This window comes from uncultured Roseobacter sp., from assembly GCF_947491795.1.
Lineage (GTDB): Bacteria > Pseudomonadota > Alphaproteobacteria > Rhodobacterales > Rhodobacteraceae > Roseobacter.
In genome coordinates, this window is sequence record NZ_CANLKW010000001.1 from 1,191,334 (window position 1) to 1,304,575 (window position 113,242).

The 113,242-nt window shown below is 60.6% G+C and carries 113 protein-coding genes (2 of these 113 running past the window's edge); 52 read left to right on the top strand and 61 right to left on the bottom strand.

The genetic code is table 11. The features are described from left to right. The 3 genes from Q1A34_RS05745 to Q1A34_RS05755 form a co-directional block, all read right to left on the bottom strand. Window positions 1-50, bottom strand: partial view of an NUDIX hydrolase gene (locus Q1A34_RS05745; protein WP_300031905.1) — the 5' end (the start) only. It extends 412 nt beyond the left edge of the window; only the first 50 of its 462 coding nucleotides appear in the window; it begins with the start codon at window positions 48-50; its stop codon lies beyond the left edge, outside the window. 131 nt (window positions 51-181) lie between these two features. Beyond that, on the bottom strand, window positions 182-946 hold the full coding sequence (locus tag Q1A34_RS05750; protein ID WP_300031907.1) for an EcsC family protein: 765 nt from the start codon (window positions 944-946) through the stop codon (window positions 182-184). Window positions 947-989: 43 nt separating this feature from the next. Next, entirely contained in the window at window positions 990-1,481 is a 492-nt protein-coding gene (locus tag Q1A34_RS05755) for a GNAT family N-acetyltransferase (protein ID WP_300031909.1), read from the bottom strand. Window positions 1,482-1,572: 91 nt separating this feature from the next. Here Q1A34_RS05755 and Q1A34_RS05760 point away from each other — a divergent pair, with 91 nt between their 5' ends. Both Q1A34_RS05760 and Q1A34_RS05765 read left to right on the top strand, forming a co-directional pair. Next, a complete protein-coding gene (locus Q1A34_RS05760) occupies window positions 1,573-2,178 on the top strand; it encodes a flavin reductase family protein (protein WP_300031911.1) in 606 nt (201 codons plus the stop codon). A 76-nt stretch (window positions 2,179-2,254) separates the two neighbouring features. Beyond that, on the top strand, window positions 2,255-3,082 hold the full coding sequence (locus Q1A34_RS05765) for a GMP synthase (RefSeq protein ID WP_300031913.1): 828 nt from the start codon (window positions 2,255-2,257) through the stop codon (window positions 3,080-3,082). Window positions 3,083-3,143: 61 nt separating this feature from the next. Here the strand turns inward: Q1A34_RS05765 and Q1A34_RS05770 are convergent, their stop codons facing one another. After that, window positions 3,144-4,772 (bottom strand): SulP family inorganic anion transporter, encoded by a 1,629-nt coding sequence (locus Q1A34_RS05770; protein WP_300031915.1) that lies wholly within the window; start codon window positions 4,770-4,772, stop codon window positions 3,144-3,146. Window positions 4,773-5,158: 386 nt separating this feature from the next. On the opposite strand from Q1A34_RS05770, the gene Q1A34_RS05775 reads away from it, so the two are divergent. From Q1A34_RS05775 to Q1A34_RS05790, 4 genes are all read left to right on the top strand, one after another. Continuing rightward, window positions 5,159-6,916, top strand: coding sequence for a hypothetical protein (locus Q1A34_RS05775; protein WP_300031917.1), 1,758 nt, complete (start codon window positions 5,159-5,161; stop codon window positions 6,914-6,916). 115 nt (window positions 6,917-7,031) lie between these two features. Further along, a complete protein-coding gene (locus Q1A34_RS05780) occupies window positions 7,032-7,904 on the top strand; it encodes an S-methyl-5'-thioadenosine phosphorylase (RefSeq protein ID WP_300031919.1) in 873 nt (290 codons plus the stop codon). Then, window positions 7,904-8,524, top strand: a complete 621-nt coding sequence (locus Q1A34_RS05785) for a LysE family translocator (RefSeq protein WP_300032363.1) — start codon at window positions 7,904-7,906, stop codon at window positions 8,522-8,524. Before Q1A34_RS05780 ends, Q1A34_RS05785 begins: the two co-directional genes overlap by 1 nt. 10 nt (window positions 8,525-8,534) lie before the next feature. After that, window positions 8,535-9,065 carry an adenine phosphoribosyltransferase gene (locus Q1A34_RS05790; RefSeq protein ID WP_300031921.1) on the top strand — a complete coding sequence of 177 codons (531 nt, stop codon included), beginning with the start codon at window positions 8,535-8,537 and terminating at the stop codon, window positions 9,063-9,065. A 187-nt stretch (window positions 9,066-9,252) separates the two neighbouring features. Here the strand turns inward: Q1A34_RS05790 and Q1A34_RS05795 are convergent, their stop codons facing one another. From Q1A34_RS05795 to coxB, 11 genes are all read right to left on the bottom strand, one after another. Beyond that, a complete protein-coding gene (locus Q1A34_RS05795; RefSeq protein WP_300031923.1) occupies window positions 9,253-10,668 on the bottom strand; it encodes an FAD-binding oxidoreductase in 1,416 nt (471 codons plus the stop codon). Window positions 10,669-10,709: 41 nt separating this feature from the next. Further along, a complete protein-coding gene (locus Q1A34_RS05800) occupies window positions 10,710-11,525 on the bottom strand; it encodes an MBL fold metallo-hydrolase (protein ID WP_300031925.1) in 816 nt (271 codons plus the stop codon). A 186-nt stretch (window positions 11,526-11,711) separates the two neighbouring features. Continuing rightward, window positions 11,712-12,305: a GNAT family protein gene (locus Q1A34_RS05805; protein WP_300031926.1), complete on the bottom strand. Its 594-nt coding sequence runs from the start codon at window positions 12,303-12,305 to the stop codon at window positions 11,712-11,714. Beyond that, complete coding sequence (locus Q1A34_RS05810) at window positions 12,305-13,567, bottom strand: pitrilysin family protein (protein WP_300031927.1); 1,263 nt, start codon at window positions 13,565-13,567, stop codon at window positions 12,305-12,307. Before Q1A34_RS05810 ends, Q1A34_RS05805 begins: the two co-directional genes overlap by 1 nt. Further along, window positions 13,564-14,952 (bottom strand): threonine synthase, encoded by a 1,389-nt coding sequence (gene thrC / locus Q1A34_RS05815; RefSeq protein ID WP_300031929.1) that lies wholly within the window; start codon window positions 14,950-14,952, stop codon window positions 13,564-13,566. Before thrC ends, Q1A34_RS05810 begins: the two co-directional genes overlap by 4 nt. Before the next feature lie 5 nt (window positions 14,953-14,957). Beyond that, window positions 14,958-15,638 carry an SURF1 family protein gene (locus tag Q1A34_RS05820; protein ID WP_300031932.1) on the bottom strand — a complete coding sequence of 227 codons (681 nt, stop codon included), beginning with the start codon at window positions 15,636-15,638 and terminating at the stop codon, window positions 14,958-14,960. Window positions 15,639-15,704: 66 nt separating this feature from the next. Next, entirely contained in the window at window positions 15,705-16,526 is an 822-nt protein-coding gene (locus Q1A34_RS05825) for a cytochrome c oxidase subunit 3 (protein WP_300031934.1), read from the bottom strand. Window positions 16,527-16,551: 25 nt separating this feature from the next. Beyond that, window positions 16,552-17,136 (bottom strand): cytochrome c oxidase assembly protein, encoded by a 585-nt coding sequence (locus Q1A34_RS05830; RefSeq protein WP_300031936.1) that lies wholly within the window; start codon window positions 17,134-17,136, stop codon window positions 16,552-16,554. Continuing rightward, a complete protein-coding gene (locus tag Q1A34_RS05835; protein ID WP_300031938.1) occupies window positions 17,136-17,297 on the bottom strand; it encodes a cytochrome C oxidase assembly protein in 162 nt (53 codons plus the stop codon). The genes Q1A34_RS05830 and Q1A34_RS05835 overlap by 1 nt, the downstream gene beginning before the upstream one ends. A gap of 3 nt (window positions 17,298-17,300) precedes the next feature. Beyond that, window positions 17,301-18,239 (bottom strand): heme o synthase, encoded by a 939-nt coding sequence (gene cyoE, locus Q1A34_RS05840; protein ID WP_300031940.1) that lies wholly within the window; start codon window positions 18,237-18,239, stop codon window positions 17,301-17,303. 56 nt (window positions 18,240-18,295) lie between these two features. Further along, on the bottom strand, window positions 18,296-19,177 hold the full coding sequence (gene coxB / locus Q1A34_RS05845; protein ID WP_300031942.1) for a cytochrome c oxidase subunit II: 882 nt from the start codon (window positions 19,175-19,177) through the stop codon (window positions 18,296-18,298). Window positions 19,178-19,368: 191 nt separating this feature from the next. Here coxB and tldD point away from each other — a divergent pair, with 191 nt between their 5' ends. The 7 genes from tldD (at window position 19,369) to Q1A34_RS05880 (ending at window position 27,760) form a co-directional block, all read left to right on the top strand. Then, window positions 19,369-20,790: a metalloprotease TldD gene (gene tldD, locus Q1A34_RS05850; protein WP_300031944.1), complete on the top strand. Its 1,422-nt coding sequence runs from the start codon at window positions 19,369-19,371 to the stop codon at window positions 20,788-20,790. Window positions 20,791-20,905: 115 nt separating this feature from the next. After that, window positions 20,906-22,072, top strand: coding sequence for a DNA-processing protein DprA (gene dprA, locus Q1A34_RS05855; protein WP_300031946.1), 1,167 nt, complete (start codon window positions 20,906-20,908; stop codon window positions 22,070-22,072). 273 nt (window positions 22,073-22,345) lie between these two features. Continuing rightward, a complete protein-coding gene (gene topA / locus Q1A34_RS05860) occupies window positions 22,346-24,928 on the top strand; it encodes a type I DNA topoisomerase (RefSeq protein ID WP_300031948.1) in 2,583 nt (860 codons plus the stop codon). A 158-nt stretch (window positions 24,929-25,086) separates the two neighbouring features. After that, window positions 25,087-25,782, top strand: a complete 696-nt coding sequence (locus Q1A34_RS05865; RefSeq protein ID WP_300031950.1) for a CoA transferase subunit A — start codon at window positions 25,087-25,089, stop codon at window positions 25,780-25,782. 14 nt (window positions 25,783-25,796) lie between these two features. Beyond that, complete coding sequence (locus tag Q1A34_RS05870; protein WP_300031952.1) at window positions 25,797-26,843, top strand: PAS domain-containing protein; 1,047 nt, start codon at window positions 25,797-25,799, stop codon at window positions 26,841-26,843. Window positions 26,844-26,850: 7 nt separating this feature from the next. Continuing rightward, window positions 26,851-27,477, top strand: a complete 627-nt coding sequence (locus Q1A34_RS05875; protein WP_300031954.1) for a 3-oxoacid CoA-transferase subunit B — start codon at window positions 26,851-26,853, stop codon at window positions 27,475-27,477. Next, window positions 27,470-27,760, top strand: a complete 291-nt coding sequence (locus Q1A34_RS05880) for a GNAT family N-acetyltransferase (protein WP_300031956.1) — start codon at window positions 27,470-27,472, stop codon at window positions 27,758-27,760. The genes Q1A34_RS05875 and Q1A34_RS05880 overlap by 8 nt, the downstream gene beginning before the upstream one ends. Before the next feature lie 24 nt (window positions 27,761-27,784). On the opposite strand, the gene Q1A34_RS05885 is transcribed toward Q1A34_RS05880, so the two are convergent. Then, window positions 27,785-28,594: a lytic transglycosylase domain-containing protein gene (locus Q1A34_RS05885; RefSeq protein ID WP_300031958.1), complete on the bottom strand. Its 810-nt coding sequence runs from the start codon at window positions 28,592-28,594 to the stop codon at window positions 27,785-27,787. 358 nt (window positions 28,595-28,952) lie between these two features. On the opposite strand from Q1A34_RS05885, the gene Q1A34_RS05890 reads away from it, so the two are divergent. The 17 genes from Q1A34_RS05890 (at window position 28,953) to Q1A34_RS05970 (ending at window position 45,409) form a co-directional block, all read left to right on the top strand. Beyond that, window positions 28,953-29,216 (top strand): hypothetical protein, encoded by a 264-nt coding sequence (locus tag Q1A34_RS05890; protein ID WP_300032369.1) that lies wholly within the window; start codon window positions 28,953-28,955, stop codon window positions 29,214-29,216. Between the two features lie 138 nt (window positions 29,217-29,354). Next, window positions 29,355-29,534, top strand: a complete 180-nt coding sequence (locus Q1A34_RS05895) for a hypothetical protein (protein WP_300031960.1) — start codon at window positions 29,355-29,357, stop codon at window positions 29,532-29,534. 240 nt (window positions 29,535-29,774) lie between these two features. Continuing rightward, a complete protein-coding gene (gene cpaB / locus Q1A34_RS05900) occupies window positions 29,775-30,626 on the top strand; it encodes a Flp pilus assembly protein CpaB (RefSeq protein WP_300031962.1) in 852 nt (283 codons plus the stop codon). Window positions 30,627-30,820: 194 nt separating this feature from the next. Next, window positions 30,821-32,254 carry a type II and III secretion system protein family protein gene (locus Q1A34_RS05905; protein WP_300031964.1) on the top strand — a complete coding sequence of 478 codons (1,434 nt, stop codon included), beginning with the start codon at window positions 30,821-30,823 and terminating at the stop codon, window positions 32,252-32,254. Between the two features lie 4 nt (window positions 32,255-32,258). Next, window positions 32,259-32,609, top strand: a complete 351-nt coding sequence (locus tag Q1A34_RS05910; RefSeq protein WP_300031966.1) for a hypothetical protein — start codon at window positions 32,259-32,261, stop codon at window positions 32,607-32,609. A gap of 313 nt (window positions 32,610-32,922) precedes the next feature. Next, complete coding sequence (locus Q1A34_RS05915) at window positions 32,923-34,155, top strand: AAA family ATPase (RefSeq protein WP_300031968.1); 1,233 nt, start codon at window positions 32,923-32,925, stop codon at window positions 34,153-34,155. A gap of 20 nt (window positions 34,156-34,175) precedes the next feature. Further along, window positions 34,176-35,627 carry a CpaF family protein gene (locus tag Q1A34_RS05920; protein WP_300031970.1) on the top strand — a complete coding sequence of 484 codons (1,452 nt, stop codon included), beginning with the start codon at window positions 34,176-34,178 and terminating at the stop codon, window positions 35,625-35,627. A 12-nt stretch (window positions 35,628-35,639) separates the two neighbouring features. Next, complete coding sequence (locus Q1A34_RS05925; protein ID WP_300031972.1) at window positions 35,640-36,602, top strand: type II secretion system F family protein; 963 nt, start codon at window positions 35,640-35,642, stop codon at window positions 36,600-36,602. Between the two features lie 12 nt (window positions 36,603-36,614). Further along, window positions 36,615-37,598, top strand: coding sequence for a type II secretion system F family protein (locus tag Q1A34_RS05930; protein WP_300031974.1), 984 nt, complete (start codon window positions 36,615-36,617; stop codon window positions 37,596-37,598). Further along, window positions 37,598-38,185, top strand: coding sequence for a tetratricopeptide repeat protein (locus Q1A34_RS05935; RefSeq protein ID WP_300031976.1), 588 nt, complete (start codon window positions 37,598-37,600; stop codon window positions 38,183-38,185). The genes Q1A34_RS05930 and Q1A34_RS05935 overlap by 1 nt, the downstream gene beginning before the upstream one ends. Window positions 38,186-38,215: 30 nt before the next feature. Next, window positions 38,216-39,076 carry a tetratricopeptide repeat protein gene (locus tag Q1A34_RS05940; RefSeq protein WP_300031978.1) on the top strand — a complete coding sequence of 287 codons (861 nt, stop codon included), beginning with the start codon at window positions 38,216-38,218 and terminating at the stop codon, window positions 39,074-39,076. 5 nt (window positions 39,077-39,081) lie between these two features. Continuing rightward, on the top strand, window positions 39,082-39,579 hold the full coding sequence (locus Q1A34_RS05945) for a prepilin peptidase (RefSeq protein ID WP_300031980.1): 498 nt from the start codon (window positions 39,082-39,084) through the stop codon (window positions 39,577-39,579). Between the two features lie 81 nt (window positions 39,580-39,660). Then, window positions 39,661-40,968 carry an ATPase gene (locus tag Q1A34_RS05950; protein ID WP_300031982.1) on the top strand — a complete coding sequence of 436 codons (1,308 nt, stop codon included), beginning with the start codon at window positions 39,661-39,663 and terminating at the stop codon, window positions 40,966-40,968. Continuing rightward, a complete protein-coding gene (locus Q1A34_RS05955) occupies window positions 40,965-41,750 on the top strand; it encodes an NAD(P)-binding domain-containing protein (protein WP_300031983.1) in 786 nt (261 codons plus the stop codon). Before Q1A34_RS05950 ends, Q1A34_RS05955 begins: the two co-directional genes overlap by 4 nt. 72 nt (window positions 41,751-41,822) lie before the next feature. Further along, window positions 41,823-44,276 (top strand): ligase-associated DNA damage response DEXH box helicase, encoded by a 2,454-nt coding sequence (locus tag Q1A34_RS05960; RefSeq protein WP_300031984.1) that lies wholly within the window; start codon window positions 41,823-41,825, stop codon window positions 44,274-44,276. A 39-nt stretch (window positions 44,277-44,315) separates the two neighbouring features. Next, window positions 44,316-44,993 (top strand): ligase-associated DNA damage response endonuclease PdeM, encoded by a 678-nt coding sequence (gene pdeM, locus Q1A34_RS05965; RefSeq protein ID WP_300031985.1) that lies wholly within the window; start codon window positions 44,316-44,318, stop codon window positions 44,991-44,993. Continuing rightward, a complete protein-coding gene (locus tag Q1A34_RS05970) occupies window positions 44,990-45,409 on the top strand; it encodes a PaaI family thioesterase (RefSeq protein WP_300031986.1) in 420 nt (139 codons plus the stop codon). Before pdeM ends, Q1A34_RS05970 begins: the two co-directional genes overlap by 4 nt. A gap of 3 nt (window positions 45,410-45,412) precedes the next feature. Here the strand turns inward: Q1A34_RS05970 and folD are convergent, their stop codons facing one another. The 17 genes from folD to ruvC form a co-directional block, all read right to left on the bottom strand. Then, a complete protein-coding gene (folD, locus tag Q1A34_RS05975) occupies window positions 45,413-46,315 on the bottom strand; it encodes a bifunctional methylenetetrahydrofolate dehydrogenase/methenyltetrahydrofolate cyclohydrolase FolD (RefSeq protein WP_300031988.1) in 903 nt (300 codons plus the stop codon). A gap of 12 nt (window positions 46,316-46,327) precedes the next feature. Then, window positions 46,328-46,798 (bottom strand): hypothetical protein, encoded by a 471-nt coding sequence (locus Q1A34_RS05980; RefSeq protein ID WP_300031990.1) that lies wholly within the window; start codon window positions 46,796-46,798, stop codon window positions 46,328-46,330. Window positions 46,799-46,895: 97 nt separating this feature from the next. Continuing rightward, the gene (locus tag Q1A34_RS05985; RefSeq protein WP_300031992.1) at window positions 46,896-48,572 is read right to left on the bottom strand and encodes a formate--tetrahydrofolate ligase; all 1,677 of its coding nucleotides are present in this window, start codon (window positions 48,570-48,572) and stop codon (window positions 46,896-46,898) included. Between the two features lie 148 nt (window positions 48,573-48,720). Continuing rightward, a complete protein-coding gene (locus Q1A34_RS05990) occupies window positions 48,721-49,317 on the bottom strand; it encodes an MOSC domain-containing protein (RefSeq protein WP_300031994.1) in 597 nt (198 codons plus the stop codon). Window positions 49,318-49,432: 115 nt separating this feature from the next. Further along, window positions 49,433-51,358 (bottom strand): ATP-dependent zinc metalloprotease FtsH, encoded by a 1,926-nt coding sequence (gene ftsH, locus Q1A34_RS05995; RefSeq protein ID WP_300031996.1) that lies wholly within the window; start codon window positions 51,356-51,358, stop codon window positions 49,433-49,435. 81 nt (window positions 51,359-51,439) lie between these two features. Next, the gene (gene tilS / locus Q1A34_RS06000) at window positions 51,440-52,687 is read right to left on the bottom strand and encodes a tRNA lysidine(34) synthetase TilS (protein ID WP_300031998.1); all 1,248 of its coding nucleotides are present in this window, start codon (window positions 52,685-52,687) and stop codon (window positions 51,440-51,442) included. A gap of 4 nt (window positions 52,688-52,691) precedes the next feature. Continuing rightward, window positions 52,692-53,525 (bottom strand): tol-pal system protein YbgF, encoded by an 834-nt coding sequence (ybgF, locus tag Q1A34_RS06005; RefSeq protein WP_300032000.1) that lies wholly within the window; start codon window positions 53,523-53,525, stop codon window positions 52,692-52,694. 4 nt (window positions 53,526-53,529) lie between these two features. After that, window positions 53,530-54,054: a peptidoglycan-associated lipoprotein Pal gene (gene pal / locus Q1A34_RS06010; protein WP_300032002.1), complete on the bottom strand. Its 525-nt coding sequence runs from the start codon at window positions 54,052-54,054 to the stop codon at window positions 53,530-53,532. 86 nt (window positions 54,055-54,140) lie between these two features. Then, window positions 54,141-55,472 (bottom strand): Tol-Pal system beta propeller repeat protein TolB, encoded by a 1,332-nt coding sequence (tolB, locus tag Q1A34_RS06015; protein ID WP_300032004.1) that lies wholly within the window; start codon window positions 55,470-55,472, stop codon window positions 54,141-54,143. After that, the gene (locus Q1A34_RS06020; RefSeq protein ID WP_300032006.1) at window positions 55,469-56,581 is read right to left on the bottom strand and encodes an energy transducer TonB; all 1,113 of its coding nucleotides are present in this window, start codon (window positions 56,579-56,581) and stop codon (window positions 55,469-55,471) included. The genes tolB and Q1A34_RS06020 overlap by 4 nt, the downstream gene beginning before the upstream one ends. Before the next feature lie 7 nt (window positions 56,582-56,588). Beyond that, window positions 56,589-57,083 (bottom strand): protein TolR, encoded by a 495-nt coding sequence (tolR, locus tag Q1A34_RS06025; protein WP_300032008.1) that lies wholly within the window; start codon window positions 57,081-57,083, stop codon window positions 56,589-56,591. Between the two features lie 3 nt (window positions 57,084-57,086). Next, window positions 57,087-57,782 carry a protein TolQ gene (gene tolQ, locus Q1A34_RS06030; protein ID WP_300032010.1) on the bottom strand — a complete coding sequence of 232 codons (696 nt, stop codon included), beginning with the start codon at window positions 57,780-57,782 and terminating at the stop codon, window positions 57,087-57,089. A gap of 100 nt (window positions 57,783-57,882) precedes the next feature. Beyond that, entirely contained in the window at window positions 57,883-58,278 is a 396-nt protein-coding gene (ybgC, locus tag Q1A34_RS06035; RefSeq protein ID WP_300032012.1) for a tol-pal system-associated acyl-CoA thioesterase, read from the bottom strand. Between the two features lie 9 nt (window positions 58,279-58,287). Then, complete coding sequence (locus Q1A34_RS06040; protein ID WP_300032015.1) at window positions 58,288-58,914, bottom strand: hypothetical protein; 627 nt, start codon at window positions 58,912-58,914, stop codon at window positions 58,288-58,290. Window positions 58,915-58,965: 51 nt separating this feature from the next. Continuing rightward, the gene (ruvB, locus tag Q1A34_RS06045; protein WP_300032017.1) at window positions 58,966-59,988 is read right to left on the bottom strand and encodes a Holliday junction branch migration DNA helicase RuvB; all 1,023 of its coding nucleotides are present in this window, start codon (window positions 59,986-59,988) and stop codon (window positions 58,966-58,968) included. 28 nt (window positions 59,989-60,016) lie between these two features. Continuing rightward, complete coding sequence (gene ruvA, locus Q1A34_RS06050) at window positions 60,017-60,682, bottom strand: Holliday junction branch migration protein RuvA (RefSeq protein WP_300032019.1); 666 nt, start codon at window positions 60,680-60,682, stop codon at window positions 60,017-60,019. Next, window positions 60,679-61,185: a crossover junction endodeoxyribonuclease RuvC gene (gene ruvC, locus Q1A34_RS06055; protein ID WP_300032021.1), complete on the bottom strand. Its 507-nt coding sequence runs from the start codon at window positions 61,183-61,185 to the stop codon at window positions 60,679-60,681. The genes ruvA and ruvC overlap by 4 nt, the downstream gene beginning before the upstream one ends. 343 nt (window positions 61,186-61,528) lie before the next feature. Here ruvC and Q1A34_RS06060 point away from each other — a divergent pair, with 343 nt between their 5' ends. Next, on the top strand, window positions 61,529-61,747 hold the full coding sequence (locus tag Q1A34_RS06060; protein ID WP_300032023.1) for a DUF1127 domain-containing protein: 219 nt from the start codon (window positions 61,529-61,531) through the stop codon (window positions 61,745-61,747). A 166-nt stretch (window positions 61,748-61,913) separates the two neighbouring features. Here the strand turns inward: Q1A34_RS06060 and Q1A34_RS06065 are convergent, their stop codons facing one another. From Q1A34_RS06065 to Q1A34_RS06085, 5 genes are all read right to left on the bottom strand, one after another. Then, complete coding sequence (locus tag Q1A34_RS06065; RefSeq protein ID WP_300032025.1) at window positions 61,914-62,258, bottom strand: hypothetical protein; 345 nt, start codon at window positions 62,256-62,258, stop codon at window positions 61,914-61,916. 102 nt (window positions 62,259-62,360) lie between these two features. Next, window positions 62,361-63,236 (bottom strand): 50S ribosomal protein L11 methyltransferase, encoded by an 876-nt coding sequence (locus tag Q1A34_RS06070; protein ID WP_300032027.1) that lies wholly within the window; start codon window positions 63,234-63,236, stop codon window positions 62,361-62,363. Next, window positions 63,236-64,627 carry an MATE family efflux transporter gene (locus Q1A34_RS06075; protein ID WP_300032029.1) on the bottom strand — a complete coding sequence of 464 codons (1,392 nt, stop codon included), beginning with the start codon at window positions 64,625-64,627 and terminating at the stop codon, window positions 63,236-63,238. Before Q1A34_RS06075 ends, Q1A34_RS06070 begins: the two co-directional genes overlap by 1 nt. Continuing rightward, window positions 64,624-65,856, bottom strand: coding sequence for an MFS transporter (locus Q1A34_RS06080; protein WP_300032031.1), 1,233 nt, complete (start codon window positions 65,854-65,856; stop codon window positions 64,624-64,626). The genes Q1A34_RS06075 and Q1A34_RS06080 overlap by 4 nt, the downstream gene beginning before the upstream one ends. Before the next feature lie 138 nt (window positions 65,857-65,994). Then, window positions 65,995-68,232, bottom strand: coding sequence for a primosomal protein N' (locus Q1A34_RS06085; protein ID WP_300032033.1), 2,238 nt, complete (start codon window positions 68,230-68,232; stop codon window positions 65,995-65,997). Between the two features lie 76 nt (window positions 68,233-68,308). On the opposite strand from Q1A34_RS06085, the gene fsa reads away from it, so the two are divergent. The 5 genes from fsa to Q1A34_RS06110 all read left to right on the top strand — a co-directional run bounded on the left by fsa (window position 68,309) and on the right by Q1A34_RS06110 (window position 72,213). Beyond that, window positions 68,309-68,962 carry a fructose-6-phosphate aldolase gene (gene fsa, locus Q1A34_RS06090; protein ID WP_300032035.1) on the top strand — a complete coding sequence of 218 codons (654 nt, stop codon included), beginning with the start codon at window positions 68,309-68,311 and terminating at the stop codon, window positions 68,960-68,962. Window positions 68,963-69,104: 142 nt separating this feature from the next. After that, complete coding sequence (locus tag Q1A34_RS06095; RefSeq protein ID WP_300032037.1) at window positions 69,105-69,812, top strand: DUF484 family protein; 708 nt, start codon at window positions 69,105-69,107, stop codon at window positions 69,810-69,812. Then, window positions 69,809-70,729: a tyrosine recombinase XerC gene (locus Q1A34_RS06100; protein ID WP_300032039.1), complete on the top strand. Its 921-nt coding sequence runs from the start codon at window positions 69,809-69,811 to the stop codon at window positions 70,727-70,729. The genes Q1A34_RS06095 and Q1A34_RS06100 overlap by 4 nt, the downstream gene beginning before the upstream one ends. Before the next feature lie 109 nt (window positions 70,730-70,838). Further along, on the top strand, window positions 70,839-71,423 hold the full coding sequence (locus Q1A34_RS06105; protein WP_300032041.1) for a cytochrome P460 family protein: 585 nt from the start codon (window positions 70,839-70,841) through the stop codon (window positions 71,421-71,423). Between the two features lie 94 nt (window positions 71,424-71,517). Beyond that, window positions 71,518-72,213 carry a CDP-alcohol phosphatidyltransferase family protein gene (locus tag Q1A34_RS06110; RefSeq protein WP_300032043.1) on the top strand — a complete coding sequence of 232 codons (696 nt, stop codon included), beginning with the start codon at window positions 71,518-71,520 and terminating at the stop codon, window positions 72,211-72,213. A gap of 214 nt (window positions 72,214-72,427) precedes the next feature. Here Q1A34_RS06110 and Q1A34_RS06115 read toward each other — a convergent pair whose 3' ends face one another. Then, entirely contained in the window at window positions 72,428-72,883 is a 456-nt protein-coding gene (locus Q1A34_RS06115; protein ID WP_300032045.1) for a methylated-DNA--[protein]-cysteine S-methyltransferase, read from the bottom strand. A gap of 145 nt (window positions 72,884-73,028) precedes the next feature. Here Q1A34_RS06115 and Q1A34_RS06120 point away from each other — a divergent pair, with 145 nt between their 5' ends. From Q1A34_RS06120 to Q1A34_RS06130, 3 genes are all read left to right on the top strand, one after another. After that, window positions 73,029-74,285 (top strand): DUF2254 domain-containing protein, encoded by a 1,257-nt coding sequence (locus Q1A34_RS06120; RefSeq protein WP_300032047.1) that lies wholly within the window; start codon window positions 73,029-73,031, stop codon window positions 74,283-74,285. A 77-nt stretch (window positions 74,286-74,362) separates the two neighbouring features. Then, window positions 74,363-74,803 carry a hypothetical protein gene (locus Q1A34_RS06125; RefSeq protein WP_300032049.1) on the top strand — a complete coding sequence of 147 codons (441 nt, stop codon included), beginning with the start codon at window positions 74,363-74,365 and terminating at the stop codon, window positions 74,801-74,803. 206 nt (window positions 74,804-75,009) lie between these two features. Next, on the top strand, window positions 75,010-75,612 hold the full coding sequence (locus tag Q1A34_RS06130) for a VPLPA-CTERM sorting domain-containing protein (protein ID WP_300032051.1): 603 nt from the start codon (window positions 75,010-75,012) through the stop codon (window positions 75,610-75,612). Window positions 75,613-75,658: 46 nt separating this feature from the next. On the opposite strand, the gene ileS is transcribed toward Q1A34_RS06130, so the two are convergent. The 5 genes from ileS to Q1A34_RS06155 all read right to left on the bottom strand — a co-directional run bounded on the left by ileS (window position 75,659) and on the right by Q1A34_RS06155 (window position 83,387). Then, window positions 75,659-78,637: an isoleucine--tRNA ligase gene (gene ileS / locus Q1A34_RS06135; protein WP_300032053.1), complete on the bottom strand. Its 2,979-nt coding sequence runs from the start codon at window positions 78,635-78,637 to the stop codon at window positions 75,659-75,661. A 237-nt stretch (window positions 78,638-78,874) separates the two neighbouring features. Continuing rightward, window positions 78,875-80,491, bottom strand: coding sequence for a cyclic nucleotide-binding domain-containing thioredoxin-disulfide reductase (locus tag Q1A34_RS06140; RefSeq protein ID WP_300032055.1), 1,617 nt, complete (start codon window positions 80,489-80,491; stop codon window positions 78,875-78,877). Window positions 80,492-80,527: 36 nt separating this feature from the next. Further along, window positions 80,528-81,526 (bottom strand): YcjF family protein, encoded by a 999-nt coding sequence (locus Q1A34_RS06145; RefSeq protein WP_300032365.1) that lies wholly within the window; start codon window positions 81,524-81,526, stop codon window positions 80,528-80,530. Next, window positions 81,526-81,975 carry a GNAT family N-acetyltransferase gene (locus Q1A34_RS06150; RefSeq protein WP_300032057.1) on the bottom strand — a complete coding sequence of 150 codons (450 nt, stop codon included), beginning with the start codon at window positions 81,973-81,975 and terminating at the stop codon, window positions 81,526-81,528. Before Q1A34_RS06150 ends, Q1A34_RS06145 begins: the two co-directional genes overlap by 1 nt. Continuing rightward, window positions 81,972-83,387, bottom strand: coding sequence for a YcjX family protein (locus tag Q1A34_RS06155; RefSeq protein ID WP_300032059.1), 1,416 nt, complete (start codon window positions 83,385-83,387; stop codon window positions 81,972-81,974). Before Q1A34_RS06155 ends, Q1A34_RS06150 begins: the two co-directional genes overlap by 4 nt. A gap of 110 nt (window positions 83,388-83,497) precedes the next feature. Here Q1A34_RS06155 and truA point away from each other — a divergent pair, with 110 nt between their 5' ends. Then, window positions 83,498-84,268, top strand: coding sequence for a tRNA pseudouridine(38-40) synthase TruA (gene truA, locus Q1A34_RS06160; RefSeq protein ID WP_300032061.1), 771 nt, complete (start codon window positions 83,498-83,500; stop codon window positions 84,266-84,268). Here truA and Q1A34_RS06165 read toward each other — a convergent pair whose 3' ends face one another. From Q1A34_RS06165 to Q1A34_RS06185, 5 genes are all read right to left on the bottom strand, one after another. Next, window positions 84,269-84,775: a hypothetical protein gene (locus Q1A34_RS06165; RefSeq protein ID WP_300032063.1), complete on the bottom strand. Its 507-nt coding sequence runs from the start codon at window positions 84,773-84,775 to the stop codon at window positions 84,269-84,271. Continuing rightward, a complete protein-coding gene (locus Q1A34_RS06170; RefSeq protein ID WP_300032065.1) occupies window positions 84,765-86,417 on the bottom strand; it encodes a hypothetical protein in 1,653 nt (550 codons plus the stop codon). Before Q1A34_RS06170 ends, Q1A34_RS06165 begins: the two co-directional genes overlap by 11 nt. A gap of 511 nt (window positions 86,418-86,928) precedes the next feature. Further along, complete coding sequence (locus tag Q1A34_RS06175) at window positions 86,929-87,636, bottom strand: anti-sigma factor (RefSeq protein WP_300032067.1); 708 nt, start codon at window positions 87,634-87,636, stop codon at window positions 86,929-86,931. Next, complete coding sequence (locus tag Q1A34_RS06180; RefSeq protein WP_300032069.1) at window positions 87,633-88,175, bottom strand: sigma-70 family RNA polymerase sigma factor; 543 nt, start codon at window positions 88,173-88,175, stop codon at window positions 87,633-87,635. The genes Q1A34_RS06175 and Q1A34_RS06180 overlap by 4 nt, the downstream gene beginning before the upstream one ends. Window positions 88,176-88,240: 65 nt before the next feature. Then, complete coding sequence (locus tag Q1A34_RS06185) at window positions 88,241-89,476, bottom strand: acyl-CoA dehydrogenase family protein (RefSeq protein ID WP_300032072.1); 1,236 nt, start codon at window positions 89,474-89,476, stop codon at window positions 88,241-88,243. 96 nt (window positions 89,477-89,572) lie between these two features. Here Q1A34_RS06185 and Q1A34_RS06190 point away from each other — a divergent pair, with 96 nt between their 5' ends. From Q1A34_RS06190 to hutG, 5 genes are all read left to right on the top strand, one after another. After that, complete coding sequence (locus tag Q1A34_RS06190) at window positions 89,573-90,592, top strand: phosphotransferase family protein (protein ID WP_300032074.1); 1,020 nt, start codon at window positions 89,573-89,575, stop codon at window positions 90,590-90,592. A gap of 4 nt (window positions 90,593-90,596) precedes the next feature. Further along, window positions 90,597-91,208: a 2-hydroxychromene-2-carboxylate isomerase gene (locus Q1A34_RS06195; RefSeq protein ID WP_300032076.1), complete on the top strand. Its 612-nt coding sequence runs from the start codon at window positions 90,597-90,599 to the stop codon at window positions 91,206-91,208. 70 nt (window positions 91,209-91,278) lie between these two features. Continuing rightward, a complete protein-coding gene (locus tag Q1A34_RS06200; protein WP_300032078.1) occupies window positions 91,279-92,472 on the top strand; it encodes an FAD-binding oxidoreductase in 1,194 nt (397 codons plus the stop codon). Window positions 92,473-92,498: 26 nt separating this feature from the next. Next, window positions 92,499-93,332 (top strand): NAD(P)-dependent oxidoreductase, encoded by an 834-nt coding sequence (locus Q1A34_RS06205; RefSeq protein WP_300032080.1) that lies wholly within the window; start codon window positions 92,499-92,501, stop codon window positions 93,330-93,332. A 42-nt stretch (window positions 93,333-93,374) separates the two neighbouring features. Beyond that, window positions 93,375-94,163 (top strand): N-formylglutamate deformylase, encoded by a 789-nt coding sequence (gene hutG / locus Q1A34_RS06210; protein WP_300032082.1) that lies wholly within the window; start codon window positions 93,375-93,377, stop codon window positions 94,161-94,163. Between the two features lie 36 nt (window positions 94,164-94,199). Here the strand turns inward: hutG and Q1A34_RS06215 are convergent, their stop codons facing one another. Together Q1A34_RS06215 and Q1A34_RS06220 are read right to left on the bottom strand one after the other, a co-directional pair. Further along, on the bottom strand, window positions 94,200-95,468 hold the full coding sequence (locus tag Q1A34_RS06215) for a tetratricopeptide repeat protein (protein WP_300032084.1): 1,269 nt from the start codon (window positions 95,466-95,468) through the stop codon (window positions 94,200-94,202). Between the two features lie 52 nt (window positions 95,469-95,520). Next, window positions 95,521-96,900 (bottom strand): MATE family efflux transporter, encoded by a 1,380-nt coding sequence (locus Q1A34_RS06220; protein ID WP_300032086.1) that lies wholly within the window; start codon window positions 96,898-96,900, stop codon window positions 95,521-95,523. Window positions 96,901-97,124: 224 nt separating this feature from the next. Between Q1A34_RS06220 and Q1A34_RS06225 the strand changes: the two genes are divergently transcribed. Continuing rightward, window positions 97,125-98,408, top strand: coding sequence for an alpha/beta fold hydrolase (locus Q1A34_RS06225; protein ID WP_300032088.1), 1,284 nt, complete (start codon window positions 97,125-97,127; stop codon window positions 98,406-98,408). 191 nt (window positions 98,409-98,599) lie between these two features. Further along, entirely contained in the window at window positions 98,600-98,878 is a 279-nt protein-coding gene (locus tag Q1A34_RS06230; protein ID WP_300032090.1) for a hypothetical protein, read from the top strand. A 169-nt stretch (window positions 98,879-99,047) separates the two neighbouring features. Here the strand turns inward: Q1A34_RS06230 and Q1A34_RS06235 are convergent, their stop codons facing one another. After that, entirely contained in the window at window positions 99,048-99,656 is a 609-nt protein-coding gene (locus tag Q1A34_RS06235; protein WP_300032092.1) for a carboxymuconolactone decarboxylase family protein, read from the bottom strand. Between the two features lie 163 nt (window positions 99,657-99,819). Next, window positions 99,820-100,578 (bottom strand): VPLPA-CTERM sorting domain-containing protein, encoded by a 759-nt coding sequence (locus Q1A34_RS06240; RefSeq protein ID WP_300032094.1) that lies wholly within the window; start codon window positions 100,576-100,578, stop codon window positions 99,820-99,822. A 469-nt stretch (window positions 100,579-101,047) separates the two neighbouring features. Here Q1A34_RS06240 and parE point away from each other — a divergent pair, with 469 nt between their 5' ends. Together parE and Q1A34_RS06250 are read left to right on the top strand one after the other, a co-directional pair. Continuing rightward, complete coding sequence (parE, locus tag Q1A34_RS06245; protein ID WP_300032096.1) at window positions 101,048-103,006, top strand: DNA topoisomerase IV subunit B; 1,959 nt, start codon at window positions 101,048-101,050, stop codon at window positions 103,004-103,006. A 195-nt stretch (window positions 103,007-103,201) separates the two neighbouring features. Further along, entirely contained in the window at window positions 103,202-103,975 is a 774-nt protein-coding gene (locus Q1A34_RS06250; RefSeq protein WP_300032099.1) for a hypothetical protein, read from the top strand. Window positions 103,976-104,251: 276 nt separating this feature from the next. Here Q1A34_RS06250 and Q1A34_RS06255 read toward each other — a convergent pair whose 3' ends face one another. Together Q1A34_RS06255 and Q1A34_RS06260 are read right to left on the bottom strand one after the other, a co-directional pair. Next, entirely contained in the window at window positions 104,252-104,575 is a 324-nt protein-coding gene (locus Q1A34_RS06255; RefSeq protein ID WP_300032100.1) for a hypothetical protein, read from the bottom strand. 377 nt (window positions 104,576-104,952) lie between these two features. Then, window positions 104,953-105,351, bottom strand: a complete 399-nt coding sequence (locus tag Q1A34_RS06260; RefSeq protein WP_300032102.1) for a cytochrome c — start codon at window positions 105,349-105,351, stop codon at window positions 104,953-104,955. 148 nt (window positions 105,352-105,499) lie between these two features. Here Q1A34_RS06260 and Q1A34_RS06265 point away from each other — a divergent pair, with 148 nt between their 5' ends. Then, complete coding sequence (locus tag Q1A34_RS06265) at window positions 105,500-106,180, top strand: hypothetical protein (RefSeq protein WP_300032104.1); 681 nt, start codon at window positions 105,500-105,502, stop codon at window positions 106,178-106,180. Here Q1A34_RS06265 and Q1A34_RS06270 read toward each other — a convergent pair whose 3' ends face one another. After that, on the bottom strand, window positions 106,181-106,570 hold the full coding sequence (locus Q1A34_RS06270) for a c-type cytochrome (protein WP_300032106.1): 390 nt from the start codon (window positions 106,568-106,570) through the stop codon (window positions 106,181-106,183). A 99-nt stretch (window positions 106,571-106,669) separates the two neighbouring features. On the opposite strand from Q1A34_RS06270, the gene Q1A34_RS06275 reads away from it, so the two are divergent. After that, window positions 106,670-107,104 (top strand): DMT family transporter, encoded by a 435-nt coding sequence (locus Q1A34_RS06275; protein WP_300032108.1) that lies wholly within the window; start codon window positions 106,670-106,672, stop codon window positions 107,102-107,104. Here Q1A34_RS06275 and Q1A34_RS06280 read toward each other — a convergent pair. From Q1A34_RS06280 to proS, 5 genes are all read right to left on the bottom strand, one after another. Continuing rightward, complete coding sequence (locus tag Q1A34_RS06280) at window positions 107,088-108,083, bottom strand: Ldh family oxidoreductase (protein WP_300032110.1); 996 nt, start codon at window positions 108,081-108,083, stop codon at window positions 107,088-107,090. The two genes, Q1A34_RS06275 and Q1A34_RS06280, sit on opposite strands and share 17 nt — an antisense overlap. Before the next feature lie 62 nt (window positions 108,084-108,145). Beyond that, the gene (locus Q1A34_RS06285) at window positions 108,146-108,838 is read right to left on the bottom strand and encodes an ABC transporter ATP-binding protein (protein ID WP_300032112.1); all 693 of its coding nucleotides are present in this window, start codon (window positions 108,836-108,838) and stop codon (window positions 108,146-108,148) included. Continuing rightward, a complete protein-coding gene (locus Q1A34_RS06290) occupies window positions 108,831-110,117 on the bottom strand; it encodes a lipoprotein-releasing ABC transporter permease subunit (RefSeq protein ID WP_300032114.1) in 1,287 nt (428 codons plus the stop codon). Before Q1A34_RS06290 ends, Q1A34_RS06285 begins: the two co-directional genes overlap by 8 nt. A 54-nt stretch (window positions 110,118-110,171) precedes the next feature. Next, a complete protein-coding gene (locus Q1A34_RS06295) occupies window positions 110,172-110,672 on the bottom strand; it encodes a DUF2937 family protein (RefSeq protein ID WP_300032116.1) in 501 nt (166 codons plus the stop codon). Between the two features lie 125 nt (window positions 110,673-110,797). After that, window positions 110,798-112,135 carry a proline--tRNA ligase gene (gene proS, locus Q1A34_RS06300; RefSeq protein WP_300032118.1) on the bottom strand — a complete coding sequence of 446 codons (1,338 nt, stop codon included), beginning with the start codon at window positions 112,133-112,135 and terminating at the stop codon, window positions 110,798-110,800. 163 nt (window positions 112,136-112,298) lie between these two features. Here proS and Q1A34_RS06305 point away from each other — a divergent pair, with 163 nt between their 5' ends. Continuing rightward, on the top strand, window positions 112,299-113,242 hold the 5' portion of the coding sequence (locus Q1A34_RS06305) for an AI-2E family transporter (protein ID WP_300032367.1). 124 nt of this gene lie beyond the right edge of the window; 944 of the gene's 1,068 nt are visible here — the first part of the coding sequence; the start codon lies at window positions 112,299-112,301; its stop codon lies off the right edge, out of view.

Sequence of the window (113,242 nt, forward strand, 5' to 3'; positions counted from 1 at the left end):
ATTTCATCTTTCCGCGCACCTGTGATCGTTATGGGAAGTTGCTTTATCATTATCGCTTATGCGTTTTCATTGCTCCAGGCCTGAACCCGGTTGTCTGCTCCCGGGGCTATAATGCCTCAAAACGCGCAAAATGCCAAGAACTGCGGCAAAAACAACAACTCAGACGGGTTGGGGGAGTGTGTCAGACAACTTCACGGCCGGAAACACGCTGCCTCAGCCGGTCGGTCAGATCTTCGAGCGGGACGTCCGCCTCGATGGCCAGACGACGCAGCCCAAAATGTACATGGGCCATTTCCTGATAGTATCCGGTGTAGGCATAGTTCGTCGCTGCACCCGCGACCGCACCCAGAACAGGGATCGCCTGCGCAGCAAGTTTCTGGCCCAGCACGGTTGCCAGCCGCGGCGCGATGCGCGCAATGATACCTTTGACGGCGGGACCGGTGAGTGCCACGCGCGCAGAGATAAAGGCCAGATCCGCCCCGTCATCATCGCTCAGCGGACCGGCCGCAGAAAACACTGTTATGCAGTCAAAGCGAACGTTTTCCTCATTCGTGTCGAACCCATACTCTGCGGCCACGCCTTCGATCACGCGCAACAAAAGGGTGGTTGTGACCGGCAGTTCTGCCAGTGCAGTGGGCAGGCCGCCCATCCCGCCAACAGCGCCCATGGCAGCACCGGCGGCTGTGTTCAGCCAGCTTTTCTGATCCTTCACCACCCCGCGGCTGTAGTGTGCCGCCTTCATTGCCTCCTGCAGCGCCCGGGTGGTCGCCCCGTCCAGACCTGCGCGCACGGGCTGCGGTAACCGGTCCAACATGCCTTCTGCCTGCCCGCCCACAAGGTTCAGCAGTTCAATTCCAGCGCCGCCCGCAGCGCGGTATCGGGTGGCCAGAGCGTCCAGCTCTGCTTCGGTGTCAGGTGGTGACGTCGTGCCGGCGATCAGATCCATAGAGCCCCTTTCACCTTCCAAAATGGGGAGCCGGTGCCATTTTTCAATCCTGGCACCAACGAGTAACCGGGCCTTCTATCCCACACCACGCACCGGGCCGAAGCTCCTGACCCAGCACGCGGGCCGGGTTCGTCGGCGGTGGCATCTGCACATTTTCGAGCAGCCGGAACCCGAACCGCGAATAATAAGGTGCATCCCCCACCAGCATCACCCTTTCCCAGCCGATTGCAGCGGCGGCATCCAGAGATTCGCGGATGAGCGTGCCCGCCAGACCCTCTCCCTGACGCGTCGGGTGAACGGCAACCGGCCCCAGCAGCAATGCCGCGTGCCCGGAAACGCGCACCGGCCAGTACCGGATTGCACCGGCCAGAATGCCATCCGGATCGCGTGCCACCTGCGAAAGCTGTGCGACAGGCTCTACGTCATCGCGCAGCCGATAGGACGACAGTGCCTCGCGTCCTGGCGCAAAGCACAGATCATAGAGCGCTTCTACCTCGTGGGTGTCCTGCGCGGTCTCAACAGTCAGTTCATACACGCAAAGCGTCCCGGATCCCGGCCCCAGGGGTTTCAACTGGCCCGGACGTAGCACATGCGTTAAGGGAGCTGCAAACCAAGAGGAGTGCCCCATGTTCTACCGCCCGGCCGATGGTCACGGTCTGCCACACAATCCTTTCAACGCGATCGTCTCACCCCGCCCCATCGGCTGGATTTCGACGCGCGATGCCGATGGTGCCAACAACCTGGCACCCTATTCGTTTTTCAATGCCGTGGCCTATGTGCCCCCACAGGTCATGTTCGCTTCCACCGCCGCCAAGGCCGACCGCGGCGACACCAAGGATTCCGTGGCAAATATACGCGAAACCGGTGTGTTCTGCGTGAACGTCGTTGAATATGCCATGCGCGACGTCATGAATGCCTCCTCCGCAGCGCTGGCCCGCGAGGTCAGCGAATTTGACGACGCCGGGATCGAAATGGCAGCCTGCTCAGAAATTGACTGCGGGCGTGTTGCTGCAGCGCCGGCCTCGCTTGAATGCCGCATGACCCGGATCGTGAAAATTGAAGGCGAAAACAACTATGTTGTTTTCGGCGAGGTCACAGGTGTTCATATCCGCGAGGATACGCTGGTGAACGGCCGGTTCGACGTCACGACGTACCAGCCGCTGTCCCGCCTGGGGTATCGCGATTATACTGTGGTGCGGGAGGTTTTTGAGCTTGCCCGCCCGGACGACTGACACCGAACGCAGAATATACGACTTCCACCTCAGGCTGTGCTAGGCTGTTCCCAGGGATACAAATCAGGGGGCAGAAATGGTCGCATTCAATCACTCAATTATCCGGGCCGCTGTGTGGAACCTGGCGGGATTCTCGCTGCCGGGCCGGCCGGTTGGCATCTCAGGCAGATCACAAAAGGCGGCAAATCAGGCCGAGGGCCTCGCGTTGCTCGACGCTGAATTTGTGACCCTCGTCGAAGTTTCACCGATCAGCTATATCGACACACTGGTCAAAAAACTGGCCGAGTATGGTGTCGAATACAATCAAACGATCCTGCCGCAGCAAAGTGGCAATATCCACATCGGCTTTTTGCACAAGCCCGGCATCGAAGTGACCAACCCGCGGTTCATTCCCGGGTCCGAGGGTGACTACACAAACGGCCGCCAGGCGATTGCCGTTGACGTGCAGGCCGGTAAGTTCAAAGCCATTGTCATCGGGGTGCATCTGAAATCCGGTCGCGGCCGCGATGAACAAAAGGTTCGCGACAGCCAGTGCCGTGTGATCGGGGACTATGTAACTCAGATCCAACAAACGCCGGGCACTAAAAGGCGGGCCATTTTCATGATGGGCGACTTTAACATGATCCCTGGTCAGGATGTGTCCAACTTCCACCACCTCGGCGGAGACGATGTGATGGATTTCGTCTCGAGCTGGGACCTGCAGGACCGGTTTTCGCATATTCTGGAAAAAGGCCGCGCAAACCTGCTGGACGGGTTCGCAATCAGTCGGAATTATTCGACAGACTACATCAAAGGCAGTCTGCGTCTCTTTCCTATGCACTGGACGATGGACATGGGACGCGAGAAATTCCGCAAAAACGTGTCAGACCATCTGCCCTTCGTCGCCAGTTTCCGCATCTACTGAAGCCCGGTTGCGGGACGGCGGGCGGGGCGACCTGCCCCTTGGGCAGGAGCGCTGGATGCCGTCAGTGACCGCCGAGGATGCCGGTACGCACCTGATAGTTCACCGCCAGCGCATAGTCAGGGTCGTCGTCGCTGTCGACCATCAGGTGCCCGGCTTTGGTCAGCAGCCGGTGACAATCTCTGCTCAGGTGACGCAGCTGAAGACGCTTGCCGACGTCCTCATACTTACCGGCGACGGTTTCGATGGCCTGCAGAGCGGACTGATCCACGACACGGCTGTCGGCAAAATCCACAATCACCTCAGCCGGATCGCCCTGCACATCGAAGAGTTCGGCAAACCCTTCGCTTGAGCCGAAAAAGAGCGGCCCCTGCACCTGGTAGACGCGGGCCCCTTCGGGTGTCGTATAGGTTTTGGCATAGATGCGCCGGGCGTTGTTCCAGGCATAGGCCAGCGCACTCACAATCACACCGACAACGACAGCAACCGCAAGGTCTTCGTAAACTGTCACAACGGTTACCAGCAAAATAACAAAGGCATCTGTCAACGGCACTTTGCGCAGGATTGTAAGACTGTTCCAGGCAAAGGTGCCGATCACTACCATGAACATCACGCCAACAAGTGCGGCCAGTGGGATAAGCTCAATGATCGGGGAGCCGACCAGAATGAACAAGAGCAGGAACACGGCCGCTGCAATACCAGCCACCCGTGTGCGCCCGCCCGATTTTACGTTGATCATAGACTGGCCGATCATCGCACAGCCCCCCATACCACCGAAAAATCCGGTCACTGTATTGGCCACACCCTGCGCAATGCATTCCTGGCTCGCGCCGCCGCGTTCATTGGTCATATCGCCCACGAGGTTCAGCGTCAGCAGGCTTTCGATCAGCCCGATCGCCGCAAGGATAATCGCATAGGGCAGAATAATTTCAAAGGTTTCCCAGTTCAGCGGCACCATCGGAATGTGCAACGACGGCAATCCACCCTGGATGGACGCCAGATCGCCCACCCTGGGGACATCAAGGCTGAACCCGATCACCACGGCGGCGACGATGCCGATACCCGCCAGCGGCGCCGGAATAACTTTCGTAATTCTCGGGGTTAACCAGATAATAGCCATTGTCGCGGCTACCAGCGTCAGCATCAGAAAGAGCGGCGCTCCCGAGAGCCATTCCCCGCCGCTCATGCCGTGGCCCGTGTTTTCCATGGTACCGGGCACTTTGAACTGGCTCATCTGTGCCAGGAAAATCACAATAGCCAGACCGTTCACAAACCCCAGCATAACGGGGTGAGGCACCAGCCGGATAAACTTGCCCCACTGCATCACACCGGCGAAAATCTGCAAAAGCCCCATCAGCACGACGGTCGCAAAGAGATATTCAACCCCGTGTTCCGCGACCAGCGAAACCATAACAACGGCCAGCGCTCCTGTGGCACCGGAAATCATGCCCGGGCGCCCGCCGATCAGCGCCGTGATCAGACCGACCAGAAAGGCCGCATAAAGGCCGACCAGCGGATGCACCCCGGCGACAAAAGCAAAGGCCACCGCCTCCGGCACCAGCGCCAGGGCAACAGTGAGACCAGACAAAAGCTCTATACGCATGCGTGCAAATGTCAGACCTTCGCGCGGGGTCCAGCGCAGATCGGTTACATCAAGATTTTTGGTGAATTCACGGAATGTCGTCTTCGCCATGGAAGGCTCCTGGTCTGTCAGGTATCGGGGGGGCACAGCCCAAACGGCCTGCTGTTGCGCGGTCCCTAGACGGTTTGGGCCGAAATGAAAACCCCGCCGCCTGTCTCACCTGTCATACATCAGGGTTAATTTCTGATGAAACGCAGAGGCTGCTGGTCGCCCACCGTAGAGCACAATCCGCCAATCCCACAACGGCAGCCACAAAACAGCCCCGACCGCGCGGCTGTTTCCGCGCAGGAGCCGCTATCGTCGGATGATACGTTCGCACAATAGGAACGCGGGTCCGCTGGGTGCCACCCAGGGTAATCCTCACAGAAATACCCCCGAACCAAATTGCCTTTTCATACCGCAACATTCGGCTAAGCTGCGGCGAAAAGAAAGAAGCAATGGCACTTATCCGTACAGATGCAGACCTTGATGCGCTCCGACCGCTGACCCCGGGAGAAGTGCAGTTACTCGCTGCCAGTCGCGCCGGTGAGACGTGCCGGCTGGGTGACGGCGCCCTTCCATCTGCCAGCGCACCAAGGCGCGAACAGTTCGTCCGGGCGGATGTGCTGAGGTATCTGATCCTGGGCGGTTGCCCGGTTAATCCCGTCGCAACGATGGGCATCGATCTGCATGGCGCTTTTGTGTCCGGAACGCTCAACCTTGCCGCTGTGGAAACCCATGGATCCGTGGGCCTGCAGAATTGCTGTTTTGACCGGACGCTGACGGTGTTCCGGGCACAGTTCTCCAATCTGCGCCTCGATGGCAGCCGCCTCAAAGGGCTCAACGGACACGGGCTCAGCGTGGCCAATGATGTGATGCTGCGCGGGATCACGGACACCGGTGGTATTAATCTCTTTGCCGCAAGGATCGGCGGGCGCCTCGACTGCAGCGACGCGGACATCTCGCCCGACAAACATCTGGCGCTGAACGCAAAAAATGCGGCGATAACCGGGGGTGTCACGCTGGCCGGTCTGGTTGCCCACGGTCGGGTGTCCTTTAACAGCGCGGGCATCAACGGACAGATGAACTGCGAAAACGCCCGCTTCAGGGCCTGGGGCGCGGCTTATGCTTTCAAGGCGCAGGATGCTTCCGTCCGCGCGGATATGTCATTCTCCGGGGCACAGGCCGAGGGGGAGGTCAATCTGGCCGGTGTCGAGGTTGGCGGACGGCTGGTTTTTGACGGTGCTGCACTCGATTCCGGCAGCGCTGCGCCAGAGGCGACAGCCGTTAAACTTGTGCGTATGCGCGTCGCCGAAGGTCTTCACTGGAAGGCAATCCGACTGGGGCGTGGTCGCGTCAGCCTGACCGCAGCCCACGTTGGAGATCTGGTGCATGACCTGAAAAATGACATGGAAAGCTGGCCATCTTCAGACCGGTTTGATCTGGACGGATTTACCTATGACCGCATCACCGGTCCCTCGATTTCACCGCGGGTTTTTATCGAGTGGCTGAAAAAGGGAAGCGTGGAAAAAGAGAATTTTCTCCCACAGCCTTTCACACAGCTGGCAAGGGTTCTGCGCGAACGCGGCCATGACCGGGATTCGCGCCTGATCCTTGCGGAGCGCGATCGCCTGATCATGAAAAACATCCGCGACCGCGCCCGGATTACGGAATTCGATGGCACCTGGCGCACGGCCTTTCGCAGCCTGTTCCGGGACGGCAGCAATATCCGACGCTATGCAATCGACGTGCTCCTGCGCCGGACGGTCGGATACGGATACCGGCCCTTTCGGAGCATGTGGATGCTGGCCACCCTGGTCGTTGTGGCTGTTGCCCTCGCACATCTCACCTGGGAGGAAGGGTCCTTTGTGCCAAGTGCAGAAGCCGCGAACAGCTCCGAGACCTGGCGCGCGCTAACGCTCAGCGGTGTTGATAATCCTGCCGCTGTCTGGTCCGGGCGCATGATCCTGGGAGACCGACAGCTGAACGGACCCGCACCCGGCCTGGACTATCCGCGTTTTAACGCCATTGCATGGGGCGCGGACCTCGTTATCCCCATCATAGAATTCGGGCAAACGGCGCACTGGGGGCCGTCAACACAACGGGGCTTCTGGGGGCTCTGGCTGTGGCGTGCGTCGTTTTTTCTTGCGGCAGCCGGGTGGATTGTCACCGCATTGGGGGCAGCTGCAATTACCGGCATCATAAGGCGCGAGTAAGCAGCGAACGCAGCCTTTGCGATTTCCAAAATCCGACAGGTTAAATTGAAGTCTTTGCTTTTCAATCCCCGCTTCTTGGTTAATCTGAGCGGGCAAAGACTTCTGGGAAGTACAGATGACACAGACGAAAATCGCCGTGATCGGCGGCTCGGGCATTTACGATATCGACGGCCTGGAGAGCCCAACCTGGCAGGCCGTCAGCAGCCCCTGGGGCACACCATCCGACGCGGTACTGACCGGGTCACTGGACGGCGTAGAAATGGTATTTCTGCCGCGACACGGACGTGGCCATGTGCACAGCCCGACCACAGTGCCCTACCGCGCCAACATCGACGCCCTGAAGCGTCTGGGGGTGACGGATGTTATCTCTGTTTCGGCCTGCGGCTCCTTTCGGGAGGAGATGGCACCGGGTGACTTCGTGGTTGTCGATCAGTTCATCGACCGGACCTTTGCGCGCGAAAAAAGCTTTTTCGGAACCGGGTGTGTGGCTCATGTATCGGTCGCGCACCCCGCCTGCCCCCGGCTTGGTGCGGCCTGCCTGACCGCAGCCAGGGATGCCGGGATCACCGTTCACGACGGCGGCACGTACCTGGCGATGGAGGGGCCGCAATTCTCGACACTGGCTGAATCCACGATGTACCGTGAAAGCTGGGGCGCCGACGTGATCGGCATGACAAATATGCCGGAAGCGAAACTCGCCCGCGAGGCAGAGCTCTGTTACGCCTCTGTTGCAATGATAACCGACTATGACAGCTGGCATCCGGATCATGGTGAGGTCGATGTCACAGAGATCATCAGAACGCTCATGGGGAATGCGGACAAAGGGCGTGACCTGGTGCGCCGCCTGCCCGCGCTTCTGGGCGCTGAACGCACGCCCTGCACGCATGGATGCGACCGCGCTCTGGAATTCGCCATTCTCACACAACCCGATGCGCGTGACCCCGCACTGATGGCAAAACTCGACGCGGTCGCCGGTCGGCTGTTGTGATGCCTTTTGATCTCTGGCTGACTTTCGTGGCCGCGTCGGTGGCGCTGCTGCTCATTCCCGGTCCGACGGTATTGCTGGTCCTGAGCTATGCTCTGTCCAAAGGCCGCACCGTCGCTGTCGCCTCTGCCGCTGGTGTCGCCTTTGGTGATTTTGTCGCCATGACCGCTTCGCTGCTTGGCCTTGGCGCTCTGGTGCTGGCCTCTGCCACAGCCTTTACGGTTCTGAAATGGGCCGGTGCTGTCTACCTGATCTGGCTCGGGGTCCGGCTGATCCGGTCTGCCCCGGCCAAAGGGTTGTATCCAACCGGCGAGATCAGCGCACGCGGTGTGTTCGGGCATACTGCTGCTGTGACCGCCCTGAACCCAAAGTCCATTGCGTTCTTTATCGCCTTTGTCCCGCAGTTCATTCGGACAGATGCTGATCTGCTGCCCCAGTTTGCGATCCTGATCACAACCTTCGTGGGTCTCGCGGCGATGAATGCCCTGGCCTATGCTCTGATGGCCGATCGGCTGCGCCGCGTGATCGCCCGGCCGTCCGTCCTGACATGGATAACCCGGGCCGGAGGGTCCGCCCTGATTGGAATGGGGCTGATGACAGCGGCCCTGCGCCGCACGTCATGAAAGAGAGACCATGAAAAAAGTTGAGGACTATATCCGTACCATCGTCGATTTCCCCCACGAGGGGATCATGTTTCGCGATGTCACCACACTCTTTGCGGACCCGCGCGGCTTTCGGATCGCAATCGATCAGATGCTGCACCCTTATGCAGGCATGGAGATCGACAAGGTTGTCGGTCTGGAGGCCCGCGGCTTTATTCTGGGCGGTGCAATCGCACACCAGTTATCTGTCGGTTTCGTTCCGATACGCAAAAAAGGCAAACTGCCCGGAACGACCATCAGTCAGGACTACAAACTGGAATACGGTGAGGCGATTGTCGAAGTCCACGATGACGCCATCGAGGCCGGTGAAAAAATTCTGGTGGTGGATGACCTGCTTGCCACCGGCGGTACGGCAGAAGCCGGGATCAGGCTGATCGAACGGCTGGGTGGCGAGATTATTTCGACAGCTTTCATCATTGATCTGCCCGAGCTCGGCGGACGCAAAAAACTGGAGGCCATGGGCGTCGAAGTTCACGCTCTCTGCGCATTCGAGGGTCTTTGAGGCCTTCGTCGCTGCCACTGGCAACCTGATCAGGCATCCCTGTCAGACGACATACAGGCTGACAGACAACACTGCCCGGCTTCAACGACCAGCATCCGGTCTCGCAGTTTGCTGCAGGACGGTCACAACCGTCCGCCAGGCTATGTGCTGCAACAGAACAGATTTCGCTTTGCACACAGCAGCCGGATCAGCCGCGCAGCACGGCACCAGGGTTCATAATGCCCAGAGGGTCCAGCGCGGCTTTGATTGCCCGCATTGCGCTCAGCTTCGCGGGATCTCCATAGCGTTCCAGATCCTCTACCTTCAACCGGCCCACCCCGTGTTCCGCACTGAAGGAGCCTTCGTATTCGTGCACCAGATCATGGATCGCACGCTGCAAATCGGCACGCTGGTTCAGATGCTCGCTCTTGGTCCGGCCTGGCATGGGGAACACATTGTAGTGCAGATTGCCATCGCCGAGATGGCCAAAACAGTTAATCCGGAACGCGCCAATCCGCGCAATCCGCTCTTTTCCGGCCTCGATAAACGGGGCAATCGCCCCCAGAGGAAGCGACACATCGCTCGAAACAATCGCGCCTACTTTCTTGTTGGCGATCGGGATATTTTCCCGCACAGACCAGAACGCATCACTCTGCTGGGCGCTTTGCGCGATCACTCCGTCACTGACCAGATCCGCATCCATGCCCTGCTCAAAAAGCCCCGTCAGCGCGTCATCTGCCGACATGCCCGCGACCATGCCCACCTCGATCAGGACCGACCACGCCGGTGCCTCCTCAAAGGGCAGACGCACCTGGGGCAGTTCGGCCGCCAGAAACTCAAACGAACGCCCCGAGATAAGCTCAAACGCCGTCACAAGATCACCCAGCCTGTCACGCGCCAGCGCCAGAAGGCTCAGCGCTGCAGCAGGCGACTTCACAACAAAGATCGCCGTCCCCGTCTGCTCTGGTTGCGGAAAGAGTTTAAGGGCTGCCGCCGTAATTACCCCCAACGTTCCCTCTGAACCGATCAGAAGGTGGCGCAGGTCATACCCTGTGTTGTCTTTGCGCAGCCGGCGCAGACCGTGCCAGACTTGTCCATCCGGCAGAACAGCTTCAAGTCCGAGACACAGATCCCGCGTATTGCCGTAACGCAGCACAGCCGTTCCGCCCGCATTAGTCGCCAGATTGCCGCCGATGCGCGCGGTTCCTTCTGCCGCCAGCGACAGCGGAAAAAGGCGTCTGGCCTCGGTGGCTGCTTTCTGCACATCCGCCAGGATCACACCTGACTCGCAGATCATCACGTTTTCCTCCGCATGCACGGCGCGGATACGGTCCATTTTTTCCAGCGAGAGAATGAGCGGCAAAGGGCCTTCCGGTGAAATCTGCCCTCCAACCAGACCCGTACCGCCGCCATAGGGCATCACCGGCACCTGCTGCCGGGCTGCGAGACGGATCACCGTTGCCACCTGCTCGGTGGTCTCGGGCCGGGCAACCAGCGTGGGCCGTCCGGTGAACGTGCCACGCGGTTCTTCCAGATATCTGGGCTCAGAAGGCTTCAGAATGTGACCGGGCAGATGCTCTGCCAACAGTTTCTCAAATGCGGTATCGGCGGAATTCAGTGTCATATCACTTGATCCCCCGACGACGCTCGGGATGCAAGCAGGCTCTACTGACCGCTGAGATATGAGGGTTGCAGAACGATGATCGTCGGACGCGACGGTAGTCTCGCCAGTGACATTTCCAGAGACGACCCGTCCACTTCCACAATCACGAATTCATCCGACATTCCTTTCAGAAAATCTCCCAGCGCGTAGACCGAAAACCAGTGCATCGGGATAACAACAGAAGAGCGCAGTCTTTTGAGAACCCGTGTCATGGTTGCCAGATCCAGCGTGAAACCCCCGTCGACCGGCGCCATTACAATATCCAGCCTTCCGATTGCCGCGTATTGTGCCGCGTCCGGCTCATGATGCAGATGTCCCAGATGACCGACGCACAAACCTGCCAGCTCAAAGATGAATATTGAATTCCCTTCTGTTTCGATCCCTGAAAACTGTGAGCGGATGTCTGTGGAAACATTCCGGATCAGCACCTCGCCCAGGTCCAGATGATGGTCGATGCCCTGCCCGAAATCACCCCAGCCCGGCAGAACATGTGGAATGGCCGGGTCCGGAAAGGCCGTCCAGTGCGTGTCATGGGCATGGTTCATTGTGACCACATCAGGGATCAGAGGTTCGGTGCCTGTGTATCCGGTAAAATCTGTGACCATGTTCAGCCCGCCATGGCTGCGGATCAGAAAACTGGCATGGTTGATATAGTGGATGCGAACGGTCTCCTCATCGACGGGACCGAGCGAGGCAGGAACAACGTATTCGATACCGGGCACGTTTTCGGCCAGTGCAACGCAATGGCTGGGCGTGCGTTCCTGCGCGCCGGCGCTGGTCGCTGCAAAGGCCAGTATCATCAGACTGCGCGTGATCATGGTTCACCTCCCTGTTTCACCGATCATACCAAAGCCAGCAGATATTTCAGCAAAAGGCTGCAGCCAGGCAGGCCACACCCGGCAGGATGCACATTTACCGCGCATTTCCGGGCGGCCGCTTGCCGCTGTGGCGATTTTCCGCCGGAAAATCCAAAGGATGGAATGCGGCGCAGCCGCGCCTTCGGATCAGGCGCGCTCGGCTGTGGGAACCTTACCGCGGCGGTCGCCCCGCAATGCCGCATAGAGCACATGGGTTCTCCAGCGGTCATTGATCTGCAGATAGCTCTGAGCAACACCCTCGTATTTGAAGCCGGATGTTTCCAGCAGCCCTCGGGACGCCGCATTCTCCGGCAGGCAGGCAGCTTCGATGCGGCTGAGATCCAGCCGGGTAAATGCATGATGCACGACTGCTGTGATCGCTTCGCGCATATAGCCATTGCGGGCAAAAGGTTCGCCCGTCCAGTAGCCCAGCGTGCCGGACTGGGCCGGTCCGCGCCGGATGTTGTCCAGCGTTATCGCGCCCAGCAGGGCCTCATCCGACCGCCTGATCAGGAACAACGGCAAAGCTGTTCCACCTGACACGGATCTTTGCGCCCAGTACACCCGGTTTGTGAATGCCTTGCGCGTCAGATGATCCTCGGCCCAGGCCGGTTCCCAGGGGGTCAGGTAATCGACGCTCTGCGCCCGGAGTTTTGACCAGGGCCGGAAATCGGAATGGATCGGAGGACGCAGAGTCATCCGTTCGGTCTCAATCCTCAGTTTGCGAAATCCGCGCAGCATCAGGCCGCCCGACGCGCCTGCAGTTCTGCCAGCGACGGCGCCTGATCCACCGGACCGTACAGGGCCAGTGCAGCCAGCGCGCCGGTGGCCATACGGGCTGCGAACTCACGCACATCGCCTGTTGTTACGGCGTCAATCATCGCCACGGTTTCCTCCAGCGGCGGCACACGGCCCCAGATCTGCACAAGCCGTGCGAGCCGTTCTGCCCGGTTTGACGGGCTTTCCAGCCCCATCAGCAGCCCGGCTTTCATCTGGGCGCGTGCGCGTGCAACCTCGGCCGGGGACATATCATCGGCGGCACGTTTCATCTCATCGATGGTGATCCGCGCCAGTTCGGGCAGCTGTGATGCGCTGGTGCCCGCGTAAATGGTGGTCATGCCCGTATCCGCATAGGCACCCGCCTGGGCAAAAATGGAATAGCACAGGCCCCGGTTCTCCCGGATTTCCTGGAACAGGCGGCTCGACATGCCGCCGCCCAGAGCAGAGGCATAGATCTGGGCCGTGTAGATGCTGTCCTCGCGGTAGCCAGGGCTTTCAAACGCGAGCGCAAAATGCGCCTGCTCCAGCGCTTTGCTGGTGCGACGCTCACCGCCCATAAAGCGCGCATGCGAAGGCTCGGCCGTTTCTTTCGGAACCATGCCCCCGAACAGTGTCTCCGCCAGTCTGACAATCTCATCGTGGTCGACCGCACCTGCAGCCGAAAGGATCATCTGTCCGGGCCCATAATGGCGGTCGATGAAAGCACGCAGATCGTCGCGGGAAAAGGCGGACACCCGCTCTGCCGGACCCAGAATACTGCGGCCCATCGGGTGATCGGGATAGGCTTCTTCCTGAAGCCAGTCGAAAATCACATCGTCCGGTGTGTCCAGTGTCTGGCCGATTTCCTGCAGGATAACGCCCCGTTCAACCTCGATCTCTGCCTCATCCAGCGTCGGATTGAGCAGAATGTCCGCGATCACATCCAGCGCCAGCCCGACATCGTTGCGCAGCACACGCGCGTAGTAGGCCGTGACTTCGCGGCTGGTGTACGCATTGATGTACCCGCCGGCATCCTCGATGCTTTCGGCAATCTGAAGCGCGGAACGCCGTTTGGTGCCCTTAAACGCCATATGCTCCAGAAAGTGCGCAATGCCATTCTGCTCTGGCGTTTCATTTCGCGCGCCGGCTGTTACCCACACGCCAACAGAGGCCGATTCCAGCCCCGGCATTTCTTCGGTCACAATGCGAAAGCCGTTCGCCAGTTCGTGTTGTTGCAGTGTCACGCGGACAGGTTCTCCCTGATGTGGTCTTTCAGTGCGCCAAGGTCGTTGGGCACCCGGCTCATCCGTTCCGGGCGTTCATACAGGTCTGCCATACGTGCAGGCAAGGGCGGGTGAATGCCCGACGCTTTCTCGACAGCAGCGGGAAACTTGGCCGGATGTGCCGTCGCCAGCGTGATCATCGGCGTCCCGGCTGTCAGCTGCTCATCCGCGACCTTTACACCAATAGCTGAATGCGGGCACAGCAGCTCACCGCTGGCCGCCAGCGTCGCGGCGATTTTCGCCGAGGTTTCCGCCTCGGATGCGCGGCCTGACCGGTAATGCGACTGCAGCACCTGCAGCGCCCCCTGGCTGACCTCAAAGCCACCGGCCTTCAGCTCGTCCATCAATTGCACAATCGCCGGCGCTTCACGGTCGTAAGCGTCAAAGAGCGCACGCTCAAAATTCGAGCTGACCTGGATATCCATCGACGGGCTGATCGACGGTACGGTCTCGCCCTTGTGATACCCCTGCCCGCTCAGACAGCGGTGCAGAATGTCATTCTGGTTGGTCGCCACCACCAGTTCATCAATCGGCAGACCCATGCTTTTGGCGATGTAGCCTGCAAAGATATCACCAAAATTGCCCGTCGGCACCGTAAAGCTGACCCCGCGGTGCGGTGCGCCCAGCGAAACGGCAGAGGAAAAATAGTAAACCACCTGCGCCAGTACCCGGCCCCAGTTGATGGAGTTCACGCCCGCGAGGCGGACGCCATCACGGAATTCAAAATCATTGAACATGTCTTTCAGCCGCGCCTGGCAATCGTCGAAATCCCCATCCACCGCCAGTGCATGCACATTGCTTTCCTGTGGTGTGGTCATCTGCCTCCGCTGCACCTCGGAGATGCGGCCATGTGGGTACATGATAAAGACATCGACGTTCTCAAGACCGCGAAAAGCCTCGATAGCCGCCGATCCGGTATCGCCGCTTGTGGCACCTACGATGGTCACACGCTCGCCTTTTCGGCTCAGAGCGGTCTGAAACATCTGGCCGATCAGCTGCATAGCAAAATCTTTAAAGGCCAGCGTTGGTCCGTGAAAAAGCTCCAGCAGAAAGTGCCCCTGATCAAGCTGCTTCAGCGGCGCCCGCGCGGCATGTCCAAAGCCTGCATAAGCGCGCCCGATGATCTCGCGGAAGGCGTCGTCGCTGAAAACGTCTCCGACGAACGGGCGCATCACACGGTACGCCGTTTCCTCATAGCTCAACCCCTCCAGGGCTGAGATTTCCGCCGCAGTCATCTGCGGAATGGTCTCGGGCACATAAAGACCGCCGTCGCGGGCCAGACCGGTCAGCATCGCCTCTTCAAAGTTCAGGACAGGGGCCGTTCCGCGGGTAGAGATATAGCGCATTGCTTTCAGCTTTTGTTGGCCGCGGCACCGCGGCGCAGGAAGAAGACAGTCATGACAGACCAGATGGCCGCCAGAGAGAACCAGGTGATCGCATATTGCAAGTGGTCGTTTGGAATGGCCGCAGTGTCCACCGGAAAAGGTGTAATCGGGCCCGGCACCGCAGGCGGGTCGCGGCGCACGATCAGCACTGGCCTTGTGCCAAGCGCGCGCGCCATCGCGTCAACATCACGGGCAAACCAGATGTTGTTTTCCAGATCAGGCGCGGGTGTGTAGCTGTCCGTCTCCTGCGGCCATTGCAGATTGCCGGTCACAGAGACGGGCGGTCCCTCTTCGAACTTCAGCGCATCCGCATCCGCAGCCCGGACAAACCCCAGATCGACCAGTACCGGACCGTCGGCATGCAGCATCGGCCGTATGATCCGGTAGCCGGCACCGATTGTCTTTTGCGAGACCAGTACCCGCAGGTAGTCCGCGCGCAGCGTGCCGGTTACATCAACCGGCAGGTAAGCATCGGCCTGCCGGTCCGGTGCCGCGGGCAAGGGCACCGGTGCTGCGGCGATACGGGTATCAATGTCTTCGATCATCGCTTCTTTCCCGGCAAGACGCTGTACCTGCCAGACACCCAGACTGATCAGGATCCCCGCCCCGCCAAGACCAAAAACAATGAAAAACGCCAGTCGTCGCATGACCGCTCCGTACGAAAGAAAAACGCGCGGAACCCGCGCGCTTTTGACTTAAAACTGTGGTCGCGTTCAGTGCGTTCCGGGCATCTGCGCTACGCCCCAGATGTACACGGCAAAGAAAAGGAACAGCCAGACAACGTCCACAAAGTGCCAGTACCAGGCAGCGGCCTCAAAGCCCACGTGCTTTTCTTCTGTGAAATCTCCGCGCATCGCCCGGATCCAGCAGACCGCGAGGAAGATGGTACCGATGATAACGTGCGCACCATGGAAGCCCGTGGCCATAAAGAAGTTGGAGAAGAACTTGTCGCCGCCGAACTCCCAGCCCTGATAGAGCAGGTAGGAGTACTCATAGCCCTGCAGGAAGGTGAACAGAACACCCAGAGCAACCGCGATGCCGAGACCGTTGATCAGGTCTTTGCGCGGGCCACCGTGCACCAGAGCGTGGTGCGCCCAGGTCACCGCACAACCTGAAAGCAAAAGAACCAGCGTGTTGATCAGCGGCAGGTGGAACGCATCCACATGATAGATTTCCGGCTGCACGTATTCTGTGCCGATGTATTCGCTCATCGGGTAGATGGCGTTCTTGAAAAAGCTCCAGAACCAGGCCGCAAAGAACATCACTTCGGACATGATAAAGAGGATGAAGCCATAGCGCAGACCGATGCGCACGACCGGCGTGTGATCGCCGATTTTGCTTTCCGCAACCACTTCTGACCACCAGCCGAACATGACGTAGAGCACGGCAACAAAGCCGCCCCAGAACAGGAACGGCGTGATGTCCTGCATCCACAGCACAGCGCCGAAGAGCATCGAAAAACCGGCCAGCGCGCCCAGAAACGGCCAGATTGAGGGGTTCAGAATGTGATAGTCGTGGTTCTTTTCATGGGCCATGGTTGCGTCCCTTGCCTTATGTTGGTCAGTTCAGACTTGTGTCTGCGTTGGTATTCTCATCCTCCACCGAGGCATATCCCTCGGGCAGGTCAATTTCGTAGAAGGTATATGACAGCGTGATCGTGTGTATATACTTTCCCTCGCGATCGTCGACGATTTCAGGGTCTACATAAAAGGTTACCGGCATCTGAACCCGTTCACCAGGTTGCAGCACCTGCTCCTCAAAGCAGAAACACTGGATTTTGTTGAAGAAGCCACCCGCCTGATAGGGCGTCACGTTGTAGCTCGCCGAACCCGCAATCGGACGATCCGTGGGGTTGTATGCCTCGTAAAAGGCAAGGCCTGTCTCGCCGATGCGCACTTCCATCTCGCGCACGACCGGTTTGAACTCCCAGGCCATGTAATTGTTGAGAGACCCGTCAAACCGCACGGTAATCGTCTGATCCAGCACATCTTCAGGCGCCACGTCGGAAACGCCTGTGACACCGCCAAAACCGGTGACGCGGCAGAACCAGTCATAAAACGGTACAGAAGCCCATGCCAGGCCGCCCATCAGAACCACAACACCGACGGTCTGGGCAACAGTTTTTGAAGGACCGGTCAAAGCCATCAGCGCAGATCCTCGGCACGTGGCATTTCAAAATCACCGCTGGTGACTTTGGTAAAAGTCAGCGCCAGCACAAGCACAACAAACCCCGCAAGCATCAGTCCGACACCAATGTTACGGCCCTTGCGGCGTGTGTGTATTTCATGTTCGGGACGCAGTGCCATCGGTTACCAGCCCCCCAGCCCGAAAGGTCTCAGCGCTGCTTCGATCAGGATCGCACCGAAATGAGCAAAGAGATACCACAAAGAGAGGCGGAAGAATTTCTTCTCCGTCCGGTAATCATCCGCAAGTGCGGTTTCTTCAGGCCTGCGCCAGATTTCGACGGCACCCTTGAGGAACAGCACATTCAGCACCACCGCCACCGCCAGATAAAGTGGGCCACCAATGGCCGTAAACCCTGTTCCAACGGCCAGCACGGCCAGCAGCACGGTGTAGGCGATGATGTGCAGACGGGTGGATCTACGGCCGTGCGTTACGGTCAGCATCGGCACATCTGCATCATCGTAGTCCGACTTCATAAAGAGCGCGAGCGCCCAGAAGTGCGGCGGTGTCCACATGAAAATCAGCGCGAACATCAGCCATGCTTCGATGGAAAAACTCCCCGTCGCAATGACCCAGCCGATCACCGGCGGAAAGGCCCCTGCGGCGCCACCGATAACAATGTTCTGCGGCGTCGAGCGTTTGAGCCACATGGAATAGACCACGGCGTAAAAGAAGATCGTAAAGGCCAGCAGTCCCGCGGCCAGCAGGTTCGCCGACAGCGCCAGCATCATCACCGACAGCCCCGACAGCGCCAGACCCAGCGACAGTGCTTCGCCTGCCGGAACACGGCCAGAAGGGATCGGACGTTTGGCAGTGCGGCGCATCACCGCGTCGATGTCGGCGTCCCACCACATGTTCAGGGCACCGGAGGCCCCGGCCCCGATGGCAACAAACAGAATAGAGGCAAAAGCAATGACCGGGTGAACAGCCACGGGCGCCGCCAGCAGACCGACCAGCGCCGTGAAGACCACAAGCGACATCACACGCGGCTTGAGCAGCGCAAAATAGTCACCCAGCTGCGTGTCGTATTCACCCGTTGGCGTATTGTAGCTTACGTCAGACATGTCATTGCCTCAGCCTGAAAAACCGATGGGGCAGCGCGCGGGGCTGCCCCATCGCATTACCTGGATGCCAGGACCCGTGGTTGCGGGATGCCGGCGTATTCCTCACGCGCTTCTGCCAGCCAGGCGGCATAGGCCTCCTCGGAGACGACTTTCACGGTGATTGGCATATAAGCGTGGTTCAGGCCGCAAAGCTCCGAGCACTGACCGAAATAGATGCCTTCCTGCTCCGCCTTGAACCACAGCTCTGCGAGGCGCCCGGGAACAGCATCCTGCTTCACGCCAAAGGCAGGGATGGTCCAGGAGTGAATTACGTCACCCGCAGTCACCTGCATTACAACGGTTTTGTTGACGGGCACCACTACGGATGTGTCGGTTGCCAGCAGGAATTCCTCTTCCGAATAGCCCGCCTCTTCCAGCATCGCGATGGTTTCGGGTGATTTGGAGTTATCGCCCCCGGTTGCGGGCGAGCCGATCATGTAGGACGAGAATTCAAACCCTTCATCCACATATTCGTAATCCCAGTACCACTGATACCCTGTCACCTTGATGGTCAGGTCGGCCTCGGGGATTTCCTGCTGCTTGAACAGAATCGGCAGCGAGAACGCACCGATAAACACCAGAATGACGATCGGCACGACTGTCCAGGCCACCTCTACAGGTGTGTGATGCGTGAATTTCGCAGGTTCAGGGTTCTTTTTCGCGTTGTAGCGGATGGCCACCGAGGCGATCAGGCCAGTCACGAAGAGGGTGATCAGCGTGATGATAACCAAGATCATCCAGTCAAGCGTGTGAATATCGCGCGCAAGCTCTGTTACTGCGGGCTGGAAGCCGGTCTCTCCGTCTACCGGACGGCCGATAATCTCAAGATTATCCTGCGCCTGCGCGGCAGTGGCTGCAAACCCGGCAACAAGGCCGGTCAAACTTAGGAGGTTTTTCATTTTTCGTCCTGATCTTTGGCTGATCGCTGGATCATTGTTGCGCATTGTCGGGAGGATCAGACGCCGTGGCCATTCCTCCCGTTGTTTTCGTCGCCCTTACAATCATATTCTTTAGCTGAGATAAAGTGTCATGCTTGCGTCAAACAGACGCTGACCCAAGATTTATGCCGCCAGCGCAGAGGATTCACCTGATGACCGATACCCCGTTTTCCCCATTCGAGGACTCTGTGGACCGCCACGCGGCACTTGCCGTTCTGCGCGAAGCCACCGCGGGCGCAGATGACGGGGAATTGTTTCTGGAACGCCGCCGGTCGGAATCACTGGTTTTTGACGATGGGCGACTGAAAAACGCCAACTACGATGCGGGCCAGGGCTTTGGCCTTCGGGCCGTGCGCGGAGAAGTGGCCGGATACGCCCATTCCACAGAAATCACCGAAGCTGCGCTCAGGCGTGCATCCGAAACCGCGCGTCTGGCCGTTGGCGATGGTGGTGGCACCTGGGCTGACGCACCCAATCCCACAAACAGGCGGCTTTACACGGACGCAGACCCGATTGCCGGAGCCGCCTTTCCGGTCAAGGTCGAGACGCTGCGCGAGATCGACAGCTTTGTGCGGGAACTTGATCCGCGCGTCGTCCAGGTGTCTGCAAACATCGCCGCCAGCATTCAGGAGATCGAAATTCTGCGCCCCGACGGGCAGTCTTTGCGCGACGTGCGCCCGATGACGCGGGTCAATGTCTCGGTCATCGTCGAACAGAACGGCCGTCGCGAATCCGGATCAGCAGGCGGTGGTGGACGGGTCGGGCTGGACGGGTTGCTTGATCCTGCAGACTGGCAGGCCAAAGCCCGCGAAGCGCTGCGCGTGGCGGTGGTCAATCTGGACGCGGTTCCGGCGCCTGCCGGTGTCATGGATGTTGTCCTTGGTCCGGGTTGGCCCGGCATTCTGTTGCATGAGGCGATAGGGCACGGGCTGGAAGGTGACTTTAACCGCAAAGGCTCCTCTGCGTTTGCGGGCCTGATGGGGCAGCAGATCGCAAGCAAGGGGGTCACGGTGCTGGATGATGGCACCATTCCGGACCGGCGGGGATCAATCACCATCGACGATGAAGGCACACCGTCCGCACGCAACACGCTGATCGAGGACGGCGTTCTGGTCGGGTACATGCAGGACCGCCAGAATGCGCGCCTTATGGGCGTTCCGGCCACCGGCAACGGACGTCGCGAGAGCTATGCGCATGCCCCCATGCCGCGGATGACCAACACCTATATGCTGGGCGGAAACAGCGACCCGCAGGATATCGTGAGCGACCTCAAAGACGGGATATACGCCGTGGGCTTCGGCGGCGGGCAGGTTGATATCACCAACGGCAAATTCGTTTTCTCCTGCACAGAGGCTTATCGCGTGCAGGACGGTAAAGTAGGAGCGCCCGTAAAAGGCGCCACACTGATCGGTGACGGGGCTACTGCACTGAAACACATCCGGGGCATTGGCAACGACATGGCGCTGGATCCTGGGATGGGTAATTGCGGCAAAGCAGGCCAGTGGGTTCCAGTCGGCGTGGGCCAGCCAACCCTGATGATCGGAGGGCTTACGGTTGGTGGATCGGCCTCCTGAACAGAGGCCTGTCGGCGGTACTTCCCCATAAATAGCGAGGACGTGGCACCCTCAATATTCATACGTTGTTAACCAACTCAGTTTAATTCTGATTCTGCAACGGACGGAGCTGAGGATGACTGACAAGGACTTGTTTCCTTCTTCCATTCACCCCCCACTCCCACCCACCTCGGAAGATGAACAGTTTTCCCGGCTCCGTCTTTTGCGCTCCCGCCGGGTTGGCGTAACGACGTATAAACGACTGCTGACTGAACACGGCACTGCGCAGAACGCGCTGGCCGCGCTGCCTGAGGTAGCGCGTGCCGCCGGCGTTCATGAGTACGAAGTCTGTCCAGAGGCTGTTATCCAATCAGAACTGAATGCCGCACGAAAAGCCGGCGCGCGCCTGGTGATGCTGGGCACACCCTCTTACCCTGACACGCTTGCCCAGATCGAAGACGCACCGCCCTTCCTCTGGATCATCGGCGAAGCAGAACTGCTGCACAGTCCGATGATCTCGCTTGTGGGCGCGCGCAACGCATCCTCGCTTGGCGTTCGTATGGCAACCGCACTGGCACGCGAGCTCGGACAGGCTGGCAATACAGTGGTTTCCGGTCTTGCCCGGGGCATTGATACTGCTGCACATCGTGCCGCATTGGAAACCGGTACGATTGCCGTTCTCGCCGGCGGCGTCGACGTCATATACCCCTCCGAAAACAAGACGCTCGCCGGCGATATTGCCGGCGAGGGATTGCTGATCTCCGAACAGCCCATGGGTCTGCGGCCCATCGCCCGCCATTTCCCCAGCCGCAACCGCATCATCTCCGGCCTCAGCCGGGCGACCATCGTGGTCGAGGCGGCCGCCAAATCCGGCAGCCTCATTACAGCGCGCGACGCGCTGGACCAGGGACGGGATGTGCTTGCCGTGCCCGGAAACCCTTTTGATGCGCGCGCGGCGGGCTGCAATCAACTGATACGGGATGGCGCCGTGCTCGTGCGCTCTGCCGCTGACGTAATCGAAGCCATGTCGCCGATCGCACCGCCGCCCTCGCGCAACCGATCCCAAAAACCCACCCCCAGAAAAAAAGTGACCGAAATACAGAAACCTGATACACCGCTGCTCCGGGTTGCAGCGCTGCACCAGCAGATTCTGGACCGGCTCAGCCCCTCTCCCATTGCCGAGGACCAGCTGATCCGGGACCTTGCTGTGGGCACACATGATGCCGCCCCGGTGCTGCTGGAGCTTGAGCTTGAAGGACGCATTGCGCGGCAGTCCGGCGGCTTGCTGGTGCGGACCAAATGAAAGTTTCGGACGCGGATCTCGCCTGGATCTCGCGGGTGTAGCTACTCATTGTACAGGTCGTTTTTTCCGATGCGCTTGCTGGAAAACAAAATTCCAATTCAATATCAGAATGTTAAGGAGTGCCTTCTCAATCGGCAGCATACAGGCCCGGCGGCAGAAAACAGCGCCCCAGTCCTGCAGGTCTAAATATCACCGATTGACATAATTTACTTGCACACCACCTCTGGGGTGGCCATAGAACCATGAAATTTTCGCTCAGAGGTACTCCGTTACATGCCGGTTGTCGTCGTCGAATCCCCAGCAAAAGCCAAGACCATCAACACCTATCTGGGGGATAACTACACTGTTCTGGCCTCTTACGGGCACGTGCGCGACCTGCCTCCCAAAGACGGTTCTGTCGACCCGGACCAGGAGTTCGAGATGCTCTGGGAAGTGGGCTCCGACAGCAAAAAACACGTCAAGGCTATCGCGGATGCGCTCAAGGACGACAACGCTCTGATTCTCGCGACGGACCCCGACAGAGAAGGCGAAGCGATCAGCTGGCACCTTCAGGAGGCCCTGACCAAGCGCAAGTCGATTAAAAAAGACACGCCTGTAAGCCGGGTTGTGTTCAATGCCATCACAAAATCTGCTGTCACCGAAGCGATGCAGAACCCGCGCCAGGTCGATATGCCACTTGTCGAGGCATATCTGGCGCGGCGCGCACTGGACTATCTCGTTGGGTTCAATCTGAGCCCGGTGTTGTGGCGCAAGCTGCCGGGCGCTAAATCTGCCGGGCGCGTCCAATCCGTAACACTGCGCCTGATTGTCGAGCGTGAAATGGAGATTGAGGCGTTCCGCGCCCGGGAATACTGGTCGGTCAGGGCGATGCTTGCGACCCCCCGCGGTCAGGAATTCGAGGCCCGGCTGACCGTTCTGGCCGGCAAAAAGCTCGACCGCTTCGACATCACCAATGAAACGCAGGCCGAAATGGCGGTACAGGCCATCACCAGCCGCGATCTGACGGTAAAGTCGGTCGAGGCAAAGCCAGCTAACCGCAACCCGGCCGCACCCTTTATGACCTCGACGCTGCAGCAGGAAGCAAGCCGCAAATTCGGGATGGGCGCGCGCCAGACGATGAGTACCGCACAGCGCCTTTATGAGGCAGGCTACATCACCTACATGCGTACCGATGGTATCGACATGGCGCCCGAGGCCGTAACAGCGGCGCGTGAGGCCATCAAAACCCTCTACGGCGGCGAATACGTGCCCTCCACCCCGCGCATTTACAAAAACAAAGCCAAAAATGCCCAGGAGGCCCATGAATGCGTGCGGCCCACCGACATGATGGTCAAAGCCGACGATCTGAAAACATCCGACGCGGATCAGCGCAAGCTCTACGATCTGATCTGGAAGCGCACGCTGGCCTGCCAGATGGAAGCCGCCAGAATGGAACGCACGACAGTTGACGTCGGCAGTGACGACGGACAGGTCGTGATGCGTGCCACCGGCCAGGTCGTGCTCTTTGACGGTTTTCTGCGTGTCTACGAAGAAGGCCGCGATGACGTGGTAGACGAGGATGACAAGCGTCTTCCCCAGATCGACCAGGGCGATCCGATGGACAAACGGTCCGTTACGCCCGAGCAGCATTTCACCCAGCCGCCCCCCCGCTATACCGAGGCCACGCTGGTAAAACGTATGGAAGAGCTGGGCATCGGCAGGCCGTCCACCTATGCCAGCATTGTCACGACAATTCAGGATCGCGAATACGTTCGCAAAGACAAAAACCGTCTGATCCCGGAGGACAAAGGAAGGCTGGTTACCGCCTTTCTGGAGAATTATTTCCGCAAGTACGTCGGCTATGATTTTACTGCCGATCTGGAGGACCAGCTCGACAATGTCAGCGCGGGGGACGCCGACTACAAAGAAGTACTGCGGCGTTTCTGGCGCGATTTCTCGGCCGCGATCGCCGAGACATCCGATCTGCGGATTACCGAAGTTCTGGAAAAGATCAACGAGGTGCTGGAACCGCACCTTTTCCCAGCCAACGAGGACGGCACCGATCCACGCCTTTGCCCCAACTGCGGGGCGGGACGTCTGTCAATGCGGACAGCCCGTTCGGGCGGTGCCTTTATCGGCTGCTCCAACTATCCTGAATGCCGTTATACGCGCGCTTTCGGCCCGCCCGGCGAAGAGGACGACAGCGGTATCCCGCCCGAGGGCAAGCTTCTGGGTGAGGACGCGGATGACAAGATCTATGCCTTTAAGGGCCGGTTCGGGCCCTACGTCCAGCGCGGCGAAGTGACGGATGACAACAAGAAACCCCCACGGCAATCGATCCCCAAAGACTGGCCGCCCGAGAATGTCGATCTCGAACAGGCGCTGAAACTTTTGTCTCTGCCCCGCGAGATCGGGCTGCACCCCGAAGACAGCGTCCCGGTATGGGCGAATATCGGCCGGTATGGCCCCTATCTCAAACACGCGGCCTCCACGTCGGAACGCGGCGGCACCAATGCGAACCTGGAAAGCATTGACGAGGTCTGGACCGTCGGCATGAACCGCGCCGTTCAGCTGCTGGCTGAGAAAGTTGCCAGCCGTGGTGGCCGTGGTGCAGCAGCGAAAATCCTGCGCGAGCTGGGTGAACATCCCGACCATGGCGGCGTCGTAGCCATCATGGAAGGTAAGTACGGACCCTACGTGAAATGGGAAAAGGTCAACGCAACCCTGCCAAAGGAAACGGAACCGGACGGCGTCACGATGGAATTTGCTCTTGAGCTGATCGAAGCGAAAGCCGCCAAGAAGGGCAAGGGTCGCAACAAAGCCGCGCCAAAGAAAAAGACCGCCGCGAAAAAGACCGCCGCCAAAAAGGCTGGCTGATCCCACCATACGAGTCGGCCACAGGGAGCGCAGGGGAAAGTCCTTTGCGCCGCCCCTCAACCTGCGGTATACTCGGTGAACGTCCTGTCAGATATAATTGACAGCGGACAAACATCACTGCACAAATCGGGCCAGCCACCCGAGTTTAAGGAAGCAAGATGAAGAAAGTATACGGATCAGCGTCAGAGGCGCTGGATGGGGTATTGCATGATGGCATGACCATTGCAGCGGGCGGTTTCGGGCTCTGCGGCATTCCGGAACTGCTGCTTTCGGCGATACGCGATGCGGGCACCAAAGACCTGACTTTTGCATCAAACAACGCAGGCGTTGATGACTTTGGCATCGGGATATTGCTGCAGACGCGTCAGGTCAAAAAAATGATCAGCTCATATGTGGGCGAGAACGCGGAATTCATGCGCCAGTATCTGTCGGGCGAACTGGAACTTGAGTTCAACCCGCAGGGCACTCTGGCAGAGCGTATGCGCGCCGCAGGATGTGGCATCCCGGGTTTTTACACCAAAACCGGCGTTGGCACCGTGATCGCCGAGGGCAAAGAGCACAAGGATTTCGACGGTGAGACCTATATCCTTGAGCGTGGCATCTTTGCGGACCTGAGCATCGTGAAAGCGTGGAAAGCGGATGCAACCGGTAACCTCGTGTTCCGAAAGACAGCCCGCAATTTCAACCCGCCCGCGGCGATGTGTGGCAAGGTCTGCGTTGCAGAAGTTGAAGAGATTGTCCCGACTGGGTCGCTGGATCCGGACAGTATCCACCTGCCCGGTATCTACGTGCACCGCCTGATCCAGGGCGAACATGAAAAGCGCATTGAACAGCGCACGACGCGGGCGGCCTGAGGCTGGCAAGAGTTATGGCAGACACAATTCAAAGATCAGAAAGCGCAGACACTTCGCTGCCGTTTGATGACAGCGGATTCGACGGGTTCAGCCGGGCTCAGGTGTCAATTGTCATCACCAACCCGCATCTCAAGGACAACCCCATTGTCTATGTGAACCAGGCCTTCACACGGGTCTCGGGCTATGCGCGCAGCGCCATTATTGGTCGCAACTGCCGGTTTCTGCAGGGCGAAGACACGGACAAGACTTCGGTCGATTTGCTGCGCGCCGGGATCGAGGCCGAAGAAACCGTTGCCGTTGATATCGTGAACTACCGTGCCAATGGCGCGCCGTTTATCAATCGTCTGGTCGTCTCGCCGATCAGCGACACTGAGGGCAACACACAGTACTTCATGGGTATCCAGAAAGAGTTGCGCAAAGGCGAGCGCAGCCCGGATGCGGATGCGATCAACGAACAACTGATGGAAGTGCAGAACCGGGTGCAGTCCGACCTGTCCATGATCATCAGCATGATCCGGCAGCAGTCCGGCGCGACCTCTGTTCCGGATGACTTTGCCGCTTTGAGCCGGCGGATCGAAACGCTGCAACTTCTCTATGAAGAAATGAAGCTGGCGGACACGCAGTCTAACCGGGGCTCGATTCAGATGGGGAGCTTTGTCTCGCGCCTGGCCTGTGCGATCTCTCATACGATGGGCCGGTCAGGCGTGCGCATGAACATTCAGATCGAACCCGCAGAAGTGCCGATCGAAGTTGCAACCCGCGTGGGTCTGGTGGTTTCGGAACTGCTGACCAATGCCTTCCAGCACGCCTTTGACCGGCTGGACATGGGACTGGTCGAAATCAGAATGTCGCAGCTGAGTGCAGGCGGTCTGCGGGTGATTATCTCTGACGACGGCATCGGGATCCCCAAAGAAATGCAGTGGCCGTCTGATACAACAGTTGGCGGTCGTATCATCAACGGCCTGATTGAAGGGCTGGAGGGAACGCTCCAGCTCGGGCGCGGTGCCGCCGGCAGTTTCGTGACAATAGACGTGCCGGCAGGCGCTTCACTTACAGAATAGGACTACAATGCCCTGGGATCGCAATCAGATGGCGGCACGTGCCGCCAAAGAACTTGAAGACGGCTGGTATGTAAACCTGGGTATCGGCATCCCGACCCTGGTCAGCAACTACATCCCTGAAGGCATCGAAGTGACGCTTCAGTCGGAAAACGGTATGCTGGGCATGGGCCCTTTCCCGATCGAAGGCACCGAGGACCCGGACCTGATCAATGCGGGCAAGCAGACGATCACCGAATTGCCCCAGACAGCCTATTTTGATTCCGCCCAGAGCTTTGGCATGATCCGTGGTGGCAAAATCGCCATGGCCATCCTGGGCGCCATGGAAGTGGCCGAGAACGGAGATCTCGCGAACTGGATGATCCCTGGCAAGCTGGTCAAAGGCATGGGCGGGGCGATGGATCTTGTTGCTGGTGTGGGTCGCGTGGTTGTTGTGATGGACCACACGAACAAACACGGTGACAGCAAGGTTCTGCGCGAATGCACCCTGCCCCTGACCGGCAAAGGCGTTGTGGACCGGATTATTACAAATCTGGGTGTGCTCGATGTTGTCGAGGGCGGGCTGTCGATTGTTGAGACGGCCGACGGCGTAACAGAGGAAGAACTGCGCGCCGCCACACAGGCCACGATTGTCTGAATTCGACATCACGCGGGAAACCGAAGGCAGCAAGGGCCGCTATGTTCTTGTCTCTGACGGGCATGAAGCCGATCTGACTTACTCTGTACTGTCCGCGCAAACCGTCATTGCCGATCACACCGGGGTTCCCGTTGCCCTGCGTGGAACGGGCGCTGGTCTGGCCCTGGTGAAACAGCTCGTTGCTGATGCGCGTGCGGAAGGGTTCAGAATCGTACCGCTGTGTCCCTTTGTAAACGCGCAACGGCGCAGGCATCCGGAATGGAGCGACGTATTTAACGTGTAATGCAGGTCTGCGCGCGATCGACCGTCAGTTGAGCCCCGCAAAGACGCAGCCATCGGACACCAGCTCGGGCGGCGTCAGGCACAGCCCGCGCGCGACCTGAAAAGCCGCAAGCACTTTGGGCACGTAGTTGCGGGTTTCTTCATAGGGTGGCACGCCCGCATGCCTGCGCACTGCCCCCTCGCCCGCATTGTATCCGGCCAGGACAAGGATCGGATCACCTCCGAATTCTGACATCAGCCAGTCCAGATACTTCACACCGCCCGAAATATTCTGCGACGGCACCGACCGGTCCCGCACACCAAACCGCTCTGCTGTTGCTGGCATAAGCTGCATGAGGCCCTGAGCGCCCGCATGACTGACCGCATCCGTTTTTCCTGAAGACTCCACCGAGATCAGAGCAAGTACAAGCGCTGGCGATACCTGCGTGCCCACCGTCGATTTGAGAATGTCGATGCCGTTACTGCGCGCAATGGCCTGCAGGTGCTGTAACCGCGGTTGCGGAATACCACCCGTGCCCTCGATAACGTTCATTGCCTGTTCCAGACGCCCCGGACCTGCGGCGAATATCTCTGGCGATACTCTGTCCCAGAACCATCCATAGGCACCGACAGAGGCTGCGCTGGCTTCCGGAGCATCACCCGCCGGTGTCGGAAATGGTGGCGGCGCAAAGAACTGCTCGGCAGGATCAATCTGTACCGTAATGCGTTTGGCACCCACTTTTGGTACACCGACCCTCTTTGCTTCAAACTCAGGAAAAGGTGCTGGCCCCTCGGCCGCGACCGGCACAGCCGCCAGAAACACCGCGGTACACCCGCAGATCATCAGATTTTTCATATATACCGCCCGGCGATTGTTTTACCGCATTATTGCGCAGCACTCTCGCAGAGAACCGGCGGTCAAACCAGTGAATCCTTGCCGGTATCACGGCGATTCTGCCACATTCAGGGGGTTTTGGAACCACTTCTTACGATACCTGAAAATAAAAAATGTTGTTTATGAACGGCTTAAAGATTTTCAGGCCGTTTTTTCCCGACCCACTGCAAAAGTCACATTTGCGGTCAAATTCATGCCCCAATCCCCCGGCTATATAGCTGCATACCAAGTCGGACAGACCACATGAGAGAGAACGGTCACGAGGACGGCGCGGTTTAAACAGTAAAATCTCAATGATCCTTTGGAGGGACATGCCATGATGAAATTTATCAAAAACTTCCGCAAAGACGAAGACGGTGCCGTAACAGTTGACTGGGTTGTTCTGACAGCCGCGGTTGTTGGTCTGGCGGTTGCCGCATACCAGTCCATCGAAGACGGCGCGACACGCCTTACAGACAACACCGGCGCGTTCCTTGACACGCAGGACCCCAACCAGGATGCGCCTGCTGCAGGTGGTACGACTGGCACAACCGGCACAACAGGAACAACCGGCACAACAGGAACAACCGGCACCACCGACTAAACTGGTGGTACCTGATCCTATCAGGGTCTGACCTGAGCATAAGGTTTACGGTCTGACCTGCGATATCGGGGCCGCGTTCTGCAAGCAGAAGGCGGCCCTTTTTTACCCGACCAATCATTAATCAGAAAGCGTCATCCAATGTTCAGAGCATTGAAAAAATTCAAGAAAGACGAGGCCGGGGCTGTAACTGTTGACTGGGTTGTTCTGACGGCGGCGGTTGTGGGCCTTTCCACTCTGCTTGTTGTCGAACTGAGAGGCGGGTCTTCGAACCTGACCGAACAAACTGAGGGATATCTCTCTGACTACGAGCCCGGCTGAGCCGGAGCACATCAGCGGAGTTTCCAAAGCGGCACAGCGATGTGCCGCTTTTATTGTTTTTGGGCATAAGCCCCGCCAGGAAAGGCTTAACCATAGGATCGGATTGTTGCTGGATTGGATAAAACGCCCCTCTTGAGACATGCGCTGATCCTGAAATTGCCACAATCCACAGCCAGAAACAGCTTAGGAATCTTCTGTCCTGCCAGTCGGTGAGGCACATGGGAATTACGAGGTAACACAATGCGAATGATTTTCGGTTTAGTGCTTCTTGCCGGCGTTGGGCTTGCGGGCGGAGCTGTATATATGGCGAAAGGCTATATCGGTCAGTATCAGGCCGAACTGGCCGCCGCCAAAGACAAGCAACGGCAGATCGTGCCGACCAAACTGGTCTATGTGGCTAAGAACCCGTTGAAATACGGAGATGTTCTGGAAAAGTCCGACGTACGCAGCGTACGCTGGCCAACCAGTGCAATTCCCAAAGGCACCTTCACTGATATCGACGTACTGTTTCCAGAGGACGTCGAGGAACCACGTCTGATCATTCGCGCCATGGAGCCCGGCGAAGCGCTGATGGCGGTCAAGATCACAGAGCCTGGCGAGGACATCGGCCTGACCACACGGCTGGAGAAAGGTACACGTGCCTTTGCCATCCGCGTTGATGTGGCCAGCGGCGTGTCAGGCTTCCTGCGCCCAGGCGACAAAGTTGACGTTTACTGGACAGGATCTGTTGATCAGGGTGGCGGACGCGAAGAAATCACGCGTCTGATTGAAACCAAAGTCCGCCTGATCGCGGTTGACCAGATTGATGATGAGTTGCGCGGCGGTGCACGTATCGCGCGCACAGTGACGGTTCAGGCCACGCCTGAGCAGGTCGCGGCCCTTGCGCAGGCGCAATCAACCGGAAATCTCTCGCTGTCGCTGGTCGGTGCGGGCGATGACACAGAGGTTGCTGAAATTGAGGTTGATCAGGTCTCCCTGCTCGGTCTGACGGTTGCGGCTCCCAAAGTTGCAGCACCTCAGGCCAAGGTCTGCTCCATCCGAACCCGTCGCGGCGCTGAAGTGGTTTCCATCCAGATCCCCTGCACAAACTAAAGCAAATCCAATAGCTTAAACGGGCATCGCGCTTTCGCACGGTGCCCGTTTTTTATTGGCGTGTTGTAAATTACCCACATAAAGAGACCTGTAGAACCCATTGATTATTGAAAAAAAATCAAAATGCGGGCACAGTTATCCCACGCGGGCGAAAAAGACCCGGAACTGAGGCGTGATCATAAAGGGCAGGTCACATGAAAATTTATGAAATAGTGAAAGCGGCCCTTCTCGGGCTGACGATCAGCGCGAGTCCAATGGCCTTGATTGCGCCAACTGCGGCCAGCGCTGAAACACTCCGCGTGGTTGCTAAGGAAACGAACTCGACGCTGAACGTGTCGATGAACCGCGCAGTCGTTGTCGAAAGTGAAATCCCCTTTGCCGAGCTCAGCATCGCCAATCCCGGCATTGCAGATATCTCGTCTCTGTCGGATCGCAGCATCTACGTGCTGGGTAAATCACCTGGCATGACAACACTGACCCTGCTCGATGCAGCTGGTCAGCTGATCACAAATGTCGAGGTCCGGGTCGCGCCGGACATCACGGAATTCAAAGAACGGCTTCAGCAGATCCTTCCGGGTGAACGCATCGAAGTCCGCACGGCCAACGACGGCATCGTACTGTCCGGGACGGTCTCCAGTGCGCAAAAGCTTTCGCGCGCCATCGAACTGGCCGCACGCTATGCGCCTGACCGCGTGTCAAACCTGATGTCGGTCGGCGGTGTTCAGCAGGTCATGCTGAAAGTCCGCTTTGCCGAAATGAACCGCAGCGTTTCCAAATCACTCAGCGCTTCTCTGGCCGTCAACAACGGCGGAAGTAATGCGAGCCAGGCTGCGACCGGTGCCGGGCTTCTGGCCGGTGGCGTCGCGGGCATAACAGGCGGCCTGGTTCCAACAGGTGGCGACAGCCAGGGCGCCGTCACCTTCGGCTTTAACCTTGGCTCAACACAGGTTGGCCTGCTTCTGGAAGCACTTGAGCGCAAAGGCGCGGTACGGTTTCTTGCCGAGCCTAACCTGGTCGCTCTTTCCGGTCAGGAAGCGAACTTCCTAGCTGGCGGTGAATATCCGGTGCCCGTGGCACAGGACAGCGACACAATAAGCGTTGACTTCAAACCCTTCGGTATTGAGCTGAACTTTGTGCCGCGCGTTGTTGACGGTGACCTGATCAACCTGCAGCTTTCCGCAGCTGTTTCCTCGCTCGACACTGCCAACGGTGTTTCGCTGGGTGGCGGGATCGAGATCGATGCCTTTACCCGCCGCGAAACGGCCACAACGGTTGAAATGCGCGACGGCGAGAGCTTTGCAATCGCGGGTCTGCTTCAGGATGACTTTACGGATGCGAACAGCCAGGTACCATGGCTCGGTGATGTGCCTGTTCTCGGAGCACTTTTCCGGTCTTCGGAATACCAGCGCAGCCAGACCGAACTGGTCATCATCATAACCGCACATCTCGTAACCCCGACCCGCGGAGAGGCCCTGGCCCTGCCAACGGACCGCATCCGCCCACCCAGCGAACGGGATCTGTTTCTGAACGGTAATGTTGTTCAGAACGCTAACGCACCGACAAGAGGCGCTGCAGGCGAAATCGCCAGACAGGACTTCAGCGGTTCCTACGGCTACGTGATGGAGTGATCAGATGAAACTGAACTTTTCAACAACACGCACCATCTTCCTGGGTCTGAGCCTGACAGCGCTCGCGGCCTGCTCGGACGCACCGGCGGGCAGCGAACTGAATGGCGGCGTTTTTGGAAACGCCACCCTGCACAACCAGCTGGCACAGACATGTAAAGGCTCGGGCTATGGCAAGTACGGCCGTGTTGCTGCGGATCCGATTGTCGTGCTTGACCCGGCAAGCACGGCGTCCAGCCCGGTCTACCGTGTGCACTGCTCGGGTCAGCTTGACGGCAAATACGCCCTCGTCACCTACAGCGAGTACCTGGAAAGTGCGACGCAAAAAGCAACGACCGAAGACGCTGTGGCACAATAACAAGACGCCACGCGATACCTCGAACCAGGGCGGAACTCTCGGAGTTTCGCCCTTTTTCTATGTGGAAACGATCACCGTTTCTGCCCTGGCGCAGCCGTAACCAAACCCAATTCTGACAGGACATTGTATCCCAATACCCAACAATTGGGCCGATTAAGCCCTAATCTCGCCCAGATTGGCTGCGACTTTACATCCAGTGGGACACGTATGCCCGGCGAAACCGCCGGGTGGGGCTGTCGCAGATACACTGGAGCGGGCTTTTCTTTTCCGTTCTTTTCTCTGACTGCCCCTGAACGAAAAGGACGACCAGGCAATGAGCAGCACAATGCCACAACCCGACACATCACTGATCGTGGCCTGCACGGTCAGCCGGGATGTACAGAACTTCGATCTGCTGATCGAGGACATGGAACAGGCCCTTGGTGAAAACTGGGGAGATCTGGGATTTGCAGAGGCACTGGCATTTTTTGGTCAGCCCGAAGCACAGGCACTTGAGTTCATTGCCCTTGCCATGGACGAAACGGACGAGGATGATCTTGCGCTGATGGGTGAAATCATCACCCAGGCCAAAGCCCAGAAAATAAAGGTGATTCTGATCGCAGAGGATGTGACCCCCGCGTCGCTCCATTCTCTTCTGCGTCAGGGAGCGGATGAGTTTGTCCCCTACCCGCTCCCCGAAAATGAACTGGCAGAAGCCATCGAACGCGTCCGCGCTGCGGACGAGCTTGCCGCCGCGAGCGCCGCAACAGCTTTGCAGGCCGACAGTCACAAGGAAGGCGCCGTGATCGTCGTACACGGACTTGCGGGCGGCACAGGGGCCACAACTCTTGGCGTAAATCTCGCCTGGGAACTGGCGACGGCACAGAAAGAGGGCGGCCCGAGCGTTTGTCTGCTGGATCTTGATCTGCAGTACGGCGCTGTTGCGACCTTTCTCGATCTGCCGCGCCGCGAGGTTGTCTATGACATGCTTTCAGATACCGAAGGCATGGATGACGAGATTTTCGGCCAGTCGCTGCTGACGTTTGAGGACAAACTACAGGTTCTGACCGCGCCGACGGACATGCTGCCGCTTGATCTGATGTCATCGGAGGACGTGAACCGCATTCTGACAATGGCCCGACGCCACTTTGACTATGTGGTGATCGACATGCCCTCGACGCTTGTTCAATGGACCGAGGCCGTTCTGAACGCCGCACATATCTATTTTGCGACCGTTGAAATGGACATGCGCTCGGCTCAGAACACGTTGCGGTTCAAGCGCGCGCTTCAATCCGAAGAGCTTCCTATTGAAAAGCTGCGGTATGTGATGAACCGCGCGCCCAAGTTCACTGACCTTTCTGGGAAAAGCCGGGTCAAACGTATGGCTGAGTCTCTGGGCATCTCCATCGATCTGTTGATGCCCGATGGCGGAAAACCGATCGCGCAGGGAGCAGATCACGGTCTGCCACTGGCTGTCTCTGCCCCCAAAAACCCACTGCGCAAGGAAATTTCGAAACTGGCCATCTCAATTCTTGAACTGGGATCAACCGATGTCCAGGCAGCCTGATCCTTTGAAGGAATACGTGCATGTTTTCTAAGTATAAAAAGCCGTCTGCCGCGACAGCTGCACCTGCAGCCAGACCAGACGACAAGGTAACCAGTATCGCACCCGCAGCACAGCCCGCTGCGGCACAGCCAACCGTAACCCGCAAAGCGCCTCAGGCAGCACCGGCCCAGGTGGCACCGGCGGACAAAGAGCGCAAACGCAAAGAACGCATGGGAGAGATCAAGCTTGATCTGCACCGCGTTCTTCTTGAAAATCTGAACCTGTCGGCACTGGAACATGCCAGCGAACAGGATCTGCGCCAGGAAATCAGTGCTATTGCCAGTGAATTCCTGGAAGAACGCAGCATCGTTCTGAACCGCGAAGACCGTCAGACGCTGACGTCAGAACTCTATGACGAGGTGACAGGTCTCGGCCCTCTGGAAACGCTTCTTCAGGATGAAACAGTCAACGACATTCTGGTCAACGGCCCGCAACAGATATTTGTCGAGCGCGAAGGCAAACTCGAACTCACGGACGTAACATTTAAAGACGAACGTCACCTGTTGCGCATCATCGACAAGATCGTGTCTGCCGTGGGCCGCCGCGTCGACGAATCCAATCCTTACGTCGACGCCCGTCTCAAAGATGGCTCACGTTTCAACGCGATGGTGCCACCTGTCGCGGTTGACGGATCACTGGTATCGATCCGGAAGTTCAAAAAAGACAAGCTGGGCATTGATGATCTTGTGAATTTCGGTGCCTTCACCGAAGAAATGGCCGCGTACCTGCAGGCGGCCGTGGCCACGCGGCTGAACATTATTGTCTCCGGCGGTACCGGTTCCGGTAAAACAACAACGCTGAATGCGCTCAGCTCTTTTATCGACAACGCCGAGCGGATCCTGACAATCGAGGATACAGCGGAACTTCAGCTTCAGCAGACACATGTGGGCCGGATGGAAAGCCGCCCGCCAAACGTTGAGGGCAAAGGCGAGGTCTCTCCCCGCGACTGTCTGAAAAACGCCCTGCGGATGCGGCCTGACCGCATCATCGTGGGTGAGACGCGTGGTGAGGAAGTCATCGATATGCTTCAGGCCATGAACACCGGCCACGACGGTTCGATGACCACAATTCACGCGAACTCTGCCCGCGATGGCGTCTCCCGTCTGGAGAACATGATCGCGATGGCCGGGATTGAAATGCCGCTGAAAGCGGTGCGTTCGCAGATCTCATCTGCTGTGAACCTCATTGTGCAGGCCTCGCGCCTGCAGGACGGTTCACGTCGCATGACCTCGATCACAGAAGTGACGGGCATGGAAGGCGAGGTGATCTCTATGCAGGAGATCTTCCGCTATCAGCGTGTGGGCCTCACACCTGAGAACAAAATCATTGGCCATTTCACCGCCACGGGTGTGCGTTCTGCTTATGCCGAACGCTTCCGCATGTGGGGCTATGATCTGCCGCCGACCATCTATGAACCTGTCGCTGCCGAATAAGGATCAGGAAAAATGTCTGCAGAACCAATTATTTATGGATTGATCTTTATTGGCGTTCTTGTGATCGTCGAAGGTCTGTACCTTGTCACCTTTGGGAAATCGATCTCGCTCAACAGTCGCGTAAACCGCCGTCTGGAAATGCTGGACAAGGGTGCCGGCCGCGAGGAAGTGCTCGAGAAACTGCGCAAAGAGATGCAGCAGCATATGAAGAGCCGGACCATTCCACTCTACTCCATGCTGGGCGAAAAGGCGCAGAAAGCTGCGATTGCTTTCACCCCTCAACAGCTGATTGTCATCATGGCCGGGCTGGCCGGCGTCGCCTTTCTGGGTCTGACTGTCGGCACGGCGACCTCCCTGCCCGTCCGGGTCGTCATGGCCATCGGCATCGGAGTCGGAGCCGTCTATTTCTGGGTTTCCAGCAAGGCCAACAAGCGCCTTGCGATGATTGAGGAGCAGTTGCCGGATGCGGTTGAACTGATGGTGCGCTCGCTGCGTGTCGGACATCCGTTTTCCTCGGCCATCCAGATCGTCGCGCGCGAAGTTCAGGACCCGCTGGCCTCCGAGTTCGGCATGATCGCCGATGAGGCGGCTTATGGCCGCGACGTAGGCGATGCGCTCAAGGAAATGGCTGAACGGCTGGACATGCAGGATCTGCGCTTTCTCGCTGTTGCGGTGACTATCCAGCAGACGTCCGGTGGTAACCTGGCGGAAATTCTTGCAGGTCTGGCCAAGGTGATCCGCGCGCGCTTCCGTCTGTTCCGCCGCGTCAAAGCCATTACGGCCGAGGCGAAGTGGTCCGGCAAATTTCTGTCCGCTTTTCCGATCGTTGCGCTGATTGTGATCAACGTGACCGATCCGCATTACTATGACGAAGTCCGGGATCATGCGATGTTCATTCCGGCGTGTTTCTTTGTGGGGATTTTCCTCGCCCTCAACCTGCTGGTCATGCGCGTGCTGACCGACATCAAGGTGTAAGGAGCCGGTACGATGGAGATTTTTGCAAACCTCAACGAGACAATCGTGAACATCCTTGGGCCACTTGGCCCGATGATCCTGCTCGGCACCGTCGGTCTGATCATGGTGGTTGTGACCGTCGCAATGATGCTGTCGCAACCCGAAGACCCGATGGAGAAGCTCAAGCGCTCTGTCCAGAACCCCAATGCGGAGAAGACGCCCGAAAAGCGTCTGCGCCAGGGGGAACGCAACGAACAGCTTCAGAAGTTCGCATCTTTCCTTGAACCCAAGGACGTCGCGGAGCTGAGCAAGAAACAGTTGCAGCTGCGACAGGCGGGGTATCAGAGCAAGGACGCAGTCCGGTTTTTCCATTTTGCACAGTTTGCGCTGGGTATCCTGGGCCTGATCCTCGCGTTTGTGTACCTCAACCTGCTGGGTGGCGGCGAAGGTTTCAGCACCCAGAAGATGATGATCTATACGATAATTCCCGGCGCTATCGGGTACTACATCCCAACCTATTGGGTCACCCGGCGTGTCGAGATTCGCAAAGAGGAAATCACACGCGGTTTCCCCGACAGCCTGGATATGATGCTTGTCTGCGTCGAAGCCGGTCAGTCGCTTGACCAGTGTATTGTTCGGGTGGCACGTGAACTGCATGCCTCATACCCCGCACTGGCGCAGGAATTCGACGTGGTTGCCTACGAAATGAAGGCAGGTAAAGACAAAACCACCGTTCTGAACGACATGGGTGAACGCTGCGGCGTGCAGGACGTCTCCTCATTTGTGACTGTTCTCATTCAGTCGGCGACATTCGGCACGTCGATTGCCGAGGCCCTGCGGGTCTATGCCGGGGAAATGCGCGATAAACGTGTGATGCGCGCAGAGGAAGCCGCAAACAAGTTGCCAACCAAGATGACGCTCGCCACAATGATGCTGACCGTTCCGCCACTGCTGATCATTCTGGTCGGTCCGTCGGTGCATGGTATCACGCAACTGGGGAATATGGGCGTCAACTGATGTTTCAACGGTTCCGGCGGGCTGTTCTGCCCGCCGCCATTGTCACCGCAAGTCTCGGTCTTGCCGCCTGTACTCCGGGCGGCTTTTCCACACCCGACGATCCGGTTTTCGCACCCGGCGTCGATTACAGCGCCGATGCTGTTGACGGCGTTGAGGTGGGTCACCGTTTGCTGGCCGCCGGTGAATACGAACTCGCCATCAGATCCTTTAACCGCGCTGCACTGGATCGCGGCGAAATCGATACCGAAATCCTGTCTGGCCTCGGCACTGCAAACCTTGGACTTGGCCGCCTGTCACAGGCGGAAACGCTGCTGCGCCGCGCAGCAGGTCGCGATGATGCGCAACCCTCCGACCTCAACAACCTGGGTGTGGTCCTGATGGAGGCGGGAAAAGGCGCCGAGGCGGAACAGTTTTTCCGCAGGGCCTTTGCGCTGGACAATGGCGAAAGTGCCGCAATCCGGGACAATCTGCGCTTAGCACTCGCAAATTCCGAAAATTCTGCTACAAATTATCCACAGGCAAACAACAATGACTACGCATTGGTGCGGCGGGGCAGAAGCGAATTCACGATCCGACCGGCACCGTGACTGAGGCAAGAGCAGAAAAAGGACGCAAAAATGCGCCGACCCCTATCTTTGACCGCCGTTCTGGCGGGAACCGTTGCCATGGCAGCATGTGCACCCAGCGGTGACGAAACAGTTGAACGGGCCTTCCAGGACGTCAACGTTATCGACGAAACTGACCTCTCAGACGTTATGCTCACCGTGGCCGACCCGAACGAGGCCGTGGCGTATTTTTCCCGTACACTCAAGGAAAGCCCGGACCGCATCGATATCCGCCGGGGTCTTGCTGTGTCTTATGTCCGGGCAAAACGGTACACTGAGGCAGCGGCTGCATGGGAACTGGTCACCGATCACCCCGACAGCCTGCCCGAAGACAGTGTCAGCCGCGCAGATACTCTGATCCGGTCCGGGGACTGGGCAACGGCCGAGACGGTTCTCGATACAATCCCGCCAACTCATGAAACATTCGGCCGCTACCGGCTTGAAGCGATGGTCGCTGACAGCAACAAGGAATGGGACCGTGCGGACAGCTTTTATGAAATTGCGACCGGCCTGACGACGACCCCGGCCAACGTTATGAATAACTGGGGGTATTCCAAACTGACGCGCGGGGATTTCCGCGGCGCAGAGCGCCTTTTTGGTGAAGCGATCCGCCAGGATGATACGCTCTTCACGGCTAAAAACAATCTGGTGCTCGCACGCGGTGCGCGGGGCGACTATTCTCTGCCTGTCATTCCGATGACGCAGATTGAACGCGCACAGCTCCTGCACACGATGGGTCTGTCTGCCATCAAACGCGGCGATGTTTCCACCGGCAAAGGACTGCTGCGCGACGCCATTGAAACGCACCCGCAGTATTTTGAGCCCGCCGTCCGTGCCCTCGAGGCACTCGACAACAAGACTGCTTCCGGCTGATCCTTATGGCTTTGTCGTCCTTTGCAGCGCTGTGGTTTTTACCATTTGTCCTGCCGCTGTGTCTTTATGTGGCCTGGACAGATCTGGCGCGCATGAAGATTACCAATAAGGCGGTGCTGGTTCTGACCGGCGTCTTCGTGGTCATGGGGCCGTTTCTGCTGGCCGACATGCAACTTTATCTTTGGCAGCTGGCACAGCTGGCCATCATGCTGGTGCTTGGAATTGTGCTGAACGCAGGAGGCGCAATGGGTGCCGGCGACGCGAAATTCATCGCGGCATCAGCACCTTACGTCGCCCTGGGTGATCTGCGCCTCGTGCTGGCGCTTTTTGCCGCGATGCTGCTTGCGGCCTGGTGTACTCATCGTCTGGCCCGTGCAACGCCCCTGCGCAGACTGGCGCCACACTGGGAAAGCTGGGAGACCGGCAAACGGTTTCCGATGGGGCTGGCTCTTGGCCCCACGCTTGCCCTTTATCTGATCCTTGCTGCTCTCAATGGCGCCTGAATTAAGCCATTTTTTCCCTTTACCGACGAGACTGTGCGCGGGCCTCGGCCCGGCTCCAGTCTATTGCAAGGGAAACCGCCCATGAACATGCAGACCGCCAACGTGATGTCTCCGCCGCCGCCCAGAACGCTGGATGACATGCGTCTGCCCCTCGTGATGATGCGCGATATCGTGCTTAAAACCATGTTCCGCAAGAACGTGGACATGGTCAGCGATCTGAGCAAAGCCATCTGTCTGCCGATATCGGTTACACAGGAACTGGTCGATATGGCCAGAACGCAGCGTCTGCTCGAGGCCACCGGCACCCTGAACGCCAACAATGGCAACGAGATGGGGTATCAGCTGACAGACCAGGGCAAGGCCCGTGCCCTCGACGCTCTGGCGCAATCCGAATATTTCGGCGCCATGCCTGTGCCCCTGGACGTGTACCGCGAACAGGTCAAACGCCAGTCGGTCCGCAATCTGCAGGTGACGCGCGACCAGCTGACGGGTGCAATGGGCCATCTGGTACTGCCCGACAGCCTGCTTGGCCATCTGGGCCCGGCGGTTTCAGCGGGACGTTCCATTCTGATGTATGGCCCCCCGGGCAACGGCAAATCCTCTATCTCCAACGGTATTCGCGATGCGTTGGGGGATAAGGTTTTTGTGCCGCGTGCGATTGAATACGCCGGTCAGGTAATCACGGTTTATGACCCTATCGTGCATTCCGCCGCCGAAGAGGTTGAAGACAACCCGAATTCACTGCGCCGGTCGACCCCGTTTGACCAGCGCTACGTAAAGTGTGAACGCCCGACTGTGATCACCGGTGGCGAGCTGTCTCTCGACATGCTTGATCTGGTCTACAATCCGACCGCCCGCACCTATCAGGCGCCACTGCAGCTGAAATCCACGGGCGGTATCTTTATTGTGGACGACCTTGGCCGCCAGAAAGAACCCCCGCAAAGCATCGTGAACCGCTGGATTGTTCCCCTGGAAGAAAGCAAGGATATTCTGGCCCTTCAATCGGGCGAAAAGTTCGAGGTCCCCTTTGACACACTGGTGATTTTTTCGACCAACTTTCACCCAAATGAAATCTTTGACCAAGCCGCCCTGCGCCGGATTTTCTTCAAGATCAAAATCGACGGACCAAACCAGGAAAACTTCCTCAAGATTTTTGCCATGGTCGCCAAGAAGCGGAAAATGCCGCTGGATGAGGCAACACTCGTTCACCTGCTCAAGGTTCGTTACCCGGAAATCGACAATGTCTACGCGAACTACCAGCCGATCTTCCTGATCGATCAGATGATATCCATCTGCGAGTTTGAAGGGATCCCCTATCAGATGTCACCTGAACTGATTGACCGGGCCTGGGCCAACATGTTCGTCAGGGACGAGCATATCGTGAAATGATTGGCCTCGCCGGATGTGGCAGAATGGGCGCTCCGATGCTCGCCGCCCTGCGTTCCGCAGGATTTGAAGCCCGCGGATTTGACGTCCGGCAGACGGATGATCCGCATATCACAACCGACCCCCAGGCTTTCGCAGAGGGGCTGACAACCCTGATCACGGTGGTTCGCGACATCGCACAGACGCACGAAGTCCTCTTCGGCGCACAGGGTTTTGCCGCGATACCCGGCCTGAAGCACATTCTTATCTGCTCCACCCTCAGCCCCGTCTACGTGACGGGCTTGCGCGATCTGGTCCCGGAGGGCGTCACACTGACAGATGCGCCCATGTCAGGCGCTCAGATCGCCGCCCGGGAAGCCCGGCTGACCTTCATGCTGGGCGGCACCGAGGATGACATCGCACCGGTGCGTCCATTGCTGCAGGCCATGGGCACGACGCTGCATCCTATGGGCGAATTCGGCGCGGGTATGCAGGCCAAGGTCCTCAACAACCTGCTCGCGGCCTCCTCCACGGCCATGACGCGCCTGGTGCTCGACTGGGCGCAGGCGTCCGGGCTTGACGACAAAAAGCTTCTCAATCTGATCCACAGCTCATCCGGTCAGAACTGGTTTGCCAGCGGCGGGGAGGACATCGAGTTTTTCAACGACGGCATGGATCCGGAAAACACCATCGGCATCCTGATCAAGGACATCGACAGCGCTCTTGATGCCGCACCACCAGGCGCAGATACCTCCCTGCCCCGATCGGTCAGGGATGCTATCAGGTCCCTGAAACCCCGCGGCTGACTTCTTCTGGCAGAAAATATCCCGGGGGTTTGGGGGCTGGCCCCCAATCGGTCAGGCGCTATTCTGATCGATATGCATGATCTGCCCAAAACCTTCACAGACTGGTTCGAAAAACGCGGCTGGACTGTCCATCCGCATCAGCAGGCAATGCTCGAACGTGCGGCAGACCCCGCGCTTTTGCTCATCGCACCAACCGGAGGCGGCAAAACGCTTGCGGGTTTTCTGCCCACACTGGCCGACCTGGCAGAAAGCCCACGCGACGGGTTGCACACCCTTTATGTTTCACCCCTCAAGGCCCTCGCCGCGGACATCAAACGCAACCTGACAACGCCGGTGACGGAAATGGATCTGCCCATCCGCATCGAAGATCGCACCGGGGACACCCCCGCCAGCCGCAAAAAACGCCAGCGCGCAGATCCGCCGCACATTCTGCTCACTACACCGGAAAGTCTGGCGCTGCTCACCAGCTACGAAGACGCGCCAAAGATGTTTCGCGGATTGAAACGCGTGATCGTGGACGAAATCCACGCGCTGGCAGAAAGCAAGCGCGGTGACCAGTTAATGCTGGCGCTGGGGCGGTTGCAGACGCTGTGCCCTGATCTGCGCCGGGTGGGGCTGTCGGCAACGGTAGACGATCCAAAGGCCATAGCCCACCTGCTCGCCTGCCACCCCGATCCCTGTGCAATTTTGCTGGCCGACCCTGGCCCCGCGCCCGATATTGCGATGCTGCGCACGAAAGAGGCCCCACCCTGGGCGGGTGGAAATGCAGCCTACGCTATCCCGGCTGTGCTCGATCAGGTACGGGCGCATAACACGACGCTTATTTTCCACAACACCCGTGCTCAGGCCGAGATTTTCTTTCACAATCTCTGGCTCGCAAACGAAGACGCTCTGCCCATTGGTATCCACCATGGCTCTCTCGACCGACAGCAGCGCGAAAAGGTCGAAGCCGCCATGGTGCGCGGAGATCTGCGGGCCATTGTCTGCACCGGCAGCCTGGATCTTGGGATCGACTGGGGGAATGTCGACCTGGTCATCCAGATCGGCGCCCCGAAAAACGTCAAACGCCTGGTACAGCGTATCGGACGCGCCAATCACCGTTACAATGCGCCGTCCAGGGCGCTGCTGGTCCCGGCAAACCGCTTTGAAGTGGTGGAATGCGTGGCAGCACTGGATGCAGTTCGCGCCGGAACGCTGGACGGTGATCCCCGCGGGCCGGGCCCGCGCGATGTCCTGTGTCAGCACATCCTGATCACAGCCTGTGCAGGCCCGTTTGACGCCGGTGCTCTCTTTGATGAGGTCAGAACAGTCGGCGCCTACGCCGGTCTCAGCCGCGCTCAGTTTGACGAATGTCTCGATTTCTGCGCGACGGGCGGATACGCCCTGCGCGTCTATGATCAGTGGCAGCGTCTTGTGCAGAATGCCGATGGGCTCTGGCAGTTGCGCGACCCGCGTGCCGCCCAGAAAATCCGCATGAATACCGGCACCATCCAGGACACCGATACGCTCAAAGTCAGACTGAAGCGAAGTCGTGGCGGAAAACCTCTGGGCGAGATCGAAGAGGGGTTTGCCGCCTCGCTGACCCCCGGTGACACTTTTCTGATCGGTGGTCAGATCGTCCGCTACGAGGGGCTGCGTGAAATGACGGTAGAGGTCAGCCGCAATGCGGCGAAAAAGCCCAAAGTCGCAACCTTTGCAGGCACTAAATTCGCCACCTCTACACAGCTGAGCGCCCGGGTCATGGAAATGTTCCAACAGGAAACCTGGCCTGATCTGCCCGCACATACCGCCGACTGGCTGGCTCTGCAGCGTCGTGTCAGTCGTCTGCCAGAACCCGGTCGGCTCATGATCGAAAGCTTTGCCCATGATGGCCGGGAGCAGACCGTGGTCTATGGCTTTGCCGGGCGCAATGGCCAGCAGACGCTGGGGCTGTTGCTGACGAAACGTATGGAAGAGCTGGGGCTGAATCCGCTGGGTTTTGTCGCCACGGATTATGCAACCCTGATCTGGGGGCTGGACCGTGTGACGAATCCTGCCCCGCTCTTTGATCTGGCAGCGCTGCAAAATGGTCTGGACACCTGGCTGGCCGGAAACGCCGTGATGAAGCGCACGTTTCGCGCCAGTGCAACGATAGCAGGGCTGATCCAGCGCAACACGCCTTCGGCACGCAAATCCGGGCGACAGGCGACGTTCAGTTCAGACATTCTCTATGACACGCTGCAAAAGTACGATCCGGACCATCTGCTCCTCGATATCACCCGCGAGGAGGCCTTGCGCGGTTTTGTGGATTTTGGCCGGATCGAAGAGATGGCAAACCGCGTGGAAGGCCGTATTGACCATCTGATCCTGGACCGGGTCAGCCCCCTTGCCGCACCTCTGTTTCTGGAAATGGGCCGCGTGCCCGTCAAAGGTGCGGCTGAAGAGCGCCTGGTGGCAGAAGAAGCCGCCCGGCTGATGGAAAGCTCTGGCCTCGCGCAGATCACCCCACAGCCTGCGGACAAGCCCCGCTGGCGCATGGGGTATTGAACGCTTGCGCCGGCACGATTGTTGCGGCATGAACAAAGCATGAACTGTCATGCTTTTTCTTTCGCTGGCGCTGAACTCCGCGCCCTGGGGTCCGGTGGGCTCTGGTGGCCGGAACAGGCATTGCTTTGCGTATCCGACCTGCATCTGGGCAAGTCCGAGCGTGTCGCGCGGCGTGCGGGCCAGACGCTGCCACCCTATGAAACGCGCGATACGCTGACACGGCTTGGCGAGGATCTCGCCCGTACGGGCGCGCGCACGGTGATCTGCCTCGGCGACAGTTTTGATGACCGGATCGCCGCTGCCGCCCTGCCAGAAGAAGAACGCCTCTGGATCACGCGGCTACAGGCCGGTCGCCAATGGATCTGGATTGAAGGCAATCATGATCCCGGTCCGCTGGAGTTTGGCGGGACGCATCAACAGACCGCCCGGACAGGTCCCCTCGTGTTCCGACATATTGCCGAAGCGGAGGCCCGGGCGGAAGTATCGGGGCACTATCATCCCAAGGCGCATCTGCACGCGCGGGGGCGGCTGGTGTCACGACCCGCATTTCTGTACGACAGCACCCGCCTGATCCTGCCCGCCTATGGCACCTATACAGGTGGCCTGCGCACAGATGAGCAAACGCTGTGCAACCTGATGAAGCCCGATGCGCTTGCCATACTGACGGGGCCAACCCCCGTTTGCATTCCCATGCCCCGTAAGGAGACCGCGCCATGAGCGACACCGGTTTTGCACGCATCCGACACAGCTTCGATGCTCAGGCGATGATGAAAACACTGGGGGCAACTCTGGAAGAAATCGACCAAGGGCACGCTGTGATCCACGCGCCAATCCTGCCCGCCGCCCGCCAGCAGCAGGGCTTTGGGCACGCCGGTCTGACTTTCTCGATCGGGGACAGCGCAGCAGGCTACGCAGCTCTGACCAGGATGCCGCCGGAAAACGAAGTTGTGACGGCAGAAATCAAGATCAATCTGCTTGCACCGGCGCGCGGTGACTATCTGCGTGCGACGGGCCGGGTGATCAAACCCGGGCGCCGCCTTGTTGTTGTGTCCTCAGAAGTGCATGCCATCACCGGTCCGGAGGAGGTTCTGATCGCGGTCCTGCAGGGCACCATGGTACCAGTGCCAATCTGAAAATTATGCAGTCAGCCCCTCGGGTTCTACGAGGCCGTTGGCTCTGCAGCAGGCGGTAACGGTGTTGGCGAGCAGACAGGCGATGGTCATGGGGCCAACGCCACCGGGCACAGGGGTGATCGCACCGGCCACCGCAGCGCAGCTTTCATAGTGCACATCACCGACGAGGCGGGTCTTGCCCGCGCCGCGTTCAGGCGCATCCAGGCGGTTAATGCCCACGTCGATGACCGTAGCGCCGGGTTTGATCCAGTCGCCCGGCACCATTTCAGGGCGGCCCACGGCGGCCACAACGATATCCGCGCGGCGCACCACATCTGCCAGGTCTTTGGTGCGGCTGTGCGCGATCGTCACTGTGCAGCTGTCGCCCAGCAACAGCTGTGCCATAGGCTTGCCGACGATGTTGCTGCGCCCGACGACGACCGCGTCCATGCCCGAAATCGACCCATGGTGGTCGCGCAGCATCATCAGACACCCCAGCGGGGTGCAGGGCACCATGCTTTTCTGACCCGTTCCCAGCAGTCCGACATTCGAGATGTGGAACCCGTCCACGTCCTTTGCGGGGCTGATCGAGTTGATCACCAGGTCCTCGTTGAGGTGCCCGGGCAGAGGCAGCTGCACCAGGATGCCGTGGATTTCCGGATCGGTGTTCAGCTGGTCAATAACCGCCAGCAGGTCCGCTTCGGACGTGTCCGCATCCAGCCTGAGCTCCACCGACTTCATGCCCGCCTCGACGGTCATTTTGCCTTTGGAGCGCACATAGACCTCGCTTGCGGGGTCCTCCCCCACCAGAACGACAGCCAGACCCGGAGTGATCCCGTGCTCGGCCCTGAGGCGGGTCACGTGTTCAGCAACCTGTCCGCGGACACGGGCGGCAAAGGCTTTTCCATCAATGATCGTGGCTGTCATTTTGTCTTCCTGTTATCGTGAAAAGGTGACCCTGTGGGTCCAGGTCTCACCATCTGTGATCAAAAGTTCGTTGAACTGCATCAGCTGCAGAAGGTCATAGAATGTGGCAACGTACTGCAGGTCTTCCTGCCGGAAAAAACCGCCCTTGCGCACGGAAACCGTCAGCTGGGCCATCAGCGCCCTTGCGCGGTAAATGGTCGAGAACACGTCGTCATCCAGAGCCGTGAGGATAAGCGTGTCTGCGTCCGACCCTTTGGCAAAGAACACAAAACGCGGGCTTTCCGGCGCCTCGAGCTGTGCAGTGGTCAGAACGTTGACAAAATCCACCCGCACGGCTTTTCCGGCACCCTGGGTGGCGCGGATGACCCGGTCAAATGTCTCCTCCGAGGTGACTTCCGGATAGTAGTACCCGACATAGCGGTCTTCGGCGGCGACAGCCCCGGCAAAAACCAGGGCAAAGAGTGCAGCAATCAGTCTGGTCATGATGATGTCCTTTTCAAATCATGCGATCAGCTTGCGGCTGCTTTGCCCGGAGGGCAAGCCTGCTGCCCTCTGAACACTGTGTCGTGACATGTCGCGATCAGAAGAGCCCCTCGACCTCGCCATCCGCATTCAGGCAGATGCTTTCCGCCGACGGCACGCGCGGTAGACCGGGCATGGTCATGATCTCACCGCAGATTGCCACCACAAAGCCCGCGCCGGCACTCAGACGCACTTCGCGTACGGGGATATCAAACCCTGTGGGCGCGCCGCGCTCGTTCGGATCGGTGGTAAAGCTGTATTGCGTTTTCGCCATGCAGACCGGCAGATTGCCATAGCCCTGATCCTCCCAGTCTTTCAGCTGGTTGAGGATTTTCTGATCCATCTGTGCGCTGTCCGCGCGGTAGATTTTGGTGGCAATGGTGTTGATCTTATCCGCAAGGCTCATGTCATCGGGGTAGATCGGCGCAAAATCCGCCTCGCCCTTCTCGATGGTTTCGACAACTTTGGTGGCCAGATCCGCAGACCCCTCAGAGCCCAGCTCCCAGTGACGCGACAGCACCGCCTCTGCGCCCTGGCTGGCAACATAATCTTTGACCGCCTGAACTTCGGCATCCGTATCGGTGACAAAATGGTTGATCGCAACAACCACAGGCACCCCAAAGGATTTCACGTTCTCGATGTGGCGGCCCAGGTTCGGACAGCCCGCCTGCACGGCTCCGACGTTTTCCGCACCAAGGTCCGCCTTGGCGACACCGCCGTTCATCTTCATCGCACGCACGGTCGCCACAACAACCACACAGGAGGGCGCCAGACCCGCCTTGCGGCATTTGATGTTTAGGAACTTCTCGGCACCCAGATCGGCCCCAAAACCCGCTTCTGTCACCACGTAATCCGCCAGTTTCAGCGCGGTGGTGGTGGCGATGACCGAGTTACAGCCGTGCGCGATATTCGCGAACGGGCCGCCGTGCACAAAGGCCGGATTGTTCTCCAGCGTCTGCACCAGGTTCGGCTGCATCGCGTCTTTCAGCAGCACGGTCATGGCACCATCCGCCTTGATGTCGCGCGCAAAAACAGGCGTGCGGTCACGGCGATAGGCCACGATCATATCGCCCAGACGCTTCTGCAGATCGCTGAGGTCTCTGGACAGGCACAGGATCGCCATCACCTCGGACGCCACGGTAATGTCAAAACCAGCCTCGCGGGGGAAACCGTTGGCCACTCCGCCCAGGGATGCTGTGATCTGGCGCAGCGCCCGGTCGTTCATGTCAACGACGCGGCGCCACACAACGCGGCGGGTGTCGATGTCCAGCGCATTGCCCCAGTAGATGTGATTGTCGATCATCGCGCTCAGCAGCGAGTGCGCCGAGGTGATCGCATGAAAGTCACCAGTAAAGTGCAGGTTCATTTCTTCCATCGGGACGATCTGGGCATAGCCGCCGCCAGCGGCACCGCCCTTCATGCCAAAGTTGGGGCCGAGCGAGGCTTCGCGAATGCAGACCGCTGCCTTTTTGCCAATTCGATTCAGACCATCGCCCAGACCGACCGTCGTGGTGGTCTTGCCCTCACCCGCCGGTGTCGGGTTGATGGCCGTCACCAGGATCAGCCTGCCAGTGTCATTGCCCTGAACCGAGTTGATAAACGACTGGCTGACCTTGGCCTTGTCATGGCCATAGGGCAGCAGATCATCGCTGCTGATACCCAGCTTCGCACCAATCTCCTGGATCGGTTGCTTGGACGCCGCACGCGCGATTTCAATGTCAGATTTATAGACCATGGAAGATTCCCCCTGAGGACGCCCGCTCGGGCTGAGTTGCTGCTCTCTGCATACACAGGCCAGCGCCTCCGGACAGGGGGTAATTCCGACATTTCCGCTGCCGGTTGCGTCGGCAAAGGCTCAGATCGTTTCTTTTCGGAAACGAATGCTACTGACGCGCAGCGTTCAGATGCGCCCAGACCGGCTGGTCGGGCACGTGCAGGGTGATCGTATCACCAACCGCAATCTGCCCTTCCCGCTCCACCCAGGCGGTTACACCGCGGCGGTTCTGCGCTGCCGGCTTAAAGCGCGGCCCGAGGTCCGGGTGATCTTTTGAGATGTCCCGACCCAGATAGGTACAGGGCCGGTTTTCCATATCAATTGTCAGACAGGCACCGTCCGGCAGTTGCAGCCGGGACGACGGTGGCACATGTGTAAAGTCCGGGATGCCTTCGATCACCAGCGAAGCCCCCAGCAGTGCGGGGTCGAGGCTTTCGGTCTCCATTTCTGCGGCGATCAGTTTGAGCTCTTCCTGCGACAGAACGGACAACTGGCGCACATTGCGGATTTCGGTCCCCCGCGGGTGCTGCGCCAGGACACGCGAGCATGATTTCCGCGTCGGCCCGCCGTGCATCTCGCCCTCTATGCCGTCAAAGCTCAGGCGGGCTTTCTGCAACACCTCAGAGCGCAGATCTGTTTCCTGATCTGTGACACGGCCCAGCCATATGACTGTTCCGCTGAACTGAGTTGGTTTGAGCGCTGGCATGTCTGTGTTCCCCTGACTTGGTCAGGGCAGTGTGTCGGAAAACCTGATCCAAAGAAAAGGCCCCGCAGATGCAGGGCCTCATGAATTTTTGTGAAGAAACCTTCGTTCTTTGTGATCAGGTCGAGGGTTCCGGTTCAAGACCATCATCCGAAGGCGGCGATTTGCGTCCCTTGGACTTTGCCTTGGGGATACCGGTCACACTCGGGGCGGACCCATCATCAGGTTTGTCCTGCTCATCTGCAGGCGGAACCGGTGGCTCGCCGTCCATGACGCGCTGGATCTCATCTCCGGTCAGCGTTTCGTATTCCAGAAGGCCCTGCGCCAGGCGTTCGAACTTCTCTTCGTTTTCAGAGATGATCTTTTTCGCCCACTCATAACCATCCTGAATGAACTTCTGGACCTCTTCCTCGATCAGTTCCTTGGTGTTGGCGGAGACCGAGAAACCAGCCGTGTTGCCCTGGTATCCCTGCGCGGCCTCGGAATAGTCGATGTTGCCGACCTTGTCCGACATGCCCCATTGCAGCACCATGGCACGCGCCAGGCCCGAGGCCTGCATGATGTCTCCGGCAGGCCCGTTGGAAACAGATTCCGGGCCATACTTGAAGATTTCCGCCGCCTTGCCCGCCATCGTCATCGCCAGACGCTGGTGGCATTCATCCTTGAACATGTTCAGACGGTCCATTTCCGGCAGGCTCATCACCATGCCAAGTGCGCCACCACGTGGAATGATCGTAGCCTTATAGACCGGATCACATTTTGGCAGCATCATCCCCACCAGCGCGTGGCCGGCCTCATGATAGGCTGTCATCTCTTTTTGCTCGGGCGTCATCACCATAGACCGCCGCTCGGCGCCCATCATGATTTTGTCCTTGGCGCTTTCGAAATCGATCATGGTCACAAACCGGCGTCCGACACGGGCCGCACCAAGGGCAGCCTCGTTGACCAAGTTTGCCAGATCCGCACCGGAAAAGCCCGGTGTGCCGCGCGCGATGATCCGCAGATCAACATCGGGGCCCAGAGGCGTCTTACGCGCATGTACGCCCAGAATTTTCTCGCGGCCCTTGATGTCCGGGTTGCCCACGGTCACCTGACGGTCGAAACGGCCCGGGCGCAGAAGCGCCGGATCAAGAACGTCCTTACGGTTGGTCGCGGCGATGATGATCACGCCCTCATTGGCCTCAAAACCGTCCATCTCAACCAGCAACTGGTTCAGCGTCTGTTCGCGCTCATCATTACCGCCGCCATAACCGGCACCCCGGTGACGACCCACGGCATCGATCTCGTCAATGAAAACGATACAGGGTGCATTTTTTTTTGCCTGTTCAAACATATCGCGGACACGGCTGGCACCGACACCGACAAACATCTCAACAAAATCAGAACCGGAGATCGTAAAGAACGGCACGCCAGCTTCACCGGCAATTGCGCGGGCAAGCAGCGTTTTACCGGTTCCGGGCGGTCCTTCGAGCAACGCGCCTTTCGGAATTTTGCCGCCCAGACGGCTGAATTTCTGCGGATTGCGCAGGAATTCGACGATTTCCTCAAGCTCTTCTTTGGCCTCATCAATGCCGGCAACATCGTCAAAGGTGACCCGGCCATGTTTTTCCGTGAGCATCTTGGCCTTGGATTTGCCAAAACCCATTGCACCGCCTTTGCCGCCGCCCTGCATCCGGTTCATGAAGTAAACCCAGACGCCGATCAGCAGAAGGAACGGTAAAAGCGACATCAGAAAGGTCTGAAAACCAGACTGCTGCTGCTGCTCTGCACGAACGGCAACTTCGTTGTCGATCAGCAGCTGCGTGATTTCTGCATCTGCGGGTTTGATCGCGACATAGTCCGCGCCATCAGACTGGCGAAAGCGCACCTGCTCGCCGTCCAGCGTGACGTTGCTGACCTGGCCCGATTCGACCGCATTCACGAATTCGGAATAGCTGATCTCGCGGCTCTGCAGCGTGCTGCCTGGCCCGCTGAACAGATTGAACAGTGCAAGGATCAGTAAGAAAAGAACGATCCAGAACGCGAAGTTGCGTGCGTTTCCCAAGGAAAATCTCCTAATGCTGCGCGGATTGCGCATCTCGTATGATAGTCAGTTGAGCTTAAGATAGATACTCATCCGCCATGTTCAATGCGATAATAGTGCCGCAAGTAAGGCGTCTTTGGCGCTTTTGGGCCCGAGAGACCAGTCACAATCGGGCTGCAGCACAGGTGCAGCAAGCACAGACCCACCGGACCAGAGCGCAGGGGTTGCCAGCAACGCGGCCCGTGGCATCCCGCAATCACGCCAGTTCTCAACAGCTCCGAGGCCCTCTGGACCCAATGCGGCAACATATGCGCCCGGCGCGCAGGACGGGCCCAGCAGCGACCAGCGGCCATCCCACAAGGCGTCAGGGGCGGATTGCACATCGCGGACCCGCTCATATTCCCGAAAGAGCCACAGGACGTCATGCCGCACCAGACCCTGGCCTCCGGCGGCTGTCGCAGCACCGTCGTCGGTCAACCCTGCCATCAGCGACGTGACAGATGTATGACGGGGCGGATACCCGTCCCCCCCGATCCACTTCAGCACAGCGGACAAAAACCGCCGGGCGGTTTCTTTTGGCAAAGCGCAAAAATCCGGCCAGCCCATGCAGACTGCCCCGCCCCGCACGGTAACCTTTTCGCGGACCACCTCATAAAGCTGGTGTTGCAGCGCGTCACGCGCTTCGGCCATGTGTCCGGCCACCAGCGCGAGCCGTTCGGCGTCGATCCCCAGAGGGCGGAGATGGCGTAATGCCTGACGCATGCGGATCCGCTCGTAGTCTGTGTCTTCGTTGGTCGGATCGTCTTTCCAGGTCACCCCCCGCGCCGTCAGCATGGCACGAAGATCGGCCCGGGAGATATCCAGCATCGGGCGCACCCATTGAACCGCGCCGCCGGACCTGACGGGCAGCATCGCGGACAACCCGTCGACCCCGGCACCCCGCGCCAGCCGCATCAGAACCGTTTCCGCCTGATCGTCCTGTGTGTGCCCCATGGCCACAGCCGGGATACCGCGCGCCGCGGCCCAGTCGCCGATCAGTTGGTAGCGGGCCAGTCGCGCTGCGTTCTGAGTATTGCCCTGACCGTCCCAGCCGGTCCATCTGAGCGTGGTATGGGGCAGGTTCAGCGCAGCGCAGGTTTCAGCCACAAAAGCTGCCTCCTCTGCCGCTTCCGGACGCAGGCCATGATCCACCGTCACCACGTCCAGTTCGTAAGCACGTTCAGAGACCAGGTCGCGCAAGAGGTACAACAGGGCCAGAGAGTCACTGCCCCCCGATACGGCAACGCCCAGCCTGCCGGTGTAACCAGCAGGCAGCCCATCGACGATTTTCCGTGAAAGGACCGCGCTCACGCGCTTATCCGCACCCAAGTCTCTGCATTTCGGCCTGCGCTTCGGCTGCAGCCGGATCACCGGCGAACCGGATCGGAACCTCGCCCAGGGTCACACAGGCTTCGGAGGTCTGATCAAGCTGACCCAGCGACCGGCCCAGACGAAACAGAGCCTGAGGAGCCAGCGGCCCCTGAGGTGCCGCGCTGAAGCTGGACAGATAGGCCCGTGCAGCTTCGCGGGTGTTGCCCAACTCATCCAGCGCTTCACCACGTCCCAGATCAGCGCCTGCGGCCAGCGGACCGCCGGGATAATTCTGGCTGAACGCCTCGAACTGCTGCGCTGCCGCTGCGTAATTTCCGTCGGCGAGGGCCTGCTGGGCGCGTTTGAAATCATCCTCCTCGCCCACGGCCAGCTGCGTGCCTGTTTCTGTGTCGGTGGCAGACGCTGTGCCTCCACCAGTCACGGGAGCTGCAGTGCCTGTGTCACCGCCAAGGGTGGTTGTCTCGCCCAGAGCAGCGATGTCGCCCCCCTCCAGCTCCACCAGCCGGAATTCCAGATCTCCGATACGGTTTGTGCCGTCCTCGACAATCCGGTTGATGCGGAACTCAAGCTCTTCGGTTTTTGACGTCAGCCGCTGCATTTCGCTTTCGATAACGGCCACACGCTCAAGAACGGTAGAGCCACCAGTCTGAACCGCTGGTGCGCCTGTGGTCGACAGCTCGCGTCGCAGCTTTTGCATCTCGACATAGAGGACAGTCAGCTCCTGACGGATGTCTGCCAGGGTCTGGGAATTGTCCTGGGCCTGCACAAAACCGGGCACCAGGCAAACAGAAAGGGCAATAACGGCGATCAGGCGCATGCTCTTATCCCGACAGTCCGCCTGCCAGCACGGTCACTGCACGCCGGTTCTTGGCATAGCAGGCCTCGTTGCTGCAAATTTCAATCGGGCGTTCTTTGCCGTAGCTTACTGTGCGCAGACGGTTGCCTGCGACCCCGCGGGAGATGAGATACTCGCGCACCGAATTGGCGCGCCGTGCACCCAGAGCCACGTTATACTCGCGTGTACCTTGCTCGTCCGCGTGGCCTTCGATCACAGCTGTAAACCCAGTATTGTTCAGCAGCCAGGTTGCCTGCCCGTTGAGCACGGACTGGCCCTCGGCTGTCACATCGGACCGATCTACCGCGAAAAGAACGCGATCTCCGACGGTCTGGTTGAAATAGGCCGTTGATGTCGGGTCATTGGCGCTGCCCGGCACAATCGGGCCACCGCCCAGTGCGCCGCCCGCACCACCTGCGCCGCCAGCACTTTCGTCAAACCGGCCCGGGTTCGTACAGGCCGCCAGGGCAAGGCCCGCAACCAGAAGAACGATTTTTCCTGTAAGTCTCATGCTCTCTGCCTCATGTGTTCAAAAGGGTCTTTTTGTTTTGTTAATCTTTACCACAGCCCGCACCCGTTGGGAACGGCGCTCTGGTGCTATTCCTGTAACGGCGACCAGGACGGGTCGGATCCGCCCTCGGGTGTTCTGACAGGCCGCAGGTTCCGCCCTGTAATGTCAACGGAATAGAGCGAAGAGCGCCCGCCCGCACCCTGGGTTTCACGTGTAAACATGATGACACGGCCGTTCGGTGCCCATGTCGGCCCTTCGTCAAGGAAAGATGCCGTCAGCAACCGTTCCTCGGCGCCGTCTGTGCGCATCACGCCAATATGAAAACGCCCGCTGTTCTGTTTGGTAAAGGCCACCAGATCTCCCCGGGGCGACCAGACCGGTGTGCCATAGCGACCGGGCCCAAAGGAGATGCGCCGCGCCTCGCCGCCGGTTGCGGGCATGATGTAGAGCTGCTGCGATCCCGATCGGTCGCTTTCAAACACGATCTGCGTGCCATCGGGCGAGAAGCTGGGAGCTGTTTCAATCGAAGGAGCAGAGGTCAGGCGCACGGCCTGCCCGCCGGCGACGTTCATGGCATAGATGTCTGTATTCCCGCCCTGGCTGAGCGAAAATACGATCCGCTCGCCGTCCGGTGCAAAGCGGGGCGCGAAACTCATGGTGCCTTCCTGACTTTCCAGAGCGCGGCGCTGTACGGATGCAATGTCCAGCACATAGATGCGGGGGAAGCCAGTCTCGTAACTTGTATAGAGCACCCTTCGGCCATCAGGTGAGAAACGCGGCGCCAGCACAATGGAGTCGCTGCCCGTCAGGTACTGCACATTCGCACCGTCATAATCCATGACTGCCAGACGTTTCTGGCGCGCATCCTTGGGTCCTGTCTCCGCCACATAGACGACCCGGCTGTCAAAGTAAGCGCCTTCGCCTGTGATCCGGCTATAGACTGCATCCGCGACCTTATGGGCCATGCGCCGCCATCCGTCCGGTGTGCCGGTGAACTGCAGTCCGGATCCCATTTCCGCGCCCGAAAACACATCATAGAGGCGGAATTTGACGTTCAGCTGCCCGCCCTGGACAGAGGCGGCACCCGTAATCAGAGCCTGTGCATTGATGGCTTTCCAGTCCGCATACTGGACAGGTGCGGCAAAGCTGCTGACGCCACCGATAAATGCGTTTGCCGGGATTTCACGAAAAAGCCCTGTCCCTAAGAGATCGGCAGCGACAACCTGGCTGATCTGTGCGGCAAGGTTTCCGGCATCAGCCGTCTCGGCTTCGAACACCGGCAGAGCGAACGGCAATGGCTCAATCACACCTTCTGTAATCTCGATCCGGAGCGGCCCGCCATCCTGGGCTGTGACACGGCCAACCGGCAAAACCACAACCATCATCAGCAAGCACAGAATAAATATCTGAAATCTCATTTGACACGCATCCTTTCGGGATTGAACGTCATCTCAATTTCCTGCCACTGTCCATACTTTTCAGCAGGCAGGTCAAATCCACGGGCACCGCAGCGTATGATTGCGCGCCGCGCGGCCTCAAAGGCCTGGCGGGCCGCTGTGTCGTTTCCGCCGGAGCTGGAGGCCATCCGAATAGAACCGGTCACCGGTTTGCCGTCCTGCGCCATGGATACGGTGACGACTACGGTTGTACCCAGCGCGTCGGTGGACAGCGACCCGACGTTCCAGCAACTCGACACTGCAACCCGCAGGGCTTCTTTCTCGCCAGCAGAGAGCGGCGGCCCACTGGGCACAGCGGGCGCGCTGGAGGCCTCCGCCAGTGCATCTGCCAGTGCATCTCTGGGTGTATCCTGCGTCGTCGGTGCCTCGGGCGGTGCGGCGGGAGCCTCGGGCGCGGTGGCTGCGGCGGTCTGCGGTGGCGTCGGCCGTGTGGGCGGGCGCGGCGAGGAATTCAGCGTGCGTGCCGGCTCGTCGGCTTCGGTCACGATTTCCGTTGCCGCCGCTTCCGGCGCAGTGGCCAGCGCCGGGTCCTGCTCCTGAGTGCCGGTTTCTTCCTGGGATACGGCGTCCTGCTCGACAGGATCAGGCAAAGCCTCCGGGTCCGGTTGCGCGACAGCTTCGGGGGCGACACGGTCCACGGCCTGCGGCACAGCCTGATCAGCGACATCAGGCACGTCCACTGCTACGTCGGCGGGGGGTTGTGGCAAAACGGGGGCCGCGTCACTCACCTCCGCGCGCGGGGGCAAAGGCGTGATCTGCGAGACATCGGGAGGTGTTTCCACGTCCGGTGTCTGAGCTGCTTCAGGAGGTGTGGTCTCGGTTTCGGTATCCGGGGCCACGTCAACCTCCGGTGCGTCCTGTGTGATCTCAGGGCTGGAAGGCTGGGCAATCTCTGTGACAGATTCCGGCGACTGGCCGGCAGCAACCAGGGCTGCGTATTCCGCGCCTGAAATGACAGAGACCTCCGTCATTTCAAAAGGCAGCGGTTCCGCGGCGAACACATCCCCAAAGGCGAGCCAGGCAAGCAGAAGAAGATGCCCGGAACCTGAGATATAATGACCGGTATGCACGGGCCGCCTACTGATCCGCTCCGCCGGGCGCGTCACGTCCGTCCAGCGTCGGGCCGCCGATATCTGTCACGAGGCCGATATTGGAAAACCCACCTGCGTTGAGCGCGCCCATGACTTCCATCACCCGGCTGTAGGGAACAGCACCGTCTGCGCGCAGAAATACCCGGTCAGAACTGCGCTCGGCAAAGATCGCGCGCAGTTTCGGGACCAGCTCGCCGGGTGCCGTCTCTGTCGTCTGGATCTGGATGGAGCCTTCGGCGGTGACTGTCACAGTCAGCGGCTCTTCCTGGTCTGTGGGCAAAGCACCAGCCGCCGTTTTTGGCAGCTCCACCGGCACACCGACAGTCAGCAGCGGGGCCGCAACCATAAAGATGATCAGCAGCACCAGCATCACATCAACAAAGGGCGTGACGTTGATCTCGGCCATCGGCTGGGCGCGCGTGGTACGTCGCCGACGCTTGCCGCCGCCGCCATCTGCTTTCTGAACCATACCCGCGCCCATAGTTTACCCGTCCAGTTGCCGGCTGAGAATGGTCGCGAACTCGTCCGCAAAGGACTCGTAGCCGTGCAGGATACGGTCGGCGTCTGCACTCAGCTTATTGTAAAAGATCACAGCAGGGATCGCCGCCAGAAGCCCCAGGCCCGTTGCCAGCAAAGCCTCTGCGATCCCGGGTGCGACGACGGCGAGGTTGGTGTTCTGCTGTTCTGCGATCTCGATAAAGGCGTTCATGATACCAATCACAGTCCCGAAAAGGCCGATAAAGGGCGTCGATGACCCGACAGTGGCCAGCACGGTGAGGCCGTTGCGCAGATAATCCGCCTCTTTGTTGATCGCCACATCCATCGACCGGTCAATCCGGGCGGTGGCCCCTGCGATCAGGCCGCCATCCTCGCGGTGCGACCGCTGCCATTCGGTCATTCCGGCAGCAAAAATCTTTTCCGAGCTGCCAGAAGGCGCCGGGCCGATCTGTTCAAAAAGCCCGTCCAGCGGCTCTCCGGACCAGAAGGCCCGGTCGAAAGCCGCCGCCTCTGCGCGGGCCCTGCGATAGACCATGAGCTTCATCACGATGATTGACCACGACCAGAATGAGGCCACGATCAGCATGATCATCACGATTTTTACGATTAAGGTGGCGCGGGCGAACAGCCCGATAAAAGAGAAATCAATCTCATGCGCCAGTGCCAGCGTCTCTGCTTCCATATGCCTGCTCTTTGCCCGTTCCGGTGCGTTTCCGGGTTGTCCCGGTCTTGATTGAGCACGATTCTAGCGCAGCGCAACGCGGATTGCTATCACTATGCCGTCATGAGGCACCTGTCAGGGGCAACTGGCGGAGTTTTGCTGGCAAACGGGCTGGTTTTCCTGTGGCCGCAATGCAGACAATCGTGACCCTGGCGACAAAGATCAGCTCCTCCCCGCGCAATACCTTTTGCGACATAACCATTCGCGCGGCGGTCAGCTGGGTCATCGTGGTCACAACCTCAAGACGGTCATCAAAACGAGCAGGTGTCACATAGTCCGCTTCGACCCGTCGCACAGCGAACACGATACCCTCCGCCTTCATCGCCAGCTGGTCTATACCGATCTCGCGCACCCAGTCGCTGCGCGCGCGTTCAATATACCGCAGATAATTGGCGTAATAGACGATACCCGCCATATCGGTGTCTTCGTAAAATACCCTAACGGGAAATCTGTGCATGAGGTGCTCCTACTGCGGTGCCTGAAGACGCGCACTCAGGCGCAGCGCATGGGACGCATCCGAGGCAGCCGCAGGCATCACAGGATCATAGGCCGCCCGGATCACAGAGGCGATGTCGGGCCGCAGGATGGTTTTGTCACCGGTCCGGGCCAGTGGCGACGCATCCCGGAAAGCGGTATCCGACCATAACAGCACAGACTGGACAATCTGGCTCAGCGCCAGGGTCTCAGCGGGGACATCACAGAGAACTTCATCCATGCGCAGGAAAACAAAACAGGCCTTGATCGCGCCCGCGGCATCAAAATGAAAAACCCTGTACTGATTGGCATTCGCTTCCCTGAGCCGCGCAACCAGAGGCACAAGATCGTTGATCAGCCGGTCCAGTCCCGGCACATCAGGCAGTTCATCCCAGTCGCGGAAGAAAAAGATCATCATGTTGCTGCCAAGCTCCGGGTCCGTCTCGGCCATCTGATGACCGGACAGAACCATCACAGCCTCCAGCGCGCCTTTGACAACCTCCAGCGTGTCGTCCGTTACGCCAAATACAACTGGCGCAACCGGCCGCCCCCAGCGGGCAAAAGCATAGCTGCCATCACTGCGCGTAAACAGCGCTTCGATCTCTTTTTCTGTCATCATCCGTTTCTTCTGGCCAAAAATATCCCCGCCGGAGGCACCCAAAATCTGCCACTAGCTCCCAAACAGATCAGATTGTGGTTTCGGGGGTACAAGACCCAGATGGCTCCAGCCTTTCTGCGCCAGCATCCGCCCGCGCGGCGTCCGCTGGATCAGCCCCTGCTGCAGCAAAAAGGGTTCAATCACTTCTTCCAGCGCATCGCGGCTTTCGCTCAGTGCTGCACTCAGCGTCTCGATGCCGACCGGCCCGCCTGCATAATTCTCCGCGATCAGCTGCAGGTACCGCCGGTCGGCGCCATCAAGGCCGATATGGTCCACCCCCAGCCGCGTCAGGGCCATGTCGGCCAGGGCCCGCGTCACCCTGCCATCGCCCTCAACAACAGCAAAATCCACCACCCGCCGCAGCAGACGTCCGGCAATCCGCGGCGTGCCGCGCGCGCGCCGCGCAATTTCGCGTGCACCCGCCTCATCCGCAGGCGCACCCAGTTTGCGTGCATTACGTTCGACGATCACAAACAGCTCGTCTTCTGTGTAAAACTGCAGACGGGTCGGAATGCCAAAACGATCCCGCAGCGGGGTTGTCAGCAGACCCATCCGCGTCGTGGCCCCGACAAGCGTAAAGGGCTGCAGTTCAATCCGAACTGTGCGCGCGGCAGGTCCCTCGCCGATCACCAGATCAAGCTCAAAATCCTCAAGCGCGGGGTAGAGGACCTCTTCCACGGCCGGGTTCAGCCGGTGGATCTCGTCAATGAACAGCACATCCCGGGCTTCAAGATTGGTCAGGATCGCGGCCAGATCACCGGCCTTGGCCAGAACCGGACCGGATGTCATGCGGAAATTCACACCCAGTTCCCGCGCCATGATCTGCGCAAGGGTCGTTTTGCCGAGGCCCGGTGGTCCGTGAAACAGCGTGTGGTCCATCGCCTCTTCGCGCTGCCGGGCAGACTGGATGAACACCCTGAGATTGGCGCGCGCCTCTGCCTGGCCCACAAACTCTTCCAGCATCTGCGGGCGCAGCGCACGGTCGTGGTCCTCGGGCATCGGCTCCGGCCGGACGGTGGGATCAATATCTGTCATCAGATGTCCTGGGGTGTGTCACGAAACCCTACCCTTTGGGTGCCAGCAGTTTCAACGCCGCACGGATCAGATCAGGGGTTTCAACGCCCGGCTCGGCCCCCGCCGCCTCTGCCACCGCTCCGGCGGCATCGCCTGGCGCATACCCGAGATTGCCCAGAGCAGACAGCGCTTCGGCCTGGGCAGATGGGTTCTGCGCCGGTGCAGGCGACACCGATGCCGGTGTTGCCGCCTCAATAACCTCAGACCTATCGGCCGCGGTGACCGACGCAGCCGTCCCGCCCATGGCCATAACCGCCGGGGCCTTGTCCTTGAGATCAAGCACCACGCGCTGTGCGATTTTGGGGCCGACACCTTTTGCTGCTTTCACGGCATTCCAGTCTCCCAGCGCAATGGCTCGGCTGACGCCGTCAGGTCCCAGTGTCCCCAGAATAGCCAGCGATGCCCTGGCCCCGACACCCTGCACCGAGGTCAGCAGCCGGTGCCACTCTTTTTCAACCAGGGTCGTAAAGCCAAAGAGCTGCAAAAGATCCTCTCGCACCTGAAGGTCTGTGAAAAGAGCCGTATGCTCTCCCGCGCCGGGCAGCGCAGACAGCGTTCTGTCTGAGCAGTAAACAAGATAACCCACGCCGCGCACGTCGATCAGCACATGATCCGCAGCCCGGTACTCAATGCGCCCTGCAATTCTGCCAATCATGCCCGCACCTGCCGGACAGCAGCTTCCAGTGCCGGGCTGCGCGCGTGATGGGCATGACAGATGGCAATGGCCAGGGCATCGGCCGCGTCCGGTCCAGCGATCTCTGCGCCAGGCAGTTGCAGGCGCACCATATGCAGCACCTGCGCCTTGTCGGCATGCCCAACCCCGACAACCGTCTTTTTGACACGGTTCGGGGCATATTCGCCAACGCTCAGACCGGCCTGCGCCGGCACCAGCATGGCGATGCCACGGGCCTGGCCCAGCTTCAGGGTTCCAGCACCGTCTTTGTTGACGAAAGTCTGCTCTACCGCCGCGGCATCGGGCGACCAGCATTCAAACACCTGTGTAAGCTGGATATGAAGAGACAGCAGTCTCTTTGCCAGTTCAGTGCCCGCAGACTGACAAACGCCATTAGCCACATGGGTGAGTCGGCTGCCTGACACGTCAATTACGCCCCACCCGAGGTTCCGGAGCCCGGGATCGATACCGATCACCCGTGTCATATTCGCTGCCCAGCCTGATTAATTCGTTTTTTATGCATTAGCACGAAAGGCGAACATCCGCAAAGTGGTTACTGAACTGTGCCCAATCGGGACCGCATTCACCAAAAGACCCCTCCCGCACCGCGTTATCTGCCTGAATGCGCCGCCAAAGCGTCTGTTTGCGACCAATTCCACAACCTGTATTTTTCTTTTGTTTACGTGCGGTTAACCAAAATTCGACCTATGCACAGATTGCATATCAAACATGCGTTTTCACATCTTGCTGAAAAAACAGGCAGGGCCTATCTGCCCCTCACAACACACCGGCATGACCGGTTCACATCCAGATAAAAGGACGGCTCACATGGCTGCTTTTGACACAACCCGCACTCACTATGGCTCCACAGCACTGGCAAGCCGTATCCTCAATACACTCAGCGGCGCAGTCGCGTCGGTCGTTGCCTGGAATGACGCCCGCGTCACACGCAACGCGCTCTCCGGTCTGACAGACCGTGAACTGGACGATATCGGTCTGAGCCGCTCTGACATCGACGCAGTGGCAGAAAACAACCTGATCCGCTGAACCGGTTCCGGCACTCTGAAAAGAGCAGCCGCGCTACAAAACAAAAGCCGCCCCTTCCTGATGGAGGGAGCGGCTTTTTTACAATTGGCACGCCAGGTACTGGCGCCCGGGCACACAACCGAAAGCGACATACCCGCTTCCGTACAAAAACTGCCATCCGCCTGTTTCAGGAAAACAAGCGGATCATCATCAGTGAGATAAATTCTGAAACCGGGCCGATCTGCATTACCCATGCTCCGACCTTTTCAAACGCAGTTCCGGCGGCCATCACCTCGACACGTTCGGCATAAGCCAGCGGACCGGTCAGCACGATTGTCAGGGACTTGAACAGAAAAAACCCGATGATCAGCGCCGCAAACACCCGCAGGCGCATGTAGCTGCGACGCGGCCGTGGCACGAGCGAAATCAGACCATCAGCGCCGACCCGGGCAGTGTAGCCCCCCGCCAGACGTGCGTGCTTTTCAGCCACAAGGCTGATCCGTTTTTCAAACTGAGCGTATGAGTCCGACACAGCACTCTCCCGACAACCAGGCCCCCACCTGATGGTTAAAAAGTGCTAACAGATTGTGTTCCATTCAAGGCAAAACAGCCAAATGTGGCCAAATTCGGGCAATTATGGCGCGTTTCTACCCAAGGTAAGCGTTGTCCAGTCAACAATCTCTTCGCGGTGCACCAGATTGATCCCGGCCTGTGCATAAACGCGGATCACCTCATCTGCCTGTTCGTTCAGAATTCCCGACAGAATCGCAAATCCGCCGGGTGCCAGGTGCGCCGCCATGTCGGGCGCCAGCGCAACCAGCGGCCCTTTGAGGATGTTGGCAAACACAAGATCAAACGGAGCTGCAGCTTTCAGTTCCGGGTGATCAAATCCTGCTGCCTCAACACACCGGATGCGGTCTGCGAGGTCATTTGCCCGGGCATTGCTGCGGGCGACCTCGACGGCCACCTCATCGATATCGCTGGCCAGCACAGGGTTGGGCCATATCCGTGCCGCGGCCATAGCAAGCACAGCAGTGCCGCAGCCGATATCCGCGACCTTCTGGCCGGTGAACCCGCCGCTGCTCAGGCGGTCCAGCGCCCGCAAGCAGCCCAGCGTCGTGCCGTGGTGCCCGGTACCAAAAGCCATTGCCGCCTCAATCAGCAGCGGCTCCACGCCGTCGGGCACCTTGTCCGCGTCATGGCTGCCATAGACGAAAAACCGGCCGGCCTCGACAGGGGCAAGCTCGCGGCGCACATGCGCAACCCAATCTGTCTCGGGCAGCTCAGATACCACAAAGGGGCTGGCCCCGAGAGCCGTCGCCAGAAGTGTCAGCGCGGTGTCATCGGGTGCTTCGGTAAAATAACCACCCACCTCCCAGAGACCCGATCCGTCCTCCATCTCGAAAACGCCCACACCCGTGGGTTCGGGCATCAGGTTTTCCATCGCTTCGCCCAGTTTCTCGGCGGCGGCCTTGCCTGGCAGCGTGGTGAGCGCGGTAAATGTCGGCATTATCTTCTCCGGTATCTTTCCGGGTTCGCGTAGGGCCGTAAGGGCGCGGCGTCAAGCACCGGACCGGGGGCTCCCTGCAGGCCTGCTACAAACTTCCACCCCCAGACACCGGCAATGGCACCAATCACGGCACCCGCCAGTGCCTGACCATAGATCACCCCTGGCGCGCCCCAGATTCCCGCCAGAAAGAGCGCGGCGGGGAGGCTCACAGCACCATCCTTCACCCAGTTGAGCATCGTGGACCGCAACGGGCGACCCAATGCGTTAAAGGCCGCATTGGACACAAACAGCGCACCCAGAAATAGGAACGCACCCACACCCACGAATGTGAAGGCACGCAGGACTTCCGCAGCCTGCCCGCTCAGCCCGAACCAGCCGATAATCTGCGGGGTTGCCAAAACCAGCACTGCCCAGGCAGACAGGGTATACACCACGCAGAAAATCAGCGCGTCGCGATATGTGCTGCGCAACCGGTCATACTGCCCCGCGCCATAGTTCTGGCCGAATATGCCGCCAATCGCACCTGCAAGCGCAAAAATGCCGCCGAATGCCACAACCGTCAGTCGCCCGACCACCGCCCATGCCGCAACCGCATCATCGCCAAAGGGCGCGATGACGATCGTCAGCAGGTAGTTTCCGACAGGCGTCGCCAGTTGCGTGGCCACAGCAGGCAGGGCAATCGCCAGATACACAGGCAGCACCCTGCGTATCGCTGCAAGATCCGGTTTTGCAATCAGGTCCTTTTGCACGGCCGCAAACCAAAGCCCCAGCATCATCAGCGCGGCACGAAAAGCGACCAGTCCGATCGCCGCACCATCCAGCCCCCAGCCCATCCAGTAGATCAGTACCGGGTCCGTGCTCATCAGCAGCGCGCCGGAAATGAGTGTGATATACATGGCCTTTGCGCCGAAACCCTCAGCACGCAGAACACCCGAGCAGATCAGTCCGACGGCCATCGGCACTAGCGATGGGATCGTGATCGCCAGATAGCGCGCCGCCAGATCAGCCGTCTGGCCGGTCGCACCGGCCATGGCCACCAGATCGTGCCGGAAAACAACGATCAGCGCAGCAACCAGCCCCTGGATCAGCAATGCCGTCACCAGGGCTGCCCCGGCCTGTGTGCGTGCCTCAGCCCGCTGGCCTGCGCCGATGCTGCGCGAGACCATCGCCGTGGACGCAATCATCAGCCCCACCCCGGACGACACCGAAAAAAACTGAATGGCAAAGGCGAAACCAATGGCGGCGACCAGCGTCGCGTCCCCCAGCTTTGCAATCCAGAAAAGGTTGGCTGCGTCCACAAGGAACACAAACGTAATGCCAAAAGCCCCCGTGGCCGTCATCCGCACCACATGGCCCATGGTTGATCCGCTCAGAAAACGGCCTTCGCTCATTCCGCAGGTGCAGCCAGTGCACCGGCAAAAATCGTCTCATTGCCCTTTTCAGGGTGGCGGGGGATCATCATCGCCAGAACAAAGGAGATCGCCGCCATGCCCGCCGCCAGAAAAAATACAGCCGCCGGAGAAATGAGCCAGAGCAGACCCAGCAAGACCGGCAGAAACACAGCTGCAATATGGTTGATCGTAAAGGCCACGGCTGCCGTCGGTGCGATATCGCCCGGATCCGCAATCTTCTGAAAATAGGTTTTCAGGGCCAGAGCAAGCCCGAAAAAGATGTGATCCACTACATAAAGGGTCGCAGCCACAATCACCCCCCAACCAAGGTAATAAACACCGCCGTAGCACAGAAAGACGATCACCAGTCCGATATATTCAAACCCCAGCGTGCGTCGTTCCCCAAAGTATCCGACAGCGCGCCCCAGCAGCGGTGCAACCGCAATGTTGACGACCAGATTGATCAGATAGAGCGTCGTGATCTCATGCACCTCATAGCCGAATTTCTCGACCATCATGAACCCGGCAAAAACAACGAAAATCTGCCGTCGCGCGCCCGACATGAATTGCAGCGCATAATAGAGCCAGTAGCGCCTGCGCAGGATCATCTTCTTGAGCTGAGGGTTCGGTGCCTCGAACTGCGGATAGGCCAGCATGGCAAAGGCCGCGATCAGCACGGTGATGCCGCCCCCGATCAGATAGACAGTATTATAGGTCAGCCCCAGCGTCTCCCAGAGCGACATGATCGCCAGATAGGCAACCAGCGTTGCAAGAGATCCCGCGGAAAGCAGCCAGCCCAGAATGCGCGGCGCGTCCTCTTTGCTCAGCCACTGCAACTGCAGCGACTGGTTCACCGTCTCATAGTAATGAAACCCGATAGAACTCAGCATGGTGATGGTCAGAATACCGCCCATCGACGGAAACCAGGCTGTCACAGCCGTCGCAACCCCCAGCAGCACCAGCGACACAAGCCCCAGAACCTGTTCGCGCATAAAAATGATGATCGCAATCACACCGACCGCAAAAAATCCCGGAATTTCCCGCACCGTATGCAATAATCCGATGTCACCACCGTCAAAACCTGCCGCCTCAATCACAAAGTTATTGAGCAACGCCGACCAGGTGTTAAAGGCAATGGGCATCGCCAGCGCCATCAGAAACAACAGCGCCACAGGCTGGCGCCAGCGCGGCAGCTCATGCGCATCCTCAAGACGAACGTAACGGGCCATGTGCCACCCATATGCCTTTTGCACGGCTTTGACGAGGCGCAATAATGCACAGATCTGCCGCAGACCAACGGGCGGTTTCTTCTGGCCGTAAATATCCCCGCCGGAGGCAAACCCTGCCCCTCAATGCGCCCGGAACTTTCAGTAAAAGCTCTGCGGATCAATATCGACGGCAACCCGCAGATCACCGCGCAGGCGCAGCTGCGCCACCCAGGTGCTCAGCGCGGATTGCAATGGCGCGGTCTTTTCCGCCTTGACCAGGAGCCTGACACGGTGCCGCCCCCGGACACGGGCGATGGGTGCGGGGGCCGGGCCAAAGACCTGCGCACCTATGGACCGCAGCGGCTGGTCCTGGCGTGCAAGCTGATTGCCCGCGTCAAAAACTTTCGCCACGTCCGTTCCACTCAGAATGATCCCCGCCATCCGGCCATAGGGCGGCACACCAGCGGCCTGCCGTTCGCGCGCCTCGGCCTGCCAGAACTGCTCCTCCTCGCCCGCCAGAATGGCGCGTATCACCGGATGCTCCGGCTGAAAGGTCTGCAGCATCGCAGCCCCCGGCGCTTCGGCCCGGCCTGCACGCCCCGACACCTGGCGCATCAGCTGAAAAGTGCGCTCGGCTGCCCGCAGATCCGAGCCTTGCAAGCCGAGATCAGCGTCAATCACACCGACCAGTGTCAGTTTGGGAAAGTTGTGTCCCTTGGCCACCAGCTGGGTGCCGATGATGATATCCGCACCTCCGTCTGCAATGCGCACGATCTCTTCCTTTAGCGCCCGTGCGGTGCCATACATATCCGAGCTGAGCGTTGCGATCCGGGCCTGCGGGAAAAGCAGGGCAGCCTCCTCCCCCAGACGCTCCACACCAGGTCCGACAGGCGCCAGTCGCCCCTCGACCTCACAGGCGGGGCATTTTTCCGGCATCGGTTTTGTCTCGCCGCACTGATGGCACACCAGGCGCTTCAGAAACCGGTGCTCGACCATGCGCGCATCGCAGTCGTCGCATCCGATCTGGTGCCCGCAGGCCCGGCAGAGCGTGATCGGCGCATACCCCCGGCGGTTGATAAAAAGCATCGCCTGTTCGCCCTTGTCGAGGCGCTGATCCACAGCCTGTTTCAGCGTATCAGAAACCCAGCGGTCTGACGGCAGGCTCTCGCCGCGCATATCAATCGCGCGCATATCGGGCATGACAGAAGGACCAAAACGCGAAGGCAGATCAAGACGGTCGTATTTTCCCGCCTGGGCATTTGCCCAGGTTTCCAGCGACGGCGTCGCGGAGGCCAGCACCACATGCGCCCCGCAGATCGATGCCCGCAGAACGGCCATATCGCGCGCATTGTAGAGCACGCCCTCCTCCTGCTTGTAGGAGGTGTCATGCTCCTCGTCCACGACCACCAGGCCGAGGTTCTGATAGGGCAGAAACAGCGCCGAGCGCGCGCCGATCACCAGCTGTGCATCCCCGCAGGCAACCATCCTCCAGATCCGGCGGCGCTCTGTCATTGTCGCGCCCGAATGCCATTCGGCGGGTTTTGCGCCAAAGCGGGCCTCTACCCGTGTCAGAAACTCGGCTGTCAGCGCGATTTCCGGCAAAAGCACCAGCGCCTGTCTGCCCGCCCGCAGAGCGGCCGCCACCGCTTCGAGATACACTTCCGTTTTGCCGGAGCCCGTGACACCGCGCAGCAGCGTCGTGCCATACCGACCGCACCGGACAGCTTCGGCCAGACGGGACGCACCGGCCTTCTGATCTTTGGTCAGGTCTTTTCCGGGTAAATCCGGGTTCAGCCGCGCAAAGGGCAGGTCCCGGGGGCTGTCCTCTTCCAGCACGGCGCCCTGCGCCACCAGCCCTTTGACGGCCGACGTGCCGGTGCCCGCCATCTCTGCCAGTTCTTTCAGGGTGAAGGACAGATCACCGTATTCTGCCAGCGCCTCCAGCACCCGGCGCCGGGCCGCTGTCATTTTGTCAGGCTCTGCAGCGCCACGCCTGTACACCCGGCGCATAGAGGGCGGATCGCCAAGACCCGGCGCACGCGTCGCCAGCCGCAGCATCGCTGGCATCGGCGTCAGCGTGTATTCCGCCGCGCGTTCCAGAAAGGCGCGCATCTCTTCACGCATGGGTGCGGTGTCCAGCACCCGGATAACCTGGCGCACTTTTGAGATATCATAGTCGCCCTGTCCCGGGCCCCAGACCACACCCAGAACCCTGCGCGGCCCCAAAGGCACCTCAACAAAGGCACCAGGGCGGCATCCACCCTCCGGAGCGCGGTAATCCAGCGCACGGCCCAGCGGCTGCGTTGTCAGGACGCCGACAAGTGCGCCCTGTTCAAAATATTCAGGCAGGCTCACCGTGCGGGCTCCGGCTCTGTTGCAACTTTTGGGTTTAAGCATGGCAGATCATGCGGTAAAGCCAAGCGCAAGAGGGAAACCTGTTAGCGTTCACATCTGATACCAAAGGGAGCAAACGATGAAATTCTTTGTCGACACCGCCGACACACAGGCCATCAGCGAACTCAATGACCTTGGAATGGTTGACGGCGTCACCACGAACCCGTCCCTGATCCTGAAATCCGGTCGCGATATTCTTGAGGTGACCAAAGAGATCTGCGGAATCGTCACAGGCCCGGTCAGTGCAGAAGTTGTCGCACTTGAAGCCGACGCAATGATCGCCGAAGGCCGCAAACTGGCCGAAATCGCGGAAAACATCACCGTGAAACTGCCACTGACATGGGACGGGCTCAAAGCCTGTAAGGTCCTGTCGGGCGAGGGTAAAATGGTCAATGTCACGCTTTGCTTCTCGGCAAACCAGGCGCTGCTGGCGGCCAAGGCCGGTGCTACGTTTATCAGCCCCTTTATCGGGCGGCTGGACGATATCAACCTGGACGGCATGGACCTGATCCAGGACATCCGCACTGTCTATGACAACTACGGGTTTGAAACCCAGATTCTCGCGGCCTCGATCCGTTCGGTCAATCACGTCCAGGACGCGGCCCTGATCGGCGCCGACGTGATGACGGCCCCCCCGGAAGTGATCCGCAAGCTGGCGACACACCCGCTGACAGACAAGGGTCTGGAGCAGTTTATGGCCGACTGGGCCAAGACGGGTCAGAAGATCCTCTGAGCTGACCGCAAATATCCGATGATGCGCCCGGGGTGGCGCGCATCGGCCACATAAAATCTGCCATGACGGGAAATTTCCATTTCATGGCAGATTTTTTTTGTGCCGCGTGATACACAACCTGAAAAAAATGAGCGGGCAGCAGATGACCACAAAACCGAAAATCGAGGACGCCCTGCGCGAGGCGATCCTGTCACGTCCGGATGTGATCCTGGACGACAAGGACGTAATGAATGCCCTGGTGGCCGCCAATGAAAAGGCGATGGGCGCGAATATCGTCGACATGCGCGGCATTGCGATGGAACGGCTCGAAGCGCGCCTTGACCGGCTTGAGGACACCCACCGTTCGGTTATAGCCGCCGCCTACGAAAACCTGGCGGGCACCAACCAGGTTCACCGCGCCATTCTGCGGATGCTGGACCCGGTGGAATTTGAGAGCTTTGTTCAGGACCTGGGCGGCGAAGTTGCCGAGATCCTGCGTGTCGATATGGTGCGTCTGGTGCTGGAAACAGACCAGGCAGATACCGTTCCCGGGCTTGAACGTCTGGGTGATGTGCTGTCGCTGGCAGAGCCCGGTTTTATTGCCGGATATATTGCACAGGGACGCGGGGGCGGCACGCGGCAGGTCACACTGCGCCAGGTCCAGGGCGATCCCGGCGGCATTTACGGAGACAAGGCCGACTGGATCCGCTCCGAGGCCTGTCTGAAGCTGGATTTCGGCCCCGGTCGCCTGCCGGGCATGCTGGTGCTGGCGGCCGAGGATCCGCATATGTTCGGACCGCAACAGGGCTCTGATCTGCTTATCTTTTTTGCGGGTGTATTCGAACGGATCATGCGCCGCTGGTTGTCATGAGCCTGATCAGCCCCGCCGCCCGGGATGCCCTGCAAACCTGGCTGACCCACCAGCGGGCGCTGAAGGACGCGGCCGAGAATACGCTGACGGCCTATAACGGCGATGTGGCCGAGTTTCTCGCCTTTATCACCGAACACAAAGCAGAGCCGCAGGGCCTGCGCGCGCTGAGTGCGATTTCGGTCACGGACATGCGGGCCTGGATGGCGCGCACCAGATCCGGCGGTGTGGGTGCGCGGTCGCTGGCGCGCAAACTGTCTGCCGTCAAAGCCTTTTACCGCTGGCTGGCGGAACGCGAGGGGTTTGAGCCCACCGCCGTTTTGTCCGTCAGAGCACCGAAATTCCAAAAGAAGCTGCCGCGTCCGCTGGCAGAAGATGCAGCACGCGGGCTGATTGATGCCATCGAGATGCAATCACAGACGCCCTGGGTGGCCGCGCGGGATGTTGCGGTGGTAACGCTCCTGTGGGGGTGCGGTCTGCGGATATCCGAGGCCCTGTCCCTGACCGGTGCTGATACCCCCCTGCCCGGCACATTGCGCATCACCGGTAAGGGCGGCAAGGAGCGGGTTGTGCCGGTTCTGCCCGCCGCACAGAATGCCGTTGAGACCTATGTGCGGCTCTGCCCCTGGACACAGACACCCAACGAAGCGCTCTTTCGCGGTGTGCGCGGTGGGGCGCTGGGGCCCGGCACCATACAGAAGGTCATGGCACGTGCGCGGATGCAGCTTGGCCTGCCGTCCAGTGCCACACCACACGCAATGCGGCACAGTTTTGCGACCCATCTGCTGAACGCGGGCGGTGATCTCAGGGCTATTCAGGAGCTTCTGGGCCATGCGTCGCTGTCCACCACCCAGGCCTATACCGCAGTGGATACAGCGCGCCTGATGGAAGTCTACGAACGCGCCCATCCCAAAGCGTGAAACCCTCACAGGTTTGTGTGTAAAGGTGATGCGGCTCTGACCGCGAACCGTGCAAGTGTCTGCGATGTGCATACAGTCGCATACAATGAACACAGACGGGGACACTTACATGAAGAAACTGACACTCCTGCTGGCCGCGGCCGGCCTCTCAATGGCTGCAGGCACGGCCTTTGCCGAAGACTGCGCCTATAACGCCGAAAGCCCGTTTGATCTGGAGCAGTCCGAAGTCGAAGCGCTTTATGACTGTGTCAAAGACGCCATGGCAGAAGGCTATGCAAAACAGGGTGATGCTGTCGGATCAGAGTACCGCACCTGGACCGTGACGGCGACTGCAGCCGCGGTGCAGGGTGCGCACAGCAAGCGCGCACTGCTGACATTTGCCAACGACATCGCCGCTGAACAATACCTGAAGTTCGAGGAAGAAGGCGTGGTGATGCCGGTCGGATCCGTGCTCGCCAAGGAAAGCGTATCCTTTTCAAAGAAAAAGAAAACCGCCCGTCCGGGCCCGCTGTTTATCATGACCAAGGTCGCCGCCGGCGAAGCCCCTGAAACCAACGACTGGGTGTACGGCGGCCTGCAGCCCAACGGCAAGCCGATGAAATTCAAACAGGCCTTCTGCCATGACTGCCACACAGCCTGGGAAGATCAGGACTATCTGGCCTATCCGGTCGAGGAGGTCCGCATCGGGAACTGACCCCGATAACGGACCCTCTGACAGAGGCCCGCAGTCCCCTGCTGCGGGCCTTTTTTGTTTGCATCCGGCCTGCGCTTGCGGCACCAAGCGCACCATGACTGTAAGGTTCCGCGCTCTGTGCGTACATCTGCTGACCGCGACAGGCGCTGTTTTTGCGATGCTGGCCATGCTGGCCGCCGTCGACGAGAAGTGGGACCTGATGTTCCTGTGGCTCGTCGTTGCCTTTTTCGTGGACGGGATCGACGGCCCGCTGGCGCGCAAATACCACGTCAAACACAATGCGCCCGAGTTCGACGGGGTGCTGCTCGACCTGATCATCGACTACCTGACCTATGTCTTTATCCCGGCCTTTGCGCTCTTTAAATCAGGGCTTATGGACGGGTGGACGGGCTGGTTCGCGATCATCGTCATCACCTTTGCCAGTGCGATGTATTTCGCCGATACCCGCATGAAAACCAAGGATAATTCCTTTTCCGGCTTTCCGGGCTGCTGGAATATGCTGGTGCTGGTCATCTTTGCGCTGGAGCCGAATTTCTGGGTCAGCCTTGCGCTGGTGAGCGCGCTGGCGCTGGCCATGTTCCTGCCGCTGAAATTCGTGCATCCGGTGCGGACCGAACGCTGGCGTGCGATAACACTGCCGATGGCTGTTGCCTGGACTTTCTTTGCGGGCTGGGCGGCCTGGGTGGATTTCCACCCCGAAAGCTGGGCGCACTGGGGGCTGGTTGTCACGAGCGTTTACCTGACCTTTGCCGGGATCGCCCAACAGGTGCTGCCCGCGCGAAACGGGTAAACGCAACGCCCGGTGCCCCGGACACGGACATCACCCCAAAATCTACCCGAACCCCAGTAAAATATGGCAAACCCAACGTCGGTATAACGTCGGTATTTTGTCGGTATTGCGTCGGTGCATCGCACCGAAACCGGCCGGTTTGCGGGGTTAAGAGCGCGCACGGCCTGTAAACCCTGGCCTTGCGTGACCGGTGCGCACGGTACCACGTTCCCGGTCAGATCAGAAAACCGCCCGCCTTTTCATGGCGCAGCAGTGCCACTTTGGTCTCGACCCCACCCGCACCCGAAAACCCGGTCAGCCCTTTGGCCCCCATGACGCGGTGACAGGGGATGATTACAGGGATCGGATTGCCGCCACAGGCCTGCCCCACCGCCTGGGGCATCGCACCCAGCACCCGGGCAATGTCGCCATAGGTCACCGTTTCACCAAAGGGGATGGCGCGCATCTGCGCACAGACCGCGCGCTGGAAATCCGTGCCCGCCACACGCAGCGGCAGATCAAAGACCTCCAGCCGGCCCGCTTCATAGGCCAGCAGTTGCTCTGTCGCGGCGCTCAACAGGTCCGAGCGGTCCTGGCGCGGGGCCGCGCCCCAGCCAAGACGGGTAATCGCGCCCGCGTCCTCGGTAACGGTCAGATCGCCAAAGCGGGTGGGAACAGAGGCTGTAAGCATGCCGCCAGGGTGCCCGCACCCGTGCCACAGCGCAACCCGGAACCTGCGCCAAAAAGCACGGCCCGGGGCGGCGGCTGCATTTTGCCCGGCTGCGCGCCGCTTTCCGGTTGGATGATCCGCAGGGCCCGGGTACGGTCGGGACATGATGTCCCGGCTGAGATGGCTCAAACTTGTTCTTCTGCGATATTACCGCGACATGGGACTGCGCGTGCTGCTCTATGCGCTGCTGTCACTGGCGGCGACGCTGATCAGCCCCTTTGCGAATGCGCTGCTGGACGAAAGCCTGAAGGCGAAAATCGATTTCTCTGCAGTGATGGCGGTTCTGACGATCCTTGCCTCGTCGATGCTGGCGGTCTCGACCTTTTCGCTGAACATCATGGTCTCTGCCCACAGGGCCGCCGCCGATGCGGCCACGCCACGCGTGCACCGCATTCTGCTGGAGGACACGACAACCCAGTCGGTGCTGGCGGCGTTCATCGGCGCCTTTGTCTATTCGCTGGGCTCTATCGTGCTTTACCGGCTGGGGTTTTACCCGGAAGACGCCGCCTTTGTGATGATGATGATCACGACGCTTGTGGTGATCTGGGTGGTGGTCTCGCTGCTGCGGTGGATCCAGCATCTGACAACACTGGGCAGTGTCGAGGCGAGCCTGGATGCCGCCCGGGGCCGCGCGCGCGAGGCACTGCTGTCTCTGGCACGGCATCCGCGCTACGGGGCCTCCCCCCTGACGGGCGAGACCGTGCTGCCCCAGGAAACGACCCCCCTGCCCGCACCGCAATCGGGCTTTTTGCAGCTGATCGATATGGCAAAGCTGGAAGACTGCCTGCCACAGGGGGCGGCGATCTATCTGGATATGCGGCCCGGTTCGCACGTGCTGGAACGCCAGGTCATCGCGCAGGTCTCCGGGACGGTGGACGCCGGGACCCTGGAGCGTCTGGGCAAGACCTTTACCTTTGGGCGTATCCGTACGCATGAGCAGGACGCCAGGTTCAGTCTGGCGGTGCTGTCCGAGATTGCCTCGCGCGCGCTGTCGCCGGGCATCAACGATCCGGGCACCGCCATCGAGGCCGTTCTGGCGCTGAAATCGGTGCTGTGGGACTATACGCTGCAGACACCGGACCCGGACGCCCCCGCCGCGCCGCGTGTATTTGCAGCCTTTCCCGACCCCGCCGACCTGCTGGAAGCGGGGTTTGCCGCCATCGCGCGCGATGGGGCGGGCACGGTGGAGGTGGCACTTGCACTGCGCCAGTCGCTGGCGGCCCTGGCCGCTGCTGATGCGCCCGATATGGCCCGTGCGGCGCGCGCCTTTGCAGATGTGGCGCTGGATGCGTCCGCGGCAGCGGCGCTGCCCCGGCGCGACATGGAGCAGCTGGAGGCCGTCGCCATGCCTGGTGCTGACTGAGCGGGAGCGGTCAAGGACGTATCCGTGCTGCACGATCCGTGTCATGCTGGGGTGACCCCACCTGACGGAGCCTTCTTATGCGCCATTCCAGACAGGCCCATTCTGCCCCCGCGCAAAAGCGCGCCACCGGCCCCGCCCCCGGACGGGCATCCCCGGACCGCAGCCTGAGCGCACTGTCACAGCGCGCGGCGCAAAGCCCGGCAGCCCTGCGCGCCGGTGCGCTGCAAAAAAGCGCTGCCGCTGCGGTGCTGCAGCGTGCCGTGGTGCAGTTTCAGCAGACCAAGGTTTGTCTGAGCAGCGCTTCGGGCACCTATACGCTGAACGGCGTCGCGGGGACGTTTGCGTTTCAGCAGGGGTCAAAAGGGTCGGATGTGATGGTGCGGACCAAAAGCCACCCCAAAAGTCAGCAGGACAAAGAGGCGCTGGCCCAGACCTATCTGATCAGGCAGAAATACATCCCCCGCGGTGCGACGAACATAGCGTTCACCGAGTGCAGCACCTATGGGATCAAAGTCTGACCGGATGGATCAGGAGGTAACGGGCCCGGGGTGATACGCGCCGGGCTGCTGGCAGGTGGCGCTGCGGCAGCTGGTGCCGGTTTTTCGCAGCTGCACGCGTCGAAAGCATATGGATCCTACGCGCCCGGGCGCGGGTACATTTTTGTTGCGGCGGATCACGGGACGGCGTTAACTTTTCCGTACGACGTTTTCAGAAGGACCCGTTCGTGAAACCCATTACTTTCATTTTCTCCATATTTGCGGCCCTGGCGGCCCTGCCCGCCGCTGCGGGTACTGTGACACTCACCGTCTATGAGCGGGGCGACGATGTCGTCTTTTCCGCCGCAGGCATTCTGGATCTGAGCGATTTCACCATGGTGTCCGGCGCATCGTTCGGCACTGGTGTTGATGTGGCAGAAGGCCGTTTTGCCCTGGGCGGCGGTGGCACGGCGGATGTCTGGCGGTCCACCGCGTCCATTCCTCTGCCCGCCATCGGCACGGCCGGTATCATCGGGCCAGGGACAGGCAGCGCGGGTATTTTCGCCCTGACCGACCTCGGCGTCGATGACCTGGTCGATGTGGCCGTCGCCGCCGGTTTCACCAGTGGCGGCAGCGTGAGCGAAACGCTGGTGTTCGAGAACCAGACATTCGGCAGTCTCGGGATTTTTGCGTCTGTCAGTGCGGATGTCATGCTGACCGCATCGCAGACCTACTCCCTGCGTGTCGGCAATCAGTTCGCGCCAGCGGTTGTGCCGCTGCCCGCAGGCGGGCTGCTGCTGCTCACAGGGGCCGGTGCGCTGGTCGCAGCACGGCGGCGCAAAACCACCTGAAGAGATGCACAGACGGCACCGCACCCGCAGTGCCGTCTGACCGCGATCAGCCTGCCGCCGTCACGGCCGCATTGCAGCGTTTACACACACCCTTGTGCTTCTGACGGCCCACTTCCGGCAGCACTTTCCAGCAGCGTTCGCATTTTTTGCCCTTGGCTTTGGCGAATTTCACGCCGATGCCGGCCACTTCCGGCAGGGTAAAGGCATCCTCCGGGGCCTTGCGGGCGCTGATTTTGATCTGCGAGGTGATGCAGATATCCTCAAAGGGCAGCTTTTTCAGGGCCGCGCGCAACGCCTTGTCCGCGACATGCACAACCGGTGCTGCCTCCAGCGATGCGCCGATCACCTTGTTGGTACGCTCGATCTCAAGCGCTGCGGTCACAACACGGCGCGCGGCACGGATGCCCGCCCATTTCTGCGCCAGATCCGCGTTCAGCCAGCTGTCGGGCGTCTCCGGGAAATCCACCAGGTGGACCGAGCTGTCGGCACCCGGGAAACGCTCCAGCCAGACCTCTTCCATGGTAAAGACCAGAATCGGTGCCAGCCAGGTCGTCAGCCGCTGATAGAGAATATCGAGCACAGTACGCGCCGCGCGCCGCTGTTCGGTATCCCCGTCGCAATAGAGCGCGTCCTTGCGGATATCAAAGTAGAAAGCCGACAGATCCACCGTGGCAAAGGTAAAGACCGCCTGCCAGACCCCCTGGAAATCAAAACGCGCATAGCCTTCGCGCACAGATGTATCCAGCTCGGCCACACGGTGCAGCACCCATTGTTCCAGCTCCGGCATGTCAGCAGGCTCAACCCGGTCCGCTTCAGAGAAATCCGTGAGCGAGCCCAGCATATAGCGCATGGTGTTGCGCAGACGGCGATAGCTGTCCGCCACACCTTTCAGGATTTCCGGCCCGATGCGCTGGTCCAGCGTATAATCCGTCTGGGCCACCCAGAGCCGCAGAATATCCGCGCCATACTGCTGCACGACCTTTTCCGGCACGATGGTGTTGCCGATGGACTTGGACATTTTAAAGCCCTTTTCGTCCAGCGTCATGCCATGCGTGATCACATTGCGATACGGCGCCCGGCCGGTGGTGCCCACCGACTGCAACAAAGAGGAATGGAACCAGCCGCGGTGCTGGTCGGTGCCTTCCATGTAAACATCGGCGATACCGTCGGCGCTGCCGTCGGCGCGGTCGCGCAGGGTAAAGGCGTGGGTGGAGCCTGAATCGAACCACACATCCAGAATATCCGTGACCTGGGTATACTCCTCCGGGTTCACGATACCGCCCAGAAAACGCTCTTTGGCGCCCTCTTCATACCAGGCATCCGCGCCCTCGGCCTCAAAGGCCTCTGTGATACGCGCATTCACCGCGTCATTGCGCAGCAGATAGTCCGGGTCATCATAGCCCGCGCCGTTTCTGGTAAAGCAGGTGAGCGGCACACCCCAGGCGCGCTGACGGCTGAGCACCCAGTCGGGCCGCGCCTCCATCATCGAATGCAGGCGGTTGCGCCCGGAGCGGGGCGTCCAGCTGACGTTGTCAATCTCGGTCAGCGCGCGTTCGCGGATCGTTTTGCCAAAGGTGTCCTGGCCGTCGCCCACCGGTTTGTCGATGGCGGCAAACCACTGGGGCCGGTTCAGACGGATGATCGGGGCCTTGGAGCGCCAGGAATGGGCGTCCGAAATGGTGATCCGTTTCATCGCAATCAGCGCACCGGGCTCTTTGAGCTTGTCGATCACCGCCTTGCTGGCGCCGCCCGGTTTGCCATTGGGGCGGATGACCTGCTCGCCTGCGAAAAACGGCAGATCTGCGCGAAACGCGCTGTCGTCGGTGATGTTATAGGTCATCGGCAGCCCGTGCCTGACCCCGATGGCATAGTCGTCATCCCCGTGGCTGGGGGCCGTATGCACAAAGCCGGTGCCCGCATCCTGGGTTACATGGTCACCCGCCAGCAGGGGCACGTCAAAATCCCACTCTGCCGCCGCACCGTCCAGCCCGCGCAGCGGATGGGCACAGATCATGCCGGACAACTCCTCCACAGAGACATCCGCCAGACGGCGCACCATGCCTTCCCCGCCCAGACGGGCCTGGGCAAAGATCTCTTCTGCCAGCGCATCAGCGACGATGACTTTCTCGCCGATCGTCGCCCAGCACTCTTCGGGGCGGCCAATGACTTCGTACAGCCCATAGGAAATGCCCGGCCCGTAACAGATCGCCCGGTTCTGCGGGATGGTCCAGGGCGTGGTGGTCCAGATCAGCACGCTGGTATTGCGAAAGCCCAGCAGGCGCTCAGCGGCGGTCTTCTGCGCCTTTTGCGCGTCCTCTCCGTCTGCGGACACGGTGCCCTCAAAGCGCACCACCGGAAAGCGGACCCAGATCGCATCGGTCTTGCGGTCGTGGTATTCGACCTCCGCCTCGGCCAGGGCGGTTTTCTCCACTGGCGACCACATCACAGGCTTGGAACCCTGATAGAGCGTGCCGTTCATCAGGAATTTCATGAATTCCTCGGCAATCACCCGCTCGGCATGAAAATCCATCGTCAGGTAAGGATCGGCCCAGTTGCCAGTGATCCCCAGACGTTTGAACTCGTCGCGCTGGATATCGACCCAGCCGGCCGCAAACTTCCGGCACTCGGCGCGGAAATCATTGATCGGCACCTCGTCCTTGTTTTTGCCCTTCTGGCGGTACTGTTCCTCGATCTTCCATTCGATGGGCAGGCCGTGACAGTCCCAGCCCGGAATATAGCGCGCATCAAACCCCATCATCTGATGACTGCGCACAATGATGTCCTTGATCGTTTTGTTCAGCGCATGCCCGATGTGCAGATGCCCGTTGGCATAGGGCGGCCCGTCGTGCAGCGTAAAGGGCGCACGCCCCTCTTTTTCACGCAGCCGATCATAGACACCGATCTCTGCCCAGCGCGCCAGCCAGGACGGCTCGCGTTTGGGCAGACCTGCCCGCATGGGGAAATCGGTCTTTGGCAGATTGAGGGTGGATTTATAGTCTGGGGCTTCGGCTTTGTCGGCGCACATTGCGGGCGTCCTTCGGATGGGGGGAGTTCACGGAAATGATGCAGGTCGGTGCGAGCATCTCAGCACCCTTGCCCGGCGTCTCATCAGGTCAGAGCGCCGGGGATATAATTCGTATCGTGATCACGCAGGCCTGCATCATGAGCGCCTTATACGCAGCCCCCCCCGCGCGGGCAAGGCCCTCTTCTCCGGCTTAAAATATCCCGGGGGAGGTGCGCAGGCACCGGGGGCAGAGCCCCCTCACCCGTTCACATGAGACCAGACAGATGACATCACAACCGAGCCCTCTCCCACCGCGGAGGCGACACGTTTGACCGATCCCGCGCGCACGTCACCCACCGCAAAGACGCCGTGACAGGAGGTTTCATACTGCGAGCGGCCGCCACAGGCCGCACCGGTGCAGACAAAGCCCTGGGCATCCAGCGTGATCAGCCCCGACAGCCAGTCCGTGTTGGGGGCCGCCCCCACCATCACGAAAAGCGAGGATGTGGGCAGGTCCCAGTCCTGCCCCGAGGCGCGGTCGCGGATGGTCACACACTCCAGCCGCGCCTCCCCGTGCAGCTTTGTGACCTCCGTGCGGGTGTGGATCGTGATGCGCGGGTGTGTCTCAAGCCGCTGCAGCAGATAGTCCGACATCGAGCTCGCCAGCCCGGTGCCGCGCACCAGCACATGCACATGCCGTGTGGTACGCGCCAGAAACATTGCCGCCTGGCCTGCAGAGTTGCCCCCGCCGATCACCGCTACCTCGCTGTCGCGGCACCAGCGCGCCTCTGTTTCGGTGGCCGCATAATAGACGCCTGCGTTCTCCAGCTGCTCCAGCCCGTCCAGCGGCATGCGGCGGTACTGAACGCCTGTGGCCACCACCAGTGCCTTGGCAGTAACGTCCTGACCGTCATCCAGCGTGACGTGAAAATACTTCTCTGCGCACTGGCGCAGGGCCTCAACCCGGCGCGGCACGGAAAAACGGGTGCCGAATTTCATGGCCTGGACCTCGCCCCGCCCGACCAGATCGCCCCCCGAAATGCCGGTGGGAAAGCCCATATAGTTCTCGATCCGGCTGGAGGTCCCCGCCTGCCCGCCGATGGCCAGATCTTCCAGCACCAGGGCGCTCAGCCCCTCGGCACCCGCATAGACGGCGGCGGCGACACCTGCCGGGCCGCCCCCGACAATCAGCACATCAAAGGTGCCGGCATCCCCCAGCTTAAGGTCCAGACCCAGCGCCTCTGCCACCGCGCGGGGGGTGGGCGGGTCGATCTTGCGCTCTTTGCCAAAAATCACGCCGGGATGGGCGCGGTCGATGCCGCATTGCGCCGCCAGTGCCCGCGCTTCATCGGAATCGGCGGCGATCTCGCGGTAGGGGATACGGTTACGGGCGGCAAAACCCGCGACCTGGCGGATGTCGCGGCTGATCTCCGGTCCGATCAGGGTCAGCGCGCCGTCGGACTCGCGCAGTGCACGCTGCCTGCGGGCGGCCAGGACCGTGACGATGATATCGCTCATCTCAGGCACGTCAGACATCAGCCGCAGCATCGCATCGCGCGGCACACAAAGGAGCTGACTGTCCACAACGGCCCGCGCACCGGCCAGTGACACCCCGCCGGACAAAAACTGCAGATCACCGAAAAACTGCTCGGGGCCCAGGGTCGCGTTGCCCATGCGTTCCATCGTGCGCGGGTCAACGGCCTCGACCTCTCCGGCCAGCACATAGTGGAAAAGATCCGTCGGCTGACCCGGTTCCTGCACCATCTCGCCTGCCGCGAAATCCACCTCGCGCCCGGCCCGGCGCATTAATGCCACGTGGCTTTTGTCCAGTGGCGTCCGCACCATCGTCGCCAGATCGGCGGCAAAACTCTCCATGGGGTCACTCCCTGCCCGGTGGGCCGGAGCATCTGGTCAGCTTTTCGTTCCGCCAAACAGTCCGCTCAGGCTGCTTCTGATGATATCGCGCACTTTTGGCCGTTTTCCAGTGGCAAAAGGCAATGGGCGGCAGACCTCCATCGCGGCGACACCCACACGCGCCGTCAGCGCACCGTTGACCACGCCCTCGCCAAAGCGGCGCGAGAGCCGCCCCAGCAAAGACCCACCCAGAACACTTTCGAGCATGTCGTCGCCCACGGCTACCGCGCCGGTGGCCACCAGATGCGCCGTCACCGCACGCGCCAGACGCAGGTTGCCCAGCAGACCCGCCCGGCCGCCATAGATCTGCGAAATCTGCCGGATCATGCGCAGATTGGCTGCCAGTGCGGCCACCACATCCGCCAGCGCCAGCGGGACAAGTGCTGTAACCGTTGCGACCTGGCGCGCGGCGGCCTCGACCTGGCGGGTGGCCAGGGCATCCAGCGGGCCAAGCAGTTCTGTCCCGGCAAGGGACAGCAGTGCGGGCGCATCCATCTGGTCCCCCTGCAGACCGGCAAAACGCTCGCGGCCCCAGCGGGTGTCCTCGCGCCCTTTGTAAAGTGCCGTGAGCTGCGCCGCGACAGCCCGCGCGGCTTTGAGATCCTGATCGGCCAGCGCGGTATCCGCCGCCTGCCTGATCCCGTCGATTTTGCGCAGACGTCCGATGGCGGCGATCTCGCGCAGGATGACAAGCAACAGCACAGCCAGAAAGGCGCCCGTCAGACCGGCGAGCCCCCAGCCCAGCACCGCGTTGCGCGCGATCAGCGCGGTCACGACCTCCCATGCAGCCAGCGAGGCAAAGGCCCCGGTCAGCGCTGCGGCAAGCCCCAGAAACCAGCGCCCCAGACGCGAGGGCGGGCGGGCCGCGATCCGGGTGGCGGTCTGCATGGCCTGGCCACGGGGCAGCGTGCCGCCGAGGTCAGGAACCGGCGGCGCATCGGCGACCGAGGGGCCAGCGTCTTCTTCGAGATCAATGAGAACCGGTCCGCGCGCCATCAGCGCCCGTCCCGCGTCCATTCAAACCGGATGTCCGGCAGGCCGGCGTCGTTTGTGCTGCCATCTGTGCGGTCTGTCTGGATAAATCCGCGCAGCCCGTAAAACCGTGTGGCCGATGAATTGGCCTCATAGCTCCACAGGCTGAGCGCGTCGCATTCCGCCTTGGCATTTTCGATCAGCGCGGTGCCCACACCGGCATCCTGGGCGTCGGGCAGCACGTAAAGCGCATGCACATCCGCTTCCCAGCGCGCGATAAAGCCGACAACGCGGCCATCGCGTTTGGCCACACGCACCCAGCCCGCCTCGATCATATCACCGGCATAGCGGATTTCCTCGGCTGCGGAATGCACGCGCGGCAGCCAGGGCATCTGGTCGTTGGTCTTCGACAGGATATTGCCGATGGCGCCTGCGTCGAGCAGCCGTGCGTCTGTGATCGTCAGCTCAGTCATAGCCTATCCCCTAAAAGGAATTGGGCGGCGTGATCAAGCCGGATATGCGGCGGACCACCGGCAGAGCGCAAAGTTAGTGGCTGGGGTGCGAAATTCATCACACGATAGTCCTGATCGAGCCACTTTTCCGCACCTTCCCGGGCAGGCGTTAACAATTGGCCAGGATCTTCTGGCAGCGCGCCGGGGTAGAAAGCGGCCTGTTTGCCGCTCTCCAGCAACCGTCCGCGCACCACGTCCATGGTTTCGCCCTGGTGGGTCAGCGTCTCTTCGGTGGTGGCGCGCAGGGCGGCGATGGCCAGGGCTGACGTTTTTGCACCGGCAAAGGCGGCGCGGTCAGAGGCACCGCGCACCAGTGCTTCCATGATCGCGGTCAGCCGCGCATGCTGGCTGTGGTGCAGATGGTCCGCCTTGGTCGCGGCAAAGAGGATTTTCTCGACCCGGCGGCCCTGAAACAGCCGCGTCAGAAACGCGTTCTGCCCGGGCCGGAACGCCGCCAGGATATCGGCCATCGCACCGCGCATATCCTCCACCGCGCGCGGCCCGCGATGAATGGCCCCCAGCGCGTCCACCAGCACCACCTGGCGGTCGATGCGCGCGAAATGGTCCTGGAAAAACGGGCGCACAACAGATTTTTTATAGGCCTCAAAGCGCCGGGTCATTTCCCGCAGAAGCGAGCCGCGCGGGCCTGCACCCTCGCCCGGCAGCGGCGCAAATGTCAGCACCGGCGAGCCCGCCAGATCCCCCGGCAGCAAAAACCGCCCGGGCGTGCAGTCATAATACCCGGCGTCGCGCGCAGCCGTCAGATAGGCGGTGAACCCGGCGGCCAGCGCCTGGGCCTGCGTCTCTTCCAGCGGGGCGCTGGGATCGGTGGCCGCCACCAGCCCGTGCCAGGCGCGGGCCTCCGCGCGGTCGGCTGTGCGCGCCAGCACCTCTGCCGACCACTGTGCATAGGTTTTGTCCAGCAGGGCCAGATCCAGCAGCCATTCGCCGGGATAGTCCACAATATCAAGGTGAATGGTCTTTGGCCCCTGCAACCCCGACAGCAGCCCCCCCCGGCGCACGCGCAGTGACAGGCGCAACTCTGACACAGCGCGGGTGCTGTCCGGCCAGCGCGGCGTCTGTGCTGTCAGATTGCCCAGATGGCTTTCGTATTCAAAGCGCGGGACGGTATCGTCGGGCTGCGGCTGCAGAAAGGCGGCCTCGATGCGCCCTTCGCTTTCGGCCACCAGATGCGGCATGCGCCCGCGGTCCAGCAGGTTGGCGACCAGCGAGGTGATGAACACCGTCTTGCCCGCCCGGGCAAGGCCTGTCACGCCAATGCGGATCACCGGCTCGAACAGCGTTTCGCTGACCGTGTCCTGCACCGTTTCCACCTGACGCAGCACCGTATCGGCGATTGTGGAAATGACCAAAGTCTGACTGCCCCTGCTTTTTTACTGCCCCCTACATAGGACCGTGACCGCGCGCATGCCAGCCCGCAAAGCCATTTGACGACGCGCACGCGGCGCGCTAGGGCCAGCCTATGCCCCGCTATGCACTGAAAATCGAATATCACGGCGCGCCCTTTGCCGGGTGGCAGCGGCAGAAAGGCCCCGCAACCGTTCAGGAAGCGGTGGAAACCGCGCTGGCGCGGCTGGAGCCCGGCCCCTTTACCATCGCAGCCGCAGGACGCACGGATGCGGGTGTTCATGCGCTGGGACAGGTTGCGCATTGCGATATGGCAGGCACCTGGGAGCCGTTCCGCCTGTCAGAGGCGCTGAATTATCACCTCAAGCCCGCGCCTGTGGCCATTGTGAACTGTGCGCTGGTGGCAGAGGACTGGCACGCACGGTTTTCCGCGCTGGAACGGCAGTATCTTTTCCGCATTCTGACCCGGCGCGCACCCGCAACCCACCAGGAGGGGCTGGTCTGGCAGGTGAAACAGGGGCTCGACATTGATGCGATGCGCGCAGCGGCGGCCCATTTGCTGGGCAAACACGACTTTACCACATTCCGCTCGACCATCTGCCAGGCAGAGAGCCCGGTAAAGACCCTGGACCGGCTGGAAGTTACACAAGTGCAGACCCCGCAGGGCACAGAGGTGCATTTCGACGTGCGGGCGCGGTCTTTCCTGCACAATCAGGTGCGCAGTTTCGTGGGCTCGCTGGAGCGTGTCGGCAGCGGATCATGGACGCCCGGGGATATGGCAGAGGCCCTGGCAGCCCGGGACCGGGCCGCCTGTGGGCCGGTCTGCCCGCCGCAGGGGCTTTATCTGCGGCACGTGACATACCCGCAGGATCCTTTCGCGGGCTGATCAGTCGTTATCCGTCAGGCCCGCGCCCGCGCCCGCCGCGCGGGAGGCTTCGGTTTCGGGCACAAAGGTGCGCGCGGCAAGCTCTGTCATTTTCTCCACCAGTGCCTGAGCACCCGCGATGCGCCGCGGCGGGATGCGCGGTGACGGCTGCGACAGGTCCACGTCAATCTGCCAGGTATCCGGGCCCTGCGCCCTGGCGCGCGAGGCAAAGGGCAAGACCGCGACATAGCTGTGCACCAGGTTCCCGGGTGCATCGCTGGTGATCACGGTACTGTCACCGGCCATCACCTCATCAAGAGCGGCAGGCAGATGGATCACCGGCCCCCCAGGCAGAGCATCAAGGGCCCGGTCCAGATCATCAGGGCGGTGTCCGGCCATCAGATGATGCGCTGCGGCCCGACCGAACCGGGCGGCCTGGCCCGCAGGCGCGCCGGCGCCGCGCGCGGCCTTGCCCGCCAGCGCCAGGATCTCCGCCGCTGACCAGCTCACCCCGGGCTCACCGGTCATAGACCGGCAGCCACCAGTCGTCCGCCCCGGGGCCCAGTTCATCCGCCAGCGGCGCGCCCTGACAGAGCGTGATACGGGTCCACCGGTCGGACTTGGGGTCGAACTTGGAGGCCCCGAAAAACGACAGTTTGCAGCGCAGCATATCGATGGGCAGGCAGCTTTGCGCAATCAGATTGTCGCGGATCTCGGCATAGGGATAACGTGCGCAGAGCGCCACACGCTCAACCGCCAGCGCATGTTCCGGAAAACGCGCCAGAAACTTTGAAACGGGTTCATCCACTGCATCAATATCGCACCACAATGCATTGATACGGCGGGCTATATCCAGCGGGCTCTCCAGGTCAGACCCCGGCTCGTCAAACCGCAGACCAAGGCGGGGTTCCTGCTTGGCCGCACTCACATACCAGAACTGGCCACAGTGATCGCGCGCGTCGTAATCCACGTCCAGCGCCCAGCCACAGGAGGCCTGGATCACATCGCGCAGCTGTGCCGTTCCGGCAGGTGGCAGCGCCAGGGAACCGAAGGGATCGCTCATGCAATCGGTCAGCCCATCCACCAGCGCGCCAAAGGGTTCGATCACCAGTGCCACCATCAGCTCCTGCAGATCCGCGGAGCCCTCCTGGCACAGGTCCATCAGCGCATCGGCAGGGCCTTCCGCCTGCTGCGCTGTGCTCTGAATGGCGGGTTCCAGACGCGCCCAGTCGGCCCGCAGCGCATCAATGCGCGCCTGGTGATCCGGGTCAGGGACCTGCCACTGCGCCAGATGCCGGGCCGCGCGGCCCGCCAGTGCGCAGAGCCTGTCGCGTATCGCCGCCTCTGGGTCCGCCACAGCGCGGACCCGCGCCAGCGCGGTTTCACGTACCAGCATCCAGTTGTTCAGCAGCACCGGATGCGTCACCAGAAAGGGGGCCATCCCCAGACCTGTGGAATTGCCGATCCCCAGATACCGTCGCAGGTGCCTGTCCAAAGGTGCACCGCCCAGATGTTCAACCAGATCATGGGTGAACTGCCGGATCATCCAGACCGTCAGCATTTCCGCCATAAAGGGGCCATCAAGCCCGGGCCGCCCATCATAGAGCGCGCGGTCCGCGATGCCGAATTTACCGTTGCCATAGACAGCCGTCGTGCGCATCAGATACCCGGTCTGGCGCACCATATCCTCGTCCGGCTGGCGGCCTGCGCGCAGGCTGTCGACCACATGCGCAAACAAACGAACGGATTTGTTGGCCCGGCTCAGCACCAGGTCGCGTTCACAAAAGCGCGCCGCCTCCTGTTTGGGCGCACTGGCGCAGATCCGGGCGATTTCGGCTGCATCCGGCACCCCGTCATAGAGCACATAGGCCGTGTCCCATGCGGTGGCGATCACGCGGTCTGTGCGCGCATCGGGTGGCAGATCGCTGGAAACGGCCACCAGCGAATAGCTGTGGCCCCCCAGATCAATGGAATAGACCGCATGGCCAAAGCCCTGCGCGCAGATATTCCAGACGGGCCGCGTCAGTCGGGCCTGCTCGGAGGCGAGCCGCCGGATCAGCGTGCGCAGAAAGGAAAGCCGCGTGGGAAACATCGACCCCATACGCCTGAGCCGCATCACCTCGGATGGCGGACGCAGCGGGACCTGGGGGATATCAGCCATATCCTTCATGCCGCACCAGCGCTTTCGGCGGCCTCTGCTGCCATGGCGCAACGGCTACCCTGACAGGTGGTGCCGGCACGCGTGCCGCACAGACCATCCGCCTGCATCCGGACGAAGAACTCCGGCGAACAACGGGCGTGGTACAGGGGTTTTTCCGAAACGGCGCGCATGCGCAGGAGAGTGCGGCCAATATCGTGCAGGCTCAATTGACAAAACGTCACATCAATAAAAAATCAGGCGCTTTTTACGCTGTGCGCCAGGCATTATACGCCCTGCGCCATGTACAGATCGGACAATTACGGCCCTGACGTTCACAGATGTTCTGAATGAATTACATATTCGCGATCTTTTGCGCGAAAAAAGGGGCCGGACGGACCAGAACCCACTCTCTGACCCGCCCGGTGACTTACACGGTACTTACTCGTTACTCCGGGCCGCAGACTCCCCTGCTGTGCCCGGTATGTCCAAGCCACGGCGACCCGTGCGAAAGAGTTTCAGACTGTCAGAATTTTTTTCACGCTCAGAGCGCAGACACCGCCATCGCGGCCAGCACGTCGCCTGTCGGGGCACCCGTGGGCGACCCGCCGGGCGGCTCGTCAGACAGCGCCAGCGTCAGCGCAGGGGCCTGCAGCGCCAGCGCATCGGGGATCTGCACCCAGACCTGCAGGCTGTCGGGCAAGACACCCAGCGACACAGGTGCCTCGCCTTCCGGAATGGCCCAGAGCTCCAGCACACGGCCGTCACGCGCGCCACCGGCTGTGCGGCTGATCATGATGCCGCCACGCGACGGGTCATAAACCGCCAGAACGGTCAGCCCCTCATCGGCATTGTCCAGCTGTGCCGCAAAGGACGGCACCGTCGGGCCCACATCGACCGTCAGGTCATTCAGGCTGATCCAGACCGCGCCGGCCAGGGCAGCAAAGCTGATCAGCTGCCAGGTCCCGGCCCGCTGCAACAGGGGCCGGCGTTCCACACCAAAGAGGCGTTTGTTCAGCTTTTTCTTGGCCCGCCGGGGCGGTTTGGCCGGCCTGATGTCCTCGGCCAGAACCCCCAGGCGCTCCTGCCACATGGTAACCGCCGTGGCAAATTCGGGCTCGCGGCGCAGACGTTCCAGCACAGCGCCGGTTTCCTCCACCGGGGTCAGGCCCAGCGCATATTCCGCCGCCAGTGACTGCATGTCGTCCTCGGGGGGCGTGCCGTCTTCGGGGCTCAGGGGTGTCTGTGTCATGCGGACATACACTCCCGCAGCGCCATCAGACCCCGGCGCAGCCAGGTGCGCATGGTGTTCAGCGGCACGTCAAAGCGGTCGGCCAGCTCGGCATAGCTTTGCCCGTCGATATAGGCGCCGCGCACGGCCTCGCCCTTGTTCTCGTCCAGCCCGTCCAGGCATTTCACCAGTTTCTTCGCCTCAGAGGCCGCAATCGCCGCCTGCTCGGGCGACGGGCCCGGCGCGATCAGAACGGTTTCCACCGCGTCCACGTCAACATGGCCTGACCGGCGCGCGCGCAGACGGTCAATCGCCGTATTCCGGGCGATCGTGATCAGCCAGGTCATCGGGCTGAGACCATTTACCTTGTAGCGGTCGGCGTTGTTCCAGATCTTCACGAAAGCGTCCTGCATGGCGTCCTCTGCCGCCCCCCTGTCATTCAGGACACGCAGACAGACGGCAAAAAGTTTCCCCGACGTGGCGTCATACAGGGCATTAAATGCAGTACGGTCCCGCAAAGCGGTCCTGGCGATCAGCTTTTCGATCTTTTTGCGCGTCATTCAGTGCTCTCCGGACAGAGCGCATTTAGAGGAGCCCGTGCGGTGAAGTCAAACATCGCTGCGGGCTAAATCTTTTCCTGCGTGTATTTGCGCAACTCTGCCCGCGCGACCTGCCGCCGGTGCACCGCATCCGGACCATCGGCAAAACGCAGCGCACGCTGCCAGGTCCAGGCCATGGCCAGCGGGGTGTCCTGGCTGATCCCCTGCCCGCCGTGCATCTGCATGGCCTCATCAATGACCTTCAGCGCCATTCGCGGCGCCACAACTTTGATCTGGCTGATCCAGGGCGCTGCCGCCCGCGCGTCCCCCTGATCCATCATCCACGCCGCTTTCAGGCAGAGCATCCGCGCCATCTCTATCTCCATGCGCGCTTCGGCGATGATGTCGAAATTTGCCCCCAGATGCACCAGCGGCTTGCCAAAGGCCTCTTTCTGAAGCGAGCGTCTGCACATCAGCTCCAGCGCCGCCTCGGCCTGCCCGACCGAGCGCATACAGTGGTGAATACGCCCCGGCCCCAGCCGGCCCTGCGCGATCTCAAACCCGCGCCCCTCGCCCAGCAACATGTTTTCCGCCGGCACCCGCACATCTGCAAACCGGATATGCATATGCCCGTGGGGCGCATCATCATGGCCAAACACCATCATCGGGCGCAAAATCTCGATCCCGGGCGTGTTTGCATCCACAACGATCATCGAATGCCGCTGATGCTTTGGCGCGTCATCATCGCCTGTGCGCACCATGACGATATAGACCGCACAGCGCGGATCTCCCGCTCCGCTGGCCCAGTACTTTTCACCCTTCAATAAATACTCATCTTCCTGCCGAACGCAGGACATCGAGATATTCGTCGCATCCGAAGAGGCCACCTCCGGCTCCGTCATCAGATAGGCCGACCGGATCTCCCCCTCCAGCAGCCGCGCGAGCCAGCGTTCTTTCATCGCAGGCGTGCCATAGCGCTCAAAAACTTCCATATTGCCGGTATCCGGTGCTGAACAGTTGAACACCTCTGCGGCCAGGGGCGTTTTGCCCATCTCTTCGGCAAAATAGGCGTATTCCACCGTGCTCAGCCCGAACCCACGCTCCGAATCCGTGAGCCAGAAATTCCACAGGCCCGCAGCCTTTGCCCTGGCCTTCAGCCCTTCCAGGATCTCGGCCTGACGGTCGGTATAGGCCCAGCGGTCGCCCTTGCCGACTTCCGCGTGGTATTCCACCTCCATCGGCATCACCTCGTCGCGGATCATCTCTGCCACACGCGCCAGCAAGGCACGGTTTTCCGGCCGCATTCCAAAATTCATATCCACTGCAAATCCTTTCACGCGCGTGATGGGGGCTTTCCCCGCGCCGCCAGACTTGCTTAGATCACGGGGACTTGTCCATGGGCCACACAGGAAAACACGATGCACAGTTTTGACCGGTCCGATCTGGAACGCAGCCTGCAGCGGCATGTTGCAGGCTTTTCCACGCTGGATGACATCACGAAGTTTTCCGACGGGCAGTCCAACCCGACATACCGCATCCTCAGCGGCGGCGAGGCCTATGTGCTGCGCGCAAAACCCCCCGGCACCCTGCTGAAATCGGCCCATGCAGTGGATCGCGAATACCGCGTGATGCAGGCGCTGACGACGACCGGTGTGCCGGTGCCGCAGGTGTTTTATCTGTCCGGGGACGACACCCCGATGGGCACCCAATTCATGGTGATGGAGCTGGTCGAGGGACGGATTTTCTGGGATCCGGCCCTGCCCGATCAGGAACGCGGCGCGCGCCGTCGCATCTATGACGCGATGAACAGCACGCTCGCCCGCCTGCACCGGGTCGATCCCGGCGCCATCGGGCTGGAAGACTATGGCAGACCAGGCAACTATTTCGAACGCCAGGTCGCCCGCTGGTCCCGGCAGTACCGCGACAGCGCCACCGATCCGCTGGCGGATGCTGACTGGCTGATGGACTGGCTGCAGGCCCATATGGTTGCGGATGACGGCGAGAGCAGCATCGTGCACGGTGACTACCGGATCGATAACATCATCTTTCATCCCGACCGCGAAGAGATCGCCGCCGTGCTCGACTGGGAGCTCAGCACCCTGGGGCATCCGCTGGCCGATCTGGCCTATCAGTGTATGCACTGGCGCCTGCCATACGAGGGCGATTTTCGCGGACTGGGCGGGGTGGACCGGCACGCCGCCGGCCTGCCGGACGAGGACGAATATGTCGAACGCTACTGCGACAGGCGCGGTATCGACCGGCCGGATAACTGGGAATTCTACGTGGTCTTTTCCTACTTCCGCCTGCTCGCAATCCTCCAGGGGGTGTACCGGCGCGGACTGGACGGGAATGCCTCCAACCCCGGCGACAGCACCCGCTGGCGCCCGATCATTGCAATGATGGCCCGCGACGCACGCGCGCTGGCCCAAAAGGTTTAGCACCATGAAAACGATTGATTATTTCTACAGCTGCCATTCGGTTTTTGCCTATTTCGGTGCCTGGCGGCTCGAAGAGATCGCCGCCGAAAAACAGGCCCGTGTCGTCCACCGTCCCTTTGATCTCGATCCGGTGATGCAGGCCGCGGGCAGCCCGCCTTTCGCCGCGCGCAGCAAAGCCCACCGCGCTTACTTTTTTGGCCGCGAGATTGCCCGCTGGGCCGAATACCGCGATCTGCCGATCACCGGGCGCAGGCCGACACATCATGATAATCCGCTGGCCCCGGGCAACGGGATCATCATCGCCGCCCAGCAGGACGGGCTCGATGCCGGGGCGCTGTCGCGCGCCATCCTTCAGGCGCACTGGCGCGATGATGCGGATATGGCCGACCCGGCCACGCTGACCGCGCTCGCGGACGGGCTGGGCATGGATGGTGCCGCCCTGATGGCGCGCGCCCTGTCGGACAGCGTTCAGGCCGAGCACCATGAGAACACCGCCGCCGCTGCCGCCGCCGGGGTTTTCGGGTCTCCGACGTATTTTGTGGAGGGTGACATGTTCTATGGTCAGGACCGGCTTGAGCTTGTGGCGCGTGCCCTCGACACCCCTTTTGCCAGGTGACAGCGCACAAGGCTTGACCTGCCCGCAAATCGGGTGTTCCTGAAACGCGGATGCGCGGGGGAGCCAGTAGATGTCAGCACAGCACACATCCTATGACGTGGTGATCGTCGGGGGCGCAATCTATGGCTCCTCGGTTGCCTGGTGGCTCAGTCAGATGTCCGGTTTCGACGGGCGTATCCTCGTGGTCGAGCGCGATCCGACCTATGAATTTGCCGCCACCAGCCACACCAACAGCTGCATCCGCCAGCAGTTTTCCAATCCCGTCAATATCGCCATTTCGCAGTTCGGCGCGGAATTTATCCGCGGCTTTCAGGATTTCATGGGCAATGACCCGGACGTGCCGAAACTTGCAATGCACTGTTTTGGCTATCTTTATCTGGCCGACACAGAGGAATTCGCAAAAACCCTGCAGGACAGCCAGCAGATCCAGCAATCGCTCGGCGCGGCCACCAGGTTTATGACACGCGACGAGATTGCGGCGGCCTATCCCTTCTACAATCTGGAAGGCATCACAGGCGCCAACCACAATCTGGTCAACGAGGGCTATTTCGACGGCGGCACCATGTTTGACTGGTTCCGCCGCATGGCCCGCAGGAACGGTGTGGAATACATCCAGGACGAGGTCGTCGCGATGAACCGCCAGGGCAGCCGTGTCCGCAGTGTGGTGCTGAAATCCGGGGGCGAGATTTCCTGCGGTACGCTCGTCAATGCCACTGGCACACGCGGGGCAGCTTCAGCCCGGATGGCCGGGCTGGACATCCCCGTGGAGGCGCGCAGACGCTACACCTATATCTTTGATGCGGCCGAGCCGCTGGGCCAGGATCTGCCGCTGACGATTGACCCTTCGGGTGTGCATTTCCGCACGGACGGTCGGTACTATATGGCGGGCGGTCACGCAGATGAGGACCCCGCCGTTGATCCCGATGATTTCGACGCAGATCACAGCCTGTGGGAAGAGAAGTTCTGGCCCATCATTGCCACCCGTGTTCCCGCCTTTGAACGCGTGCGCGTGATTAACATGTGGGTAGGCCACTATGACTACAACACCTTTGACCAGAACGCCATTGTCGGCCCGCACCCGGAGGTCGATAACTTTATGTTCCTGAACGGTTTTTCCGGTCACGGGCTGCAGCAGTCGCCCGCACTCGGACGCGGGCTGGCAGAGATCATCACAACAGGGGAATACAGATCAATCGATCTGAGCGCTTTCAGCGTCAACCGTGTGTTGCAGGGGGAGAAGTTCCCCGAAAAAGCCGTTATCTGAGACACAGAATACAACAGGAGTTGGTCATGAAAATCGTTCTTACAGGTGCCGCAGGCCGGCTCGGGTCCTATCTGCGCGGACCATTATCGCAAATGTGCGACAGTCTGGTCAGCACGGATATCGCGGACGACATCGGCGCGCTGAACCCGGGCGAGACCTATGTAAAGGCGGATCTGGCCTCCTATGATCAGGTCGCCGCCGTTGTAGAAGGTGCGGATATGATCGTGCATTTCGGCGCGATCGTGGACGAAAAACCCTTTGAGGAGCTGCTGGGCCCGAACTTTGTAGGTTCCTACAATATCTGGGAGGCCGGGTACAAAACCGGGGTACGCCGCATCGTCTATGCCTCCTCGATCCATGCGGTGGGCATGTATCCCAAGGCGGAATGCGTCGATACAGAGGTCCCGCACCGCCCGGATACTTTCTATGGGCTGGCCAAATGCTTTACCGAGGATCTGGGCCGCATGTACTGGGACAAACGCGGGCTGGAATCAGTGCATCTGCGCATTCTCAGCTGTACTGCCGTGGGCAATGCCCGCGCGCTGGGGTCCTGGCTGAGCTATGATGACCTGATACAGCTTGTCACCCGGGCCATAGACACGCCCAGCACGGGGTTTGCCATCATCTACGGGGTCTCCGACAACGACAGACGGCCCGTAGACAATGCAAAGGCCGCCTTTCTGGGGTACAGGCCAAAGGACAACGCAGAACAGTTCGCCGCCGAGATCCTCGCCAAAGAGCCGCCCGTCGATACCACGGACCCCGGCCAGATGTGCCATGGCGGGCCTTTTGCAAAATTTGACCTTGGCCAGAGCGCCCTGGCTGTGATGAATATAGACACCACCAAAAAAGAGGGCTGAGCCGCCGCCCTCTGACACCGCGCCGGAACAAAGGACACCGCCATGCCGGTCGAGATGATATCAGGAGACAGCCCGCTGATTATGTGCCTGCCACATACCGGCACGGATATTCCGCCTCTCTACTGGAAGCGGCTGAACGACAACGGGCAGATGCTGCGTGATACCGACTGGCATCTGGACCGGCTCTGCAAAGGGCTGGCGCCCCAGGCCACTGTCGTGCGTGCGCGGTTCAGCCGGTATCTGTCGGACGTCAACCGCGATCCGGACGGTCAGCCGCCGTATCCTGATAAGCTCAACAGTAACCTGATACCCTACGCGGATCAGGACGGCGTTCCGATCTGGGACACACCGCCCATGCTGCGCGAAATCAGCGCATTGCGGGCGGCCTTTTTCGTTCCTTACCACGCGGCATTGCAGGGACAGATCGCGCGGGTCCAGTCCCGTTTCGGACATGCAGTGATCTGCGACTGCCACTCGGTCCGGTCCAGAATTCCCCACCGCTCTGACGGGCAGATGCCCGATCTGAACATAGGCACCAGGGGGGGCACCGCCTGCGATCAGCGCCTGTCTGCGCGGGTCGCTGCGATCTGCCAAACGACGTCACAATACACCACCGCCTTTGATGGCCGTTTCCAGGGTGAGTGGGTCACTCGGCGCTACGGCAGGCCTGCGCGCGGCGTACATCTGATCCAGATCGAAATCGCACAGGATAACTATCTGGCAGAGGAGGCCGAGCCCTGGGAGTACGACGAGGTAAAGGCCGAGCCTCTGCGGGAAGTGCTGCGCTCCGTGCTGAATGAGATGTCGGACTGGTATCCGGATAAATACTGAAAACAGCATTTTACACGCAATAGTTGAAGTATCACCTTAAGTCGGAACGTGCGCCGCCAGGATCGGGCGACGCAGGGCTGCGATGTCGCGCGCTTCGCGTGCGCGGCCCTCATGGACCAGCGTGTTCAGCAGGCTCTGCTCCACCATATCGCGCTGTGCACGGCTGCCACCGATGCGCGCCAGATCCCCCATCGCTCGGGTCAGCGCCGCAGAAGCAGCCGCCCAGTCGCGCGCGGCAATCGCGCGGAAGCCCTTTGCCAGATCCGGCACCAGATCTGCCGCCGGGCCCGCCGGGTGGTCGATGATCTGCTCCAGCGCCTCACTGTCACCGGCCATGGCATGGGACAGGGCTGCATGCACATCAACAAAGGCATTGCCCGTTGCAGGAAAGGCGCGTTTGGCAAAGGCACTCACACTTTGCCACCGCGCCTGATCAACCGGCACACCGGCCATAGTGGCGCGGTGCAGGATCGAGGCCGTATCGGTCAGCACATTGATCGCCGGGCTGATGGTGCCACTGTCAGGCGATACGGCGGCATCGACCCGCGCCCACATGGCCTCGGTGTCGCCCTGCTCCAGATACCAGAGCGCGGCATGCCAGTAGAGATGCGCATACATCAGCCCGTCACGCGGGTAATCCTCCAGCCATGTGCTGAGACAGGACAGCCCCGCCTCTGACGCCCCGGCCTCATACCAGATATGACTGCGCACATGGACCCCGTGCGCATTCGCGGGATTGGCCGCCAGTGCACGGTCGATCACCTGATCCGCCTTTTCCACGTTGCCCGTTTCACACAGGGCAAAGGCGTACTGGCTCTGCAGCCACCAGTCGTCGCCGTAGTGCGGCAGGAGCGCTGCGTTGAAGGCCAGGATTTCCGCCTCGCGCCCCGGTTTGCCGGAAAACCCGATCAGTCCAAAGACCGACGAACAGGTCTGGGCCACCAGCGCGTCGCGCGGCCACTGATCCACATGCGCCCGGATTGCCGCATAGGCCGCAGGGCCCTGGCCGGTGATCAGCAGGGTAAAGGCATTGATATGGCTGGCCTCGCGCGCAGAGACGCCCGCCGTCAGCGTGCCTGCCCGGGTAACAGCGGCCAGTGCCTCGTCCCCCTGGCCGAAAAAATGGTGCGCCCGCGCCAGACCCACCCAGCCCAGCGCAAACCCCGGATCTGCCTGCGTCACACGCTCAAAGGCCGCCGCCATACCCGACTGACCGGCCAGCATCACATCCATGGCCGCGGAATAGGCATCTGCTGCCGCCTGCGAGGCGGTGGTTATCCCATTGTCATATCTGTCTTTCAGCATGGATGCGCCCTCCTGTCCCGGGGCCGCAGCCTGCGGGCGCGCTGCCATCGGGTCAAGCAGATTGTGCGGTATCCGCGGCCTCTTTCAGCCCGCGCAGCGTGACGCGCCAGAACCGGACAGACAGCAATACGGCTGCCATGCCCAGCCCCACAACAAGGCCCAGCCAGACGCCGATGCCTTCCATCCCGAGCACGAACCCAAAGAGGTACGAACAGGGAATGCCCAGAACCCAGTAGCTGACAGCCGCATAGATCATGGGGACGCGCGTGTCCTGCACCCCGCGCAGCAGCCCCAGTGCAATGACCTGTGCACCATCGACCAGTTGAAAGAGCGCCGCCATGATCAAAAGGCCGGTACCGATGAGCAGAATGGCATCGCGCTGCGGCTCGTCGCGCTGCATGAAAAGCGACACAAGGGGTTCAGGAAAGAGCACAAAAAGGGCGATTGTCATTGCCGCCATGACCAGTGACAGGAGCGTCACGGTGATTGCCCCGCGCTCCATATGCCAGGGGTCGCGGCGCCCCAGCGCGTTGCCCGCCCGGATGGTGGCCACATTGCTCAGCCCCACATGCAGCATAAAGGTGACAGCCGAAAGCTGAACTGCGATGCCATGTGCGGCCAGCGGCACCGTGCCCAGCCAGCCCATCATCGTGGCCGATGCCGCAAAAAGCCCTGTTTCCGACAGGCTGGTCAGGCCGATCGGCATGCCCAGCCGGAAAACCCGCACCAGCATCTGCGGGTCCGGCTTCCACAGGCGCTGAAACAGCGCGTGTTGTGGCAGCACAAGGCAGACGTATGCAACCACACCCACCAGCGACACCAGATGGCTGATGACAGAGGCAATGGCCGCCCCCGCGATCCCCAGTTCCGGCGCACCCCAGTTGCCGAAAATCAGCGCATAATTCGCCAGCCCGTTGGACACCGCACTGATCACTGTGATCCACAGCACGACCTGGGTGCGTTCCAGGGCTGCCAGATAGGATTTCAGCACCATGACCAGCAGCGCCGGAAAGATCCCCCAGGCCGCAATGCTGAGGTAAGCGCCACCGTCTCTGGCCACCCCCGCCTCCTGGCCCAGCAGAAGCAGCAGCGGCTCTGACCGGATCATCAGCGGCAGCGCCAGTAATGCAAAACCAATGCTCAGCCAAAGCCCCATGCGGGTGGCACGGCGCAGACCGATCTCGTCTTCTTCGGCCGCAAAGGAGGCCACAAGCGGCATCACCGCCCAGGCAAACCCCGACCCGAATATGAAAAGCGTGAAAAAGAGCGTGGAGCCGATGGTCACTGCGGCCAGCGCCTCGACGCCGTACCAGCCCAGCATCACAGTATCGGTCACACCAATGGCCATCTGCGCCATATGCCCGCCAATGAGCGGCAGCCCAAGGCGCAATACCGCGCGGCAGTGATCAGGATATGACATTGCGATGGCCATGCCCTGCCATACGCCTGTGCACGCACAAGGGAAAGAGCCTGCGCACCTGGTTCAGAGTTTCCCGCCGGTCAATCCGGCCCGGCGGGAGGGGCAGAAACTGCAAAATATCCCGCCCTGGGAAGGATTTCCCGGTTTTGCGGGATATTTTCTTGATCTGCCGTCAGAACCTGTCAATCTATGGTAGAAACCACGTGCTGTATTTTTGCACAAACAAGGACTTAGCCATGAGCCGATACCGCTTTCTTGCCGCACTTGCCGTGCTGGCGTCCGGCACCGCTCAGGCCAATCCCATCGATCAGGTCCGTCCCGATGCGCCCGAACTGGCGCAGTTTGGGACCCTGCCCATCGGCGTCAGGACACTGGAGTTCACGAACCCCGACCAGATTGATGTGCTCTCTGTCACGGATGATGCGGTGCCGCGCTATGACCGTGCCCTGACGGTCGAGGTCTGGTACCCTGCAGCCGAGGGCACCGTGCCGGGCGGAACATACGATACCGTCCTGCGCGACGGGCAGACACCGGTGACCCTGACGGGCCGTGCTGCGCGTGATGCGGAACCGGCAACAGATGGCTCCTATCCGCTGATCGTCATCAGCCACGGCTATCCCGGCAACCGTTTTCTGATGTCCCATCTGGGCGAGAACCTGGCCTCCAAGGGCTACGTCACCCTGGCCATCGATCACCGCGACAGCACTTATTCCGACCAGGCCGCCTTTGGCTCTACCTTGCTGTACCGCCCGCTGGATCAGCGCTTTGTGATCGACCAGATGGAAGCGCTGGAAAGTGCACTGGGGGCGATCACCGACACCTCTGCCGTGGGGGTTATCGGCTATTCCATGGGGGGATACGGCGCGCTTGTCTTTGGCGGCGCGGGCGTGACAGAGGCCTCGACGGAATACAGCTGGGGCACCCCGAACGGTCTGCTGTCGCAGCATCTGTCGGGTTCGGAAAGCCATGCCGCGCTGATGGATGACCGGGTCAAGGCCCTTATTGCCATCGGCCCCTGGGGGCGTAACGCCGGGTTCTGGGACGCCAACACATTGGCCGGGCTGAGCAAACCCACGCTGATCATGGCGGGCGGGTCGGATGACGTCTCAGTCTATGGCGCCATCCGCTCGATCTTTGAGGAGGCACGCGGCACCGACCGGCATCTGCTGACCTTCAACCACGCCAATCACAACGCCGCCGCGCCTATGCCTGCACCCGCCGAAAGCTGGGAGCCTGTGGAAACGCTCGATTTTGTGCCCTTTGAACATTACGCCGATCCGGTCTGGGACACGGTGCGGATGAACAATATCGCACAGCATTTCGCGACAGCCTTTTTTGATCTGCACCTGCGCGGCGACGTCTCCAGACGGCCCTATTTTGATCTGATCCCCGAGGCGGACGCCGGTGTGCTGGCGCTGGACGAAGAAGCGCTGCCAACGGACGATCACACCTACTGGACCGGCTTCCCCCCGCGCACCGCGCGCGGACTGCGGTTTGAGACGCTGACCGAGGGCAACTGAAGCCACTCCCGGGCCTCCGGCGCGGCAGCACCTGCGCGCCCGCGATCTGCCGTGAAACCCCACGCCTGCAGCCCTTCCCGCCATGCGGGAGACACCGCCCCGCTCTGGACAATCCCGCCGGATTGGACCACGGTCTCTGGCACGATAATGCCGGGCCGGACGCTGCCTGAGCCAATCCCGGGACGGGTATTTTGAGAGACACGGTAACCAGACGGCGGGTGAACCCCTTTGAGCTTCTTGAGGAAGCTCTGGAGGAAGGTTGGCAGACCGTAGACACCATCCCCCGCGCGGGCCAGGGCGATTTTCTGGTGCTCACCCTGACGGGCCTTGTCGCCCGTGCCCGCACCCGCAGTGACAGCCCGCGCATCCGCCGCGCCGATGGCTGGGGCCCGGAACGCACCACCGTTGTGGCCAGCGGCAGCGGCAATTACCTCGGTGCCATCGCCTGGCGCTGGCCTGACCAGGACTGACCCTGAAGCCCCCGGTTTAACCTGAGACATCCAACCGTCGTGCAAATGCGCCGATCCGGGGGGGGCGCAGTCGCGCCGCCCCGTGGGGGCGGAACGGCGCGGCGCAACAGTGCCTGTTGCGAGGGTGTTTTGATCTGCGCGGTGTATTTCAGGTTTAAGGCCGGGGGCTTTAGCGGTGGGCCCAGTCCTCCGGATCATCCGAATTTCCCGGGCTCAGCCCGATAATGTCCCCCTCGGTGGAACAGCCCAGCCCCAGAACCGTGCGGTTGGCATAGGCGAAATAGCTGACCACCTGGTTGATCTCCAGGATCTGCCCGTCATCCCAGCCTGAAGCCGCCAGCGCCCGCACATCTGCCTGCCGTAAACCGCCCGGAGTTTCCGTCAGCTTGCGCGCATAGCGCATCGCGGCCTTTTCCCCGGCCGTCAGCGGCATCGCCTCTTCCACGCCCAGCCGGATGGCCGTCTGCAGGGCATCCGCACGCGCGTCATCCGCCAGCAGCCGTTTCATGCCGGCAAAGTGGTGCTTTTCGCAATATTCACACCGGTTCACATGCGACACCCAGACGCCCAGCGCTTCCAGAAACCACTTCGGCACCGTATTGCCCGAATGATGCAGCACATATTTGTAGAGCGCCATGTGCCCTTCCATCGTATGCGGACGCAGCGAATGGGCCATCATGATGTTGTCCACATTGTTCCCGGGACCGGCGATGCGCGTGTAAAGCTGTTTCAGCCGTCCTGTCGCCGCTTCAAAAGGGACGGTTGTGATCCATGTCATGGGATGGTTCTCCTGCGGTTTTCGGGCAGCCTACTGCTCCTTGAACTGCCAGGAAACGGGATTTGCGCACAAACAGACGAATACCCCGGGAATGCGGCCGGAACGAAAAAGGCCCGCCGAAACCGGCGGGCCCTTCTATCTGGTCCTTGCGAAACCTGTCAGATCATGCGGCTTTTTTACGCGCACGCATGACACCCAGGCCGCCGAATGCAGCAATCAGCATCCAGCCTGCCGCTGGCAGCGGAACCGCGGTCAGGTTCAGGTTAAAGTCGCCATGACGGCCTGCGCCTGTATCACCGGTGCTGCGGACAGCCGGTCCGGCATAGTCGCTGGTTGTTGTGGCAACCCATGTGAACCAACCGGCACCACCATAGCCCTGGTTTTTGTCGTTTGCGCTTTCACCCAGCTGGAACGGAATGTCCTTGGGTGCCAGCGGATAGCTGGTCAGCGTCAGTGTCAGACCGTCCAGCAGCGTGCCGGCAACACCTGTCAGCGTGGCTGACGTCATGTCATAAAACGACCATGTGTCCTTGATCGCCTGCTTTTCCGCAGCGCTCAGAGAAGAATCCAGGCCACCGTTCTTGGTGCCACCACCACCGGGCTGATCCGGGTCAAGGCGGTTAAATTCAACGGCCACGTCAAGCTGCAGCATGCTGTCTTTGTTGTTGATGATACGACCGTCGAGCGTTGCCGAGGCCTTGTCATCGCGTGTCACAAAGCTGCCCGCGCCGCCTTCGAACTGCCAGTAGGCGTCCACGCCACCGATCAGGCCAGGCAGCCAGACAGTGTGGTCATTGCCGCCCGTTGTTACGCTTGTTGCGGCAAAACCGTCCGCCGTTGCCGCGTCTGCGTCTGTCGCAAACAGGGACATTGCCGAGACCGCAACCGCGACCGCACCGGCTTTAAAGATATTCATATTCATAGGAAGTGTCCTCACCCGTTCTCACTGAAGGTGCGCACGGGTCACTACGGATACCCCTCCCGACACACCATTACTTTACAAGCGTAATTCCGCTGACCTCTGTCTCGCCCATCGCATCGTGAAAAACCATATAAAAATGTCATAAAATCCATATTTCTGCCTTATTCTGCACTTTCTAAGGGAAAATCTTAAATAACGGGAAACAATGCCTTGCCCACACGGGGTATTTCACGCTGCGCGGGAACCCGCCTGTTCCGAATTTTGCCTTGATCAGGGCGATTCGGCTCTGATGCTCCGGGCTGCGGCGCAAAGGGCACGGCCCGTTGCGCAGCCGGTCCCGCCCGGTGACAATGCGCCCGGCGGCCCCGCAAAAACGCAGGCACAAAGGCACAGGCGGGCGCGCTGGCCCTTCCCCCGCCCCGGCCCCTCTGCCATACTCTGCGCAACCACAAAAAAGAGGCCCGAGCTTATGCCCAACGATCTGCTGTCAGGAACAGAGGCGACGGACTATGACGCCTCCTCCATCGAGGTTCTCGAGGGGCTGGAGCCCGTGCGCAAACGCCCCGGCATGTATATCGGCGGCACGGACGAGCGCGCGCTGCACCACCTGGTGGCCGAGGTGCTCGACAACTCCATGGACGAGGCCGTCGCGGGCCACGCCAACCGCATCGAGGTCGAGCTGCACGAGGACTACGCCGTCACCATCCGCGACAACGGCCGCGGCATCCCGATCGACCCGCACCCCAAATTCCCCGACAAATCCGCTTTGGAAGTGATCCTCTGCACGCTGCACGCAGGCGGCAAATTCTCGGGCAAGGCCTATGAAACCTCCGGCGGTCTGCACGGCGTCGGCGCCTCCGTGGTCAATGCGCTGTCCGACAGCATGGTCGTCCAGGTCGCCCGCAACAAAGAGCTCTACGAGCAGCGGTTTTCGCGCGGCCTCCCGCTCGGGCCGGTGGAAAAAGTGGGCGCAGCCCCCAACCGCCGGGGCACCACCGTGACCTTCCACGCCGATGAGCAGATCTTCGGCTCGCACCGCTTCAAACCTGCGCGGCTTTTTAACTCCATCCGCTCCAAGGCCTATCTCTTTTCCGGCGTCGAAATCCGCTGGAAATCCGCGATTGCCGACGGCGACACCCCGACCGAGGCCACGTTTCACTTTCCCGGGGGCCTGTCGGATTACCTGCGCGAAACGCTCGGGCCTGCCACCACCTACGCCGATCAGCCCTTTGCCGGAACTGTTGATTTCAAAGAGAAATTCGGCGAGGCAGGCAAGGTAGAATGGGCGATCAACTGGACGCCCAGCCGCGACGGTTACCTGCAGTCTTACTGTAACACCGTGCCCACGCCCGAGGGCGGCACCCATGTGGCCGGTTTCTGGGCCGCGATCCTCAAGGGCATTAAGGCCTACGGCGAACTGGCGGGCAACAAAAAGGCCGCCCAGATCACCCGCGACGATCTGATGTCGGGCGGCTGCGCGCTGGTCTCCTGCTTTATCGCCGACCCCGCCTTCGTCGGTCAGACCAAGGACCGCCTGTCGACGGAATCAGCCGCGAAAATGACCGAAGGGGCCGTGCGCGACCACTTCGACAACTGGCTGGCCAATGACACCAAATCCGCGGGCGCCATCCTCGATTTTCTGGTCCTGCGCGCCGAAGAACGCCTGCGCCGCCGCCAGGAAAAGGAAACGGCCCGCAAATCGGCCACCAAGAAACTGCGCCTGCCCGGCAAGCTGACCGACTGCACCTCCAAATCCCGCGAGGGCACGGAGCTTTTCATCGTCGAGGGCGACAGTGCGGGCGGCTCCGGCAAGGGCGCGCGCGACCGTAAAACCCAGGCCCTGCTGCCGCTCAAAGGCAAGATTTTGAATGTGCTGGGCGCGGCCTCGTCGAAACTGGGCTCAAACGCCGAAATCTCCGACCTCTGCGAGGCGCTCGGCTGTGGCATGGGCACCAAATTCAACCTGGATGATCTGCGCTATGACAAGATCATCATCATGACCGACGCCGATGTGGACGGTGCACATATCGCCGCGCTGCTCATGACGTTTTTCTTTACCCAGATGCGCCCGCTAATCGACGCGGGCCACCTCTATCTGGCCTGCCCGCCGCTCTTTCGCCTGACGCAGGGCGCGCGCCGTGTCTATTGCCTCGATGAGGCCGAAAAGGACGCCTGGCTGGAAAAAGGTCTGGGCGGCAAGGGCAAAATCGACGTCTCCCGCTTCAAGGGTCTGGGGGAAATGGACGCCAAGGACCTCAAGGAAACCACGATGGACCCGACGACCCGCAAGCTGATCCGTGTGTCGATTGACGAAGACCTGCCCGGCGAGACCGGCGATCTGGTCGAACGCCTGATGGGGAAAAAGCCAGAGCTGCGCTATCAGTACATCCAGGAAAATGCGAAGTTTGTGGAGGAGCTGGATGTTTAGCCGGGCGCCGTTCTTGACAGTCGGTCCCAACATCTGAGCACGCGCCGGACCGAGGGGTGGCGCAAACGCGCCGCCCCATGGGGGCGGGTCGGCGCGGCCTGACAGTGCCTGTCAGGCGGGAGGTTTGGGGTTGGTCGATGAAATAGGGGGAATGATTGGGAAGATTGTTGTGAAGATTGTTGTGGAGTTAGATGTTTGAGTAACACGCCGCTGATCCTCGACCAAATGTCGCGCGAGTTTGTCAAATGTGGTGATCTTCTCGTTCGCTTCAGCGAATTGGAAGATGTTTTGAGCAGATACGCTTCACCCCTGCTTTTCTATGACTACGACCTTCGCGATGAATTGGGTGATTACGCCCTGTCTTTTGGCGGTTCCTGTGCGCACATAGACTACCGAACAAGGCGTTTTGTCGTCGCAACTACCCACCAGATAGACGGACGTTCGCCCGGTGACGTCGGACTCTATGACCCAGACGCGGCCAGCATCTGCACTTGCTCTGAGCACAAGTCGTACGAGTTCGACCAGATGCAAGGGACGCTCGAAACAAAAGATATTGAAATCTTTGGATTTTCGGGTGCGACGCGATCTGGAAGACTCACTCAACATGTTTGGTTCAAAGTGTCTCCGGCGTATGGCGACTTCTCAGTGGACGAGATTTGCAGCGTCATCATTGTCGGATACCCGGCATCAATTCAGAGTTGGGACGTTGACGCCGCGCACGTCAAATTGAGACCATTTTCTTTGGTTGCAAATTTCGCGGGTAAGGGTGACTCGGACTATCTAAAAGCTACGGTAGACGAAGACTTAGATGTAGATCCAAATGGGCTTAGTGGAGCTCCAGTCTTTTTTATCCTGTGCAAGCACGAGCAATTCAGAGTTGAATTAGCAGGGATCGTTGCAACAGCCGGAAAGAGGATTGTTCAATTCATTCCATTCACTTTCGCAATGCCATTGCTTAACCTCAAATGAATCGCCCGAGGCCCCGCCTTGGGCAGCGCCCGACCCTCCCCCCGGGAGGGCGCACTGCGTTTGCCCTGATGCTGCCGCATCGCTCCGGCCTCAATCGTTCCACTGGAACGATTGCAAGACGGCCTCCGCCCCAGGCTCGGGCGCTGCCCTGTCCAGCCGTTGTACATTGGGCCGCACTCGTCCGGGGCTCTGCCCGTTCAGCCCCCAACACCTGCTGAAGACGACACCCACAGCATACGCCACACCGCCAAAAGCAGAGCCCGCCCGAAAGCCGCCTCAGCCGCAGCGCTTCTGGGTCGACAGATCCACCAGAACCGACTGCCGTTCGTTCGCGGCCTCCAGCGCCTTGTTGGCGTTCGACATGTTGCCGATCACCGCAGGCCAGAACAGGATGCCCGCCGCCACGTTCTCACCGGAAAAGGTGCGCCCTTTCTCGGCCTCGGCGCGGATTTTGTCGAGGTCGGACAACTGCTCCCTGATTTGCCCGCATGTCAGATCCTGATCGGTCACGGATTTTGACGCGACAACTTCGGGCGACACACAGGCCGACAGCCCAAACGCCGCCGCAAAACAGATCACCACACCGGATTTACCAGTCATAACTCATTACTCCACATAAATTTTTTGGCGAAAATGCCTTTAGGAGCGGTGCTAGAGCAGCCCCGGCAGAAGCACAACACAAACCGGCATTTTTATTAAAAACAGTTAACGTCCGACACCGCCCGGCTCGGTTGCCGGCAGGTTTTGACACCGCGCGATGGCTTCACACGCACTGCAATACGTATCACCACGCGGTTAAAAAACACCGCCAAAGCCCGCAGAACCGACGCGCGCACCGACAAAATACCGACGTTATACCGACGTGATACTGACGTGCCCAACCCGCTGAAAACCAACAAAAGACGCTCAGTTCTGTGACGGGGCCCCGGACCGGGACCGCCCCGTTGCGCGTACGCTCCGGTCACAGATCGCCAGGGCTACTCCTGCAGCGCGCGCAGATATTCCAGCAGGTCCGCCACCGGCTGCGAGGTCAGTACCGGCTGGCCCGTCTCCACCTTGAGGATCACATCCGTGCCCTCAAAAAATGCGCCGTAAACCGGCATGGGCGAGCCGTGACTGACCAGCGGGTCGCGCCCGTCGATGCGCATCACCACACGCTCTGCCGGAAACACACCGCCATGGCGCGCCGCGAGACCCGTCAGGTCCGGCGGCTGCAGCACCAGCGCGGGGGCCATCGGCCCATTGCCGCGCGCCTCAGCCCCGTGGCAGGTCGCACAGTGGCGCGCATAGATCTCTGCGCCGATCACCGGCTCCTGCGCTGCGACCGCCCCGCAAAGCAGGAGAGCGCCGCAGATAAATGAAGTAAATCCCTTCATAATCAGCTCCTTATGGATATGGTGTCAGTCTGGCACAACCGCTGTGCCGCCGCCTTGATCCGGATCAATCCGGACAGGCTTCCGGGAAAATGCACGACAGCGGCACAGGCCGCTTGATCGCGAGCGACTGTTTCGGCACAGATGGATCATGCGTTGTTTTGTGATTGCCTGTCTGATCGTTCTGACCGCCTGCGGCCGCCCGCTGACCGAGACGGAGACCGCCTTTGCCCGCACGATCCACGGCGATGCGCTGGACACCGACCGCGTCCGCCTGGTGCATGGCGCGCCCACCCGCGCGGTGACCTTCCGGCGCGTGCCGCGGCCCCGCACCACCTGCCGCGAGCGGCTCCTGCCGCCCCCGACCGAGGCCGTCGTCACGTCGAAACCCGCGGCCGTTGCCTTTTACAACCGCATCTTTTTCGACCGTGACTGGTATCTGGATGACTATCTGCCCGACTATCCCGACCGGCTGGGCCTCGTCGCCGCGATGCTGCTGGCCCACGAACTGACCCATGTCTGGCAGTGGCAGAACAGACGCGAGACCGGCTATACCCCTCTGCGCGCTGCCTTTGAACATGATGGCGCGCGCGACCCCTATCTCTTTGATCTGGAAAACAAAACCAGCTTTGGCGATTTTGGTTTTGAGCAACAGGGCGCGATTGTCGAGGAGTTTGTCTGTTGCCGCACTCTGGATCCCGGCGCGCCCCGCACCGCACGTCTGCATGCCCTGATCGCCGGTGCGATGCCTGTGGCGCCGCTTCAGCAGTCCCGCGTCACGGCTGTGGGTCTGCCCTGGGACGGTGTTGAAATCGAAGGTATCTGCAGCTGATCAGGGGCGCTGCACCGTTTTCAGCCAGGCCACAATCGCCGCCTGCGGACGGGGCGCGCGGCTGACGCCCGGGACGCGGAGCCGCCGCGTGTCGTCAAGCGCTGTCAGCGGAGTCATCCGCCGCCCGGTCTGTGTGCCCGTGGCATAGCTGTCGAGCAGCATCACAACATCTTCGGCCGGGAACGCTCCACCCGCGTTGCGCGCCAGCACCGTCAGATCCGCGGGCGTTTTGCTAAGCCCGCGCACGCCTGCACCGCCGCCGCCGCGCGCATCGCCGCCATGGCAGAGCGCACAATTGGCGGCATAAAGCGCTGCACCCTGACGCTCAAGGGTACGATCACCGGGACCGCAGGCAGCCAGCATAAGGCTCAGCGCAGCGGACAATGCCACCGGAATGCCCCTCAGGGGCCGGTTCGTCTGAAATCGGTCTTGCTGCATCCCGGGCAGGAGGCCATGCTGAGATTAAAGTCAGGTTAAAAGGAACCCGCCATGGCCCAATTTGCGATCATCATGACACTGGCGGGGATCGGAATTCCGATGCTGGCCGCACTGAATGCCGCACTGGGCCAGCGCATCGGCTCACCCGCAGCGGCGGGGGCGGTGCTTTTCACGGTGGCCCTTGTCTCCTGCGCGCTCGTGACCCTCGCAACGGGCCCCCAGGCGCTGTCCAAAGTCGCCCAGGCCCCGAAACACCTGCTGCTCGCAGGCGTCCTGATTGCTTTCTATGTGCTCAGCATTACCTGGATTGCGCCGGTTTTCGGCGTTGGAAACGCTGTGTTTTTCGTGCTTCTGGGCCAGTTGATCAGCGCCGCCGCCATCGACCACTTTGGCCTTTTCGGCGCGCGTATCTCCCCGCTGGGTCCGACGCGGGCACTCGGCATTGCCCTGATGGCAGCGGGGGTTTTCGTTACTCAGAAGGTTTAGGGCCCCGGGCAAGGTCCCGGATCTGATCCCAAACCTTGTCGACCACATCAACCCGGGTCAGACCCTTGCGATGCTGACCCGGCATTCTCGCACCCTCATCGGCGCTGACGGCATCGGCCAGGACTGACAGGCGGGCACCGAAGTCAGGCGAGGTCTCCGGATCCATCAGGATGTAGAACTGACCCAGATCGTGTGGTGATCCGTCCCGCGCCTTGAGCGGTTTGACGTTACGCGACAGAACCGAGCCCGTCATGCCCGCGGCAAGGATCTCTGCCATGAGGCCGAAACCCCAGCCTTTGTAGCCGCCGACAGACACCAGCGAGCCCTGCAGCGCCTCCTCCGGGTCTGTTGTCGGTTCGCCCCGGGCATTGAGCGCCCAGCCTTCGGGAATGGATTTCCCTGTTGCCTTCGCCATAGTGATCTTCCCCAGGGCGACAGTTGTTGTCGACTGGTCAAAATGCATTGCCAGACCGCCCTCTCCGTCCGGGACGGAAAAGGCAATCGGGTTCGTTCCGATCACACGGGAACGCCCCCCGGGCGGGGCCACAATCGGAGAGGCATTGGTAAAACCGATCCCGATCATGCCGGCCCGAGCGATCTGCCCGGTGAAAAAACCAAGCGATGTGCAGGTGTGTGCATGTCCGACGGCCAGTGTCGCGGTGCCAAACTGACGCGCGGCGTCCAGCGCCGGCACGATACCGTGGGAAAAAGCAGGCTGCGCAAATCCAAAACCGGCATCCACATGAATGGTCGCCGGACGCGGCGTCGTGACAACCGGCACAGCCTTGCCCCGCACCCTGCCGCTCTGCAGTTGCTCGCAATAGCTTTCCACATAATAAAGCCCGCAGATGCGGTTCCCATGGGCCTCGGCCTCGGCCACGGCCCGTGCCACCTCGGAGGCGACAAAGGGCTCAGCCCCATGGCTGCGCAGCGCCTCGGCGGTAACGGATTCAATTGTCGCAACATCGACTACAGGCATAATTCACTCCCTTTCCCGGGGCGCAGGTTGATCGTAAGGGGTGCTTGCGTCAAGTATCCGGATCACCCGGAGGCCATTGGGACAAGATGCCCGTTTTCCAGCCTGATCTGCCGGTCCATGCGGGCGGCAAGCTCCAGGTTATGCGTGGCAATCACGGCCGCGAGACCCGTGCTGCGCACCAGAATCATCAGCGCTTCGAACACCTGGTCAGAGGTGGCCGGGTCCAGGTTTCCCGTCGGCTCATCCGCGAGTAAAAGCGCGGGCTCGTTGGCCAGAGCGCGGCAAAAGGCGACCCTCTGCTGTTCGCCCCCCGACAAAGCTGCAGGCCGGTGAGCAGCCCGCCCGGAGATTCCAACAGTTTCCAGCAAGGACATGGCCCGCGCCTCCGCGTCGGCGCGCGGCGTCGCATTGGCGAGCTGTGGCAGAACGATGTTTTCCAGCGCCGTGAATTCCGGCAACAGGTGGTGAAACTGGTAGATAAACCCGACATCCGCGCGCCGGACAGCCGTACGGCCCGCATCGCCCAGGCCCGTCATGGTCGCGCCACCAATCCGTACGGTCCCGCTGTCTGCTGTGTCGAGCAGGCCGGCAATGTGCAGCAACGTCGATTTCCCCGCACCCGAAGGGGCCACGAGGGCCACGACCTCTCCCGCCGCAACGGACAGATCGACGGCGCGCAGAACGGTGACTTCATTCGGTTTGCCGCTGTTGTAGGAGCGCGCAATCCCCTCAAGCTCCAGCACCGGATCACTCATAGCGCAGCGCCTCGACCGGGTTCATCCGCGCAGCTCTGCGCGCCGGGAAAATCGTCACCACAAAAGAGAGCCCCAGAGACAATACAACCGCAGACAACACATCGCTCAGGTGAAGCTCGGCGGGCAGCGCATAGATGCCGCGGATCGACGGATCCCAGACGCCGCCGCCCATCAGGACATTCACGAACGAAAAAATCGGATCAATCCAGATGGCAAAGAGTGACCCCAGGATGACCCCCATCAGCGTGCCCAGCACACCGGTAGAGGCACCGCAGATAAAGAATATGCGCAGAACCGAGCCCTCTGTCAGGCCCATGGTCCGCAGGATGCCGATGTCGCGTCCCTTATTTTTAACCAGCATAATCAGCCCCGAGACGATGTTCATCGCCGCAATCAGCACAAGGATCGACAGGATGATGAACATCACATTGTCCTCGACCTCCAGCGCGCGCAGAAAACCGCCCGAGGCATCGCGCCACGTCCAGACCTGAGCGCGCACACCGGCGGCCTCAAGAAGCGCGGGGGAATAGGTGTCGATCGCCTCGGCATCTTCAACCATCACTTCAATTTCGTCTGCCAGACCTTCTCGATTAAAGAAAATCTGCGCTTCGGCGAAGGGCAGATAGGCGCGCACCCTGTCAATATCGTAGCGCCCTGCCGAAAAGACATAGACCACGTCATAGGCATTGATCCGCGGCGATGTTCCAAAGGCGGTTTTGACCCCGTCAGGGGAAATCAGGCGGATACGGTCTCCGACACTGACGCCCAGTTGCCGGGCCAGACCGGACCCCAGCGCGATGCCGCTTTCAAAATCAGCCAGGCTGCCCACGGCAACCGCCGGATCTGCAATCCCCGGCAATGTGTTGAGGTTTTCAGCACTGATCCCGTACAGATCGATGCCCGCGTTACTGCCCTGTCCCGCTCCCATCACCTGCGCCCGGATCAAAGGCGCGGCCCGTGTCACGCCCGGCACAGCACGCAGCCGATCCGCCAAGGCTTCGTAATCGCTGATGGTTCTGTCGATCCTGCCTGCGGACGTCACCTCGCCCAGAGAATAAACGGTCGCATGGGCGTTGGCCCCGAGGATCGTACCGACGAACTCGGCACGAAAACCGGAGCGCACCGCCAGCGTCGCGATCAGGGCAAAAACGGCGAGCGTGATACCGATCAGGCTGATCCAGGTCATGGTGCTGACCCCGCCCTCGGCACGGCGCGCGCGCAGGTAACGCCAGGCGATCATCCATTCAAAGGCGGCAAAAGGGGCAGTGGTGCGTGCCATAGAGTGTCCTGCAGGGCGTGTTGTCGCGCAACGTGGGGCTTTGACCCGGCAGGGTCAAGCAGAGGTTTGCACCGGACGCCGCGACCATCCTGGCAACAGCATCAGCGCAAGGCGCAAGCCCGCCCAGCTGGCAAGAAACCCCGCCAGGGCAAAGAGCGCCGTCGCAGGCGTCAGCGGCAGGGACGGCCGGAAAGCAGACCAGGCTCCGCGCGCCACATCGGCATCCGTCAGACGGGCGGCGTGATAGGCGCGCATGAAGGGGCCGTGACCGCTGAGCACGACAAGATCCGCGCTCAGCGCCGCGTGTCGCTCAAAAGTGCGCTGCATGTCCGCGCGCCTGGCGTCAAGGAATGCAGAGCCGGTCATCTGAGCCAGTGCGGCATCCCGCGTCAGCCCCAGAGCCGCAGCGGAGGCGTCAAAATCGGCCACGACCTGATCCAGCGCGTCAACCGCGCCACCGAGCCGCTGCAAATACTGCTGTGAAAACGCGGGAAACTGGGCCGCCCCCAGTGCACCGCTGAGGCTGACCGCGAAAATGGCTGCGCGAAGGATCATATCCTGCTCCTGCTCTCCCCCAGGAGGCATCGGCGGTATCCTACCAGATACCGCTGGCTGCGCAAAGCATCAGATGCAGCTACGGCACGAACGGCGGCCAAAATCCCGGCATCCCCGCCAGACGTTCAGTGCCCGCTGTAAATGGCCGCGATCTTTTTCACGGCATCTTCCGGCGGCAGTTCTTCGCTTTCACCGGTGCGTCGGCTGGTCAGCTCGACCACACCGTTTTTCAGACCGCGCGGACCCACCGTGATCCGCCAGGGCAGGCCGATCAGGTCCATGGTCGCAAATTTGCCGCCTGCCCGTTCATCCCGGTCATCATAAAGCGGGTCGAGCCCGAGCGCCCGGAGCGCGGCATAAAGCGCGTCACAGGCACCGTCCGCCTCCGCATCACCTTGCCTGAGGTTGACGATACCGCAATGGAAGGGCGTCACACCTTCGGGCCAGATAATGCCCTTGTCGTCATGGCTGGCCTCGATGATTGCGCCCAGCAGACGGCTGACACCGATGCCGTGGCTGCCCATGTGCACAGGCGTCGGCTTTCCATCAGGGCCCTGAACCGTCGCGCCCATCGCCTCGGAGTATTTGGTACCGAAGTAGAAAATCTGACCAACCTCGATGCCGCGCGCCGTGCGGCGACGCTCTTCGGGGATAGCATTGAACAGGGCCTCGTCGTGGGTTTCATCGGTGCGCGCATAGAGGTTGGTGAACTCCTGCATGATCGACTGGCACTGATCCACATCGTCAAAATTGATTTCGCGGTCGCCAAAGGTCAGATCGGTCACCGCGCTGTCATAGAAAACCTCCGACTCGCCCGTTTCCGCCAGGACAAGGAATTCATGCGTATCATCCCCGCCGATGGGGCCACTGTCGGCGCGCATCGGAATGGCCTGCAGACCCATCCGCTCGTAGGTGCGCAGGTAGCTTACCAGATGGCGGTTATAGGCATGCAGCGCATCCTCTTTGGTCAGGTCGAAATTGTACCCGTCCTTCATGTAAAATTCGCGGCCCCGCATAACACCGAAACGCGGGCGCATCTCGTCGCGGAATTTCCACTGGATATGATAGAGCGTCAGCGGCAGATCTTTGTAGCTGCCAACGTGCGCGCGGAAGATGTCGGTGATCATCTCCTCATTCGTGGGGCCATAGAGCATATCCCGCTCCTGCCGGTCGCGGATGCGCAGCATCTCGGGGCCGTAGGCGTCGTACCGTCCGCTTTCGCGCCACAGATCCGCAGGTTGCAGCGTGGGCATCAGCATCGGAATGTGCCCTGCGCGCTGCTGTTCCTCGTGAACGATATTCTCGATCCTGCGCAGAACCCGAAAGCCCAGTGGGAGCCACGAATAAATCCCTGCAGAGCTTTGTTTGATCATACCAGCACGCAGCATCAGCCGGTGACTGACGATCTGTGCCTCGGCGGGGTTTTCGCGCAGCACGGGCAGGAAGTAGCGGGTCAGGCGCATTTCGGAGGATCCTCTGATCTTAAAACTCCGCTCCTGACTATGCCAATCCGCCCGGCCCCGCAATCGGACATTCCCTGCCCGTGCTCAGGCTTTTTCGACGCTGGCCCTTGAAAGACAGCGCTGGTTGCGCAATGTGAAACAGATCATCAACCCGGAGACGAACATGGCCCTGCCTGCACGCGATCAGGTAATCTACTGGAGTGTTGCCAGCGCAGTGTTTCTCATTGTGCTGTGGTTTCTGGGGCATGTCCTGTTGCCGTTTGTACTGGGTGGCGCAATTGCCTACTTCCTCGATCCGGTGGCTGACCGGCTGGAACGGATGGGGTTGAGCCGGGTAGCGGCCACCGCCCTGATCACCGTTATCGGGGTACTGGCATTTGTCGTGATGGCGCTGCTGATTATCCCAACCCTGGTGAGCCAGGCGCTGCAGCTGTTTGAAGTCGCGCCGGAGTTTGCCAGAACCTTTACCGCCTGGCTGACAGAACGGTTCCCTACGCTGCTTGATGACGGATCAACGCTGCGGCAATCCATCAACAGCCTTGGTGCCACGATTGAAAGCAGGGGCGCACAGCTTCTGGAAACTGCGCTCACATCAGCTGCATCATTGCTGAATGTTGTGGTCCTGATTGTAGTGGTTCCGGTTGTATCTGTGTACCTGCTCCTTGACTGGGACCGTATGGTTGCGCGCATCGATCAGCTGCTGCCCCGCGATCATGCGCCTGTGATCCGACGTCTGGCATCCGACATTGATCAGACCCTCGCCGCATTTATCCGCGGCATGGGCACAGTCTGTCTTGTGCTTGGGACGTATTACGCTGTGGCGCTGATGCTTGTCGGTCTGCAGTTTGGCCTTGTCGTGGGCTTTGTCGCCGGACTTGTGACCTTTATTCCCTACCTCGGCGCGCTGATCGGTGGCGCACTGGCCATCGGGCTGGCGCTCTTCCAGTTCTGGGGTGACTGGGTCAGCATCGGCATGGTGGCCGGAATATTTGTGATCGGGCAGGTGATCGAGGGCAATGTACTGACCCCCAAGCTCGTGGGCAGCTCTGTGGGTCTGCACCCTGTCTGGCTCATCTTTGCACTTTCCGTCTTTGGTGCGCTGTTTGG

Excerpts from the sequence above, each read along its gene's own strand:
- Q1A34_RS05750 (WP_300031907.1), bottom strand. The coding sequence starts at position 946 with ATGGATCTGATCGCCGGCACGACGTCACCACCTGACACCGAAGCAGAG.
- Q1A34_RS05760 (WP_300031911.1), top strand. The coding sequence starts at position 1,573 with ATGTTCTACCGCCCGGCCGATGGTCACGGTCTGCCACACAATCCTTTC.
- Q1A34_RS05765 (WP_300031913.1), top strand. The coding sequence starts at position 2,255 with ATGGTCGCATTCAATCACTCAATTATCCGGGCCGCTGTGTGGAACCTG.
- Q1A34_RS05770 (WP_300031915.1), bottom strand. The coding sequence starts at position 4,772 with ATGGCGAAGACGACATTCCGTGAATTCACCAAAAATCTTGATGTAACC.
- Q1A34_RS05775 (WP_300031917.1), top strand. The coding sequence starts at position 5,159 with ATGGCACTTATCCGTACAGATGCAGACCTTGATGCGCTCCGACCGCTG.
- Q1A34_RS05780 (WP_300031919.1), top strand. The coding sequence starts at position 7,032 with ATGACACAGACGAAAATCGCCGTGATCGGCGGCTCGGGCATTTACGAT.
- Q1A34_RS05785 (WP_300032363.1), top strand. The coding sequence starts at position 7,904 with ATGCCTTTTGATCTCTGGCTGACTTTCGTGGCCGCGTCGGTGGCGCTG.
- Q1A34_RS05790 (WP_300031921.1), top strand. The coding sequence starts at position 8,535 with ATGAAAAAAGTTGAGGACTATATCCGTACCATCGTCGATTTCCCCCAC.
- Q1A34_RS05795 (WP_300031923.1), bottom strand. The coding sequence starts at position 10,668 with ATGACACTGAATTCCGCCGATACCGCATTTGAGAAACTGTTGGCAGAG.
- Q1A34_RS05800 (WP_300031925.1), bottom strand. The coding sequence starts at position 11,525 with ATGATCACGCGCAGTCTGATGATACTGGCCTTTGCAGCGACCAGCGCC.
- Q1A34_RS05805 (WP_300031926.1), bottom strand. The coding sequence starts at position 12,305 with ATGCTGCGCGGATTTCGCAAACTGAGGATTGAGACCGAACGGATGACT.
- thrC (WP_300031929.1), bottom strand. The coding sequence starts at position 14,952 with ATGCGCTATATCTCTACCCGCGGAACGGCCCCTGTCCTGAACTTTGAA.
- Q1A34_RS05820 (WP_300031932.1), bottom strand. The coding sequence starts at position 15,638 with ATGCGACGACTGGCGTTTTTCATTGTTTTTGGTCTTGGCGGGGCGGGG.
- Q1A34_RS05825 (WP_300031934.1), bottom strand. The coding sequence starts at position 16,526 with ATGGCCCATGAAAAGAACCACGACTATCACATTCTGAACCCCTCAATC.
- Q1A34_RS05830 (WP_300031936.1), bottom strand. The coding sequence starts at position 17,136 with ATGGCTTTGACCGGTCCTTCAAAAACTGTTGCCCAGACCGTCGGTGTT.
- Q1A34_RS05835 (WP_300031938.1), bottom strand. The coding sequence starts at position 17,297 with ATGGCACTGCGTCCCGAACATGAAATACACACACGCCGCAAGGGCCGT.
- cyoE (WP_300031940.1), bottom strand. The coding sequence starts at position 18,239 with ATGTCTGACGTAAGCTACAATACGCCAACGGGTGAATACGACACGCAG.
- coxB (WP_300031942.1), bottom strand. The coding sequence starts at position 19,177 with ATGAAAAACCTCCTAAGTTTGACCGGCCTTGTTGCCGGGTTTGCAGCC.
- tldD (WP_300031944.1), top strand. The coding sequence starts at position 19,369 with ATGACCGATACCCCGTTTTCCCCATTCGAGGACTCTGTGGACCGCCAC.
- dprA (WP_300031946.1), top strand. The coding sequence starts at position 20,906 with ATGACTGACAAGGACTTGTTTCCTTCTTCCATTCACCCCCCACTCCCA.
- topA (WP_300031948.1), top strand. The coding sequence starts at position 22,346 with ATGCCGGTTGTCGTCGTCGAATCCCCAGCAAAAGCCAAGACCATCAAC.
- Q1A34_RS05865 (WP_300031950.1), top strand. The coding sequence starts at position 25,087 with ATGAAGAAAGTATACGGATCAGCGTCAGAGGCGCTGGATGGGGTATTG.
- Q1A34_RS05870 (WP_300031952.1), top strand. The coding sequence starts at position 25,797 with ATGGCAGACACAATTCAAAGATCAGAAAGCGCAGACACTTCGCTGCCG.
- Q1A34_RS05875 (WP_300031954.1), top strand. The coding sequence starts at position 26,851 with ATGCCCTGGGATCGCAATCAGATGGCGGCACGTGCCGCCAAAGAACTT.
- Q1A34_RS05885 (WP_300031958.1), bottom strand. The coding sequence starts at position 28,594 with ATGAAAAATCTGATGATCTGCGGGTGTACCGCGGTGTTTCTGGCGGCT.
- Q1A34_RS05890 (WP_300032369.1), top strand. The coding sequence starts at position 28,953 with ATGAAATTTATCAAAAACTTCCGCAAAGACGAAGACGGTGCCGTAACA.
- Q1A34_RS05895 (WP_300031960.1), top strand. The coding sequence starts at position 29,355 with ATGTTCAGAGCATTGAAAAAATTCAAGAAAGACGAGGCCGGGGCTGTA.
- cpaB (WP_300031962.1), top strand. The coding sequence starts at position 29,775 with ATGCGAATGATTTTCGGTTTAGTGCTTCTTGCCGGCGTTGGGCTTGCG.
- Q1A34_RS05905 (WP_300031964.1), top strand. The coding sequence starts at position 30,821 with ATGAAAATTTATGAAATAGTGAAAGCGGCCCTTCTCGGGCTGACGATC.
- Q1A34_RS05910 (WP_300031966.1), top strand. The coding sequence starts at position 32,259 with ATGAAACTGAACTTTTCAACAACACGCACCATCTTCCTGGGTCTGAGC.
- Q1A34_RS05915 (WP_300031968.1), top strand. The coding sequence starts at position 32,923 with ATGAGCAGCACAATGCCACAACCCGACACATCACTGATCGTGGCCTGC.
- Q1A34_RS05920 (WP_300031970.1), top strand. The coding sequence starts at position 34,176 with ATGTTTTCTAAGTATAAAAAGCCGTCTGCCGCGACAGCTGCACCTGCA.
- Q1A34_RS05925 (WP_300031972.1), top strand. The coding sequence starts at position 35,640 with ATGTCTGCAGAACCAATTATTTATGGATTGATCTTTATTGGCGTTCTT.
- Q1A34_RS05930 (WP_300031974.1), top strand. The coding sequence starts at position 36,615 with ATGGAGATTTTTGCAAACCTCAACGAGACAATCGTGAACATCCTTGGG.
- Q1A34_RS05935 (WP_300031976.1), top strand. The coding sequence starts at position 37,598 with ATGTTTCAACGGTTCCGGCGGGCTGTTCTGCCCGCCGCCATTGTCACC.
- Q1A34_RS05940 (WP_300031978.1), top strand. The coding sequence starts at position 38,216 with ATGCGCCGACCCCTATCTTTGACCGCCGTTCTGGCGGGAACCGTTGCC.
- Q1A34_RS05945 (WP_300031980.1), top strand. The coding sequence starts at position 39,082 with ATGGCTTTGTCGTCCTTTGCAGCGCTGTGGTTTTTACCATTTGTCCTG.
- Q1A34_RS05950 (WP_300031982.1), top strand. The coding sequence starts at position 39,661 with ATGAACATGCAGACCGCCAACGTGATGTCTCCGCCGCCGCCCAGAACG.
- Q1A34_RS05955 (WP_300031983.1), top strand. The coding sequence starts at position 40,965 with ATGATTGGCCTCGCCGGATGTGGCAGAATGGGCGCTCCGATGCTCGCC.
- Q1A34_RS05960 (WP_300031984.1), top strand. The coding sequence starts at position 41,823 with ATGCATGATCTGCCCAAAACCTTCACAGACTGGTTCGAAAAACGCGGC.
- pdeM (WP_300031985.1), top strand. The coding sequence starts at position 44,316 with ATGAACTGTCATGCTTTTTCTTTCGCTGGCGCTGAACTCCGCGCCCTG.
- Q1A34_RS05970 (WP_300031986.1), top strand. The coding sequence starts at position 44,990 with ATGAGCGACACCGGTTTTGCACGCATCCGACACAGCTTCGATGCTCAG.
- folD (WP_300031988.1), bottom strand. The coding sequence starts at position 46,315 with ATGACAGCCACGATCATTGATGGAAAAGCCTTTGCCGCCCGTGTCCGC.
- Q1A34_RS05980 (WP_300031990.1), bottom strand. The coding sequence starts at position 46,798 with ATGACCAGACTGATTGCTGCACTCTTTGCCCTGGTTTTTGCCGGGGCT.
- Q1A34_RS05985 (WP_300031992.1), bottom strand. The coding sequence starts at position 48,572 with ATGGTCTATAAATCTGACATTGAAATCGCGCGTGCGGCGTCCAAGCAA.
- Q1A34_RS05990 (WP_300031994.1), bottom strand. The coding sequence starts at position 49,317 with ATGCCAGCGCTCAAACCAACTCAGTTCAGCGGAACAGTCATATGGCTG.
- ybgF (WP_300032000.1), bottom strand. The coding sequence starts at position 53,525 with ATGCGCCTGATCGCCGTTATTGCCCTTTCTGTTTGCCTGGTGCCCGGT.
- pal (WP_300032002.1), bottom strand. The coding sequence starts at position 54,054 with ATGAGACTTACAGGAAAAATCGTTCTTCTGGTTGCGGGCCTTGCCCTG.
- tolB (WP_300032004.1), bottom strand. The coding sequence starts at position 55,472 with ATGAGATTTCAGATATTTATTCTGTGCTTGCTGATGATGGTTGTGGTT.
- tolR (WP_300032008.1), bottom strand. The coding sequence starts at position 57,083 with ATGGGCGCGGGTATGGTTCAGAAAGCAGATGGCGGCGGCGGCAAGCGT.
- tolQ (WP_300032010.1), bottom strand. The coding sequence starts at position 57,782 with ATGGAAGCAGAGACGCTGGCACTGGCGCATGAGATTGATTTCTCTTTT.
- ybgC (WP_300032012.1), bottom strand. The coding sequence starts at position 58,278 with ATGCACAGATTTCCCGTTAGGGTATTTTACGAAGACACCGATATGGCG.
- Q1A34_RS06040 (WP_300032015.1), bottom strand. The coding sequence starts at position 58,914 with ATGATGACAGAAAAAGAGATCGAAGCGCTGTTTACGCGCAGTGATGGC.
- ruvB (WP_300032017.1), bottom strand. The coding sequence starts at position 59,988 with ATGACAGATATTGATCCCACCGTCCGGCCGGAGCCGATGCCCGAGGAC.
- ruvA (WP_300032019.1), bottom strand. The coding sequence starts at position 60,682 with ATGATTGGCAGAATTGCAGGGCGCATTGAGTACCGGGCTGCGGATCAT.
- ruvC (WP_300032021.1), bottom strand. The coding sequence starts at position 61,185 with ATGACACGGGTGATCGGTATCGATCCCGGGCTCCGGAACCTCGGGTGG.
- Q1A34_RS06060 (WP_300032023.1), top strand. The coding sequence starts at position 61,529 with ATGGCTGCTTTTGACACAACCCGCACTCACTATGGCTCCACAGCACTG.
- Q1A34_RS06070 (WP_300032027.1), bottom strand. The coding sequence starts at position 63,236 with ATGCCGACATTTACCGCGCTCACCACGCTGCCAGGCAAGGCCGCCGCC.
- Q1A34_RS06075 (WP_300032029.1), bottom strand. The coding sequence starts at position 64,627 with ATGAGCGAAGGCCGTTTTCTGAGCGGATCAACCATGGGCCATGTGGTG.
- Q1A34_RS06080 (WP_300032031.1), bottom strand. The coding sequence starts at position 65,856 with ATGGCCCGTTACGTTCGTCTTGAGGATGCGCATGAGCTGCCGCGCTGG.
- Q1A34_RS06085 (WP_300032033.1), bottom strand. The coding sequence starts at position 68,232 with ATGCTTAAACCCAAAAGTTGCAACAGAGCCGGAGCCCGCACGGTGAGC.
- fsa (WP_300032035.1), top strand. The coding sequence starts at position 68,309 with ATGAAATTCTTTGTCGACACCGCCGACACACAGGCCATCAGCGAACTC.
- Q1A34_RS06095 (WP_300032037.1), top strand. The coding sequence starts at position 69,105 with ATGACCACAAAACCGAAAATCGAGGACGCCCTGCGCGAGGCGATCCTG.
- Q1A34_RS06100 (WP_300032039.1), top strand. The coding sequence starts at position 69,809 with ATGAGCCTGATCAGCCCCGCCGCCCGGGATGCCCTGCAAACCTGGCTG.
- Q1A34_RS06105 (WP_300032041.1), top strand. The coding sequence starts at position 70,839 with ATGAAGAAACTGACACTCCTGCTGGCCGCGGCCGGCCTCTCAATGGCT.
- Q1A34_RS06110 (WP_300032043.1), top strand. The coding sequence starts at position 71,518 with ATGACTGTAAGGTTCCGCGCTCTGTGCGTACATCTGCTGACCGCGACA.
- Q1A34_RS06115 (WP_300032045.1), bottom strand. The coding sequence starts at position 72,883 with ATGCTTACAGCCTCTGTTCCCACCCGCTTTGGCGATCTGACCGTTACC.
- Q1A34_RS06120 (WP_300032047.1), top strand. The coding sequence starts at position 73,029 with ATGTCCCGGCTGAGATGGCTCAAACTTGTTCTTCTGCGATATTACCGC.
- Q1A34_RS06125 (WP_300032049.1), top strand. The coding sequence starts at position 74,363 with ATGCGCCATTCCAGACAGGCCCATTCTGCCCCCGCGCAAAAGCGCGCC.
- ileS (WP_300032053.1), bottom strand. The coding sequence starts at position 78,637 with ATGTGCGCCGACAAAGCCGAAGCCCCAGACTATAAATCCACCCTCAAT.
- Q1A34_RS06140 (WP_300032055.1), bottom strand. The coding sequence starts at position 80,491 with ATGGAGAGTTTTGCCGCCGATCTGGCGACGATGGTGCGGACGCCACTG.
- Q1A34_RS06145 (WP_300032365.1), bottom strand. The coding sequence starts at position 81,526 with ATGGCGCGCGGACCGGTTCTCATTGATCTCGAAGAAGACGCTGGCCCC.
- Q1A34_RS06150 (WP_300032057.1), bottom strand. The coding sequence starts at position 81,975 with ATGACTGAGCTGACGATCACAGACGCACGGCTGCTCGACGCAGGCGCC.
- truA (WP_300032061.1), top strand. The coding sequence starts at position 83,498 with ATGCCCCGCTATGCACTGAAAATCGAATATCACGGCGCGCCCTTTGCC.
- Q1A34_RS06165 (WP_300032063.1), bottom strand. The coding sequence starts at position 84,775 with ATGACCGGTGAGCCCGGGGTGAGCTGGTCAGCGGCGGAGATCCTGGCG.
- Q1A34_RS06170 (WP_300032065.1), bottom strand. The coding sequence starts at position 86,417 with ATGAAGGATATGGCTGATATCCCCCAGGTCCCGCTGCGTCCGCCATCC.
- Q1A34_RS06175 (WP_300032067.1), bottom strand. The coding sequence starts at position 87,636 with ATGACACAGACACCCCTGAGCCCCGAAGACGGCACGCCCCCCGAGGAC.
- Q1A34_RS06180 (WP_300032069.1), bottom strand. The coding sequence starts at position 88,175 with ATGACGCGCAAAAAGATCGAAAAGCTGATCGCCAGGACCGCTTTGCGG.
- Q1A34_RS06190 (WP_300032074.1), top strand. The coding sequence starts at position 89,573 with ATGCACAGTTTTGACCGGTCCGATCTGGAACGCAGCCTGCAGCGGCAT.
- Q1A34_RS06195 (WP_300032076.1), top strand. The coding sequence starts at position 90,597 with ATGAAAACGATTGATTATTTCTACAGCTGCCATTCGGTTTTTGCCTAT.
- Q1A34_RS06200 (WP_300032078.1), top strand. The coding sequence starts at position 91,279 with ATGTCAGCACAGCACACATCCTATGACGTGGTGATCGTCGGGGGCGCA.
- Q1A34_RS06205 (WP_300032080.1), top strand. The coding sequence starts at position 92,499 with ATGAAAATCGTTCTTACAGGTGCCGCAGGCCGGCTCGGGTCCTATCTG.
- hutG (WP_300032082.1), top strand. The coding sequence starts at position 93,375 with ATGCCGGTCGAGATGATATCAGGAGACAGCCCGCTGATTATGTGCCTG.
- Q1A34_RS06215 (WP_300032084.1), bottom strand. The coding sequence starts at position 95,468 with ATGCTGAAAGACAGATATGACAATGGGATAACCACCGCCTCGCAGGCG.
- Q1A34_RS06220 (WP_300032086.1), bottom strand. The coding sequence starts at position 96,900 with ATGGCCATCGCAATGTCATATCCTGATCACTGCCGCGCGGTATTGCGC.
- Q1A34_RS06225 (WP_300032088.1), top strand. The coding sequence starts at position 97,125 with ATGAGCCGATACCGCTTTCTTGCCGCACTTGCCGTGCTGGCGTCCGGC.
- Q1A34_RS06235 (WP_300032092.1), bottom strand. The coding sequence starts at position 99,656 with ATGACATGGATCACAACCGTCCCTTTTGAAGCGGCGACAGGACGGCTG.
- Q1A34_RS06240 (WP_300032094.1), bottom strand. The coding sequence starts at position 100,578 with ATGAATATGAATATCTTTAAAGCCGGTGCGGTCGCGGTTGCGGTCTCG.
- parE (WP_300032096.1), top strand. The coding sequence starts at position 101,048 with ATGCCCAACGATCTGCTGTCAGGAACAGAGGCGACGGACTATGACGCC.
- Q1A34_RS06255 (WP_300032100.1), bottom strand. The coding sequence starts at position 104,575 with ATGACTGGTAAATCCGGTGTGGTGATCTGTTTTGCGGCGGCGTTTGGG.
- Q1A34_RS06260 (WP_300032102.1), bottom strand. The coding sequence starts at position 105,351 with ATGAAGGGATTTACTTCATTTATCTGCGGCGCTCTCCTGCTTTGCGGG.
- Q1A34_RS06265 (WP_300032104.1), top strand. The coding sequence starts at position 105,500 with ATGCGTTGTTTTGTGATTGCCTGTCTGATCGTTCTGACCGCCTGCGGC.
- Q1A34_RS06275 (WP_300032108.1), top strand. The coding sequence starts at position 106,670 with ATGGCCCAATTTGCGATCATCATGACACTGGCGGGGATCGGAATTCCG.
- Q1A34_RS06280 (WP_300032110.1), bottom strand. The coding sequence starts at position 108,083 with ATGCCTGTAGTCGATGTTGCGACAATTGAATCCGTTACCGCCGAGGCG.
- Q1A34_RS06285 (WP_300032112.1), bottom strand. The coding sequence starts at position 108,838 with ATGAGTGATCCGGTGCTGGAGCTTGAGGGGATTGCGCGCTCCTACAAC.
- Q1A34_RS06290 (WP_300032114.1), bottom strand. The coding sequence starts at position 110,117 with ATGGCACGCACCACTGCCCCTTTTGCCGCCTTTGAATGGATGATCGCC.
- Q1A34_RS06295 (WP_300032116.1), bottom strand. The coding sequence starts at position 110,672 with ATGATCCTTCGCGCAGCCATTTTCGCGGTCAGCCTCAGCGGTGCACTG.
- proS (WP_300032118.1), bottom strand. The coding sequence starts at position 112,135 with ATGCGCCTGACCCGCTACTTCCTGCCCGTGCTGCGCGAAAACCCCGCC.